We start from the raw sequence: 113,513 nt of genomic DNA on the forward strand, positions 1-113,513 counted from the left end.
ATTCATTACAAGCCGACGAAGGAGTATGAAGACCGCGTCATCGTCTATATGAACGATGGCTATGAGGTGAGCGCGACGATTCGGCGCTTTGCCGACAAGCTGGCGCATTATCCAGCGATTGTCGCCGCGCTGGACCGAAATGTCAAAGGAGTTATTCATTTGGAAGTCGGCAGCTACTTTGTTCCTTACGATCCGCCGAAAAAGGAGGATGACGATGAAGCGCCAAGCTCGTAGCCGCATCCTTCTGACGATCATTTGCTTTATTTTCGGTGCCATGCTCGGGTTTTCGTATCAGCACGCCAGCAAAGAAGCGTCCCGCCGCGGATGGAAGGACGGCGAGTGGAGCAAAGAGTATGAATATCGTTCGGCGCTTCTTTCTTTGCAAAAGGAAAACCGATCGCTCAAGCAACAGCTTGTTCAAAAACAAGAGGAGCTGGCCGCATGGGAGAAAAAGCTTTCCAAGAAGCAGGAAAGCGAAGCCGGGTTGGCAGAGGAAGCGAAACAGCTGCGCATGTATATCGGAAAAGCGAGGGTGAAAGGGAAAGGCGTTGCAGTCACGCTTTCCGATTCCTCTTATATCCCCTCTGAAGCGAGCGCTACCGATTACATCGTTCACGAACAGCACGTCTGGAGCGTCGTTCATGAGCTGCTCATCTCCGGTGCTGAAGCCGTTGCCATTAACGGGCAGCGCATTTCCCATCGTTCGTACATCGTTTGCAACGGTCCCGTCATTGAAGTGGATGGGACGCCGCATGCGGCCCCGTTTGTCATTTCGGCGATCGGCAATCCGGATGTGCTCGCCTCCGCGCTCGGACTCCCTGGCGGCGTTGTCGATCAGCTCGTTGAAGACCATGTCGATGTGAAAGTGGAAAAGCAAGAGGCGATCGTTCTTGATCCGATTTTTGCGCCCAAGCCATAAGGAAGGGTGGTGAAGCGCATTGCACCCAAAAAGACAGCTGTATTTTGCCGGAGTCGCCGCCGTGTTTGGCATGATGATCGCGGTGGGGCTGCGCACGACGCTGCCTGCAGAAGGACGCGACACGCGCGACATTTGGCAGCTGCGCGCCGATTTGACGAAAGAGCAGAAACTAGAACAGCAGCTGCTTGACGAGCTTGAAAAGTATGAGGAGCGGCTGCGCTACTATCGACAAAAAGAGGCGACAGGCGGGGCAGAGGCGCTCGAGACGACCGTCGCCGAACTTCGCGAAGAGGCCGGGCTGACGGAAGCAAAAGGCCCCGGTGTTGTGCTGACGATCGCGCCGCTTGCCGGCTATGTTGGGCCGGTCGCGGCAACCGTGTCGCCGGAGCTGCTGCAACGGCTGGTCAACGAGTTGAATAAGTACGGAGCGAAAGAAATCGCCATCGGTGGGGAGCGGCTGACGAATGGGACAGCGATTCGCGACGTCAATGGCATCACCAAAGTCGGGCTCCGCCCCGTGGGGCTGCCCACCACCGTCAAAGTGATGGCCGATGATGTCGATAAGCTGTACAGCGGATTGTCTGTTTCCCCGATTCGCGATGACTTTGCCGTTGAAAATCTGGACTTGGCGATCTCTCCCCCTCAACCAACCGTTGTCCTTCCGCCTGCTTCCGCGCGGCCAAATGTCAAGTATATGGAAACGGTCAACGCCGGCAAGGAGGGGAAATAGGATGTGGCTGCCGCTTCTTGGCTTGCTGCTTGGGTTTGCCATCGGCGTTCTTGCCGGCTGGGAAGTTCCCGATGCCTATTCCAGTTATTTATCGATTGCCATTTTGGCTGCCTTTGATACATTAATAGGAGGGTGGCGCGCCCATTTGCAGCAAACGTATGACGAAATGGTATTTATAACGGGATTTTTTTTCAACATTGTTCTTGCTGCAACTTTAACTTTTCTTGGGGTGCATCTTGGTGTAGACTTGTACTTAGCAGCCGTGTTTGCTTTCGGCGTTCGCCTTTTTCAGAACATGGCCATCATCCGCCGCCTTTGGCTTGCCGAGTGGGCGAAGCGGCGGCAAAATCGTGAAAAAAGTTAAGCGAACGACAGGGAAAGTCTTTTCGCGTGTTGAATTATTTATGAAAGAAAACGAGCAAACGAAACAACCGTTCATAGATGAAAAGAGTGGGGAAATTTCAGCCGAAAAAGGAGGTGTCGCTGCTTACTGAAACGCCGGCCGGCACCGGCGCGTTTTTAGTAGGCAGATGCCAAAAGATGAGCAGCAATGAGATCGTCGTGAGCTTAGATGTGGGAACATCGAGCGTCAAAGTCATCATCGGAGAAATGCTAGGAAGCTCCATCAATATTATGGGAATTGGCAATGTCAAGTCAGAAGGGCTGAAAAAAGGTGCGATTGTTGATATAGATAAAACGGTGCATTCCATCAAGCGCGCGGTCGAACAAGCGGAACGGATGGTCGGATTGTCGATTCGCCGCGTCATCGTCGGGGTGGCGGGAAGCCATATTCAGCTTCATGATTGCCATGGCATCGTGGCGGTGGCAAGCGAAAACCGTGAAATCAGCGATGAAGATGTCGCGCGCGTCATCGATGCGGCTCAAGTCGTCTCGATTCCCCCCGATCGGGAGATTATTGGCGTCGTTCCGCGCCAGTTTATCGTCGATGGACTGGACGGCATTCATGACCCGCGCGGCATGCTCGGCGTCCGTCTGGAAATGGAAGGGACTATGATCACTGGCGCGAAGACCGTGTTACATAATCTTCTTCGCTGCGTGGAGCGGGCCGGCTTGGAGATCAGCGACATTTGCCTTCAGCCGCTAGCCGCCGGCTCGCTTGCGCTGTCCGATGACGAGCGGCATTTGGGAGCGGCGTTGGTCGATCTTGGGGGCGGCTCGACAACGGTAGCCGTCTTTGAACAAGGGGCGCTTCAAGCTGTTTCCTCGCTGCCGGTCGGCGGCGAGCATATTACGAAAGATTTGGCGATCGGGTTGCGAACGACAACGGATGACGCGGAAAAAATCAAACTGAAGCACGGGCATGCGTGCTACGATTACGCTTCTGAAGAGGAAGTGTTCAGCGTCCCGATCATGGGCACGGATCAGCACCAGCAGTTCAGCCAGCTCGAGATTGCTGACATTATTGAGGCGCGAGCGGAAGAAATGCTGCAAATGGTCCAGCAGGAAGTGCGCCGGCTCGGGTTTCGCGATCTTCCCGGCGGCTATGTGCTGACCGGCGGCGTGGCCAATCTGCCGGGGCTGCTTGAATTGGCCCATATGGTGCTCGGGACAAGCGTTCGCGTTGCCATGCCGGACTATATCGGCGTGCGTGACCCGCAATATACGGTTGGCGTCGGGCTGCTCAAGTTCGCCTATCGGCAGGCGCAGCTGCAAGGGAAAGCGGTCCCGGCCGCCGCTGCCGCGGAGCCGGCGGACCGCCCCGCGCCGAAACAGCAGATGAAGCCCAAAAAGAAAGAGGACCATTTCGGAAGGAAAGTCAAACGATTTTTCGGTTCTTTCTTCGAATAGAGATTGAAATGTAGGAGGATTCGGCTATGTTGGAGTTTGAGACAACGGTTGATCAGTTGGCAACGATCAAGGTGATTGGGGTCGGGGGCGGCGGCAACAACGCCGTTAATCGAATGATTGAGCACGGGGTGCAAGGTGTCGAATTTATCGCAGTCAATACCGATGCGCAGGCGCTCAACTTGTCAAAAGCGCCGATCAAGCTGCAAATCGGGGCAAAGCTGACACGCGGCTTAGGTGCGGGGGCGAACCCGGAAGTGGGAAAAAAAGCGGCTGAGGAGAGCAAGGAGCAAATTGAAGAGGCGCTGCGCGGCGCCGACATGGTGTTTGTCACCGCCGGTATGGGCGGCGGAACGGGAACGGGAGCAGCGCCGGTCATCGCCCAAATCGCCCGTGAATTAGGGGCGCTGACGGTCGGTGTCGTGACCCGTCCGTTCACCTTTGAAGGGCGGAAACGCGCAACCCAAGCGGCCAGCGGCATCGCCGCCATGAAGGAAGCGGTCGACACGCTCATCGTCATTCCTAACGATCGGCTGCTCGAAATTGTAGACAAAAACACGCCGATGCTCGAGGCGTTCCGCGAAGCGGACAACGTATTGCGCCAAGGGGTGCAAGGCATTTCCGACTTGATCGCCGTGCCGGGGCTCATCAACCTTGACTTCGCCGATGTGAAAACGATCATGTCCAATAAAGGTTCGGCATTGATGGGGATTGGCATCGCCAGCGGGGAAAACCGGGCGGCGGAGGCGGCGAAAAAGGCCATCTCCAGCCCGTTGCTCGAAACGTCCATCGATGGCGCGCAAGGCGTGCTCATGAACATCACCGGCGGGATGAACTTGAGTTTGTATGAGGTGCAGGAAGCGGCCGACATCGTCGCCTCGGCGGCCGATCAGGAAGTGAACATGATCTTCGGTTCCGTGATTAACGAGAACTTAAAGGATGAAATCATCGTGACGGTCATCGCGACCGGATTCAACGAAAACGTCGCTTCGCAGTCGCGTCCGCCGCGCATCGGCACGGCAACGAAGGCTGCGCCAGCACCGAAACGGGAAAAGCGCGACGAACCGGCGCAAGATTACGCGGCGCTCCGTTCGGGGCAAGCGGAAGACCCGCTCGATATTCCCGCCTTCTTGCGCAACCGCAACCGTCGCCGCTAGCAGCGGCCGCAGATAGTAGCAGCTGCGGACGGCAACGGACGACAGCAACCGCCTATAGCGATGAAAGAGAGGCTGACCCAAAAAGTTATCTCTCTTCAAGATCGGCGCAACGTATCGTGCGGCAGAAGCAGTCCGCCCGTATATATAGCAACGAAAGAGGGTGTCTCGATCCTTTCGGGACACCCTCGTTTTTTGCTTAGGTGTTGACGTGCGCTTGCCGCCTCTTGGCACCGGGGGTGGGGAACGGGCCGCAAGGGGGCGTGCGGCGGGCGCTTCTTTTCATTTGGCTGCCGCGTTTCAGCAAACACGGTCAGGCGGCCGCGCCCTTGGGTTTTTCGGTTTCGCTTTTCGTTCCCCCTTGGCATGATGCGACACGAAACGAAACGGCTCCTTGGCGTTTGCCGTTGATCTGCCGCGATTCCCCTCGCTTTGACAAAACATTCTTTTTTTCACGGCCACCGATTGACAGACTTCCTGCTGGCACGTGCTATATACTTGTTTCAGACAAAGCCGCTGGGGGCGGGGGAGGGCTTTTTGTTTTGATCGTCTATCTCGATGTCATTTGGCTGCTAAACGTTTGCTTTGACGCGCTGCTTCTGTGGCTGACGGCGCTTATGCTCAAGCGGCCGATCGTCTGGTGGCGATTGTTGGCCGGAGCGCTCATCGGCTCCATGCTCGTGGTGCTGTTATTCACCCCTGCTGCCGCCATCGCCCAACATCCGCTGAGCAAAATCGGCGTGTCGGTGCTGATTGTGCTCGCCGCTTTCGGTTTTAAACGGCCGCGTTATTTGCTTGAAAACATGCTGGCGTTTTATTTTGCCACCTTCGCTGTCGGCGGCGGCATGCTGGCGGTCCATTACTTTTTCGCCCAGCATTGGTCGGTTCGGCAAGGGCTTCTTTTCATGCGCCAGCCCGGAGCGGGCGACCCGATCAGCTGGCTGTTTGTGATCGTCGGGTTTCCGGTTTTATGGCTGTTTTCGCGCCGCCGTGTGGAAGCGATTCGCGAAAAAAAACTTCGGTTTGAGCATATCATCGACGTCACCGTCATCTGGGACGGGCGAACGCTCGCGCTCCGCGGCTTGATCGACAGCGGAAATCAGCTCGTCGACCCCCTGACGAAAACGCCGGTGATGGTGGTGGAGCGGGAAAAAGCGAAAGGGGTGCTGCCGGAAGACTTGCTCGTTTGCCTCGGCAGCCATGCGTCCTTAGACGCTCTTCCAGAACGATGGATGGACCGTCTTCGCCTCATCCCGTATCGCTCCGTTGGCAGCGGCCCGCAATGGATGATGGCCATTAAACCGGATGGCGTAATGCTGCGGTATGAAAACGAGTGGCTGGAGGTGGCGCACGGGCTCGTCGCGCTCAGCACGGAACCGTTGTCAGCCGATGGGGAGTATGACTGCATCGTCCATCCGAAAATGGTACAGACGGGAAGGAACGTAACGGCTTCGTAGGCGCTTCTTGGCCTGCCGGAGCGGTAGGCCGTGCTTAATGGAAAAAAACAGTCGGTTTCGTAGCTCGTTACTATATCATACTCGCTTTTGATGCGTTTAGAAGGGGGATTTTCATGAAAAGATGGAAATTTCGTTTCATGTACTGGCTGTATAAGCTGCTGGCGAAAATCGGCCTGAAGGCGGATGAAATTTACTATATCGGCGGCAGTGAGGCGCTTCCCCCGCCGCTGACAAAAGAGGAGGAAGAGCAGCTGATCGCGCGGCTTGCCGCTGGCGATGAGACGGCCAGATCGCTGCTTATTGAGCGCAACTTGCGCCTCGTCGTTTACATCGCGCGCAAGTTTGAGAACACCGGCATTCATATTGAAGATTTGATCAGCATCGGAACGATCGGCCTCATCAAAGCGGTCAACACGTTCAACCCGGAGAAAAAGATCAAGCTGGCCACATACGCCTCCCGCTGCATTGAAAACGAAATTTTAATGTATTTGCGCCGCAACAATAAAGTGCGGGCCGAAGTATCGTTTGATGAGCCGTTGAATATCGATTGGGACGGCAACGAACTGCTGCTGTCCGATGTGCTTGGCACAGAAGACGACGTCATTACGAAAGACTTGGAAGCGGACGTCGACCGGCGCCTGCTGCTCAACGCCTTGCGTCAGCTGAGCGATCGTGAGAAGCAAATTATGGAGCTGCGTTTTGGCCTGTCAGGCGGTGAAGAAAAAACGCAAAAAGATGTCGCTGATTTGCTCGGCATCTCGCAATCGTACATATCGCGGTTGGAGAAGCGGATCATTAAGCGGTTGCGCAAAGAATTTAATAAAATGATGTAGACAGGCGGCGGGGCGAGGCTTCGCCGCTTTTTCCATGTTGGACAGGCTGTGCATATTTTTCCCTCCCGAGGAGATACTGAAAACTGACGACTTAGCATCTCCTGATGGGAGGGAACAACTTGACAAGGAACAAAGTCGAGATTTGCGGCGTAGATACTTCGAAGCTTCCCGTCCTCAAAAACGAGGAAATGCGTGAACTGTTTCGGCGGATGCACGAAGGGGATTTAGAAGCGAGGGAAAAACTAGTCAACGGCAATTTACGCCTCGTGTTGAGCGTCATTCAGCGCTTCAACAACCGCGGCGAGTTTGTAGATGATTTATTCCAAGTCGGCTGCATCGGACTTATGAAATCGATCGATAATTTTGACCTCAATCAAAACGTGAAATTTTCCACCTATGCGGTTCCCATGATTATTGGCGAGATTCGCCGCTATTTGCGCGACAACAACCCGATCCGCGTCTCCCGCTCGCTGCGCGACATCGCCTACAAAGCATTGCAAGTGCGGGAGCGGCTCATGAGCGAGACGGCGAAAGAGCCTTCGACAGAAGAGATCGCGAAAGAGCTCGGCGTTGCCCATGAAGAAGTCGTTTTCGCCCTTGATGCCATTCAAGATCCGGTTTCATTGTTTGAGCCGATTTACAATGATGGCGGCGACCCGATTTACGTGATGGATCAGCTGAGCGACGAGCGCCACCGTGACAGCCAATGGATTGAAGAGATCGCCCTGAAGGAAGGGTTGCGGCGGCTGAATGAGCGGGAAAAAATGATCATTCGGAAACGGTTTTTCCAAGGGAAAACGCAAATGGAAGTAGCCGAGGAAATCGGTATTTCCCAAGCGCAAGTGTCAAGGCTAGAAAAAGCGGCGATCCGGCAAATGAACAAAAACATTCAAGTGTAACGGCTGCCTGGGCAGCCTTTTTTCTTTGGTACATAACCGTTCCGCGCCCGTCATATAGATGAAAGAGAGGGAAGAGGAAAGGCGGGGAAGAATCGATGATGAGAATTTCCGAGTTTCAGACAAAAGATGTCGTCAATGTGGCCAACGGAAAAAAGCTTGGCAATATTGGCGATATTGACATCGATTTAGATACGGGCAAAATTCGTTCGCTCATCATTCTAGGCGCCGGAAAAATGCTTGGGCTGTTCGGGCGCGAGGAAGCGATTGTCATTCCGTGGCAAAACATTGTCAAAATTGGCGCTGATGTCATTTTAGTTCGCCTTCATGATGCCGATGGGGGATGAACAACACGCCCGCGCGCCGGCCCGTTGTCCCCGCTTCGCCCGGCGTTTTGGGGTGCAATGTCGATAGGGCGGAGGGATCGGCACTCGGCTGCCGCGGCGCTACGTTTCGCGACATCACCGGCAAGATTTCGACAAAATCACAAATAAAGGTTATCATCCATCAACAAACTATGATAAAATAGGAAAAAAGTGATGAAAAAACGACAAACAGGCGTGGAGTTGACGCGAATGCCGGATGTGTTTCAACACGACTCCCACGGCTGGCTCCGCTGTACGGCACCCCCGTTTGCTGGGGCGGTCGTTGGGATGACGACAAAACAAGGAGGAGAAAGCAAAGGGGCGTTTGCCTCGCTCAATATGGGGCTGCATGTCGGCGACGAGCGCGCGGCTGTCGTCAACAATCGCCGCCGCCTCGGAGAATGGCTCGCTTTTCCGCTTGAGCATTGGGTGTGTTGCGAGCAGGTGCACGGTGCCGAGATTCAGAAAGTGACCAAACACGACCGCGGAAAAGGGACCGATGATTGGGGCACCGCCATCCCGGGCGTTGACGGGCTGTACACAGCGGAGCCGGGGGTGTTGTTGGCTCTTTGTTTCGCTGATTGCGTGCCCGTTTACTTGGCGGCGCCGTCGGCGGGACTGTTCGGCCTTGTTCATGCCGGCTGGCGGGGAACGGCGCGCGGGATTGCCCCAAAGATGGTGCAGCATTGGCGGTACCAGGAACGGGTGGAGCCAGACGCCATCTATGTCGCCATTGGCCCCGCTATCGGTCCGTGTTGCTACACGGTCGATGATCGGGTGATCGCCGGTTTGCGCGCGACTCTTCCGAAGGATTGCCCGCTGCCATGGCGGGAAACAAGCCGTGGGCAATATGCCCTCGATCTTAAGGAAGCCAATCGGCTTCAGTTGCTCGCCGCCGGTGTTCCGAACAGCCAAATTTGGGTGTCCGAGCGCTGTACAAGCTGTGAGGAAACGCTGTTTTTTTCCCACCGCCGCGACCGCGGGACGACCGGAAGAATGGTGGCGTTCATCGGCCGAAGGGAGGAATGATCATGACGGTGCGCGACAACTTGGCTCTCATCCGCCGACAAGTGGAAGCGGCTTGCGCGCGCGTTGGCCGCAACCCGGCCGACGTACGCATCATCGCCGTCACGAAATATGTGGATGCGGCAAGGGCGCAAGAAGTGCTCCATGCTGGCATCGGCGACTTGGGTGAAAACCGTTCCGAGCAGCTGCTCGAGAAATACGAAGCGCTCGGCAATCGGGCGACGTGGCATTTTATCGGAACGCTTCAATCGCGCAAGGTGAAAGAGGTCATCGACAAAGTCGATTACATTCATTCGCTCGATCGCCTGTCGCTCGCCAAAGAGATCGAGAAGCGGGCGGCGCGGCCGGTGAAATGTTTTGTGCAGGTGAACGTATCCGGCGAGGCGACGAAACACGGACTCGCTCCCGAGGAGACGATCCCGTTTATCGAGCAGCTTCGCTCGTTTTCCCGCATCGAGGTAGTCGGATTGATGACGATGGCGCCGCACACGGATGACGAGGCGGTGCTGCGCTCCTGCTTCCGCCGTTTGCGGGCGCTGAAGGAGCGCGTTCAGGAGCTCGGCTGGGCTCATGCGCCATGCACCGAGCTGTCGATGGGCATGTCGAACGATTACGTGATCGCGGTTGAGGAAGGAGCGACATGGATCCGCATCGGCAGCGCACTAGTTGGATCACTGTAGGAGGTGGATTCGGTGGGATTGATGAAAAAATTTCGTGATTATTTTTTAGAAGAAGATTACGAAGACTATGAAGAAGAGTACGAAGCGTCGCAGCCGGAAGAGGAAGCGCCGGCGCCGAAAGCGGCGAGCAAATCGAACGTTGTCAGCTTGCAAAGCGTGCAAAAATCGGCGAAAGTCGTGCTTGTCGAGCCGCGCGTGTATGCCGAGGCGCAGGAGATTGCCGATCATTTGAAAAGCCGGCGCGCCGTCATCGTGAATTTGCAGCGCATTCAGCACGAACAGGCGAAGCGGATCGTCGACTTTTTAAGCGGCACCGTGTACGCCATTGGCGGCGACATTCAGCAAGTCGGCGCGAAAATTTTTTTATGCACGCCGGAAAATGTCGATGTCAGCGGTTCGATTTCGCTTGACAGCGAGGATGACAGACCGATGAAGAGGTGGTAGCGCTTGGATTATGTGCTTACATTTTTGACGACGTTGATTCAAGTGTATTCGTACGCCTTGATCATTTACATTTTGATGTCGTGGTTTCCGAATGCGCGCGACTCCCGGTTCGGTCAGCTGCTCGCTACTATTTGTGAGCCGTATTTAGAGCCGTTTCGACGCGTCATTCCGCCGCTTGGTATCATTGACATTTCACCGATCATCGCCTTTCTTGTCCTTGAGTTCGCCACGAGGGGGCTTTATGCCTTGTTTGACATTCTGCAAGCGCAAATTTAGGGGCGGCGTTGGCGGCTGAACCGATCGGGTTGGCGGGGAAGGGCATCGCCCGCTCGTTGCCCGGGCCGGTCTTGCGCCGGTGTTGGAAGCGGAACGGACAATATGTCTGTCTTTCGTTGAGGAAAGCAAGGTGAATTTTGATGGAATGGTATCAGCATTTTCGCCAAGAGGAGCGCCCGTTCATCGATCAAGTGCTCGAGTGGAAGGAGATGGTGAGCCGCCAATACGCTCCGAAGCTCACCGATTTTCTCGATCCGCGCGAGCAGCAGATCGTGCAAAGCCTCATCGGCAGCGGCGGGGACGTGCGCGTTTCCTTTTTTGGCGGGGCTTCGTTTGCCGAACGCAAGCGCGGGCTGCTTTATCCGCCCTATTTTGCCCCGGAGGAAAACGATTATGAGATCGCGCTTTTTGCCGTTCGTTATCCGGCGAAATTCGTCTCCCTCGGGCATCGCGATGTTCTCGGCGCGCTCATGTCGCTCGGATTGCGGCGGGGCAAATTTGGCGACGTCCTTGTTCAAGGTTCGGACATTCAATTTTTTGCCGCTGCCGAAGTCGCCGACTACGTCCGTCTGCACATCGAAGCGATCGGCAAAGCTCCGGTGGCGTTGGAGCCGCTGCCGCTTTCCGCTGTCTTGCCGGTTGAAGAACGATGGCAAGAAGGGACGGTGACCGTCTCTTCGCTTCGACTGGATGCGCTGCTTGCCCAGGCGTTCCGTCTCGCGCGCGAGAAAGCGCGGGCGCTGGTGGAAAACGGGCTTGTCAAAGTCAATTGGAAAGTGGTGGACAAGCCCGATTTTCTCTGCGGCCCAGGCGATGTATTGTCGGCGCGCGGGTTTGGCCGCTGCAAGCTAATGGCTGTGGAAGGGCCGACAAAGAAAGAGCGCTGGCTCGTGCGCATCGGTTGGCAAAAATAATCGAATGGCAGCAGGAAATCGGCAAACCTTGTCGAACAAAGAAGAAAAGGAACGATGAAGACGGAGGTGGCCGCTGTGCCGTTAACGCCATTGGATATTCACAACAAGGAATTCAGCCGTGGATTTCGCGGATATGATGAGGATGAAGTCAACGAGTTTTTGGATCAAATCATAAAAGATTACGAAATGCTCATTCGCGAGAAAAAGCAGCTCGAAGATAAAGTAGCGGAGCTGACAGAGAAGCTGAACTATTTTTCCAATATTGAGGAAACGCTAAACAAGTCGATTCTCGTCGCCCAAGAAGCGGCTGAGGAAGTCAAGCGAAACGCGCAAAAAGAGGCGAAGCTGATCATTAAAGAGGCGGAAAAAAACGCCGAGCGCATCATCAGCGATGCATTGGCGAAATCGCGGAAAATCGCCCTCGAGATCGAGGAGCTGAAGCGGCAGTCGAAAGTGTTCCGCGCCCGTTTCCGCATGTTGGTCGAGGCCCAGCTCGATATGATCAACAGCCGCGATTGGGACGAGTTGATGGAGTATGAGGCGCCGGATTTGGAAGAAGGGGCGAGAGAACCGCTGTCACAGCCTTGACGAACGGAAGACGTTTCCGCTATAATAATTGGCAAAAAATCTCGCGGCTCGTTTGATCGCCGTTGAGGCACAGCTCTTCACGTTTCTGTGAAAATGCCCGCCTGACGCGGGATTTTCATCCCCGGGTGGAGGGCAAAACGTTGCCCATGGAACTTTTCTGTGAAAATGCTGAACTGACGCGGATTTTCATCCCCGGGTGGAGGGCAGATCGCTGCCCATGGAACTTTTCCGTGAAAATGCCGAGCTGGCGCGGATTTTCATCCTCGGGTGGAGGGCAAACCATTGCCCATGGAACGGTTCCGTTCTAAGTGATTGGCAAAATCGCCGCCTCAGCCGCCGTGGGAGGCGGTCGGCTTTTTCCGTTATGAATTGCGAATAATCATCGACGATGAAAGGGACAGTAGCTCTTGCACGACCGGTGGCAGCGAGCCGGGGATGGTGGAAGCCCGGCACCGGCGCAAGAGTGAACATCACCCTGGAGTTCCATGCCGAAACAACGAGTAGGCCATGGCGCGTCATTCCCGTTACGAATGAAAAGTGGGCCTGTGCCTTTGCATGGCCAAAAAGGGTGGTACCGCGAGACCGTTCTCGTCCCTTGCCGGGAGAGAACGGTTTTTTATTTTATATTGTTCAAAGGAGGAGCAGCGATGGATTACAAAGACACATTGCTCATGCCGAAAACCGAGTTTCCGATGCGCGGCAATTTGCCGAAGCGGGAACCGGAAATGCAAAAAAAATGGGAGGACATGGACATTTACCGGAAAGTGCAGGAGCGGACGAAAGGCCGGCCGCTGTTTGTCCTGCACGACGGCCCGCCGTACGCCAACGGCGATATTCATATGGGGCATGCGCTAAACAAAATTTTAAAAGATATCATTGTCCGCTATAAATCGATGAACGGCTATTGCGCCCCGTACGTGCCGGGCTGGGATACGCACGGCTTGCCGATTGAAACGGCGCTTACGAAACAAGGCGTCGACCGCAAATCGATGAGCGTCGCCGAGTTTCGCAAGCGGTGTGAGCAGTACGCGTATGAACAAATCGACAACCAGCGCCGGCAGTTTAAACGGCTCGGGGTGCGCGGCGATTGGGACAACCCGTATATCACCCTCAAGCCGGAATACGAAGCCCAGCAAATTAAAGTGTTCGGTGAAATGGCGAAAAAAGGGCTCATCTACAAAGGACTGAAGCCGGTCTATTGGTCGCCGTCGAGCGAATCGGCGCTCGCCGAAGCGGAAATCGAATACAAAGACAAACGCTCACCGTCAATTTATGTCGCGTTTCCGGTCAAAGACGGCAAAGGCGTGCTGGACGGCGACGTGCGGATCGTCATTTGGACGACGACGCCGTGGACGATTCCGGCGAACTTGGCGATCGCCGTTCATCCGGAGTTGGATTACCACGTGGTTAACGCCAACGGGCAGAAATACGTTGTCGCCGCCGCCTTGGCCGAATCGGTGGCGAACGAAGTCGGCTGGGAGGCGTGGTCCGTCGTTAAAACGGTCAAAGGGAAAGAGCTTGAATACGTGGTCGCCCAACATCCGTTCTACGAGCGCGACTCGCTGGTCGTCTGCGGTGAGCACGTCACGACCGACGCCGGCACCGGCTGCGTCCATACGGCGCCAGGCCACGGGGAAGACGACTTTGTCGTCGGGCAAAAATACGGGCTTCCGGTTCTCTGCCCGGTCGATGAACGCGGCTACATGACCGAGGAAGCACCCGGGTTTGCAGGAATGTTTTACGATGAGGCGAACAAAGCGATTACGCAAAAGCTCGAAGAAGTTGGAGCGCTCCTGAAGCTCGGCTTTATCACCCACTCGTATCCGCACGACTGGCGGACGAAGCAGCCGACGATCTTCCGGGCGACGACGCAATGGTTTGCCTCGATTGATAAAATTCGCGGCCAGCTCCTTGACGCCATTAAGGAAACGAAATGGGTGCCGGAATGGGGCGAAATCCGCATCCATAACATGGTGCGCGACCGCGGCGACTGGTGCATTTCCCGCCAGCGCGCCTGGGGTGTGCCGATTCCGGTCTTTTACGGCGAAAACGGCGAGCCGATTATCACCGATGAGACGATCGAGCATGTGTCGAACTTGTTCCGCCAATACGGCTCGAACGTTTGGTTTGAGCGCGAGGCGAAAGACTTATTGCCGGAAGGATTCACCCATCCGTCAAGCCCGAACGGCATCTTTACAAAAGAAACGGACATTATGGACGTCTGGTTTGACTCCGGCTCGTCGCATCAAGCGGTGCTCGTCGAGCGCGATGATCTCGCGCGTCCGGCTGATTTGTACTTGGAAGGGTCTGACCAATATCGCGGCTGGTTTAACTCGTCGTTGTCGACGGCGGTCGCCGTCACCGGCAAAGCACCGTATAAAGAGGTGTTGAGCCACGGCTTCGTTTTAGACGGCGAGGGGCGGAAAATGAGCAAATCGCTCGGCAACGTCGTCGTGCCGGCGAAAGTGATGGAACAATTTGGCGCCGACATTTTGCGCCTTTGGGTTGCCTCCGTTGACTATCAGGCCGACGTGCGCATTTCTGATCATATTTTGAAACAAGTGTCGGAAGTGTACCGGAAAATCCGCAACACGTTCCGGTTTATGCTCGGCAATTTGTTCGACTTCGATCCGAACCAAAACGCCGTTCCGGTTGGGGAGCTTGGCGAAGTCGACCGCTATATGCTGGCAAAGCTGAACAAGCTGATCGCCAAAGTGAAAAAAGCGTATGACAGCTACGATTTCGCCGCCGTCTATCATGAGATGAACCATTTTTGCACCGTGGAATTGAGCGCGTTCTATTTGGATATGGCGAAAGACATTTTGTACATTGAAGCGGCTGATTCGCGCGCCCGCCGCGCCGTGCAGACGGTGCTGTACGAGACGGTTGTCGCGTTGGCGAAGCTCATCGCCCCGATTTTGCCGCACACGGCCGATGAAGTGTGGGAGCATATCCCGAACCGGAGAGAAAACGTCGAAAGCGTCCAGCTCACCGACATGCCGGAGCCGATCGCCATCGATGGCGAAGAAGCGCTGTTGGCGAAATGGGATGCGTTTATGGATGTGCGCGATGATATTTTCAAAGCGCTCGAGAACGCTCGCAATGAAAAAGTGATCGGCAAATCGCTGACCGCCAGCGTCACGATCTATCCGAAAGACGAGGCGCGCAAGCTGTTGGCGTCGCTCGACGCTGATTTGCGCCAGCTCCTCATCGTCTCGGCCTTTTCGATCGCCGATGAGCCGTACGACACCGCACCGGCCGAAGCCGAACGGCTTACCCATGTGGCGGTCCTCGTTCGCCCGGCCGAAGGCGAGACGTGCGAGCGGTGCTGGACGGTGACGAAAGAAGTCGGCGCCGATCCATCGCATCCAACGCTTTGCCCGCGTTGTGCACACATTGTGAACGAACATTATTCCGCGTAGCGAAAAGCGGCAGGCTGCCTTGGGGCGGCCTTGCCGCTTCATTTGTTTGCCATGGCGAATTATGCTACAATGCAAAAAGGATGAATGAGAAGGACAGGGGGACTTGGCACGGTGGCATACTATTGGCTTGCGGCGGCGGTCATCATCCTCGATCAATGGACGAAATGGCTTGTCGTCCGCTCTATGCGGCTTGGGGAGAGCATCCCGATCATCGACAACGTGCTCTACATTACGTCGCACCGCAATCGCGGGGCGGCATGGGGCATGCTGGAAGGGCAGTTTTGGCTCTTTTATTTGATTACGGTGATCGTCGTGGCGGCGATCGTGATTTACATCCGCCGCCTGAAGCCTTCCGAGCGCCTAGCCGGCGTGGGGCTTGGGCTGATGCTCGGCGGGGCGATCGGCAATTTTATCGACCGCGTATTCCGGAAAGAAGTGGTCGACTTTATTCATACGCACATCGGCACGTACAGCTTTCCGGTGTTCAATATCGCCGACTCGGCGCTGACGGTTGGCGTCATCTTGCTGTTTATTCATCTATTTTTTTTTCGCGACACCAGAGAAAGGGAATGAGTAGATGGACACGATCACGTTTCACATCGAAGACGAATATGACGGTGAGCGGATCGATAAAGTGATCGCGGCGCTAAATGACGAATGGTCGCGTTCGCAAGTGCAGCAATGGATCAAAAACGGGCTCGTGACGGTCAACGGCCGCACGGTGAAGGCGAATTACAAATGTGAAGCGGGCGACTCGGTCGCCATCTCGCCGCCCGAACCGGAGCCGCTTCATGTGGAACCGGAGCCGATTCCGCTCGACATTTATTACGAGGACGAGGATGTCCTTGTCGTCAACAAACCGCGCGGCATGGTCGTCCACCCGGCGCCCGGGCATATGCGCGGCACGCTCGTGAACGCTTTGCTCGCCCATTGCCGCGACCTATCCGGCATCAACGGCGTGCTGCGCCCCGGCATCGTCCACCGGATTGACAAAGATACATCAGGGCTGTTGATGGTGGCGAAAAATGATGCCGCCCATCGCTCGCTTGTTGAGCAGCTCGTCAACAAAACGGTGACGCGCCGCTACAAGGCGATCGTCCATGGCGTCATTCCGCACGATTACGGCACGATCGACGCTCCTATCGGCCGCGACAAACGCGACCGAAAAAAAATGGCGGTCACCGAAGAAAACGGCAAAGAAGCCGTCACTCATTTCCGCGTGCTCGAGCGGTTTCGCCAGTATACGTATGTCGAATGCCAGCTGGAAACGGGACGGACGCATCAAATTCGCGTCCATATGAAATATATCGGCTACCCGCTCGCCGGCGACCCGCAATACGGGCCGAAAAAGACGCTCCCGATCGACGGTCAGGCGCTTCATGCCGGGGTGCTTGGCTTCCATCACCCGCGCAGCGGCGACTACTTGGAATTTGAAGCGCCGTTGCCGCCGGAGTTTGCCGAGCTGCTCGAATGGCTGCGAAAAAACGATTGACAAACGAACACACTCCCTTTACAATGAGAACAGGTGAACAGGAACCTTTAAGTTCAGTCCTGTGAGGCTGAAAAGGGGTCGGATCAACAAGAGATAGGCAGCGTATGCCCGTTTTTTGAAACAGGATGGGCCGCACCCCCGCTTCACAGGCGGGGGATTTTTTGTGCAAACAGGCAAACGCAAGCAAAACGTCATCGACCATTGGACGAAGCCGAGGGCTGGCGCCGATGCATGAGAGCGGCAGGCCCGGTTGGAGGAGGTGGACGGAATGCAAAAGGCGGTTGTAATGGATGAACAGGCGATTCGCCGCGCGTTGACGCGCATCGCCCATGAAATCATCGAACGGAACAAAGGCATTGACGGCTGCGTGCTGGTCGGCATCAAAACGCGCGGCATTTACTTGGCGCGCCGCCTGGCTGAGCGGATCGAGCAAATTGAAGGGGCGCCCATTCCGGTCGGCGAACTCGATATTACGCTGTACCGCGACGATTTGACGGTGAAAACGGATGACCATGAGCCGCTTGTCAAAGGAACGAACGTCCCATTTCCGGTCAGCGAACAAAAAGTGATTTTGGTTGATGACGTGCTGTTTACCGGCCGGACGGTGCGGGCGGCAATGGATGCCATTATGGACTTGGGCCGCCCGGCGCGCATCCAGCTCGCCGTGCTCGTTGACCGCGGACATCGAGAACTTCCGATCCGCGCCGATTTCGTCGGCAAAAACATCCCGACCTCGAGCGTGGAAATGATTGTCGTCGAACTGTCCGAAGTCGATGGCGTTGATCAAGTATCGATTCATGAAAAATAGCGCAAGCTCCCTTTTAAGCGCAGTCCCGCGAGGCTGCCAAAGGGGCGAAATGGTTTCGGCTGTTTCTGCACCCTCTTTGTGCCTTCGCGGGCCAAAGAGGTTTTTTTGTGCACACGAGAAGATACATTCGCTGATTAGGCGAAAGGAGCGAAGAACATGAACAAACCGGTGTTGGATATTCAAGAGCGCCCGACGGTCGGGCAATGGGTGACATTAAGCTTGCAGCACTTGTTCGCGATGTTCGGGGCGACGATTTTGGTGCCGTATTTGGTCGGGTTGGATCCGTCGATCGCCTTGCTCACGAGCGGGCTTGGGACATTGGCGTTTTTGCTTATCACGAAATGGCAAGTGCCGGCGTATCTCGGTTCATCGTTCGCCTACATCGCGCCGATCATCGCCGCGAAAACGGCCGGCGGCCCGGGGGCGGCGATGATTGGCAGCTTCCTCGCCGGATTGGTGTACGGCATTGTCGCTCTCATCATTAAAAAAGCGGGCTACCGCTGGGTGATGAAACTGTTGCCGCCCGTTGTCGTCGGTCCGGTCATCATCGTCATCGGTCTCGGCTTAGCCGGCACAGCGGTCGGGATGGCGATGAACGGCCCGGACGGCAAATACAGTCTGCTCCACTTTTCCGTTGCATTGGTGACGCTTGCCGCCACGATCATTTGCTCGGTGCTGGCGCGCGGCATGTTGAGCCTGATTCCGGTGCTTGTCGGCATTGTCGTCGGCTATGTTTACGCCCTCGCCGTCGGACTGGTTGACTTGTCGAAGGTGGCGGCGGCGAAATGGTTTGAATGGCCGGATTTCCTCATCCCGTTTGTCGACTATCCGGTGCACGTCACGGCGCAGATCGTCATGCTCATGGTGCCGGTGGCGATCGTCACCTTGTCGGAGCACATCGGCCATCAGCTTGTGCTAAGCAAAGTCGTCGGCCGCGACCTCATCCAAAAGCCCGGGTTGCATCGCTCGATTTTAGGCGACGGCACGGCGACGATGATTTCCGCCTTGCTTGGCGGGCCGCCGAAAACGACGTACGGGGAAAACATCGGCGTGCTGGCCATCACAAGGGTGTACAGCGTCTATGTGCTGGCTGGCGCGGCGGTCATCGCGATCGCTTTCGGCTTCGTCGGCAAAATCACGGCGCTGATCAGCTCGATTCCGACGCCGGTCATGGGCGGCGTCTCGATCCTGCTGTTTGGCATCATCGCCTCGTCCGGCTTGCGCATGTTGGTCGACAGCCGCGTGGATTTCGGCGAAACGCGCAATTTAGTCATCGCCTCGGTCATCTTAGTGATCGGCATCGGCGGCGCGGTGCTCAAAATCAGCGAGAGCTTCCAAATCACAGGAATGGCGCTCTCAGCGATTGCCGGCGTCCTGCTCAACCTCGTGCTGCCGGGGCGGCCGTCAGCCGTGGAAAACATGTTTGAAGAAGAAAAAAACGACCATGTCGCTTAATCGAACAGCACCTTTTAATTAAGTCCCGTGAGGCTTAAAAAGGTGTGAAACGAAGCGCACCGGGTCGGAGTCTGCCCTCGGCTCCACCGGGTGCCCATCATCACACCTTGCCTCGCTGGCAAGGTGTTTTTTTATCAAAAACGAAAAGGGAGAGAAACCGATGACCCATCTGCTCACGTTAAGCGAACTGCCGCTTGCCGACATCAACCGCTTGCTCGATGAAGCGGAATCGTTCCGCCGCGGGCGCCGGTGGCGTCCGGCGGCGCCGATGTATGTCGCCAATTTGTTTTTCGAACCGAGCACGCGCACGAAATGCAGCTTCGAGATGGCGGAACGAAAGTTAGGGCTTCACGTCATTCCGTTTGACCCGGAACGCTCGAGCGTGCAAAAAGGGGAAACGCTGTACGACACGGTAAGAACGCTGGAAGCGATCGGTGTTGACGCCGTTGTCATCCGCCATCACGAAGATGCCTATTTCGAAGCGCTCCGTCATGCGGTTGGCATCCCGATCATCAACGCGGGCGACGGCTGCGGGCACCATCCGACCCAATCGCTCCTCGATCTGCTTACGATTCGCCAAGAGTTCGGGACGTTTGCCGGGCTGACGGTGGCGATCATCGGCGACATCCGCCATAGCCGCGTCGCCCGCTCCAATGCAGAAGCATTGACAAGACTTGGCGCCAACGTGTTGTTTTCCGGCCCGCCGGAATGGAAAGATGATGCGAATCCGTACGGGACATACGTGGAACTCGATGAGGCCATCGTCCGCGCTGATGTCGTGATGCTGCTGCGCATTCAGCACGAGCGCCACGCCGAAGCCATGGGGCTGACGAAGGAAGAGTACCACGTGCGGTACGGGCTGACACTCGAACGGGCGCGGCGGATGAAGCCGGACGCCATCATCTTGCATCCGGCGCCGGTCAACCGCGGGGTCGAAATCGCGAGCGAGCTGGTCGAAGCGAAACCGTCGCGCATTTTCAAACAAATGGAAAACGGCGTCTACGTGCGGATGGCGGTCTTAAAACGGGCGATGGAAGGGAGAATCGAACATGGCCGTATGGTTGAAACATGGCATGTCGTTCAATAAAGAAGGGAAGCTCGTGCCAACCGATGTGAAAATCGAGGGCGGACGCATCGCCGCCATCGGTCGGGAGCTGCCGGTCGACGGGGAAGGGAACGTGGTGGACGTTCAAGGAAAGCTGATCGCCCCCGGGTTGATTGACGTGCACGTCCATTTGCGCGAGCCGGGCGGCGAAGCGAAAGAAACGATTGAAACAGGCACGCTCGCCGCGGCCAAAGGCGGCTTTACGACGGTGGCGGCGATGCCGAACACGAACCCGGTGCCGGATCGGAAAGAACAGATGGAGTGGCTTTCGCGCCGCATCCGCGAGACGGCGCACGTCCATGTGCTGCCGTATGCGGCGATTACGATCGGGCAAAAAGGGGAAGAGCTGACCGATTTTGCGGCGTTAAAAGAAGCGGGGGCGTTCGCCTTTACCGATGACGGCGTCGGCGTCCAGTCGGCTGGGATGATGTTCGAAGCGATGAAACGGGCGGCCGCGCTCGATATGGCGATCGTCGCTCACTGCGAAGACGATACATTGAAAAACGGCGGCGCGGTGCATGAAGGCGATTTTGCCCGCCGATATGGGCTTGCTGGCATCCCGTCCGTCTGCGAGGCGGTGCACATCGCCCGCGATGTGCTGCTTGCTGAAGCAGCCGGATGCCATTATCACGTCTGCCACATCAGCACGAAAGAATCGGTGCGCGTCGTCCGCGATGCGAAGCGGGCCGGCATCCGCGTCACCGCCGAAGTGACGCCGCACCATCTCCTCTTGTGCGATGAGGACATTCCGGGGCTGGATGCGAATTACAAAATGAATCCGCCGCTGCGCAGCCGCGCGGACCGCGAGGCATTGATCGAGGGCCTGCTCGATGGGACGATCGATTTGATCGCCACCGACCACGCACCGCATACGGCGGCGGAAAAAGCAAAAGGGATCGAGGCGGCGCCGTTTGGCATCGTCGGATTGGAAACGGCGTTTCCGCTCTTATATACGCACTTGGTCAAAACGGGCCTCGTTACGTTGAAACAGCTCATCGATTGGCTGACGATCAAGCCGGCGCAATGCTTTGGCCTTGACGCCGGACGGCTTGAAGTCGGGGCGCCGGCCGATCTGACGATCATTGATTTGGAAACGGAAGAAACGATCAATCCAGAGACGTTCGCTTCAAAAGGAAACAATACGCCGTTTGCCGGTTGGGCATGCCAAGGCTGGCCGGTGATGACGTTGGTCGGCGGAACAATCGCATGGGAGAAAGGAAGGGCATGACATGAAGCGGCAGCTAATTTTAGAAGATGGTTCGTTTTTCGTTGGCGAAGCGTTTGGCAGCTTGAAAGACACGACCGGGGAAGTCGTGTTTAACACCGGCATGACCGGATACCAAGAAATTTTGACCGATCCGTCGTATTGCGGACAAATCGTGACGATGACGTATCCGTTGATCGGCAACTACGGCATCAACCGCGATGACTTTGAAGCGATTCGCCCGTACGTGCACGGATTCATCGTGAAAGAGGCGTGCGTGAAGCCATCCAACTGGCGCGGCGAAATGACGCTTGATGACTATTTAAAAGAAAAAGACATCCCGGGGCTGGCCGGCATCGATACGCGCAAACTGACGCGCCTCATTCGCCAGTACGGAACGCTAAAAGGGATGATTTGCGGCTTGGACGTCCATCCGGCGGAAGCGGCGGCCCACCTGCGGGCGATGGAGTGGCCGCGCGACCAAGTGCGGCGCGTCTCGACGAAAAGCGCCTATCCGAGCCCGGGGCGCGGCGAGCGCGTGGTCTTGATCGATTTTGGAATGAAGCACGGCATTTTGCGCGAGCTGAACAAGCGCCATTGCGATGTCATCGTCTTGCCGTACAACGCCACCGTCGAAGAAGTATTAAGCTGGCATCCGGATGGGGTGATGCTCTCGAACGGCCCGGGCGACCCGAAAGACGTGCCGGAAGCGATCGATATGATTCGCGGGATTTTGGGCAAAGTGCCGCTCTTTGGCATTTGCCTCGGCCATCAGCTGTTTGCCTTGGCGTGCGGGGCGAATACGGAAAAATTGAAATTCGGCCATCGCGGCTCGAACCATCCGGTGAAAGATTTGCGCACCGGCAAAGTCGCCATCACAGCGCAAAACCACGGCTACGCTGTGACGCATGAGTCGCTCGCCGGCACCCGCCTGGAAGTGACGCATGTCGCCTTGAACGACGGCACAGTCGAAGGGCTGCGCCATCTCGATTTCCCGGCGTTTACGGTGCAATACCACCCGGAAGCGTCGCCGGGGCCGGAAGATGCCAATCCGCTGTTTGACGAGTTTTTGGCGCTCATCCGCGAGTTCAACAAGAAAGGGGAAGTCATCCATGCCTAAACGCCGCGACATCGAAACGATTTTGGTCATCGGCTCCGGCCCGATCGTCATCGGTCAGGCAGCCGAGTTTGACTATGCCGGGACGCAAGCGTGCCTCGCTTTGAAAGAAGAAGGCTATAAAGTCATTCTCGTCAACTCGAACCCGGCGACGATCATGACCGATACGGAAATCGCCGATAAAGTGTATATGGAACCGCTGACGCTTGAGTTTGTCGCCCGCATCATCCGCAAAGAGCGGCCGGATGCGATTTTGCCGACGCTCGGCGGCCAAACGGGCCTCAACTTGGCGGTTGAGCTCGCCAAGGCCGGCGTGCTTGAAGAGTGCGGCGTCGAAATTCTTGGCACGAAACTCGAGGCGATCGAAAAGGCGGAAGACCGTGAACAGTTCCGCGCCCTCATGAACGAGCTTGGTGAACCGGTGCCGGAGAGCGCCATTATTCACAGTCTGGAAGAGGCGTATGCGTTTGTCGAACAGATCGGCTATCCGGTCATCGTCCGCCCAGCGTTTACGCTCGGCGGCACGGGCGGCGGCATTTGCACGAACGAACAAGAACTGATCGACATCGTTTCGACCGGTTTGAAAATGAGCCCGGTGCACCAATGCTTGCTTGAGCGGAGCATCGCCGGCTATAAGGAAATCGAGTATGAAGTGATGCGCGATGCCAACGACAACGCCATCGTCGTCTGCAACATGGAAAACATCGACCCGGTCGGCATCCATACCGGTGACTCGATCGTCGTCGCCCCGAGCCAGACGTTAAGCGACCGCGAATACCAACTGCTTCGCAACGCGTCCTTGAACATCATCCGCGCCCTTGGCATCGAAGGCGGCTGCAATGTCCAGCTGGCGCTCGACCCGGACAGCTTCCGCTATTACGTCATCGAAGTGAACCCGCGCGTCAGCCGCTCGTCGGCGCTCGCTTCCAAAGCGACCGGATACCCGATCGCGAAACTGGCGGCGAAAATTGCTATCGGGCTGACGCTCGATGAGATGATCAACCCGGTCACTGGGAAAACGTACGCCTGCTTTGAGCCGGCGCTTGATTATGTCGTGACGAAAATTCCGCGCTTCCCGTTTGACAAATTCGAATCGGCGAACCGCCGCCTTGGCACGCAAATGAAGGCGACCGGCGAAGTGATGGCGATCGGCCGGACGTTTGAAGAATCGCTGTTAAAAGCGGTCCGTTCGCTCGAGATCGGCGTCCACCATCTCGCATTAAAAGAGGCGGACACCGCCACCGACGACGTCATCGAGAAACGGATCCGCAAGGCGGGCGATGAACGGCTCTTTTACATCGCCGAAGCGCTCCGCCGCGGGGTGACGGTCGACACGTTGCATGAATGGAGCCAAATCGATCGCTTTTTCTTGCATAAAATCGAAACCATCATTGAGATGGAAACGGTCTTGAAAAACCGTCCGGGCGACCTTGACGCGCTGAGGAAGGCGAAAGCGCTCGGCTTCTCGGACGCCGCCGTGGCGGCATTATGGAACAAAACGGAGCGCGACATTTACGCGCTGCGCCGCCAAGAAGGCATCGTGCCGGTGTACAAAATGGTCGATACGTGCGCGGCCGAGTTCACATCAGAAACGCCGTATTACTACAGCACGTATGAGGAAGAAAACGAGTCGATCGTGACGGAAACACCGAGCGTCATCGTGCTCGGTTCGGGCCCGATCCGCATCGGCCAAGGGATCGAATTTGACTACGCCACCGTCCATTGCGTCTGGGCCATTAAGCAGGCCGGCTATGAGGCGATCATCATCAACAACAACCCGGAAACAGTCTCCACCGACTTCAGCACGTCGGACAAACTGTACTTCGAGCCGCTGACGGCCGAAGACGTGATGCATGTCATCGACCTTGAGAAGCCGGTCGGCGTCATCGTTCAGTTTGGCGGCCAGACGGCGATCAATTTGGCGGCCGAACTCGAGGCGCGCGGCGTCCGCTTGCTCGGGACGACGCTGGAGGATTTGGACCGCGCCGAAGACCGCGACAAATTTGAACAGGCGCTTTCCGAACTCGGCATTCCCAAACCGGCCGGCAAAACGGCCGTTTCGGTCGAAGAAGCGGTCGCCATCGCCGAAGAGATCGGCTATCCGGTGCTCGTCCGCCCGTCGTACGTGCTCGGCGGCCGGGCGATGGAGATTGTGTACAATCGTGAGGAGCTGCTCCATTACATGGAGCACGCCGTGCGCGTCAACCCGCAGCACCCGGTGCTCGTCGACCGCTACATCACCGGCAAGGAAGTCGAAGTCGACGCCATTTCCGACGGCGAGACGGTCGTCATCCCGGGCATTATGGAGCATATCGAACGGGCCGGCGTCCATTCCGGCGACTCGATCGCCGTCTACCCGCCGCAAACGTTAAGTGCCGAAGTGATCGATCAGATCGCGGATGACACGATCCGGCTGGCGCGCGGGCTGCGCATCGTCGGGCTCTTAAACATCCAGTTCGTCGTCTCGGGAAGCGATGTCTACGTGTTGGAAGTAAACCCGCGTTCAAGCCGCACCGTGCCGTTTTTAAGCAAAATCACCGGCGTGCCGATGGCCAACCTCGCCACCAAGGCCATTTTAGGGGCGAAGCTGGCCGAGATGGGCTATGAAACCGGCGTCCGCCCGGTCCGTCCAGGCGTGTACGTGAAAGTGCCGGTGTTCTCGTTTGCGAAATTGCGCAATGTCGACATTTCGCTCGGCCCGGAAATGAAATCGACCGGTGAAGTGATCGGCAAGGATGTGACGTTTGAAAAAGCGCTCTATAAAGGACTTGTCGCGTCTGGCATCCACATCCAGCCGCACGGGGCGGTGCTGTTGACGGTCGCGGACAAAGACAAAGAAGAAGCGGTCGAGCTGGCCCGCCGCTTTGCGGACATCGGCTATCAGCTGCTGGCGACGAACGGCACGGCGGAAACGCTGAAAGCGGCCGGCATCCCGGTGACGGTCGTCAATAAAATCCATTCGGCGTCGCCGAACATTTTGGATGTCATCCGCCAAGGGAAGGCGCAAGTCGTCATCAACACGTTGACGAAAGGGAAACAGCCGGAAAGCGACGGCTTCCGCATCCGCCGCGAAGCGGTCGAAAACGGCATTCCGTGCTTGACGTCGCTCGATACCGCACGGGCGATGTTGCAAGTGCTCGAATCGATGACGTTCTCGACAACGGCGATGACGGAAGGGTTGGTGCGGTCATGATCGGCCGCGAACAAATGACGGTCGCAAGCCAGCGGCTGATCGCCGAGCGCACGTATGAACTGACGCTGGCAGGCCGCCTCGTGCAAGAGATGAAGCAGCCCGGCCAGTTCGTTCATGTGAAAGTGGCCGCATCGGCCGATCCGCTCTTGCGCCGCCCGCTCAGCCTTTGCCAAATCGACCACGAGCAGGGGCAATGCACGATCATTTACCGCCAGGAAGGGAAGGGCACCGCGCTGTTGGCGCAAAAACAGCCGGGCGACACGGTCGATGTGCTCGGCCCGCTCGGCCACGGCTTTCCGCTCGAAGCCGCGCCGGCGGGCGGCCGGGCGCTGTTGGTCGGCGGCGGCATCGGCGTTCCGCCGCTCTATGAACTGGCGAAACAGCTGGCGAACCGGGGCGTGAACGTCGTGAGCGTGCTCGGGTTCCAAACGAAAGCGGCGGTCTTTTACGAAGAAAAATTTGCCGCGTTCGGCGAGACGTATATCGCCACCGATGACGGGTCGCACGGGGCGGCGGGCCGCGTCACCGATGTGATCGAAGCGCGTGCGCTCGAGTTTGACGTGTTGTACGCCTGCGGCCCGAAGCCGATGCTAAAGGCGCTCGATGAACGGTTCCGCGGCCGGCCGGTGTACTTGTCGTTGGAAGAGCGGATGGGCTGCGGCGTCGGGGCGTGTTTCGCCTGCGTCTGCCATGTGCCGGGAAGCGAAACGGCGTATAAAAAAGTATGCAGCGACGGTCCGGTGTTTCGGGCCGGGGAGGTGGTGTTATGAACCGGCTGGCGGTCGAACTGCCGGGGCTTTCGCTCAAAAACCCGATCATGCCGGCGTCCGGCTGTTTCGGGTTTGGCCGCGAGTACGCCCGGTTTTACGATTTAAGCGTGTTAGGCGCCATCATGATCAAAGCGACGACCAAAGAGCCGCGCTTTGGCAACCCGACGCCAAGGGTGGCGGAAACGCCGGGCGGGATGTTAAACGCCATCGGCCTGCAAAACCCCGGTCTTGACAAGGTGCTGACGGAGGAACTGCCATGGCTTGAACAGTTTGACGTGCCGATCATCGCCAACATCGCCGGTTCGACGATGGAAGAATACGTCGAGGTAGCCGCCGCGATTTCCAAAGCGCCGAACGTCCATGCCTTGGAGCTCAACATTTCTTGCCCGAACGTGAAAAAAGGCGGCATCACGTTCGGCACCGTGCCGGAGGTGGCCGCCGAGCTGACGCGGCTTGTCAAGGAAGTGTCGGCTGTCCCGGTGTATGTGAAGCTGTCGCCTAACGTGACGGACATCGTCGCGATGGCGAAAGCCATTGAACAAGCGGGCGCTGACGGCCTGACGATGATCAACACGCTCGTCGGCATGCGCATCGACGTGAAAACCGGCCGGCCGATTTTGGCCAACGGCACCGGCGGCTTATCCGGCCCGGCGGTCAAACCGATCGCCATCCGCATGATTTACGAAGTGAGCCAAGCGGTGTCGATTCCGATCATCGGCATGGGCGGCGTGCAAACGGCGGAAGATGTGCTCGAATTTTTCTACGCCGGCGCGAGCGCGGTCGCGGTCGGAACAGCCAACTTCGTCGATCCATTCGTCTGCCCGACGATCATCAACGAACTGCCGGCGCTGCTTGACGAGCTGGGGATAGATCAGATCTCCGAATGTACAGGAAGGAGCTGGAAAATCTGTGCACACGCCGTTCATTGTCGCCCTTGATTTTCCATCGAAACAAGACGTTGAATCGTTTTTACGGCCGTTTGCCGGCACGCCGCTGTTTGTGAAAGTCGGCATGGAGCTGTACTATCAGGAAGGGCCGTCCATCGTCGCGTTCCTCAAAGAACAAGGGCACGCCGTCTTTTTAGACTTAAAACTGCACGACATCCCGAATACAGTGAAACAGGCGATGAAAGGGCTCGCCCGTGTCGGCGCTGATTTGGTGAACGTCCACGCCGCCGGCGGCCGGCGCATGATGGAAGCGGCGCTCGAAGGGCTTGACGCCGGCACGCCAAGCGGCGCCGCCCGACCGCGCTGCATCGCCGTCACCCAGCTGACAAGCACGGACGAGCGCATGCTTCATGAAGAGCTTTGCATTTCCCGCCCGCTTGCCGACACGGTCAGCCATTACGCGGCGTTGGCGAAAGAAAGCGGCCTTGACGGCGTCGTCTGCTCGGCGAACGAAGCGCCGCTCATCAAGGAACGGTGCGGCGCCGCGTTTCTCGCCGTCACCCCGGGCATTCGCTTTGCCGATGATGCAGTGCACGACCAAGTGCGCGTCGTCACGCCAAGAGAAGCGCGTGCGCTTGGTTCTGACTACATCGTCATCGGCCGCAGCATCACCCGCGCCGCCGACCCGCTTGCCGCGTACGCCCGCCTGCAGCACGAATGGAACGGAGGAGAGAGAGGATGAAATACGACATTGCCGCCCAACTGCTTGAAATAGGAGCGGTCGCTTTGCGGCCGAACGACCCGTTCACCTGGTCATCGGGCTTAAAAGCGCCGATTTATTGCGACAACCGCCTGACGCTCGCTTATTCGGACGTGCGCCGCCTAGTCGCCGACGGTCTCGCTGACCTCATCCGCACCCATTTTCCTGAAGCGGACCTCATCGCCGGCACAGCGACCGCCGGCATCCCGCACGCCGCGTGGGTGAGCGAGCGGCTTAGTTTGCCGATGTGCTACGTCCGCAGCCAAGCGAAAGCGCACGGAAAAGGGAAGCAAATCGAAGGCAAAGCCGAACCGGGCCAACGCGTCGTCGTCATCGAAGACTTAATCTCAACCGGCGGCAGCTCGCTCACGGCCGTGCGCGCCTTGAAAGACGCAGGCTGCGAGGTGCTTGGCGTCGCCGCCATCTTCACGTACGGACTCGAAAAAGCGAAGCAGGCGTTTGCCGAAGCGAATGTGCCTGCCTACACCCTCACCGACTACGACACACTCATCGAAACGGCCGTCCGCCTTGGCACCGTCAGCGAACACGACCTAGCGACATTGCGGCAATGGCGGGAAAATCCGGAAAAGTGGGGGAAATAGACGAGAAGAAAGAAGCGCGGACCAAAGGATGGTTCGCGCTTTTGTCATGTGTTATTGGCGAACGGGACTTCCGTCGCCTCCGATGATGACGGAAATGGCGATCGAACGGCCAAAGTCATTCGAACTAGCGATGACTTGATGACTATGGGAAGTACCCTGTTTGTCTCTTAGAGCATGGAAATTATTGTAATGAAAAATGCTCATCTGCAGTTTCTTCAAAATACGGGGACCTTTATCAGCGGACAGAACCGACCTCTAAATAAGGGCAAACCTTTGCGACTCTAGGACTAGAGCCTCCCCCGAAGATCCTAGACATTCATCCTCGCTCCTAGATACACGCCACAAGTATACCTCATCGCCTCTCAGCCCTTCTGCATCAAGGACTGAGAGGCGATTTATTTGCCTAGTCACTGTCGAACTCGGGCAGGAGAAAGTAGCTGTATAAGCTCAGCTGTTCCTCGCTGATTAGTGAGCCCATTATTTAGGAAAAATAAAAGAGGTAATACCCTATGTTTGTTTTTTTATCTTCTCTTCGATGTGCTTGTAATCAATAATACGAATTTTGTCAAAATCGATTTCAAGTGTTATTATATCAATTCCGTAAGGAGGGTTGTGAGCCCCTTTAAATGTTTCTACATGAATTTTGAGTAAGAATTTATAACGACTCCCGGGTTCTAAATTTTTAATCTCTAATATTTTAGGCTTCCACCACTGAATTCCAGATGGTTTTCCATAATAATCCTGCACTGCTTTGGTTATATAAGGCGTTAAGAAGTAAATGGAAAGGTCCTCTAAATCATTTTTATTAACCACTAATGCCGTTGTTGACTCTGTTTCATCAATTTTTGATTTGGCGACAATTTTAGTCCCGACGCCATACATTCCGAATAATATGATTAAAAAGAGGGACATTACTCCTATAAATTTCCTGTTCATATTTGAATTCCTCCTTTTATTGTCGTGATCAAACTATATTTTGCAGATATTCAGTCAAAATAATCATGAAATTTCCGATTAAAATGGTTTATTTTATGGGTGGAGGGCTTGTTCAAATTATATATAATGGTAGTGATGAGTGGCTATTGCTAATGGCGACCATACATGGCATTTCTGGGGCTCGACTCTTGTCATTCAATTACAGGAGTTTGGTAAACCATGAAATCACATTGGTAGGGTCTGAAAAATACACTGAAGTATATTCAAGTCTTTACTATACTGTAGATGAGCAAATTCGCTAACATAAATTTACAACTATATAGATGCACCTTGAAAACTTAACTTCTCGATTACGCTGCACACCTCAGGCGTTGCAGCACTTCCTCGGGGCGTTCATGGATGTATTCCACCAACCGGGCAATGGCTTGAGTGATATCGTTTCGATCGTTGTGAAGCACATTGGCGATGACGGTGTCTTTCCGCCATTTCCACAAGCGTTCGATCGGGTTCCGTTGCGGAGAATACGGAGGAAGAGAAATGAAGTGAACACGGTCCTTCTTCCTGCAAACACGCTCTCACCATTTTGGCATGATGAATTCGGGCGTTATCCAGCACCAAGACGATGAGACGGTTCGGGGCTCCTTTCGCCAACGTGTCGGTCGGCCGGGTCCAAGAAAGCCCTTTTCAATGCAAGAGTTTTCGCAAGGCTTCGCGGGAAATGGAGATGCCATAACGGTGGTGCACATAGGATTGAAGGATCTTCGTATTCCACGCCGAAGCGATGTCCCAGTCCAGCTCCGCAGGGGTCGTGGTCAACACGAGTTGTTTGATCTCTTTCTGCTGTTTTTCAGTGAGAAACGGCTCCCGCAAAGGGGCAACATCCCGATGAAGCAGGAGTTCAAGCCCGCCTTCGTTAAACAGCGGCACATAATGGGAAACGGTTTGGCGGCACGCATGAACCATGGAAGCAACCTCTTTGCCCAACGATCCTTCCATGACTAGGCGGACGGCCATCACGCGTTGGCGGAGAGGAGCGTTTTTGATCTTCCGTTCCTGCTTGCGGAGTTTCCGGGGCGTCCATCCGTGATGGTCGGTGATTTTGAGACGTTTCATGCCGAATTCCGCTCCTTTCCCATGCTTTTCCTTAGGCGCAGTATCACCGGAGTGGGCACCAGTTATACGAAGGTTAATTTTTTAATGAGCATGTATATAGTCCCCTAATCCATTCCAAATCTATTTCAGAGATACCCTATCTTGCATTACACAAAATTCTTGACGGTATTACAAAATGAGAAAGGGTGATTTATGGTGGATAATTTTAAAAAGCCAGAAATGCTCAAATATTTCATGAGTGGGTATTTTAATCAAAGTGTTAGCTGGTCAGACCTTGAGGGATTGGCAACCGATTTCAAAGAGCGAGAACCTAAATCAATGGTAAAACAATTAATAAGCGAATTAAAAATGTTGCAGGATGTTTTACAAAAAGGTGATAAAGAGACGTGGAGAGAAATCGAAAAATATGTAAATGAATATAGTATGAGATATTTAGATTTTGAAGATGGTCCAGAATTTATTAATACTGTTTTAAAGGCAATTCAATAACTGTAGATGAGCAAATTCGCTAACATAAATTTACAACGAAATAAAAAAGGAGACATGAACCCGATTCCTTGGTTAGAATAGATGTACCACCAACTACCCACAAGGAGGTTCATGCCTCATGGTTACTACGCCCACCGCTGGACGATCGAATGCGTTTTCCGGCAGGCCAAAGACCAGCTGAAGTCAGGTGGTACCGTGTTCGCCACGTTCTGGTGGTGAAACGGTATGGGGCCGTGGTGCTGTTCGCCTGCGTATACAGCATCACGGAATCTCAACAAGACCTCTCTTCCGGCCTGGAGCTTCTTCGGTCTCGGAAAGGGCACAGCATCGTCGAGTTCATCTACGATGCCGCGAAGCAAGAGATTCCCATTGATGTGATCAAAAAACAGCTCCATGTCGCCTAAGGGGTACCCTGTTTGTCTCTTAGGGCATGGAAATTATTGTAATGAAAAATGCTCATCTACAGTATTTAAAATTATCATTTGTGATATCACCATAGATTGGAATGCTCTCTAAAATATTAATACCATACTCTTTCATCTTCTTAATTTTTAGTGGGTTGTTAGTTAATAAACTCACCGGCTTTTTCCTTAGATATTTTAATACAGTAGCGACTTCTTTATAATCTCCTGTAGATGAGCAAATTCGCTAACATAAATTTACAAACAAATAAAAAAGGAGACATGAACCCGATTCCTTGGTTAGAATCGATGTACCACCAACTACCCACAAGGAGGTTCATGCCTCATGGTTACTACGCCCACCGCTGGACGATCGAATGCGTTTTCCGACAGGCCAAAGACCAGCTGAAGCCAGGTGGTACCGTGTTCGCCACGTTCTGGTGGTGAAACGGTATGGGGCCGTGGTGCTGTTCGCCTGCGTATCCAGCATCGCGGAATCTCAACAAGACATCTCTTCCGGACTGGAGCTTCTTCGCTCTCGGAAAGGACACAGCGTCGTATTGCGCTTCAAAAAAAGCAATGGTACGGCGGATGGAAACTGCACCTTCAATTGACCGATCAAGGTTTGCCAATGGGATATGTGGTGACGGAAGCCTCCTGCCGCGATCGAATCGCAGCCGAAAGCGTGATAATCCAAATTCCTCATCCCTATCACCTCGGGGACAAGGGGTTCATTAGACGCGACTGGCAAAAAAGGCTATACGAAGCATACCCAATGGCGCTTTGGACTCCGTCTCGAAAAAACCAGAACCATCACCCGTCCGGGGCATGGGAGAAGTGGATCCAACCAAAACGTAAAAATGATCGGACGGTGTTCTTGGTTCTGGTTGACCAATACCGGATTACAGAGATTCGAGCGAATTCCATGATCGGATTTGACGTAGCGCTCGACGGCATATGGTTAGCCTATTCACTGGCCACACTCGGGCTAGTTGAGTTCTAATGCTCAACAGCACCACGGGTAAAGTGATAATTTACGATTATCCTTTAACAGAATAGAAAGCATATATACCTAAAGCCATCAATACTAAAAATAGTGATATTACTGAAAGGAGTATAACCATCCATTTTTTTTCAACATTACTCCCCCCAAAAATAGGTTCATCACCGCAACACGCACTTGATAAATGATACACTTGTCTGAACAAGTATATGCCAAAATATTAGTTTGTTAGTTTTTGGAAGCATAAGCTTTTGGTAAAGAAGCAAAAAATATTATTTAGTGTAAAAATATCCGCTCTCTACTCCGTTTTTATTCCCAACAACACCAATATATACATTCCCTAACTGCCCAAGACCTATTGAGCCCAAGCCAATTTTATAGTAAAACATAGCATCTCCATAATATTTTTTATTGCTAACATATCCACTTTCCCACACTTTATCAGTAACAACAGCAGGATTATAATTATGACTGACATAAGCCTTTGTATAAATCACTGAAGTTACTCCATCACTATTGTAATAGTATTTACCTTCAATAACATATTCCGTAACAGGAATCCCAAGAACCCACATTGTCCCTGTATTAGTAACAATCCTATATGCACTACTTGAAGACAGAGAAGAAGCGGTTACATTCATCGAATCAGATGATAATTCAATTTCACTAACCGCAGTTTTAGCCACTTTGGTCCACTTTACTATTTTCCCTACTTAACCTTATTATACCTAAAACTCCTTGTTTCTTGTAAACAAAAAATTCAGGTAATTGCAAAAAAATACATAGGCTTGCCTGCTCCATCAATTTATCTTTCAGTCGAGTGGGAAGGGGGCGGGGCGACTGAACGGCAGAAAGCGCGTACCGCAAGCGGGAGCTCTATCCCGTAAATGCGAGAATGTGGGCGTGATGGACCAAATATCCACCAGCGCTGCCGTCAAGCAGCGATTGTCCCCACCCCCCGATTCATACGCGCCGTAAACGGTTTTGTTCGTCGCATTGGCGTGGAAGACGCGAAGAGAAGGCCTTCTTTCTTGTCGATCTGCACGAGGCAAGACGAAAGGACTTGATGGATATTCGCCTCATACAGTCGATCCAAATGACGCGCGATGGCATCGTCGTTGAACCAAGACGGCACCAGCCCTAGCCGAATCCGCTTCGGCCAATCGATGTCATGCGCCCATTGTTCCAAATGAACGAGCGCTTGCCGGCCGCTCAAGATATCCAGAATGATTAGTTTGACGATATCGCTGGCTCGAGTTTGGCATTGTGGAGCCACGGGAACGAGATGATCCATCAACTGAGGAAGGTTAAGATCTTTGAACAGGATACTTATTCTAAATGACAACCACCATAAATGGCACGGATTTGAATGCTCATGGTGTAGAAACTCCTTTGCTTTCCTTGGGTGTGAAGGATCCATTCGACAATGGAAACAAAAAATCCTCCCAATTCTTGTCGCAAGGGTGCGAAATGTGAGGTTTGAGGTGCCAAAGAGCGCGGAGCAGCTGATCATGGTGATTCGGCATGACTGGCTGCCGGGTTCCATTATCGTACAGGTGAAATAACGCGCGGGAACGAATAGAGCCCGCCGCTCCCCATAGCGGCGGGATGGTTTATGCTACGGAATCGACGCCGGATCCCGAACATTGAAAAAAGTCCCAGTCCAGATGTGGCGGATTTCACTCGCGCAACCGCTTCTCGGAATCGTTTCTCAAGGAGAAACGTTACCATATCAAGACAACCATGGTTATAGGGACATTCTTTGTTTACGGCTGTTTCGCCGCGTGTTCTTTTTGCCGCTGTTTCATGGCGCGGACGAGCTCTTCGTCCGGTGTGACGTAGAGCGTTTGTTCGTTTTCGTAAATGACAAACCCTGGCTTGGCGCCGCTCGGTTTTTTTACGTAGCGGACGCGCGTGTAATCGACCGGCACGGAGCCGGAGTGGCGGGCTTTGCTGAAGTAGGCGGCCAAGTTCGCCGCTTCCAAGAGCGTCCCGTCAGACGGCTGCTTGCTCCGGATGACGACGTGCGAGCCGGGAATGTTTTTCACATGCAGCCAAACGTCGTCCTTATGGGCGAGTTTGGTCGTGAGATAGTCGTTTTGTTTATTGTTTTTGCCGACCACTATTTCCGTGCCGTCGCTGGCCGTGTAGCGGTCCAGCTCAGGCGCGGTTGGTTTTCGCTTTTTCGCTCCTTTCGCCGCGCGTGGGCGCAAGTAGCCTTGTTCAATGAGCTCGTCGCGGATTTCCTCGACATCTTTCGGCGCGGCGGTTTCGAGCTGGCTTAAAATCGTGTCGCAATAGGCGATGTCTTCTTTCGTCCGCTCGATTTGTTCTTGCACGACGGCGAGCGAGTTTTTCACTTTTTGGTATTTTTGGAAGTACTGTTGCGCGTTCTCCGACGGCGATTTTTGCGGGTCGAGCGGAATCGTGATCGTGCCGCCGTTTTCATCATAGTAGTTGGTGACTTCGATTTCCGTCATGCCGCGCTTGATGGCGTACAAATGGGCGGTGAGCAGCTCCCCGTACAGTCGGTAAACGTCGGCTTTTTTGGCTTCTTCGAGCGTCTGTTCAAGCTTGAGGAGCTTTTTCTCGTTTTTCGCTTTTTCGTTCGCCATGAGCCGCTCGATGTCATGCGCTTGCTGCTTGACGCGGTCGCGCTCGGCTTTGCCGAAGTAAAAGCGGTCGAGCAGCTCGCTTGCGCTCGCAAACGGTTGGCCTTCGATTTTTATGTGCGTAAGCGGCAACACGTAAAACCATTCTTTTTCCCCGTTCGTGTACATCATCGGGGCAAAGCGGCGGTGCCGGACGTCATCGATGAGCGCGAGGAAGCTTTTCGGCAGCGTCGCCCGATTGGCGAGCCCGGCGCGGAAGACAACCTCGTTGGCGAACAGCGGCGAAAGGCCGCTGAAGGCGGAAACGAGCTGATGGGCGAGCTTGCCGGCGTGAAAATCCAGTTTTTTCAGCACCGTTTCTTCCGTCGCCTCAAGCGGATTCAGCTTGCCGTGCGTCGGCGGGGCGACGTACGGGTGCCCCGGGAGCACCGTCCGGTAGCGGTTGACGGACGGCGGCAAATGTTTCAAGCTGTCGATGATCGTGTCGGTCGATGCCTCAACGAGGATGATGTTGCTATGGCGGCCCATCACTTCGATGATGAGCCGCTTTGTTTGCACGTCGCCGAGTTCGTCGCGTCCCTTTGTGTCGATCGTGATGATGCGGTCAAAATCGACTTGGCGAACCGCTTCGATGACGCTTCCTTCCAACTGTTTGCGCAGCCGCATGCAAAACATCGGCGGCTCGGGCGGGTTGTCGTACGTTTCGTTTGTCAAATGGACGCGCGCGTACGTCGGATGCGCCGACAGCATCACTTTATGGTTACGGCCGCGGGCGCGCACGAGCATGACGATCTCATGCGCCGACGGCTGGTGAATCTTCGTGATCCGCCCGCCCGCAAGCGCCTCTTCGAGTTCCCCGACAATAGCGTATGTAAACACTCCGTCAAACGACATGGAAAACACCTTTCTATTTGTTTCGTTACTACTTCGATCTTACCATAGATCCGCTCTGTTGAACATTTTTGCGAACATTTCGGGGGATGAAGGGCGATGTTCATCCAAACGGTTATATAAATGAGGAAATGCGCGGCAAAGCGATTTCGGTCGTTTGTTTATGCCGCCCAATCGATCATTTTTTTGGACAGGAGTGAATAAGCATAGAAAAGCGGAAACAGTGCGCTGAAAAGACGGAGAGGACGGAGGGGGAGACTAATGCAGTGGCATACGCTCGCGGCCAGCGATGTCGCGCACGAAACGAAGACGAACGTCAAGACCGGGCTTACCGCAGCGGAGGCGGAAAAGCGGCTGCGGCAGTTCGGGTACAATGAGCTGGCGGAAGGGAAGAAGGAGTCAGCCATCGTCGTCTTTTTTCGCCAGTTTCAAGATTTTATGGTGTTGGTGTTGCTGTTGGCAACGGTGATTTCCGCGTTTTTGGGCGAGTACGTCGATGCGGTGGCGATTGTCGTCATCGTGATCATGAACGCCATCCTCGGGTTTATCCAAGAGCGGCGGGCGGAAAAGTCGCTCGCTGCTTTAAAACGGTTGTCGGCGCCGCAAGCGGTGGTGCTGCGCGGCGGGGAGTGGGTGAAAGTCCCGGCGCGCGAGCTTGTTGTCGGCGATGTGGTGCGGCTGGCAAGCGGCGACCGGGTCGGGGCCGACGTCCGCTTGATTGAGGCAGCCGGCTTGGAAATCGAGGAGTCGGCGCTGACGGGCGAATCGGTGCCGGTGGCCAAATCGGCTGCCCCTCTGCGCACCGCCCAGGCGTCGTTGGGTGATTTGCACAATATGGCGTTTATGGGGACGCTCGTGACAAGAGGGAACGGGATCGGGATTGTCATCGCCACGGGGATGAAAACGGCGATGGGGCAAATCGCGACGATGCTTGAAGAGGCGGATGCGGGAGCAACCCCGCTTCAGCGCCGGCTCGAGCAGCTTGGGAAAATTTTGCTTGTCGTCGCCTTGGCGCTGACGGCCATGGTGGTGGCCGTCGGGGTCGTTCAAGGACACGACGTGTATGAAATGTTTTTGGCCGGCGTATCGCTCGCTGTTGCCGCTATTCCCGAAGGGTTGCCGGCCATTGTGACGGTCGTCTTGGCGCTTGGCGTGCAGCGGATGATCAAACGAAACGCCATCGTCCGCAAGCTTCCGGCGGTGGAAACGCTCGGCTGCGCTTCGGTCATTTGTTCCGACAAAACGGGGACGATGACGGAAAACATGATGACCGTCACGCAAGTATGGGCAGGCGGACGGACATTTGCGGTCAGCGGCGTTGGCTTTGACATGGCCGGCGAGTTTTCCGAACGGGGCCGGGCGGTGGATCCAACCCGCGTTCCCGAGATCGCCCGCCTATTGACGATGGCGGTGCTTTGCAATCGTTCGGAGTTGAAAGAGGAAAACGGGCGGCGCTATGTCGACGGCGATCCGACCGAAGGGGCGCTGCTCGTTGCGGCGGCGAAAGCGGGATTGGCGAAAGGAATGGTTTGGCGTGAGTATACGGTCGAGCAGGAGTTTCCGTTTGATTCGGAGCGAAAAATGATGACGGTGATCGTTCGCGACCGAAACGGCCGCCGGTTGGTCGTGACAAAAGGGGCGCCCGATGTGCTGCTTGAGCGGGCGGACCGCCTTGAATGGAACGGCCGCGAACAGGTGCTGACGCCGGCTTGGAAAGAGACGATTGAGAAGGCGATTCGCCAGATGGCGTCTTCCGCCTTGCGCACGATTGCCGTCGCGTACCGGCCGCTTGCGGAGACAGAACGGATCGTGTCGGAGAAGGAGGCGGAAACAAAGCTGCGGTTCCTCGGCGTCGCCGGCATGATCGATCCGCCGCGGCCTGAGGTGAAGCAAGCGGTGGCGCGCTGCAAAGAAGCAGGCATGAAAACGGTGATGATCACCGGTGACCACGTGTTGACCGCCACCGCCATCGCCAAACAGCTGGGCGTGCTCCCGCCCGGCGGCAAAGTGATGGACGGGACGACGCTTTCGAAGCTATCGGTCGATGAGTTGGAACGCGCTGTCGATGACATTTACGTGTTCGCCCGCGTTGCTCCGGAGCATAAGCTGAAAATCGTCAACGCTCTCAAACGGCGCGGCCATATCGTCGCGATGACCGGGGACGGGGTGAATGATGCGCCTGCGCTGAAAGCAGCCGATATTGGCGTCGCTATGGGCCGATCGGGGACAGAAGTGGCGAAAGAGGCGGCGTCGCTCGTTTTGTTGGATGACAACTTTGCGACGATTGAGGCTGCGATTGAAGAAGGCCGCAACATTTACGAAAACATTCGCAAGTTTATCCGCTACTTGCTCGCCTCGAACGTCGGGGAAATTCTTGTCATGTTGTTTGCGATGCTGCTGGCGTTGCCGCTGCCGCTCGTGCCGATTCAAATTTTGTGGGTCAATCTTGTCACCGACGGTTTACCAGCGATGGCGCTCGGGCTCGACCGGCCGGAAGAAAACGTGATGAAGCGGCCGCCGCGCCGCCCCGATGAAGGGGTGTTCGCGCGTGGGCTCGGCTGGAAAATCATAAGTCGCGGCGTTTTGATCGGCGCGGTGACGTTGGCCGCGTTTTTGACGGCCTATGAACGGAGCGGCGAGGATCTCGTTTACGCCCAGACGGCGGCGTTTGCGACGTTGGTGCTGGCGCAGCTCATCCATGTGTTTGACTGCCGCTGCGATCGTTCGATTTTTGACCGCAGTCCATTCGGGAACATGTATCTTGTCGCGGCGGTGGCCGTGTCGCTTGCCTTGCTATTGGTTGTCATCTACTATCCGCCGCTCGCTGCGGTGTTCCATACGAAGCCGCTCGCCGCGGTCGATTGGCTGCTCATCGTCGGTCTGTCCGCCTTGCCGACATTTTTGTTTGCTGGCTCGTTTCGGGCGAGAAAATAAAACGTGGTTATGGTATAATGAAAAAGGTGATAGAGGCAAGCTCTATGACCTTTTCTTTTTCATCATGACAGCAACGGATGTGATGGCATGGTTTACAGCATGACTGGCTTTGGCGCGAGCACGAAAAAAACAGACCGTTTGACGGTGGCGGTGGAAATGAAATCCGTCAACCATCGGTTTTGCGAAATTTCCATCCGCCTCCCTAGACAATGGCTCGTGTTTGAGGATAAAATAAAAAAAGCAATTTCATCGTACGTGCGGCGCGGAAAAGTGGAAGTGTTCGTCACGATCGCCGGCGACGGGCTGGTCAAGCGGCGCATACATATCGATTGGGAGCTGCTTTCGCAGTATCGCGCCGGCTGCGAAGAGGCAGCAAGGCGGTTCGCTCTAGACGGCGGCGTGACGGCAGCCGATCTGTTTCGGTTGGACGGAGTCGTGGAAGTGATTGAAGAGGAAAGCGGCAATGAAGAGGTTGAGCCGCTGCTGTTGGCAGCGGTCGATGAGGCGGCCAAGGCGCTTGCCGCTATGCGTCGGCGCGAAGGGGAGGCGCTCGCTGCCGATTTGCGGGAGCGTTTCCGAGAAATTGAAGCGAGCGTTGTCGCCATTGAACAGCGGGTGCCGCTTGTCATGGAACAATACCGTGAGCGGCTTGAGCGCCGCCTGCGCGAATGGGTGCCCGCTCCGATCGATGAAGCGCGCTTGCTCGCCGAAGTGGCGGTGTTTGCCGAAAAGGCGGACATTCATGAGGAGTTGAAACGCATTCGCAGCCATTTGGCGCAAATGGCGGACGCCTTAGAAATGGACGAACCGGTTGGGCGGAAGCTCGATTTTTTGGTGCAGGAGCTGAACCGGGAAGTGAACACGATCGGCGCCAAGGCGAACGACAGCTTCATTGCCGCGCAAGTCGTGGAGATGAAAAGCGCGATCGAGAAGATGAAAGAACAGGTGCAAAACGTCGAATAGTCGAATAACGGTTTAAAACAGCTTGCCGGCGGCAACAATATCGAATATGGCAGGTGGGCGTGTCATGGTGAAATTCATCAACATCGGGTACGGAAATATGGTGTCAGCCGCCCGCATCATTACGATTGTCAGCCCCGATTCGGCGCCGATTAAGCGGATCATTCAGGATGCGCGGGAAAACGGCAAGCTCGTTGACGCAACGCACGGGCGGAGGACGCGCGCCGTCATCATCATGGACAGCGATCACGTCATTTTGTCGTCCGTGCAGCCGGAAACGGTGGCGAATCGTTTATACGGAAGCGATGATTTTTCCGAGGAAGGGCAGGGTTTGGGACGTTGAAAAACGAACGGGGACTATTGATCGTCATGTCAGGGCCGTCCGGCGTCGGCAAAGGAACGGTGCGCAAAGCGCTGTTTTCGCGGCCGGACATCAATCTTCATTATTCGGTGTCGGTCACGACGCGTAAGCCGCGCGAAGGCGAAGTGGAAGGCGTCGATTACTTCTTCCGCACGCGCGAGCAGTTTGAACAAATGATCCGCGAAAACAAGCTGCTCGAGTGGGCGGAATACGTCGGCAACTACTATGGCACGCCGATCGACTACGTGGAGAAAACGCTCGCCGAAGGGAAAGACGTGTTTTTGGAGATCGAAGTGCAAGGGGCGATGAAAGTGCGGCGGGCGTTTCCGGAAGCGCTCTTCATTTTCCTCGCGCCGCCAAGCCTCAAGGAGCTTGAGAAGCGGATCGTCGGGCGCGGCACCGAATCGAAAGAGCTTATTGAAAACCGGCTGCGGGCGGCGAGGGAGGAGCTAGAAATGATGGACGAGTATGACTACGTCGTGGAGAACGATGAAGTGGAGCTCGCCTGCGACCGGATCAAGGCGATCGTCATCGCCGAGCATTGTCGGCGGGAGCGCGTCGCCAAACGCTATAAACGAATGTTGGAGGTGGAATGACGATGTTGTACCCTTCCATCGATTTGCTGATGCAAAAAGTCGATTCAAAGTATAAGCTCGTCACCGTGGTGGCCAAGCGGGCGCGCGAGCTTCAAGACGGCGCGGAGCTGACGGTGAAAAAGCCGGTGTCGAAAAAATTCGTCGGCCAAGCGCTTGAGGAGATCGCCAGCGACAAGGTCGAATTAGTGGAAGAAAAATAACAACCTAGCTGTTAGGTTGTTATTTTTTTAAGATGGAGAGGTGGCCGAGATGATTAGGGGAAAACATATTTTGTTATGCGTCACCGGAGGGGTCGCGGCCTATAAGGCGGCGGTGCTCACCAGCCAGCTCACCCAGCGCGGCGCCGAAGTGAAAGTGATCATGACCGAAGGGGCGTGCCAGTTCATTACGCCGCTGACGTTTCAAGCATTGTCGCGTCAAGAAGTGTATGTCGACACGTTCACGGAAAACAATCCGGCCGTTATCGCTCATATCGATTTGGCCGATTGGGCCGACCTCGTTCTCATCGCCCCGGCGACGGCCAATACGATCGCCAAGCTGGCTGCCGGCCTCGCTGACAATATGGTGACGACGACGATTTTGGCGACGAAAGCGCCCGTCTGGATCGCTCCGGCGATGAACGTCCATATGTACGAGCATCCGGCCGTCCAAGCCAACATCGAGCGGCTCTACCAATTCGGCTACCGGTTTATCGAGCCGTCGGAAGGCTATTTGGCGTGCGGCTATATCGGCAAAGGGCGGCTGGAGGAGCCGGAGAAAATCATCGCCCATATCGAGCGGTTTTTCGCTGATGATCCGCCGCTGTTTCGCGGTCGACGCATCCTTGTCACCGCTGGGCCGACAAGGGAGCGGCTTGATCCGGTCCGCTATTTTTCCAATTATTCGAGCGGCAAAATGGGCTATGCCATCGCTGAAGCGGCGGCTCGCTTTGGCGCCTCGGTGACGCTTGTTTCAGGTCCGACGGCGCTTTCTGCGCCGGATGGCGTCGAGACGGTGATGGTCGAATCGGCGGAAGAAATGTATGAAGCCGTGTCATCCCGCTTTGCCGATACGGACATTGTGATCAAAGCGGCGGCGGTCGCCGATTATCGGCCCAAATATGTGGCGGCCTCTAAAATCAAAAAGCAGCCAGGGGACTATGTGGTCGAGATGGAGCGGACCGTGGACATCTTGAAAGCGCTTGGTGAGCGAAAAACAAGCCAGATTTTAGTCGGTTTCGCCGCCGAGACGGACCATCTTGAACAGTACGCGCGAAAAAAGCTGGAAGAAAAGCGGCTTGACTTGGTCGTCGCCAACGATGTCACCGAAGAGGGAGCGGGGTTTGCCGGCGATACGAACATCGTCACCATTTTCCGCCGTGACGGCGCCGTCCGCCGATTGCCTCTACTGTCCAAGCGCGAGGCGGCGGTGGAAATTTTAAAAGAAATTCATGCCTATATCGAGGGGATTCAATGAAAGTGGCAGCGGTCATTGTCGACGTTCCGACACGGCAGACGGACCGTCCGTTTGACTACTTGATTCCTGAACGCTGGCGCGGCGTGATTCAGCCGGGCATGCGGGTGACGGTGCCGTTTGGGGCGCGGCGGTTGCAAGGATTTGTTGTGGACGTAAAAGATCATTCTGAGATCGAGTCATTGAAGGCGATTGAAGAGGTGCTTGATGTCGTGCCGGTGTTAAACGGCGAGCTGCTTGATCTTGGCCGCCATTTGACGGAAACGACGCTTTGTTTTGCCATCTCCGCCTATCAGGCGATGCTGCCGGCGGCGATGCGAGCGAAATATGAGAAGGTGCTCCGTTTGGCAGAAGAGGAAAGACGGGGCGAGCTTCCCGATGAGTTGAAGTCGCTGTTTGCCGGACGGACGGAAGTGGCGTGGAACGAGGTTGAGGCCGCCGGTTTATGGCGCGCGGCGCAAAAAGCGGTGCAGCAAGGCGTGCTCGAAGCCGTTTATAACGTGAAAGACAAAGCGGGGAAGAAAATGGTGAAGTCCGCCGCTCTTGCCGTTTCGGCCGAACAGGCGGAACAGGCGCTTCATTCGCTGCCGGCGCGGCAAAAGGAAGCGGTGTCGTTTTTGCTCAAGCGGGGGGAAGCGGTCCCCATTGCCAAACTGCAAGCAACACTCGGCATTTCCTCTGCCCCGCTGAAGGCGCTTGTGGAGAAAGGATTGGTTGTTGTTCGCGATGTCGAAGTGTATCGCGATCCCTATGCGCATCGCACGTTTCAGCCGAGCGAGCCGCTGGCGCTCACCCCGGCGCAGGCGCAAGCGTTGGCGAAGATCACCGCTTCAGTGCGCGCCGGGGAACATCGCACGTTTTTGCTTTACGGCGTCACCGGCAGCGGAAAGACGGAAGTGTATATGCAGGCGATCGAAGAAGTGTTGCGCCAAGGAAAAGAGGCGATCGTGCTCGTGCCGGAAATTTCGCTGACGCCGCAAATGGTTGAGCGCTTCAAAAGCCGGTTTGGCCCGAAAGTAGCGGTGCTTCACAGCGGGCTGTCGGTCGGCGAAAAATATGACGAATGGCGGAAAATTCATCGCAAAGAGGTGCAGCTTGTCGTCGGCGCGCGCTCGGCGGTGTTCGCCCCGTTTGAAAACTTAGGGATGATCATTATCGATGAGGAGCATGAGACGAGCTATAAGCAAGAGGAGATGCCGCGCTACCATGCCCGCGATGTCGCCATTTACCGCGCTCGTCGCCACGGCTGTCCGGTCGTGCTCGGCAGCGCCACCCCGTCGCTCGAGACGTTCGCTCGCGCCGCCAAAGGGGTGTATGAGCTGCTCGAACTGCCGGAGCGGGTGGCCGACCGCGCCTTGCCGGACGTTCATGTGGTCGATATGCGCGAGGAGCTGCGCAGCGGCAATCGCTCGATGTTTTCGCGGCGATTGCTTGATGAGTTGCGCCTTCGGCTGGATCGTGGGGAGCAGGCGGTACTGTTTTTAAACCGGCGCGGCTATTCGACGTTTGTCATGTGCCGCAGCTGCGGCTATGTCGTCCGTTGTCCGCATTGCGACATTTCGCTGACGTATCATCGCGCCGGAGAGCGGATGAAATGCCATTATTGCGGCCATGAAGAGCCGCTTGTCCCTCGCTGTCCGTCGTGCGGAGGGGAGCATCTCCGCTTTTTCGGCACCGGCACGCAAAAGGTGGAAGAAGAGTTGGCAAAGTTGCTGCCAAAGGCGCGCGTCATCCGGATGGACGTCGATACGACCGGGCGGAAAGGGGCGCATGAGGAGCTGTTGTCCCGCTTTGCCGCGAAAGAAGCCGATATTTTGCTCGGCACGCAAATGATCGCCAAAGGGCTTGATTTTCCTGACGTGACGCTCGTTGGCGTGCTCGCCGCCGATACGATGCTTCATCTGCCCGATTTCCGGGCTGCTGAGAAAACGTTCCAGCTGCTGACGCAAGTGAGCGGGCGCGCCGGACGGCACGAGCTGCCCGGCCAAGTCGTGATTCAAACGTACACGCCGGATCACTACAGCATTCAATTGGCCGCCCGCCATGACTACCGTTCGTTTTATCGGCGCGAGATGGCGCTGCGCAAAGCCCACGGCTATCCGCCTTATTACTATTTGACGCTCATCACGGCCGCTCATCAAGAAGCGCCGGCCGCGGCCAAAGCGGCGGAGAAAATCGCCGGCTATTTGCGCAAGCAGCTGTCGAACGAAGCGATCATTCTCGGACCGGTCGCTTCGCCGCTCGCCCGCCTTCACGATCGATATCGCTACCAATGCATGATAAAATACAAGCGGGAACCGAATTTGTCAGCTGCGCTCAAAGCGGTGATCGACCGTTATCAGACGGATGCCGCCCATGGCGGCGTCACCATCACCGTCGATATGAACCCTTACATGATGATGTGAACAATGGAGGAATGGCGTTGTCGATTTTGCCGATTGTGACGTATCCGAATCCGATTTTAGAACAGCCGTGCGCGCCGGTGACCGCCTTTGATCGCCAGCTCGGCCGGCTGCTTGACGATATGTATGAAACGATGCTGGCTGCTGATGGAGTCGGGCTCGCCGCTCCGCAAGTCGGCATCGCCAAACGGGTGGCTGTCGTCGATGTCGGCGATGAGCACGGCCGGATTGAGCTCATCAATCCGGTCATTGTCGAGGCGCGCGGCGAACAAGTGGATGTTGAAGGCTGCTTGAGCTTTCCAGGGCTGTTTGGCGAAGTGCCGCGCGCCGAGTACGTGAACGTGCGGGCGCAAAACCGGCGCGGTCGCCTGTTTACTATCTCTGCGACCGGCTTTTTGGCCCGCGCGCTTCAGCATGAAATCGACCATTTGCACGGCGTGCTGTTTACCTCAAAAGTGATCCGTTACTGCGATCTTGAAGAATTGGAAGGATAGATGCCAATGACGAACATTGTCTTTATGGGAACGCCTGACTTTGCCGTGCCGATTTTGCGGCAGCTGCTTGATGACGGGTATCGGGTGGCAGCCGTTGTCACCCAGCCGGACAAGCCGAAAGGGCGAAAGCGCGAGCTCGTTCCGCCGCCGGTCAAGGTGGAAGCAGAGAAGCACGGTATTCCGGTGTTGCAGCCGACGAAAGTTCGCGACCCGGAACAATACGAACAAGTGCTGGCGTTCGCGCCTGACTTGATCGTGACAGCGGCGTTTGGGCAAATTTTGCCGAAAGCGCTGCTCGATGCGCCCAAATACGGCTGCATCAACGTTCACGCCTCGCTTCTTCCTGAGCTGCGCGGGGGAGCGCCGATCCATTACGCCATTTGGCAAGGAAAAACGAAAACGGGCGTTACGATCATGTACATGGTCGAGCGGCTCGATGCCGGCGACATGCTGGCGCAAGTCGAGGTGCCGATTGCAGAAACCGATACTGTCGGCACGCTTCATGATAAATTGAGCGCCGCCGGGGCGAAACTATTATCAGAAACGCTCCCGCTTTTGCTCGAAGGTGCCGTCACGCCCGTTCCGCAAGACGAAGAGAAGGCGACCTATGCCCCGAATATCCGGCGCGAACAAGAGCGGATTGACTGGACGCAGCCGGGCGAGGCCATTTACAACCATATCCGCGCCTTCTGCCCGTGGCCGGTCACGTATACGACCTACGGCGGGAACGTCTGGAAAATTTGGTGGGGGGAAAAAGTGCCGGCGCCAAGCCTAGCGCCGCCGGGGACGATGGTGGCGCTGGAGGACGATGGCATCGTCGTTGCGACCGGCAATGAGACGGCCATTAAAATTACTGAATTGCAGCCGGCCGGCAAAAAGCGGATGGCCGCCGGCGAGTTTTTGCGCGGCGCCGGCAGCCGGCTGGCGGTCGGCATGAAGCTAGGAGAGGACAATGAACGTACGTGAACTCGCTTTAACGACGCTGTTAGCTATCGAACAAAACGGAGCCTACAGCCATTTGCAGCTGAATGACGCCATCCGGAAAGGGCGTCTTGACGGGCGCGATGCGGCGCTGCTGACGGAAATCGTGTACGGCACGGTGCAGCGGCGCGATACGCTCGACTATTATTTGACGCCGTTTTTGCGCAAGGCGCGCCGTCTTGAGCCATGGGTGCGGGTGCTTCTTCGCCTGACCTTGTACCAAATGGTCTATTTGGACCGCGTTCCGGATCGCGCCGCCATTTTTGAAGCGGTGGAAATCGCCAAGCGGCGCGGCCATCGCGGCATCGCTTCGCTCGTGAACGGCGTTTTGCGCGCCATCGGCCGCGAGGGGCTGCCGTCGCTTGATGCGATTCACGATCCCGGAAAGCGGCTCGCCGTCGCGACGAGCCATCCGGAGTGGCTCGTCCGGCGCTGGATCGAACAATACGGCTTTGATGAGGCGGCGCGCATGTGCGAGACGAATTTGCGCCCGCCGCAATCGACCGCCCGCGTCAACCGGTTGAAGGCAACGGTAGAGGAGGCGCTTGAGCGGCTTGACAGCGAAGGAGTGAAGGCCGTTCAAGGTCAACTCGCCCCGGAAGCCATTCGCGCGGAAAAAGGGAATTTAGCCCATACGGAGGCGTTTCGCGCCGGCTGGCTGACGATTCAAGATGAAAGCTCGATGCTTGTCGCCCGAGCGCTCGATCCGGCCCCCGGCGAGCGAGTGCTCGACTGCTGCGCGGCGCCGGGCGGGAAAACGACCCATATCGCCGAACGGATGGACGGCCGCGGCGAAGTGGTCGCCGTCGACATTCACGAGCATAAAGTGAAGCTCATTGAGCAGCAGGCGCAACGGCTCGGCCTTGACAATATCACGGCGCTCGCTCTTGACAGCCGTCGGCTCGGCGAGCGGTTCGCTCCCGAGTCGTTTGACCGCATTTTAGTCGATGCGCCGTGCACCGGATTCGGCGTCATCCGCCGCAAGCCGGAAATCAAGTATACGAAAGGGAAAGACGATGTCGCGGCGCTTGTCGACATTCAGCAAGCCATTTTGCGGGCCGCCGCTCCGCTGTTGAAAAAAGGGGGCGCGCTTGTCTACAGCACATGCACGGTCGAGCGCGAGGAAAACGAAGACGCGATCACCCGTTTTTTGGCCGACCATCCGGACTTTTTCCTTGATGCTGGCCTCCTCGAACGGCTGCCCGAACCGGTGCGGCCGCATGGGAAAGGCGGCATGCTTCAGTTGCTGCCGCATCATTTTGATTCTGACGGGTTTTTTATCGCCCGGTTACGAAAGAAGGTGTAAAAAATGGAAATTGTTCATCCAGCTGCCCGCCGGCCCACCGGCGAAGAGCAGTTGCCGCAGCTGCCGTCGATTTATTCACTGACGCTTGACGAACTGAAAGAATGGCTTGTCTCTCACGGCGAAAAGCCGTTTCGTGCCACACAAATTTACGAATGGCTGTACGAAAAGCGCGTCACCGACTTTGCGGAGATGACGAACTTGCCCAAACGGCTGCGCGAACAGCTCGCCGCGTCGTTTTCCATCACCACATTGAAAACGATTGTGAAGCAGACATCAAAAGATGGGACGATCAAATTTTTGTTTGAACTGCATGACGGCTATTCGATCGAGACGGTGCTCATGCGCCATAACTACGGGAATTCCGTGTGCGTGACGACGCAAGTCGGGTGCCGCATCGGCTGTACGTTTTGCGCCTCGACGCTTGGCGGACTGAAACGCCATTTAGAGGCGGGCGAAATCGTCGCCCAAGTCGTGCAAGTGCAAAAGGCGCTCGATGAAACAGGCGAGCGCGTCAGCAGCATCGTCGTGATGGGCATCGGCGAGCCGTTTGACAACTATGACGCGCTGATGACGTTTTTGCGCATTGTCAATCATCCGAAAGGGCTGAACATCGGCGCTCGTCATATTACTGTCTCCACGAGCGGCATCATCCCGAAAATTTACCAATTTGCCGATGAAGGGATGCAAGTGAATTTCGCCGTCTCGCTGCACGCGCCGACGACTGAGCTGCGGACGAAGCTTATGCCGATCAATAAGGCGTATCCGTTGCCGAAGCTGATGGAGGCCATTCGGTATTACATTGAAAAAACCGGCCGGCGCGTGACGTTTGAGTACGGATTGTTCGGTGGGGTGAACGACCAGCTTGAGCATGCGGAGCAGCTGGCCGAGCTGATCAAAGGGCTGAAATGCCATGTGAACTTAATTCCGGTCAACTACGTGCCGGAGCGCAACTATGTGCGCACGCCGCGCAGTCAAATTTTCGCCTTTGAACGGGCGTTGAAAAAACATGGAATTAACGTGACCATTCGTCGCGAACACGGACATGACATCGATGCCGCCTGCGGACAGCTTCGCGCGAAGGAGCGAAAAGAAGAGACGAGGTGAATCGGATGCGAGCCGTTTTCCGAACCGATATCGGGCAAATTCGCGAACATAACGAAGACAGCGGCGGTGTGTTTGTCAATCAAAGCGGCCAATATTTAGCGGTCGTTGCCGACGGGATGGGCGGCCACCGAGCCGGCGATGTGGCCAGCTCGATGGCGGTGGCGTATTTGCAGGCGCAGTGGGAGGAAGCGCCCGGCCTTTCGTCACCGACCGAGGCCGAGCAATGGCTCAAGACGCAGATTGAGGCGGCCAACGCCCAGCTGTTTCGGCATGCGCTTTCGCATCCGGAATGTCAAGGCATGGGGACGACGATCGTCGGCGCGATTTGCGCCGACGCGTTTGTCACGATCGCCCATATCGGCGACAGCCGTTGCTATTTGTTGAATCAAAGCGGAATTCAGCAGCTGACGGATGACCATTCCCTTGTCAACGAGCTTGTCAAAAGCGGGCAAATTTCCAAGGAAGACGCCGAGCATCATCCGCGCAAAAACGTGCTCTTGCGGGCGCTTGGCACTGAGCCGATGGTGAAGCTGGACGTCAAAACGATTTCCATCGATGAGGGGGATTTGCTCCTTTTGTGCTCGGACGGTTTGTCCAACAAAGTGACCGAAGCCGACCTACTCCATACGTTGACAAGCGGCCGCACGCTCGAGGAAAAAGCGGAGGCGCTCATCCACCTAGCCAATGAGCGGGGCGGGGAAGACAACATTTCGCTGGCGGTCATCGATTTTTCAGCGGAACGTGAAGGCGGGTGATCATGGTGCTCATTGGAAAACGACTGAATGACCGCTATAAAATTATCAGCCTCATCGGCGGCGGCGGAATGGCTAACGTGTATTTAGCGCGCGACATCATTTTGGAGCGCGATGTCGCCGTCAAAGTGCTCCGGCTTGATTTTGCCAACGATGACCGGTTTATCAAGTGGTTTCGCTGCGAAGCGCAGGCGGCGACGAGCTTGAACCATGAGCATATCGTCTCCATTTATGACGTCGGCGAAGAAGAAGGCGTCTATTATATCGTCATGGAATATGTGCAGGGCTCGACGCTCAAGCAATACATTCAGCAGCACGCTCCGCTTCCGGTCGAACAGGCGCTTAGCATCATGGATCAGCTGACCTCGGCGATCGCCCACGCGCATGAGAACGGCATCATTCACCGCGATATTAAGCCGCAAAACATTTTGCTTGACGAGCACGGCCGTGTGAAAGTGACGGACTTTGGCATCGCTGTGGCCATGAGCGGAACAACGATTACACAGACGAACTCCGTGCTCGGTTCGGTCCATTATTTGTCGCCGGAGCAGGCGCGCGGCGGCATCGCCACGGAAAAGTCGGACATTTATTCGCTCGGGGTCGTCATGTTTGAGCTTCTCACCGGACGGCTCCCGTTTTCCGGCGAATCGGCCGTGTCCATCGTGCTGAAGCACTTGCAGGCAGAAACGCCGTCGCCGCGGGCGTGGAATCCGGAGATTCCCCAAAGCGTCGAGAATATCGTTTTAAAAGCGATGGCCAAAGATCCGTTTTATCGCTATCCATCGGCGCGGGAAATGAATGAAGATATCCGAACGGCGCTCGACCCAAGCCGGCGCAATGAGGCGAAATTTACGATTCCCGACGACGGCGAGGAAGCGACCAAAGCCGTTCCGATTATTAAGGATAAAGAGAGCGCCGCGTCCGCGCAGGAGACGTTTGCTGCTGAGAAAACCGCGCCGGAATCGGCCCAACAAGACGAGCAGCCAAAGCCGAACAGAAAACGGAAGTGGAAGTGGGCCGCTTGGCTGGCGGCGATTCTTTTGTTGCTTGGCGCCGCTGCTGTGAGCGCGCTCACGTGGATTCCAGACCTCGTTTTTCCAAAAGAAGTGACGATGCCGAACGTCGTCAACAAAGATTATGATGAAGCGGTTGAGCGGCTGTCGGCGCTCGGCCTCGAGATCAAAGATACGATTGATGTCGAAAGCGACACGATCGAAGAAGGGAAAGTGGTGCGCACGAGCCCGGAGGCCGGTATGACCGTCAAACAAGGGGCGGGTGTCACCATTTATAAAAGCTCCGGAAAAAAGAAAATCGAATTTCCGAGTTTTATTGGGGATGACATCGCTGCGGCCGAGGCCGAGCTGCGCGCCGAAGGGTTCTCTCGCATCACGCGCAACGGCCGCTACAGCGACAAGCCGGAAGGAACGATTTTGGATCAATACCCGTACGCCGGGGACAAAGTCGTACCGGATGAAACCGAAGTGATGTTTACCGTCAGCCTCGGACCGGAAAAAGTGGCGCTCAAAGATTTGACCGGCTATACGGAAAAGAGTGTGCGCGATTACGGCGAAGACCAAGGGCTGCGCATCGAAATCAAGTATGAGCATTCCGATGAGGTGCCCGAGGGGCTCGTTATATCGCAAACCCCAGCGGCGGGAGAGCGGTTGGAAAAAGGCGACACCGTCACGGTCGTCATTTCCCGCGGCCCGGAACCAAAACCGACGAAAACGGTGATCAAAGAGCTTACCATCCCGTACGAACCGACAGCAGAAGGGCAAACGGTGGAAGCGCAACTCTACATTCAAGATGCCAACCATAATATGACAACGCCATACAAAACGTACCGATTGACCAAACCGGTGACGGAGACGGTGGAGTTTCACATTCCTTATGGCGAGGCGGCTTACTATCGCGTGATTGTCAATCAGGTGGTGAAGGAGGAAGGATCGATTCCTTATCCAGAAGGCGATGAGAAAAAGAGGTGAGGCTATGGCGGAAGGACAAATCATGAAAGCATTAAGCGGATTTTACTACGTTTTGTCTGAAGGCCGCGTCTTTCAATGTCGGGGGCGCGGCGTGTTTCGCAAACAAAAGGTGACGCCGCTTGTCGGCGACCGCGTCATCTTTCAGGCAACGAGTGAAACGGAAGGCTATATTTTGGAGATTGCCGAGCGGCAAAATGAGCTTGTGCGGCCGCCGATCGCCAACGTCGAGCAAGCGATTTTGGTCTTTTCTGCTGTTCAACCGGATTTCAGCGCGAAGCTGCTCGACCGCTTTCTCGTCCTCGTTGAATCAAAGAACATTACGCCGATCATTGTCATTAGCAAAACGGACTTGCTCGATGGCGAGACGAAAGAGACGATCGCCCGTTACGTGCGCGACTATCGCTGCATTGGCTATGAGGTGATCGAAACGTCGGCGGTGACCAAGGGCGGTCTCGATGAACTGGCGGCGCGCCTTCGCGGCCGCGTCTCGGTCGTCGCCGGGCAGTCTGGCGTCGGCAAGTCATCGCTGCTGAACGCGCTTCGTCCGGATTTGCGTTTAAAAACCGGCGATATCTCGTCCCATTTGGGGCGCGGACGGCATACGACCCGCCATGTCGAGCTGCTTGAGGTGGCCGGCGGGCTTGTCGCTGACACGCCAGGGTTTAGCGCCTTGGAATTTGATCATCTGACGCTCGATGAGTTGCCGCACTATTTTCCGGAATTTCGGGTGTACGGTGCGGACTGCAAGTTCCGCGGCTGCCTCCATGTCGCCGAGCCGAAGTGCGCGGTGCGCGAGGCGGCGGCAGCCGGCGACATCGCCCCGTACCGCTATGACCATTATTTAAGTTTTATTTCAGAAATGAAAGAACGAAAGCCGAGGTATTGAACGATGATCCGAATTGCCCCATCGATTTTGTCGGCCGATTTTGCCCGCTTGGCGGAAGAAATCCGCTCCGTGGAGGAAGGCGGGGCCGACTGGATTCATGTTGACGTGATGGACGGACACTTTGTGCCGAACTTGACGATCGGTCCGCCGGTTGTGGCCGCCATTCGCCCCGTGACGAAGCTTCCGCTCGATGTCCATTTGATGATTGCCGAACCGGATCGCTATATTCCGGCGTTCGCCGACGCCGGCGCCGATCTCATTTCCGTCCATGTGGAGGCATGCCCGCATTTGCATCGGACGATTCAATTGATCAAAGAGCAAGGGGTCAAAGCCGGAGTGGTGATCAATCCGCATACGCCGGTCGAAATGATCCGCCATGTGATCGCTGAGGTCGACCTCGTCTTGTTGATGACCGTCAATCCGGGCTTTGGCGGACAGGCGTTTCTTCCAACGGTCGTGTCGAAAATTCGCGATGTTGCGCGCATGGCTCGGGAACAAAACAAGGCAGTGGATATCGAAGTGGACGGCGGCATTCGCGCGGAAACAGCGCCGCTTTGCGTTGAGGCGGGAGCCAATGTGCTCGTCGCCGGGTCGGCCATCTTCAACGCTTCCGATCGGGCGGCCGCCATTGGCGCGATTCGCGCCGCCTGTGCAAAATGAAACATGGCGCCGTGAAGCGACGTGTTCTTTTCCATCACCGTTGGTCCGATCGTTTTGATTTGGCGACCATCACCGTTTTTCCCGGCCCTCTTGGCGATGGCTGGCCAAGGGGCTAGGGATTGACTCGCGCAGCCGCTTCTCGGAATCGTTTCGCAAATAGAAAATTTGTTGCATCAGTCTCTATGCTCGCGCCTTCAATCGGTGATCAAGGCCAACAGCCGCTTTTCACCAGCCTTCAACAATTCGTTTTCCATGACGGTCGATCCGATTTTGTTCGCCATTAGCGTTTTTCACCAACCTTCAAGAATTCGTTTGGCTCAGGGAGGGGAGAATGATGCCGATTCATATTGTCGGCGGCGGCCCGCGCGAACTTCTTCCCGATTTGCGCGCTTATGATGGCAAGGAGGTGCAATGGGTCAGCGTCGACCGTGGCGCAGAAACGCTGCTCGAGCACGGATTGCGAATGGTGCGCGCGTTTGGCGATTTTGATTCGCTGTCGTCCGAAGCGCTCGTGCGGTTGCGCGAGATGCTGCCGGAACTGGACATTTGGCCGGCGGAGAAAGACAAAACCGATATGGAGATCGCCCTCGATTGGGCGGTCGAGCAAACCGCCGGGCCCATTCGGCTGTTCGGGGCGACCGGCGGGCGGCTTGATCATTTGTTCGGCAATGTCGAGCTGCTCGTCAAATACGCTGGCCGGCCGATTGAGCTAATCGACCGGCAAAACGTCATCACCGTTCACCGTCCCGGTGCGCATACCGTGCTGAAGGACGAGCGGCATCGTTACGTCTCGTACATCCCGGTTTCCGAGACGGTGGCCGGCCTTACGCTCGCCGGATTTAAATATCCGTTAACCAACAGTCATATTTCCCGCGGTTCGACATTATGCATTAGTAATGAACTTATCCAATCTTCCGGTACTTTTTCATTTTCTGAAGGCATATTAATGATGATAAGGAGCAGCGATTTTTCCGGCTGCCTGTAGTTGCGATTGGGTGGGCAGAGAATATACTGGATAAGGGAATGGCGGGAAGTTCGTGATGATTTGTGAGGAGGGAATCGGGATGAAGTTTTATACGATCAAGCTGCCAAAGTTTTTGGGCGGAATTGTGCGGGCGGTGTTGAACGCGTTTAAAAAAGGATAAGAAAAAAGCACCATTTTTTGGTGCTTTTTTTGTTGGAGTTAAACGCGTTTCACTTTTCCGGATTTCAAGGCGCGCGCCGAAACCCAAACGCGTTTCGGTTTGCCGTCAACGAGAATGCGCACTTTTTGCAGGTTGGCTTTCCACGTGCGGCGGCTGGCGTTCATGGCGTGCGAACGCGTGTTGCCGAACGACTTTTTCTTGCCGGTGACAAAGCATTTCGCCATTGGTTGTTCCCTCCTTGCTTTTGCATCGCTCTAAAGACACTTTTATAATGTACCACACAATGGCTGACATTGCAATAGACGAGGCCGTACTCTTTCAAGAAAATGTCCTTGACATGACATTTCGTTTTCGGCTAAATAATACTAGTGGGCGGCCGGGAAGCGCTTTGAAAACAGAGGGCGTTATAGTACAATAAAGGTAGCTGTGCGAGATACGCAAAGGGGGAACGAGCATGTCGATCGAATGGCAAACGAAATACGGGCGCATCGAAGTCGCCAATGAAGTGGTGGCGATGATCGCGGGGGGGGCAGCCGTCGATTGCTATGGCATTGTAGGAATGGCGTCGAAACATCAAATCCGCGATGGGCTTTCGGACATATTGCGCCGCGAAAACTTCGCCAAAGGCGTCATCGTTCGCGAAGAAAACGGCGAAGTGCATATCGATATGCACATCATCGTCAGCTACGGAACGAAAATTTCTGAAGTCGCCCACAACGTGCAATCGAAAGTCAAGTACACGCTTGATCAAACGCTTGGCTTGGCCGTTCAGTCGATCAATATTTATGTTCAAGGGGTTCGAGTGGCGAATCCATAGTTATCAGTAATAAGGAGGAATTAGCCGGTGACATTGAAGACGCTTGACGGAAGACGGTTTGCCGATATGGTAGAGCAAGGAGCCGCCCATTTGGCGAACAACGCCAAAGCGGTCGATGCGCTGAACGTCTTTCCGGTTCCAGATGGCGATACAGGAACAAACATGAACTTGTCGATGACGTCCGGAGCGAAGGAAGTAAAGGCGAACGTCTCCAACCATATCGGCAACGTCGCCGCAGCGCTGGCAAAAGGGCTATTGATGGGGGCGCGCGGCAATTCCGGCGTCATTTTGTCGCAGCTGTTCCGCGGGTTTGCCAAGGCGGTTGAAGGCAAGCAGCAAGTGAACAGCTTCGAATTTGCCGCCGCTTTGCAAGCCGGAGTGGACACGGCCTACAAGGCGGTGATGAAGCCGGTTGAGGGGACGATCCTCACCGTTGCCAAAGAAGCCGCCCGCAAAGCGGTCGATGTGGCGAAAAAAGAGCGCGACGTCGCCGCGGTGATGGAAGCGGCGCTCGCCGAGGCGAAAGCGGCGTTGAAACGCACGCCGGAGCTGCTGCCGATTTTGAAGGAAGTCGGCGTCGTCGACAGCGGCGGCCAAGGGCTGGTGTACATTTATGAAGGGTTTCTCGCCGCCTTGAAGGGGGAAACCATCCGGGCGGCGCGCGCCGAAGCGTCGATGGACGATTTGGTGAAAATCGCGCATCATCAAAGCGCACAAAGCCATATTCACACTGATGAGATCGAGTTCGGCTATTGCACGGAATTCATGATTCGGCTAGAACAGGACAAGCTGGCGCGGCAGCCGTTCTCGGAAGAAACGTTTCGCCGCGAGCTGAGCCGGTTTGGCGACTCGCTGCTCGTTGTCGCTGACGATGAGCTTGTCAAAGTGCACATCCATTCGGAGACGCCAGGCGAGGTGTTAACGTACGGTCAGCGCTACGGGAGCTTGATTCGCATTAAGATTGAAAACATGCGCGAGCAGCACGCCGACATCGTCGGCCGGGAGGCGAAAGCGCTCTCCGGCCCAGCAAAGGAGGCGAAGCCGTATGGCATCGTGGCCGTGGCGATGGGAGAAGGAGTGGCCGAGCTGTTTCAGAGCATCGGCGCACATGAAGTGATTGAAGGCGGCCAGACGATGAATCCGAGCACGGAAGAAATCGCCGAAGCCATCCGGCGCGCGAACGCCGAAACGGTGTTTGTGCTGCCGAACAACAAAAACATCGTGATGGCGGCAAGACAGGCCGCTGAGCTGTCTGAGCACCGGGTGATCGTCATCCCGGCGAAAACCGTTCCCCAAGGAATAGCGGCGCTGCTCGCGTTTCATCCCGAACAATCAGCCGAGCAAAACGAGCGGGCGATGACCGCTGCGCTCGCGAAGGTGAAAACCGGGCAAGTCACGTTTTCCGTCCGCGATACGACGATAGACGGCATACAGATTAAAAAAGGCGACTACATGGGGCTGTGGGATGACCGCATCATCGCCGCCGACAAAGACAAATTGGCCGTGACCGAGCGCCTCTTAGACGCGCTCATCGATGAGGAAAGCGAAATCGTCACGATTTTGTACGGCGAAGATGCGACCGAAGTGGAAGTGGAGACCGTCATCGCTTATTTGGAAAACGAACACGATGGGGTTGAGGTGGAAGTGCATAACGGAAAGCAGCCGCTGTATCCGTTTATCATTTCCGTTGAATAATATGTTAGAATGATAGAAGGGAGCTTTTTTCCCTTCTATTTTTTCGGTTTCATGGGGGAATGGCAGAGATGAAATATAAAAGCGTCTTTGACATCATTGGCCCGGTGATGGTCGGGCCGTCGAGTTCACATACGGCCGGCGCGGTGCGCATCGGCTTGGTCGCTTATAAGCTATTCGGCCGCAAACCGTCTTGGGCGCGCGTTTCGTTTTACGGATCGTTTGCCGAAACGTACCGCGGGCATGGCACTGATGTTGCCATTGTCGCCGGCTTGCTCGGGTTTGACACGTTCGATGAACGGCTGCCGGCGGCGCTGGACATCGCGCGCGCCGAGGGCTTGGACGTCTCGTTTTCGGCCGAAGAGGCGATTCCGCACCATCCGAATACGGCGCGCCTCTGTATCGGCGATGACCGCGGAGAGCTTGAATTGGTCGGCATTTCGATTGGCGGCGGAAAAATCGAGATCGTCGAGCTGAACGGGTTTGCCTTGAAACTATCCGGCCATCATCCGGCGCTTTTGATTATGCACAATGACCGGTATGGGACGATCGGCGCAGTCGCTTCCGTGCTCGCGAAGCATGCCATTAACATCGGGCATATGGAAGTGTCGCGCAAAGAAAAAGGAAAGGAAGCGCTCATGGCCATCGAAGTCGATCAGCCGCTGACCGATGATCTCATTCAAGAGCTGGAGCAGCTGCCGAACATTTTGCAGGTGGCAAAGCTGGCCGATTGAAGCGCACTCCATTTCACGCTGATGCTTGAAGCTCGCTTGGGGCGAACATCGGCAACGAATGAAAACGAAACCGATTTCATATCGACAGGGAAGCCAAACGGCAACAGAGATTAGCTGCGAAAGGGCAGGTGGGAATCCATGTTTCGCAATGTCGCTGAATTGGTGGCGCTGGCGGAAAATGAGCAGACGAAAATCGCTGAGGTAATGATCCGCCACGAAATCGAGGTGAGCGGGCGGAGCCGGGAAGACGTGATCGCGCAAATGGACCATCATTTGTCCGTTATGGAGCGCGCCGTGGAAAGAGGTTTGCAGGGGGTGTCGTCCCGCTCCGGATTGACTGGTTTTGATGCGGTGCGAATGCAACGCTATATTGAAGCCGGGCGGTTTTTGTCTGGAGAAACGATTTTGGACGCCGTCAGCAAAGCCATGGCAACGAACGAAGTGAACGCGGCGATGGGCGTCATTTGCGCCACGCCGACGGCGGGAGCGGCCGGCGTCGTCCCGGGAACGCTGTTTGCTGTGAAAGAAAAACTGCGGCCGACGCGCAAAGAAATGATCGAGTTTCTGTTTACGGCCGGAGCGTTCGGCTATGTTGTCGCCAATAACGCTTCGATTTCCGGCGCGGCGGGCGGCTGTCAGGCGGAGGTGGGCTCAGCGGCGGGCATGGCCGCTGCAGCGCTCGTTGAGCTGGCTGGTGGAACGCCGAGCCAAGCGGCGGAAGCGATGGCGATCGCGCTGAAAAACATGCTCGGCTTGGTTTGCGATCCGGTCGCCGGCCTTGTCGAGGTGCCGTGTGTAAAGCGGAACGCGATGGGGGCGGCGAATGCCATGATCGCCGCCGATATGGCGCTAGCCGGCATCAAAAGCCGCATTCCGTGCGATGAAGTGATCGAAGCGATGTATCGGATTGGCGCGGCCATGCCGGTGGCGCTCAAAGAGACAGCGCAAGGGGGGTTGGCCGCCACGCCGACCGGCCGTGCGATCGCGGCCCGTATTTTCGGCGCTTCCGCGGCGACAAAGTGAGCGAAGCAATGCAACAGCCGGTGACGGCGGTCAAAGGCATTGGCGAGGAAACGGCAGCGGCGCTCGCCGACATCGGCATTCGCACCGTCGGCGAGCTGCTCGCTTATGCCCCGTATCGATATGACGATTACGAGCAAAAAGATTTGGCCGCCGTCCGGCACGAGGAAAAGGTGACGGTAGAAGGAAAAGTGCATAGCGCGCCTGTGTTGACGTATTACGGGAAGAAGAAATCGCGCCTTTCCTTTCGGCTGCTGGCCGACCGCTATTTGATCACCGTCGTTTGCTTCAACCGCCCGTATTTGAAGGAAAAAATCACCCTCAACGAAACGGTGACCGTGATCGGAAAATGGGATCGGCACCGGCAGACGATCAATGCGTACGAACTCCGGTTCGGACCGGCGCCCGAGACGACGGGCATCGAGCCGGTTTATTCCGTGCGCAGTCCGCTGACGGTTAAAATGATGCGCCGGCTGATGAAAGCGGCGTTTGACCAATTCGGTTCGCACATTCCTGAACTGCTGCCGCCCGCGCTGCGCCGCGCCTACCGTCTCGTTGACAAGCAGGAAGCTCTTCGCGCCCTTCATTTTCCCCGTTCGCGCGAAGAGCTGCACCAGGCGCGGCGGCGGCTTGCCTACGAGGAGTTTTTGCTGTACCAGTTGAAAATGCAGGCGCTAAGGAAAATCATGCGCGACGAACGGCGCGGCGTCGCCCATTCGTATTCGGAAGAACAGCTCGCCTCGTTTCTTGCCGGATTGCCGTTTTCCCTTACGAACGCCCAGCGGCGGGTCATCGATGAAATTTTGGTCGATATGCGGGCGCCGCGGCAAATGAATCGGCTTTTGCAGGGCGATGTCGGGTCAGGCAAGACGGTCGTCGCCGCCGTTGCCTTGTATGCGGCTGCCTTATCGCGGTTTCAAGGAGCGCTGATGGTGCCGACGGAAATTTTGGCCGAACAGCATGCCCGTTCGCTCGCGGAGCTGTTTGCCGGCACCGATGTCACCTTGGCGCTGTTGACCAGCTCTGTGAAAGGAAAACGGCGCAAGGAAGTGCTAGCTGAACTCGAGGAAGGGACGATTGACATTGTCGTGGGCACGCACGCCTTAATCCAAGAAGGGGTGCAGTTTCACCGCCTCGGCCTTGTCATTACCGATGAGCAGCACCGTTTTGGTGTCGAACAGCGCCGCATTTTGCGCGAAAAAGGACATGCGCCGGACGTATTGATGATGACGGCAACGCCGATCCCGCGCACGCTCGCGATGACAGTATTTGGCGATATGGACGTATCGGTGCTGGACGAAATGCCGGCCGGGCGCAAAAAAGTCGAGACGTATTGGGTGAAGCATCATCAGTTCGCGCGCGTGCTCGATTTTATCGAAAAAGAATTGCGCCGCGGCCATCAGGCGTATGTCATTTGCCCGCTCATCGAAGAATCAGAAAAACTCGATGTGCAAAACGCCATCGACGTTCACAGCCAGCTCGTCCATTACTATCGCGGAAAATACGAAGTCGGGCTCATGCACGGCCGGCTGTCTCCGGAAGAAAAAGAGGCGGTCATGCGCGCGTTCAGCGAAAACCGCATTCATGTGCTCGTTTCCACGACGGTGGTGGAAGTCGGAGTCAATGTGCCAAACGCGACGGTGATGGTCATTTATGACGCCGAACGGTTCGGATTGGCCCAGCTTCACCAGCTGCGCGGCCGGGTCGGCCGCGGCGACGCGCAGTCGTACTGCATTTTAATCGCCGATCCGAAGTCCGAAATCGGCAAAGAACGGATGCGGATCATGACGGAAACGACGGACGGGTTTGTGCTCGCGGAAAAAGATTTGGAGCTGCGCGGGCCGGGCGATGTGTTCGGCACGAAGCAAAGCGGTCTGCCGGAATTCCGCTATGGCGACCCGGTGCACGATTATCGCATTTTCGAAGTCGCTCACCGCGATGCCGCCAAACTGATCGCCTCGCCGGCGTTTTGGCGCGGCGAGGCGTATGCGGGGTTGCGAGCGGAATTGGAGGCGTCCGGCGCGCTCGGCGGGGAAAAATGGGACTGAGGCGACGGAGCGGGAGCTGCCGGTGTCGTCGCGGTCCACTTTTTTTGCTTGCATTCCGGTTGTTGATATTATATATTACTTTTAGTACCTAGTCATAAATCCGGGCGGTGTAACGAGCGATGAGAAAAAGCAAACGCGAACGGCAACGGCTGCTGCAGGAGACGATCCGCGAAAATCCGTTTGTGACCGATGAGGAGCTGGCGGAGAAGTTTTCTGTCAGCGTGCAGACGATCCGCCTTGACCGGCTTGAGCTCTCGATTCCCGAGCTGCGCGAGCGGATTAAACACGTCGCCCGCCAGTCGTTCGCTGATAAAGTGCGGGCGCTGCCGCTTGAGGAAGTGATCGGCGACATCATTGACATCGAACCGGATGCGAGCGCGATTTCCATTTTTGATGTCAAAGAGGAGCACGTGTTTCGGCGCACCCGCATCGCCCGCGGCCACCATTTGTTCGCTCAAGCGAATTCGCTCGCGGTTGCCGTCATCCACGATGAATTGGCGCTGACGGCAAAAGCGACGATCCGCTTTGTGCGGCAAGTGAAAGAAGGCGAGCGGGTCGTAGCGAAGGCGAAAGTGACCGGAAAAACGGAAAGCGGGCGCACGGTCGTTGACGTAAACAGCTATGTCGGCCAAGAGCTCGTGTTTTCCGGAACGTTCGAAATGTATCGTTCAAACATGGAAAAAAAGGATGGCGACAGCAATGAACATCGCGATTGATGCTATGGGGGGAGATCACGCCCCGCATGAAATCGTGCTTGGCGCGGCAAGGGCCGCCGCGCACTTTCCCGACATTCGCATCACGTTGATCGGCGATGAAGCGAAAATTCGCCCGCATTTGCCGAGCGAGGAGCGCATCGCGGTCATTCACACCGATGAAGTGATCGAGGCGGCCGATGAGCCGGTGCGGGCGGTGCGGCGCAAAAAACGTTCGTCGCTTGTGCGCATGGCCGAGGAAGTGAAAGAAGGGCGCGCGGACGCCGGCATTTCCGCCGGCAACACCGGGGCGCTCATGGCCGCCGGGTTGTTTGTCGTTGGGCGAGCGGCCGGCATCGACCGACCGGCGCTCGCGCCGACGCTGCCGACGGTGGACGGAAAAGGGTTTGTCTTTTTAGATGTCGGCGCCAACGTGGACGCCCGCCCGGAACATTTGCAGCAATATGCGCTGATGGGGCATGTGTACGCCAAGCAAGTGCGCGGGATCGCGAACCCGCGCATCGGTTTGCTCAATGTCGGCACCGAAGACCAAAAAGGGAATGAAACGATGAAGCGGGCGTTTGCTTTGCTGAAAGAAACCGATCTTCATTTTATCGGCAACGTCGAAGCGCGCGATTTGCTGCAAGGGGCGGCTGATGTCGTCGTCGCTGACGGTTTTTCCGGCAATGTCGCTTTAAAAACGATCGAAGGAACGGCGATGGCGCTGTTTTCCTTGCTCAAGCAGGCGCTGACAAGCAGCGTGGCGGCCAAGCTCGCCGCTGCCGCCCTCAAACCGAAGCTTGCTGGGCTGAAAAAGATGATGGACTACTCCGAATACGGCGGGGCAGCGCTGTTTGGCCTGAACGCCCCTCTCATTAAAGCGCACGGTTCGTCCGATGCGAACGCTATTTTCCACGCGGTCCGCCAAGCGCGTGACATGGTGGCCCATGATGTGATCGGCACCATCAAAGCGGAGCTGGAGCGGGCTGCATTGATCAAGGAGGGATAACGATGGGGAAGATCGCCTTTTTGTTTCCTGGACAAGGGTCACAGGTCGTCGGCATGGCAAAAGATGCCGCCGACCATGACGCCCGCGCCCGCGCGGTCATTGAAGCGGCCGACGAGCGGCTCGGATTTCCGCTTTCCGCGCTCATGTTCAACGGGCCGCAAGAGGAGTTGACGCTCACGTACAACGCCCAGCCGGCGCTTTTGACCGCGAGCATCGCCTTGCTCGAACTCGTCAAAGCGGCCGGGCTGAGCGCCGATTATGTCGCCGGACATAGCTTGGGCGAATATACGGCGCTCGTTGCCGCCGAGGCGATGTCATTCGCCGATGCGGTCTATGCCGTTCGCCGCCGCGGCGAATTGATGAATGAGGCGGTGCCGGCCGGCGAAGGGACGATGGCGGCCGTTTTGGGAATGGATGCCGCGGCGCTCGAGGCGGTGACGAGCGAAATCACCGCCCAAGGCGATCCGGTCGCGCCGGCGAACTTCAATTGCCCGGGGCAAATCGTCATCTCCGGTTCGAAAGCCGGGGTGGAAAAAGCGGGGCAGCTGGCAAAAGAGCGCGGCGCCAAGCGCGTCATTCCGCTTGAGGTGAGCGGGCCGTTCCATTCTGTGCTCATGAAGCCGGCGGCCGAACAGCTGAACGCCGTCTTGGCGGGCTTAACCATTCGCGACGCTGCCATTCCGGTCATTGCCAACGTGACGGCCGAGCCGGTGACGAAGAAAGAAGACATCGCCGATCTGCTCGTGCGCCAACTCTATTCACCGGTGCGCTGGGAGCAGTCGGTGCGCACGCTGTTGGCGCTTGGGGTCGACACGTTTGTGGAAATCGGCCCAGGGAACGTGTTGTCCGGCCTCGTGAAAAAAATCGACCGCAACGTCCGCGTTTATGCGGTGAACGATCTCGCTTCCCTAGAAGCGGCTGTTGCGGCGCTGAAAGGAGAATAACGATGCTCGAAGGAAAAATCGCCCTCGTCACCGGAGCGTCGCGCGGCATCGGTCGAGCTGTCGCGCTGGAGCTCGCCCGCCAAGGGGCGAACGTCATCGTCAACTATGCCGGCAGTGAAGCAAAGGCGAACGAAGTGGTCGAAACGATTCGCTCACTTGGCCGCGAGGCGTTCGCCGTGCAGGCGGACGTCGCTTCGGCCGCCGATGTGGAACGCATGGTCAAAGCGGCGCTCGACTCATTCGGCCGCCTCGACATTTTGGTGAACAACGCCGGCATTACGCGCGACAACTTATTGATGCGGATGAAGGAAGAAGAATGGGATGCCGTGATTAACACGAACTTAAAAGGGGTATTTCTTTGTACGAAGGCGGTCGCGCGGCCGATGATGAAGCAGCGCTACGGACGGATCGTCAACATCGCGTCGGTCGTCGGCGTGATCGGCAACCCGGGGCAGGCGAATTACGTTGCCGCCAAAGCCGGCGTCATCGGGCTGACGAAGACGGCGGCGCGCGAACTCGCCAGCCGCCACATTACGGTCAACGCCGTTGCGCCGGGGTTCATCACGACCGATATGACGGAAGCGCTCAGCGCGGAGCAAAAAGAAACCATGCGAAACCAAATTCCGCTCGCCCGCTTTGGCGAGCCGGATGACGTCGCCCGCGTTGTCGCGTTTCTCGCCTCGGATGCGGCCGGCTATATGACCGGCCAGACGCTTCACGTCGATGGCGGCATGGTCATGCCGTAATCGGCACGGACCGGAAAACGCCGGTGGAAAACGCGGGCCGTCCGCTCGGGAACGAACGGCCGCAGCGGGCCCGCGTTCGGGCATGGATGGGGGAAGGTGCGCTTGGCTGCCGCATTCCGCCATCAGCCCTCTAGTATTTTTACGGCCAATCGACTATAATCATGAAGGGAGGTGAAGGCGAATGGCAGACGTACTCGAACGGGTAACGAAAATTATTGTCGACCGCTTGGGCGTGGACGAATCGCAAGTGACGCTTGAGGCATCGTTCAAAGATGACTTGGGCGCCGACTCGCTGGATATCGTCGAATTGGTCATGGAGCTAGAAGACGAGTTCAACATGGAAATTTCCGATGAGGAAGCGGAAAAAATCGTCACAGTCGGAGATGCTGTGAACTACATAAAAAGCCGTTTGTAATGCTGCTTTTTGCAAAGTCCCGTTGCTCCGAACGGGGCTTTCTCTGCTTTTTCGGGAACATCGGGCGGGCGGCCCGCTCGCGTAGCAGGCCGGTGAACGGATATAATAAAAGGGAGATACGGCCAGTTTTGGTTGGAACGAAGTCGGAGGGCAGTTGTATGTCAAAACAAAAAGAGCGCATCCATGAAAAAAGGCGGGCGAAGTTTCAAGAGCTGCAACAAAAAATCGGCATCACGTTTCAAAACGAAAAACTGCTGATTCAAGCGTTCACCCATTCATCGTATGTGAATGAGCATCGGCGGCGGTTCCATGAGGATAACGAACGGCTCGAGTTTTTGGGCGATGCGGTGCTCGAATTGACCGTTTCGCAATATTTGTTTCAAAAGTTTCCCCATATGAGTGAAGGACAGCTAACGAAACTGAGGGCCGCCGTTGTGTGCGAGCCGTCGTTAGTCAAATTCGCCAATGCTTTGTCGTTCGGCGAGCTCGTTTTGCTTGGCAAAGGTGAAGAGCTGACCGGCGGGCGGACGCGTCCGGCGCTGCTCGCTGACGTGTTTGAGGCGTTTATCGGCGCTCTGTATTTGGACCAAGGAATGGACGCCGTCATTCGCTTTTTGGAACAAACGATGTTCCCGAAAATCGATGAAGGTGCTTTTTCTCATGTGATGGATTTTAAAAGCCAGCTGCAAGAACTCGTGCAGCGCGATGGCAGCGGAACGCTTGAATACGCCATTTTGGAAGAAAAGGGGCCGGCTCACAATCGAGAGTTTGTCGCTAGGGTCGCGTTAAACGGCCAAGAGCTCGGGGTTGGCGTCGGCCGCTCGAAAAAAGAAGCCGAGCAGCATGCGGCGCAAATGGCGCTTGAGGCGCTGCGGGCCGCCGACAGGCAGTGAAAGGCTGGCGATGTTCCGTCAGTCTTTTTTTCAGCCGGCGTTTTTTCTTTTGCGATATGGTATATTGATAACGAGGATGAAAGAATCGAACATCCCGGTTCGCCACTGTGAACGTGGCGGACGATATGATAAGCGGAAAGATGGTGAGGCATCAGACCATGTTCCTCAAACGATTGGATGTAATCGGCTTTAAATCGTTCGCCGACCGCGTATCGATCGAATTCGTCCCCGGCGTGACGGCGGTCGTCGGTCCGAACGGGAGCGGCAAAAGCAACATTACCGATGCCATTCGTTGGGTGCTCGGCGAACAGTCGGCGAAATCGCTGCGCGGCGCCAAGATGGAGGACGTCATTTTTGCCGGCAGCGAATCGCGCAAGCCGCTGAACGTCGCTGAAGTCACGATCACCCTTGACAATGAAGACGGCTTTTTGCCGCTCGAGTATCAGGAAGTGAGTGTGACCCGGCGCGTCTATCGCTCCGGGGAAAGCGAGTTTTTCATCAATCGCCAACCGTGCCGGTTGAAGGATATCGTCGATTTGTTTCTCGATTCGGGGCTCGGCAAGGAGGCGTTTTCGATCATCGGCCAAGGCCGGGTCGAAGAAATTTTAAGCAGCAAGCCGGAGGAACGGCGCACGATTTTTGAAGAAGCAGCCGGGGTGTTGAAATATAAATGGCGTAAAAAAAAGGCCGAAACGAAGCTGGCGGAAACGCAAGACAATTTGCATCGCGTCAACGACATTTTGCATGAGCTGACGCAACAGCTTGAACCGCTTCGCATGCAAGCTTCGGTCGCCAAAGAATATTTGGAAAAACGGGATGAGCTTGAACGCTTTGAAGTGGCGCTCATGGTGCATGACATCGAGCAGCTGCATCGGCAATGGAGCGAGTGGAACGAGGCGCTCAGCGAGCATCAACAGGAAGAGGGGAGAGTGGCGGCAGAACTACAAAAAATGGAGGCTCACATGGAGCAGCTGCGCGATCAAATAGCCGCCATTGACGAGTCGGTTGACGGTCTTCAACAAGTCTTGCTGTTGGCGAGCGAAGAGCTCGAAAAGCTCGAGGGGCGGAAGGAAGTGTTGAAAGAGCGGAAAAAACATGCGGCTCAGCGCATCGGCCAGCTCGAGGAAACGTCGGCCGCTTTGACGGCCAAGCGGCGCCGTTTGACGGAGCAACTCCGGGAGGAAAAAGCCGCCCTTGCCCAGCTCGAATCGTCCGCTGCCGCGCTCGAGAAGGAGTTGGGCGAACAGCAGGCGGCTCTAGCTGCCCAAGACATGGACATCGAAGAAGAGATGGAGCGGCGCAAGAGCGATTACATCGATCTCGTCCATGAACAGGCGGCATTGAAAAACGAACGTCTGCATGTCGAGCAAGCTCTCGAGAAGCTCCGCGCGAAACGATCGGCAGCAGAGGAAGGGAACCGCCACTACGTCAAGGAGCGCGATGAGCTCGAGCGGCAGCGAGCGGCGGTAATGGCGGAGCAATCCCGCCTCCAGCATGCGATGGCCGCGGCAAGCAGCAGACTTCTTGCCCTTGAGGCGGCTCTCAAGGAACGGCGGGCGGAGATCGAACAGAAAAACGCCTCGCTTCAACAGGCGCGCCAATACCGGCAGCAGACGAAAGCGCGCCGGCAGTGGCTTGAGGAAATGCAGCAAGAGTACGCCGGCTTTCTTCAAGGAGTGAAAGAAGTGCTCAAGGCGCGCGGGCGGCTTTCGGGCATCCGCGGGGCGGTCGTGGAACTCATCCGCGTTCCCGACCGTTATGAAACGGCGATCGAAACGGCGCTCGGCGGCGCGATGCAGCACATCGTTGTCGAGAATGAACAAGCGGCGCGGCAAGCCATTCAATTTTTGAAAACAAACGGTTATGGACGGGCGACGTTTTTGCCGCTCGATGTCATCCAACCGCGCTCCCTTTCTGAACGGGAGCGGGCAGCGATCAGCGGCCATCCGGCGTTTGTCGGCATCGCCAGCGAGCTCATTTCGTACGATCGCGCCTTTGAGGCGGCGATCGCCCATTTGCTCGGTCATGTGATCGTGACGGCCGATTTAAAAGGGGCGAACGAATTGGCGCGACTGCTTCACTACCGGTACCGGCTCGTGACGCTCGACGGTGATGTCGTCAGCCCGGGCGGGGCGATGACCGGCGGCGGGACGGGAAAAAAAGCCGCCTCGTTGCTCGGACGAAATCGCGAGCTGGAGGCGCTTGCCGCCAAGCTGCGGGAAATGGACGATGTCATCGCCCGCTTGGAGCGCGACGTGACCGCAAAGCAGCGCGAATGCGAACAATGGGAAGGCGAAGCGGCGGCGCTCAAAGCGGAGCTCGCTGCGCTCGAACAGGCGCTGCAACAAGAAAAAGAGAAGCAGCGCGAGCTCGAATGGCAGAAAAAGCGAATCGATGAGCAGCTCGCTTTTTATGATCAAGAAAAGGCCGGCGATGAACAAGAAATGGCGGCGCTCACCGACCGTTTGGCCGGCTTAGACCGCGAGCTTGAGCAGCTGAACGGGAAGTTGCGGGCGATTGAGGAAGAAATTGAGCGGTTGCAGGCGCAGAAACAGACCGAGCAAACGACGAAAGAAGCGCTTCAGGCGGCGATCACCGAGAAAAAAATCGCGCTGGCGGAAACGAAAGAGCGCGTCAAGCACGCGCGCCGGAAAGCGGAAGAGATCGAGGCGGAGCTTGTGGAAACCGAGCGCGGACTGCAACAGGCGGAGCGCGAACGCGCTTCTTTGCGCGCCGACATGGAAGCGCCGGAATGGAACGAGGAAGAACTGGAGCAGCTGCGGCGGCAAAAGCTCGAGGACAAGCAAAAAACGGTCGAGCTGATCGCCAGCCGCCGTGAACAGCGGCTTGACTGCCAACGCCGGCTTGAGCATTTGGAACGAGAATGGAAAGAAGCGAAGCGGCGTCATAAGCAGCTCATCGAAGTCGTCAAAGATGAGGAAGTGAAGCTGAATCGGCTTGACGTGGAGCTGGCCAATTTGCTCGCCCGCCTCGGCGAAGAGTACGGGCTGTCGCTGGAAGCCGCTCGCTCTCGGCATACGCTTGAGATCAGCGCCGATGAAGCGCGCAAGCGGGTGAAGCTCATCAAACGCGCCATCGAAGAGCTCGGTACCGTCAACTTGGGAGCGATCGACGAGTATGAGCGCGTTTCCGAGCGCCATCGCTTTTTGAGCGAGCAAAAAGCGGATCTCGAGGAAGCGAAGGCGACGCTTCACCAAGTCATCGAAGAAATGGACGAGGAAATGAAAAAACGGTTTTTCTCAACGTTTGAACAAATCCGCGCCCATTTTGGCGAGGTGTTTCGCGAACTGTTCGGCGGCGGGCGCGCTGATTTGCGTCTGACCGATCCGAGCGATCTGCTCGAGACGGGAGTCGACATCGTCGCCCAGCCGCCCGGGAAAAAGCTCCAGCATTTGAGCTTGCTTTCGGGCGGGGAGCGGGCACTGACGGCGATCGCGCTTTTGTTTTCGATTTTAAAGGTGCGGCCGGTGCCGTTTTGCGTCCTTGATGAAGTGGAGGCGGCGCTCGATGAGGCGAACGTGCAGCGCTATGCCCAGTATTTGAAGCGATTCAGCCGCGATACGCAATTTATTGTCATCACCCACCGGAAAGGAACGATGGAAGAGGCTGACGTATTGTATGGGGTCACCATGCAGGAATCGGGCGTCTCGAAGCTCGTTTCCGTCCGCCTTGAAGATTCGAAGCAGCTCGTGCAGTCATAACGGAAGGGAGGAGTCTCCATGGGCTTTTTTCAAAAGTTGAAGGAAAAATGGACGAAACAAGCGGATACGGTCACCGAAAAATTCAAAGAAGGGCTGTCGAAAACGAGAACGTCGTTTGCCGGGAAGGTGAACGATCTCATCGCCCGCTACCGGAAAGTGGATGAAGAATTTTTTGAGGAACTCGAGGAAATTTTGATCGCTGCCGATGTCGGCGTGGCGACCGTCATGGAACTGGTCGACGAATTGAAAATGGAAGTGAAGCGTCGCAACATTCAAGATCCAGCGCAAATGCGCGACGTCATCGCCGAAAAGCTCGTTGACATTTACCGCGCCGGCGCCGATGACAAAGAACTTTCCGCTTTGAATATACAAGAAGGCGGGCTGACGGTCATTTTGTTCGTCGGTGTCAACGGCGTCGGCAAAACGACAACGATCGGCAAGCTCGCCCATAAGCTGAAATCGGAAGGGAAATCCGTCTTGTTGGCAGCTGGCGACACGTTCCGCGCCGGGGCGATCGAGCAGCTCGAAGCGTGGGGCGAGCGCGTTGGGGTCGACGTCATTAAGCAGGCGGCCGGCTCCGATCCAGCGGCGGTCATGTATGATGCGATTCAAGCGGCGAAAGCGCGCGGCGTTGACGTATTGTTATGCGACACGGCCGGGCGGCTGCAAAACAAAGTGAATTTAATGAAAGAGCTCGAAAAAGTGAAACGCGTCATCAGCCGCGAAATTCCGGGCGCTCCGCATGAAGTATTGCTTGTGTTGGATGCGACGACCGGGCAAAACGCGATGAGCCAAGCCAAGCTGTTTAAAGAAGCGACCGATGTGACCGGCATCGTGTTGACGAAGCTTGACGGCACGGCGAAAGGCGGCATCGTGCTTGCCATTCGCAACGAGATGGCCATCCCGGTGAAACTCGTCGGCCTCGGCGAGAAGATGGACGATTTGCAAGTGTTCGATCCCGAACAATACGTGTATGGACTGTTTGCCGATTGGCTCGACTCGTAAACGGACGCAACGACGTTCACGGACACGGCCCCGCTCTGAAAACTAGATAACCGGAAAAGCGAAGGCGGGCGCTTTCCTGCGCTTGACACGCGGAGAAAAAAACAGTACACTACATGGTTGTAAAGGTATTTTACTTAACAATGAGGGAGGGAGAGTCCGGTGCTGGAAAAAACGATGCGCATGAACTATTTATACGATTTTTACCAAGCGCTGCTGACGCCGAAACAGCGCAATTATATGGCGCTGTACTACTTGGACGACTACTCCCTCGGAGAAATTGCTGAGCAGTATCAAGTGAGCCGCCAGGCGGTGTACGACAACATCCGGCGCACGGAAGCGATGCTGGAACAGTATGAAGAAAAGCTCGGGTTGCTGCGCAAGTACGAACGGCGGCAGCAAGCGATCGAGCGGCTGAGAGACTACATCGACCGGCATTACGGCGCTGACGCCCAATTGGCGGCGCTCGTCGATGAGCTTGACGAACTCGACTAGGGAGGGAGACCGCCATGGCGTTTGAAGGGTTGTCTGAACGTTTGCAGCAGGTGATGAGCCGCATCCGCGGCAAAGGAAAAGTCACCGAAGCCGATGTGAAAGAAATGATGCGCGAAGTGCGCCTCGCGCTTTTGGAAGCCGATGTCAACTTTAAAGTGGTGAAAGATTTCATCAAACAAGTGAGCGAGCGGGCGGTCGGGCAGGAAGTAATGAAAAGTTTGACGCCGGGCCAGCAAGTCATCAAAATTGTCAAGGAAGAATTGACGGCGGTAATGGGCGGCGAACAAAGCCAAATCGCTGTCGCCAAAAAGCCGCCGACGGTTGTCATGATGGTCGGATTGCAAGGGGCGGGGAAGACGACGACGACCGGGAAGCTCGCCAACTGGCTGCGCAAGCGACATAACCGCAAGCCGCTTTTGGTAGCTGCCGACGTCTACCGGCCGGCGGCGATCAAGCAGCTCGAGACGCTTGGCAAACAGCTCAGTGTGCCTGTCTTTTCGTTAGGCGAGCACGAAAACCCGGTTGAGATCGCCAAGCGGGCGCTTGAGCAGGCGAAGGCGGAGCATTGCGATTATGTGCTCATTGACACCGCCGGACGCCTTCACATTGATGAAGGGCTGATGGATGAGCTCAGACAAATGAAAGAGGCCGTCAAGCCGGATGAAATTTTCCTCGTCGTCGACGCTATGACCGGGCAAGACGCCGTCAACGTCGCGCAAAGCTTTCACGAACAGCTCGGCATCACCGGCGTGATTTTGACGAAGCTCGATGGCGATACGCGCGGAGGAGCCGCGCTGTCGATCCGCGCCGTCACCGGGGCGCCGATCAAGTTTGCCGGGATGGGCGAAAAGCTGGACGCGTTCGAGCCGTTCCATCCGGAGCGAATGGCGTCGCGCATTTTAGGCATGGGCGATGTGTTGACGCTGATTGAAAAGGCGCAGGCCGCCGTCGATGAGGAGAAGGCGAAAGAGCTCGAGCAAAAAATGCGCACCGCCACGTTCACCCTCGACGACTTTTTGGACCAGCTTGGCCAAGTGCGCAAACTCGGACCGCTTGACGAGCTGATTAAAATGTTGCCGGGTGCCAATAAAATCAAAGGGCTCGCCAACATTCAAGTCGATGAAAAGCAAATTGCCCGCGTTGAGGCGATCATTCGTTCGATGACCAAGGAAGAGAAAATGCATCCGGAAATCATCAACGGCAGCCGGAAAAAGCGGATCGCCAAAGGGAGCGGCACGACGGTGCAAGAAGTGAATCGGCTGCTCAAGCAGTTTGACGAGATGAAAAAAATGATGAAAATGATGACAAACGTCCCGAAAGGAAAAAAGAAAGGTTTCCGTTTTCCCTTTATGTAAATCCAGATCTGTTAAGCGAAAAACCTTTACAAACGGAAGAAGAATTGTTAATATACTATCTTGTGTGAACACTATACGGAGGTGCGTACAAACTATGGCAGTAAAAATTCGTTTAAAACGCATGGGTGCAAAGAAAAAACCGTTTTACCGCATCGTGGTAGCGGACTCGCGTTCACCGCGCGACGGCCGTTTCATTGAAACGATCGGCACGTACGACCCGGTCGCTGAGCCGGCGCAAATCAACATCGACGAAGAACTGGCGCTCAAATGGCTGCAAAACGGCGCCAAACCGTCGGACACGGTGCGCAGCTTGCTGTCGAAGCAAGGCATTTTGGAGAAGTTCCATCACTTAAAATACGGAAAATAAGCGGGATGGATATGAAACCGCTCATTGAAACGATCGTCAAGGCGCTTGTCGATCATCCGGAAGCCGTGGCGGTTGAGTGCCGCGAAGGCGAGGCGGCGTTGCTTTGTGAACTGTCGGTGCATGACGATGACATCGGCAAAGTGATCGGCAAACACGGGCGGACGATCCAAGCGATCCGTACCGTGGTCGCCGCCGCTGCCGCCGGGGCGTCCAAGCGGGTGATCGTGCAGGTGAAGGACAAAGGGTGAGGAAGTTCCTCTCCCTTTTTTGATATCGTCAGGCCAAAGCTGGATGCGGTCGGCGAAGGCATGGTTTGATGCCGAAAAGGAGGGGGACGATGAAGCTCATTCAAACGGTCGAAGTGCGACAAGTGGTCACCGAGCGCAGCAAACAGACGCTTGCCGCCTCGTTTCTTCAGCGCAAGCAACAGCTTGAACGCGAATGCGACCAGCTTCGCTTTGAACAAAAACGGGTGGAAAAAAGCGGGAAGCACCCGCCCGCTTTAGTCAAGCACTATTTCGCCAAGGAAATCGATGAGCGCATCGAGAAAATCAAGCTGCTTGAGTTCCAATTGGAGCAATTGAGCATCCTACCGTTAGGGAGCGAGTTAAAAGAGCGGGACGTCGAGGCGCTCATCGAGGTGAACGTCGGCGACCGATGGGAAGAGGTGACGAAGGCGCGCGCCATCATCATTGAAGACGGCGTCGTCAAAGAGATTCGCTAGGAAAGGATGAAGGGGATGGAACGGTGGTTTAACGTCGGCAAAATCGTCAACACGCACGGCATCCGCGGCGAAGTGCGCGTCATTTCGCGCACCGATTTTCCGGAGAAGCGATACAAGAAAGGAAACAAGCTGTATATTTTCCGCGAACGAGACGACGAGCCGATAGAAGTGACGGTGAAAAGCCATCGCGTCCACAAATCGTTTGACCTCTTGTCGTTTGAAGGCTATGACAGCATTAACGAGGTCGAACCGTTCAAAGGCGCGATGCTGAAAGTGCCAGAAAGCCAGCTGGGCGAGCTCGATGAGGGCGAGTATTATTTTCATGAGATCATCGGATGCACCGTCGTGACAGAAGGCGGAGAGACGATCGGTGCCGTCACGGAAATTTTGACGCCGGGGGCGAACGACGTGTGGGTCGTCCGCCGTGAGGACGGTTCAGACGTGCTCATTCCGTATATTGAAGAGGTGGTCATCCATGTCGATCCGGAGCAAAAAACGATCGTCATTCGGCCGATGGAAGGGCTGCTTGCGTGATGCGGATCGACATTTTGACGCTGTTTCCTGGCATGTTTTCCGGCGTGCTGAATGAATCCATTCTCAAGAAAGCGCAAGAAAAAGGAGCCGTCGCCATTCACCTCGTTGATTTCCGCGAATTTGCCGACAACAAGCACAAAACGGTCGATGATTATCCATATGGCGGCGGCGCCGGCATGGTGCTCAAGCCGCAGCCGATTTTTGATGCCGTCGAGCACGTCACCGCCGGATCGCCCGGCGCCCGCATCATTTTGCTTTGTCCGCAAGGAGAGCGCTACACGCAAAAAAAAGCCGAGGAGTTGGCGAAAGCAGAGCATTTGGTGCTTATTTGCGGCCATTACGAAGGGTATGATGAACGCATCCGTCAATATTTGGCCACCGATGAAATTTCGATCGGCGACTACATTTTGACCGGCGGGGAGCTTGGCGCGATGGTGATTGTCGACAGCGTGGTCCGCCTCCTTCCAGGCGTGCTTGGCAACGAGGCATCGCCCGTCGATGACTCGTTCAGCTCCGGGCTGCTCGAGTACCCGCAATACACGAGGCCAGCCGATTTTCGCGGCCTGAAAGTCCCGGATGTGCTGCTGTCCGGAAACCATCAGCGGATCGCCGAATGGCGCGAGAAGGAATCGCTGCGCCGGACATTTTTGCGCCGCCCGGACTTGCTTGCCGATTACCCGCTTACTGACAAGCAAAAACAATGGCTGAAAGAGTGGGAAGAGGAACGTCAATAGCTATTGCCTGCGTTCGCGATTTGTGCTATTATGTTCCTTGTGTGGCCTTAGGCGGTTGGCTTGAGGACGGAAAACGATGTTCCGCTGCAATGACGATTTTTCATTGGCATGAACATCTGTGGAAGGAGTGGAACGAGATGCATCATTTGATCCAAGAAATTACGAAAGAGCAGTTGCGGACCGATTTGCCGGATTTCCGCCCGGGCGACACGGTGCGCGTCCATGTAAAAGTCGTGGAAGGCAACCGTGAGCGCATCCAAGTGTTCGAAGGCGTCGTCATTAAACGGCGCGGGGCGGGCATCAGCGAAACGTTCACCGTCCGCAAAGTGTCCTACGGCGTCGGCGTTGAGCGCACGTTCCCGGTGCATACGCCGAAAATCGCCAAGCTGGAAGTCGTCCGCCGCGGGAAAGTCCGCCGCGCGAAACTGTACTACTTGCGTGAGCTTCGCGGCAAAGCGGCGCGCATTAAGGAAAAAACGGCTCAATAACGGACATCGTTGGGACGTAGCGGAAAAGGAGCTTGCTTTCAAGCTCCTTTTTTCGCTATCGCAAATTTGAACGTAGGTGGGATGATGATGGAACAGAAAAAAAGCGAATGGCGCGAATGGATGAAAGCCATTGTTGTCGCTGTCCTGCTCGCTGGGGGCATTCGCTATTTCATTTTCGCCCCGATCATTGTCGACGGCTATTCGATGATGCCGACGTTACATAATCATGAACGGATGATCGTCAATAAGCTCGCCTATAAAATAGGCGCCCCACATCGTTTCGACATCATCGTGTTTCACGCCGAAGCGGGGAGAGACTATATTAAGCGGATCATCGGCTTGCCGGGCGACCGAATCGAATATCGAAACGACACGCTTTATGTCAACGGCAAGCCGTATGAAGAACCATATTTGGCTGAAGTCAAAAAGCAAGTGGCTTATGGGCCGTTGACGGAGCCGTTCACGCTCAAAGAGTTGACCGGACGGAGCACCGTGCCGAAAGGGTATTTGTTCGTGATGGGCGACAACCGCCGCTTCAGTAAAGATAGCCGCCATATCGGCTTCATTCCGATGTCGAAAGTCGTCGGTAAGGCGAGCATCGTCTATTGGCCGCTCCAAGACGCCCGCATCGTGAAATGATCCGATCGCAACCCGTTCAAAGCGCCAGCGGTGTGGTCGGGAGAAAGCTCGCTGCCCGTCGTTTCGTTTTTCATCCATATGGGCCGTCTCTTTCAGGTGGAATCCACGATCGTGACGCATCGGCAGGCAACAAACAAAGCGTCATCACGAATCAACGAAAGGCAGGTGAAGGCTATGGCGACGATTCAATGGTTTCCCGGTCATATGGCGAAAGCGAAGCGGGAAGTGCAAGAAAAACTAAAATGGATTGATGTGGCTTTTGAACTGCTTGACGCCCGTGTGCCGATGTCTTCGCGCAATCCTATGATCGACGAGATTCTGGGACAAAAGCCGCGCCTCGTTTTGCTTAACAAGGCCGATATGGCCGATGAGGCGGTGACGGAACAATGGATTCGCTATTTTCGCGAGCAAGGGAAAACCGCGATCGCCATCGATGCGCAAAGCGGGACGGGAGTGAAGCAACTGGCCGCAGCGGCGAAAGAGATGGTGAAAGACAAATTCGCCAAGATGCGGGCGAAAGGGATTAAAAACCCGCGTCCGGTTCGGGCGCTCATCGTCGGCATTCCGAATGTCGGCAAATCGACGCTCATCAACCGGCTGGCGGGCCGCCATATCGCGAAAACCGGCGACAAGCCGGGAGTGACGAAGGCGCAGCAATGGATCAAGGTCGGCAAAGAAATGGAGCTGCTCGATACACCCGGCATTCTATGGCCGAAGTTTGAAGATGAGGATGTCGGTTACAAGCTGGCGGTAACAGGCGCCATCAAAGATGAAATTTTGAATGGGCAAGATGTCGCCGTTTACGCGCTCCGTTTTTTGTCCGCTCATTATCCGGAGCGGCTCCTTTCGCGTTATGATCTCGATGACATTCCCGCCGACATCGTCGCGTTGTTCGAGGCCATCGGGCGGCGGCGCGGCTGTTTGACAGCGGGCGGCGGCGTGGATTACGACAAAGTTGCGGAGATTGTGCTGTCTGATATTCGGACCGAAAAATTAGGCCGCTTAAGTTTTGAAGCGCCCGCTTTACGGACGTGAACTGTCCGGCGGGCGTTTTTTTGCGGGCCGTGCTTGACGTCCGGCCCGATCGAACCGATAGTATAAGTAGAAGAGGGAGAGACGAATGAAACGGTATACGGTCAAGGAGATTGAGGCGCTTCTTCCGCAGCTTGGCGCCGACGATCCGCATTGGGAATGGCTGCGGCGGGATGAGCGCAAGAGCGTGCAGGCGCTTCTCGCTCGTTTGGACAGGGAGCAGGCGCGCCGCCGGGCGGAGAAGCAGCGATGGGAAGCGTTGCTGCGCTGGGAGCGGGAGCTGTACGCGGCCGGCGCCGCTCGCATCGCTGGTATCGATGAGGCGGGCCGCGGTCCGCTCGCTGGTCCGGTTGTGGCCGCCGCCGTCATTTTGCCGGCAGGCGCTTACTTGCCGGGGCTTGACGATTCCAAACGGCTCACACCGGCTAAGCGTGAAGCGTTGTTTGCACAAATTGAAGCGTGCGCTGTCGCTATTGGCATCGGGATCGTCAGCGCGGCGGAAATCGATGAGTGGAATATTTACGAGGCGACGAGGCGGGCGATGGCGAAAGCGGTGGAGAACCTCTCCCCGCCGCCTGACTATTTGCTTGTCGATGCCATGACGGTTCCGTGCTCTTTGCCGCAACGATCGCTGATCAAAGGCGATGCCAGCAGCGCTTCCATCGCTGCGGCATCGGTCATCGCCAAAGTCACGCGCGACCGCTGGATGACCGAATTGGACCGCCGCTATCCGCAATATGGATTCGCTCGCCATATGGGCTACGGGACGCCGGAACATTTACAAGCTATTCGCTGTTACGGAGTGACGCCTGAGCATCGCCGTTCCTTTGCGCCGGTGCGCGAAGCGCTCAATGAACATCGTTAACGGCTCGGATGATGGAAAAGCGAGGTGTAGCGCTCGCCCATCGCGCTTAATGGCGATCGATTTTCTTTCATTCGTTGTTTTGCATGCGAACGGCTTTCGCCAAAGCGCCAAGCGATCCTCATTAATGGCCGCCGCTCGTTTTCAGCGGGAGACGGCCAACGGGAACATCGTCGTGGAAAGCAAAAGGGCGCCGGTGTCGACCCGCTTTGCTTCACACCGTCCGAGCATGTCAACCTCATCGTATGGAAACGGGTTGCATCGACACGGACGATCAAAGGGAAACGACGAGCTATAGTTGAAAGTTTGTTTTACATCCCGCTGATTACTCGACTCGTTTATCATCATCAACTTGTACTTAGATGAAACACGCAACGAAAAATCGGAAATGGTTTATGGTAACTTATATAGAAAGGGGGAGGGGAATGGTCGAGCGGATGGAACGAACGTTGCCGGTAGCTGCTGTGCGCGATCCGGTGTCTAGACGACCGTTGGCGCCAGGAGAGGCCATTATCGGCCGGGTGGAACAAGTGGAAGAGACGGAAACGGGAGAGCGGTCGGCGCTCGTTCGGGCCGGCGGCCAACTCATTCGCGCCCGGCTCGAAGCGCCGCTCGCTGAGGGACGGCTCTATTTGTTTGAAATTCACGAACAAGGCCGGTGGAAAGCGGTGCCGCTGTCGAGGGCGGGCGCCCATTCGCTTGAAGAGGCCGCGCGCCAATGGCAGCGCGCTTGGAAGCTGTCGGATGTCGCCTTGCCGGTGCTTCGCCAGGCGCTGAAAGCGGGAGCGGTTGTGACCAAAACGGAGGTGGTGAAGCTGGCCGAGGCGGCGCAGCAAACCGGGCAACCGGACAGCGCGGAAGAAGTGCTCGCCCATTTGTTTCGCCGCGGTTTGCCGCCGTCTCCGGCCGTGTTTCGCGCCCTGTGGGCAGCGAGAGCGGGAGCGCCGCTCGCTTCATTGTTGACGGAACTAAAGGCGGCGCTCGCCGCCCTTCCCGCCCAGCCGGGGACGGTGGCGCTCAGGCAGGACTTCGAACGTCTTCTTTCGCCCTCGCTGTTTGCCTACGAGACGGCAGCCCATGTAGCGTTAGCGGCTCGGCAGGAAGGAGCGGAGCCAGCGCTGGCGCTCTGGGCTCGCCTCGGGCTCGCCCCGTTGACCAAGGACGGCCGTATGGCGCTTCGCGAGGCGTTGCGGCAGCGGCGTTTTTCTGAAGTGGGGCGGCTGCTCGGTGTGACGGATGAGGAAAGATTTTTCGCCCGAGTTGCCGCGGTGGACGCCGCTTTTCGCCGCGGGGAGCTCCCTAGGGCGGAAGCAGAGCTGTGGGCGGCCGCCCGAACGGCCCGCGATCCGGCGCTGTCCGTGTTTCATTGGCTGCGCCGGATGGCGGCTCGCCTTGGGGTTGGCGACGAGGCGGAACTCGCCCGCGCGCTGAAAACGGGTTCGGCGCCTGTCGCCCCCTCATCGTTAAAAGGGCTGCTCCTTCGCCTTCTTCACGATCCGGAAACGAGCGGGGCGAAACGGACGGCGGAAGCGTTGCTTGACCGGCTGGACGGCATGGCCATCGCTTCGGGCCGCGACGGCGCGATGGAGCACGCGTGGCTCGCCTTTCCGCTTCCGCTTGGCCGCCATGACAGCGATTTGGTCGTCTATTGGCAAGGAAGGCGAAGCCATGAGCGGACGCTTGACACCGATTACAGCCGCATCGTCTGTTCGCTGACGCTTGAAGAGTTGGGCGAGGTGGTCGTCGATATGCGCGTGCAGCGTCGGATCGTTCACATTTCCATTTTTCACGATGATCCGCGGCTGTCGGCGCTGATCGCCCGGTTGTCCCCGCTCGCGAAAGAGCGGTTTCAAGCGCACGGTTATCGATTGTCAGGGGTGGATGTCAAGGCGGCGTCTGCCGCTTGCCCGCCTTCTCTCTTTCCGTTTCAAAGCGGCGGCAGCGGGGTGGACTGGCGGGCATGAGCGAGGGGAGAAAAAAGGCGGTTGCGTTGTCGTATGATGCCCATGTGGACGAAGCGCCTGTGGTAAAGGCGAAAGGGAGCGGGGCGGTCGCTGAGGCGATCATCGAGATGGCCGAACAACACGGCGTTCCGATCCGAAAAGACCCCGTGCTCGTTGAATTGCTCAGCGAAGTGGAGCTGAATGAGACGATTCCCGAAGAGCTGTATGCGCTCGTGGCGGAGCTGTTTGCGTTTTTATACGATCTAGACCGCGCCGCCAAAGAACAAAAAGCGGGGAAAGGATGAGGTTTCCTCTTCCCCGCTTTTTTTCATTATTGTGACGAAACGGTGGACAACCGGGAAACGTTAGGTATAAAATGAAAGCGCTAAGACTTTTTGATCTTATACATAGGAGGTTGGCGCATGAACATTCATGAATACCAAGCAAAAGAAATTTTGCGAAGCTATGGCGTATCCGTTCCGAACGGCCGCGTCGCGTTTACGGTCGATGAAGCGGTCGAAGCGGCGAAAGCGCTCGGCACACCGGTATGCGTCGTCAAGGCGCAAATTCATGCCGGCGGGCGCGGCAAAGCGGGCGGGGTGAAAGTGGCAAAAAGCCTCGAGGAAGTCCGTACATACGCCAGCGAATTGCTCGGCAAAGTGCTCGTCACCCACCAAACCGGCCCGGAAGGAAAAGAAGTGAAGCGGCTTCTCATTGAAGAAGGATGCGACATTCAAAAAGAATATTACATCGGCCTTGTCGTCGACCGCGCCACCTCGCGCGTCGTCTTGATGGGCTCGGAAGAAGGCGGCACGGAAATCGAAGAAGTGGCGGCGAAAACGCCGGAGAAAATTTTTAAAGAATACATCGATCCGGCGGTTGGGCTGCAGGCGTTCCAAGCGCGCCGATTGGCGTTCAACATCAACATCCCGAAACAGCTCGTCAATCAAGCGGTCAAATTTATGATGGGCTTGTACCAAGTGTTTGTCGATAAAGACTGCTCGATCGCCGAAATCAACCCGCTTGTCGTCACCGGCGACGGCAAAGTGATGGCGCTTGATGCGAAATTGAACTTTGACTCCAACGCCCTTTATCGTCATCCGGACATTTTGGAGTACCGTGATTTGGACGAGGAAGACCCGAAAGAAATCGAAGCGTCGAAATATGACTTGAACTACATCGCCCTTGACGGCAACATCGGCTGCATGGTCAACGGCGCCGGCTTGGCGATGGCGACGATGGACATCATCAAATATTACGGCGGCGAGCCGGCCAACTTCCTCGATGTCGGCGGCGGCGCCAGCGAGGAAAAAGTGACGGAAGCGTTCAAAATCATTTTGTCCGATCCGAACGTGAAAGGCATTTTCGTCAACATTTTCGGCGGCATTATGAAATGTGACGTCATCGCGAGCGGCATCGTTGCGGCGACGAAGCAAGTCGGCTTGACACTTCCGCTCGTCGTTCGCCTCGAAGGAACGAACGTCGAGCTCGGGAAAAAGATTTTAGAAGAGTCGGGCTTGAACATTACGGCGGCGGAATCGATGGCGGACGGCGCGCAAAAAATCGTCGAGCTAGTACGTTAAGAAAGCGAGGGAGACACGTGAGCGTTTTTGTCAATAAAGACACGAAAGTGATCGTGCAAGGGATTACCGGTTCGCAAGGGCTGTTTCATACAAAACAGATGATTGAATACGGAACGAACATTGTCGGCGGGGTCACGCCGGGCAAAGGCGGCACGGAAGTCGAAGGCGTGCCGGTGTTTGACACCGTTTCGGAAGCGGTCGAAAAAACGGGCGCGAACGCTTCGGTCATTTACGTTCCGCCGGCGTTTGCCGCCGATGCGATCATGGAGGCGGTCGACGCCGGGCTCGATCTCGTCGTCTGCATCACCGAAGGCATTCCGGTGCTTGATATGGTGAAAGTGAAACGGTACATGGAAGGGAAAAAGACGCGCCTCATCGGCCCGAACTGCCCGGGCGTCATTACGCCGGAAGAGTGCAAAATCGGCATTATGCCGGGCTACATCCATAAAAAAGGGCATGTCGGCATCGTCTCGCGCTCCGGCACGCTGACGTACGAGGCGGTTCACCAACTGACGCAAGCCGGCATCGGCCAATCAACGGCAGTCGGTATCGGCGGTGACCCGGTCAACGGCACGAACTTCATCGATGTGCTGAAGGCGTTTAACGAGGACGAAGAGACATACGCGGTCATTATGATCGGCGAAATCGGCGGCACGGCCGAAGAAGAAGCGGCCGAATGGGTAAAAGCGAATATGACGAAACCGGTCGTCGGCTTCATCGGCGGGCAGACGGCGCCTCCGGGCAAACGGATGGGCCATGCCGGCGCGATCATTTCCGGCGGCAAAGGCACGGCTGCGGAAAAAATCAAAAAAATGACCGAATGCGGCATCAAAGTGGCGGAAACGCCGGCCGTCATCGGCGAAACGCTCATTTCCGTCTTAAAAGAGCGCGGCTTGTACGAAAAATGCAAAACGCATTAATGTTCCTGCCCCGCACGATCGTGTGCGGGGTGCTGTTTATCCTGTTGCGAGAAAGGGGAATACGATGTACGATACGGTTCGCGACCGGCTCATCCATCTCCACCATTGCCGCGGGGCGGGATGGAAGACGATTCAGGCGCTGTTGGCCGCTGATGCTACGCTTTCTGCTCCATTTTCGCTCTCTCCCTCTGCCCTCCGCTCCCTTGTCCCGCTCTCCGATGCGCAATGGAACGCCTTTTTCCACGACTTGCATGCCATCGATATGCAGCGGCTGCTGCAAGCATACCGCAGCCGGGGCATTCGCCTCATCACGTTATGGGACGCCGACTATCCGCCGCTGCTAAAGCATATCCACGCGCCGCCATGGGTGCTGTACGCGAAAGGGAACCTCGCTTTGCTTCAACAAGTGAAGCTGATCAGCATCGTCGGAACGCGACATCCGACGAAAGAAGGAATCGCCGCGTTGGAAAAACTGGTGCCGCCGCTCGTTTCCGCCGGTTTTACGATCGTGAGCGGACTGGCCTTTGGCATTGATGTTTGCGCCCATCAACTGGCCGTCCGGCACGGCGGCACGACGATCGCGGTCATCGCTGGCGGGCTTGACCACGTTTATCCAAAGGCCCACCGTTCCTTTGCTCGGCAACTCATGGAAGAACATCTCGTGATCGCTGAACATCCGCCGGCAACAAGACCGCAGCCGTGGCAGTTTCCGGCTCGCAACCGCATCATCAGCGGATTGTCGCTCGGCACGATCGTCGTACAAGCCCGGGTGAAAAGCGGCTCGCTCATCACCGCCGCGTATGCGCTCGAGCAAGGGCGTGAAGTGTTCGCCGTCCCCGGTCCGATCGGTTTGGCCGAATCCGCTGGCCCGAATACGCTCATTCAACACGGGGCCAAACTAGTGCAACAAGCGGACGATGTGATCGCTGAATTCCCGTACTTGTAGCGATCATGTTTGACAAATGTGGCCATAATCATTAATAATAATGAAGATTTCAATTTACCTCCTAGGGGTGGAAGATCGATGTCAGACTACTTAGTTATCGTCGAGTCGCCAACGAAAGCGAAGACGATCGAACGATACTTAGGAAAAAAATATACGGTCAAAGCTTCGATGGGCCACGTCCGAGACTTGCCAAAAAGCCAAATGGGCGTTGATATAAACCGCGGCTATGAGCCGAAGTACATTACGATCCGCGGCAAAGGCCAAGTGATTAAAGAGCTGAAAACAGCGGCGAAAAAAGCGAAAAAGGTGTTTCTTGCCGCCGACCCGGACCGTGAAGGAGAGGCGATTGCTTGGCATTTGGCCAACATGCTCGATCTCGACATCCATTCGGATTGCCGCGTCGTGTTCCACGAAATTACAAAAGACGCCATTCAACAATCGTTTCAACAGCCGCGCGCCATCAATATGAACCTAGTGGACGCCCAGCAGGCGCGGCGCGTGCTCGACCGACTCGTCGGTTACAATATCAGCCCGCTCCTATGGAAGAAGGTGAAAAAAGGGTTGAGCGCCGGCCGCGTACAGTCGGTCGCCCTGCGCCTCATCATCGAGAGGGAAAAAGAAATTCGCGAATTCCGTCCGGAAGAATATTGGACGATTCAAGCGGTGCTGCAAAAAGGCAAGGAAACGTTCACCGCCTCCTTTTACGGCATCGATGGGCAAAAGCGCGACATAAAGACGGAAGAAGACGTGAAAGCCGTGCTTTCCCGCTTGCAAGGGAATTCGTTCACCGTCAAAACGGTCGCCAAGCGCGAGCGCAAGCGCAGTCCAGTGCCGCCATTTACCACGTCGTCACTGCAGCAAGAAGCGGCGCGCAAGCTCAATTTCCGCACGAAAAAAACGATGATGGTCGCCCAGCAGCTGTATGAAGGAATCGACCTCGGCGGCGAGGGGACCGTCGGTTTGATTACATACATGCGCACCGATTCGACGCGCATCGCCGAAACGGCGCAGCGGGAAGCGGCGGCATACATCGAGGCGGCGTTTGGCGCTTCGTACGTCAACCAAGAAAAACGGAAGGAAAAGAAAAGCACCAATGCCCAAGATGCCCATGAAGCGATTCGTCCGACATCAGCCTTTCGCGATCCGGAAAAAGTAAAGCCGTATTTGACGCGCGATCAATTCCGGCTCTATAAATTGATTTGGGAGCGATTCATCGCCAGCCAAATGGCAGCGGCCGTCCTTGACACGATGAGCGTGGAGCTGGAAAACAACGGCGTCCTGTTCCGCGCCAACGGGTCAAAGGTCAAGTTTCCGGGCTTTATGAAAGTATACATCGAAGGATCGGACGATCAGACGGAGGAACAAGACCGGCTGCTGCCGAACTTGGAAGAGGGAGAAACCGTCCAGAGCGAAGCGATTGAACCGAAGCAGCATTTCACCCAACCGCCGCCGCGCTACACAGAGGCGCGCCTTGTGAAAACGCTGGAAGAGCTCGGCATCGGCCGTCCGTCGACGTATGCGCCGACGCTTGATACGATTCAAAAGCGCAACTACGTCGTCTTGGAAAACAAGCGGTTCATTCCAACGGAGCTTGGCGAAATCGTTGTTGAGCTGATGCTCGAGTTTTTTCCGGAAATTATCGATGTCGAGTTTACGGCGAAAATGGAAAAAGAATTGGATGAAATCGAAGAAGGAAAAGTGGGCTGGATCGAAGTCGTCGACGAGTTTTACCGCGAATTTGAGAAGCGGTTGAAAGTAGCGGAAAAAGAGATGCGCGAAGTGGATTTGAAAGACGAGCCGGCCGGCATCGATTGCGACGTGTGCGGCAGTCCGATGGTGTACAAAATGGGCCGCTTCGGCAAGTTTATCGCCTGTTCAAATTTTCCAGAATGCCGCCATACGAAGCCGATTGTGAAGTCCATCGGCGTCAAGTGCCCGAAATGCCGTGAAGGCGAAATCGTGGAGCGCAGCAGCAAGCGGAAGCGAGTGTTTTATGGCTGCGATCGCTTTCCGGACTGTGACTTTGTTTCCTGGGACCAGCCGCTCGCTCGTCCTTGCCCGAAATGCGGCGGGCTGCTCATTGAGAAAAAATTGAAAAAGGGCGCGCAAGTGCAATGCACAGCGTGCGACTACGAAGAACGGCCGGACGTCTAAACAGGCGCCGGCCACAATTCAGAATTTTATAAAAAATAGTTGCGTTTGTATGCCATCGTATGGTACGATGGAGGAGCCGCTGCGAGGTGAGGCAATGGAAAATTCGAAACTTGTATTACAATTGTTCCTGGAATATTTACAAATCGAGAAAAATTATTCACAATATACTATTGTGTGCTACCGGCGCGACATTGAGCAGTTTTTGCAGTTTATGAGCGCCGAGGGGATCGGTCGGCTTGAGGACGTGGCCTATAGCGATGTCCGCTTGTATTTGACGAAGCTGTACGGGCAAAAGCTATCGAGCCGTTCGATCGCCCGCAAAATTTCGAGTTTGCGCAGCTTTTACAAGTTTTTGCTGCGCGAGGGGCGGGCGGCTGAAAATCCGTTTGCGTTTGCGGCGCTGCCGAAAAAAGAGCAAACCATTCCGAATTTTTTATATCCGCAGGAATTAGAAGCGCTCTTTCTTGTCAATGATGAGAATACCGCTCTTGGCCAGCGCAACGCGGCGCTGCTTGAGCTGTTGTACGCGACAGGTGCCAGGATTAGTGAATGTTGTCACATTCAACTGTCCGACATCGATTTCCAAGCGCAGACCGTATTCATTCACGGCAAAGGAAACAAGCAGCGCTATGTCCCATTCGGGCGCGCGGCTTGTGAGGCGCTCAAACGGTATATCCACGGCGGGCGGCGCGAGCTCACGAAAACGTTGGCGGCAGACCACCGCTATTTGTTTGTTAACGCCCGCGGCAACCCGCTCACGCCTCGAGGGGCGCGGTACGTTTTCGAGCGGATCGTGGAAGCGGCGGCGCTGACGCAACAGATCAGCCCCCACGTGCTGAGGCACACGTTTGCGACCCATTTGCTCAACAACGGAGCCGACCTTCGCTCCGTGCAGGAGCTGCTCGGCCACACGCATTTGTCATCGACCCAAGTGTATACGCATGTGACGAAAGACCGGCTTCGGCACATTTATTTGCAGGCGCATCCGCGGGCGTAGGCCCGCCGGCAGGGAGGGGACAATGATGGGAACTTTTCATGCGACGACGATTTTTGCCATCCGCCATAACGGGGCAGCGGCGATGGCGGGCGACGGCCAAGTGACGTTCGGCAATGCGGTCGTCATGAAACAGACGGCCAAAAAAGTGCGGCGGCTGTTTCAAGGAAACGTGCTTGCCGGGTTTGCTGGCTCGGTCGCTGATGCGTTTACGCTGTTTGAGATGTTCGAAGGCAAGCTCGAGCAGTTCAATGGCAACTTGCCGCGCGCGGCGGTGGAATTGGCGAAAGAATGGCGGAGCGACAAAGTGCTGCGCCGCCTTGAGGCGATGTTGATCGTGATGGACAAAGACCATCTGTTGCTTGTCTCCGGCACCGGCGAAGTGATCGAGCCGGACGATGGCATGCTGGCGATCGGTTCGGGCGGCCACTATGCGCTCGCTGCTGGACGCGCGTTAAAGAAGTATGCCGGCGGCTCGCTGACCGCCAAAGACATCGCCAAGGCAGCGCTCGAGATTGCCGCTGACATTTGCGTCTATACGAACGGCCATATCATAGTGGAAGAGCTGTAAAAAGGAGGAGGCCGATGATGGCGGAAACATTGACCCCAAGGCAAATTGTCGAGAAGCTCGATCAGTTTATCGTTGGGCAAAAAGAGGCGAAAAAAGCGGTGGCGATCGCCCTCCGCAACCGGTACCGCCGCAGCTTGCTCGATGAAAAATTGCGCGATGAAGTGATGCCGAAAAACATTTTAATGATCGGGCCGACCGGGGTCGGAAAGACCGAGATCGCCCGCCGGCTCGCGAAACTCGTCGGCGCCCCGTTTATCAAAGTCGAGGCGACGAAATTTACCGAAGTCGGCTATGTCGGACGCGATGTCGAATCGATGGTGCGCGATTTGGTGGAAACATCGGTCCGACTCGTCAAAGAGCGGAAAATGAACGAGGTGAAAGACCGGGCCGAGCAGCAGGCGAACAAACGGCTCGTTGAATTGCTTGTCCCCGGCAAACCGAAACAGACGATCAAAAACCCGCTTGAGCTGCTGTTCGGGGGACAGACGACCCAACAAGACAGCAGCTACAGCCATGAGGACGAGCAAGTCGAGCGAAAACGGCGCCAAGTCGCCTGGCAACTCGAAAACGGCCAGCTCGAAAACGAAATGGTGACGATTGAAATCGAGGAGCAGCCGCCGATGTTGTTTGACTTTTTGCAAGGGGCGGGCATCGAGCAGATGGGCGTCAATATGCAAGATGCGTTAAGCAGCCTCATGCCGAAGCGGCGCAAAAAACGGCGCCTCAAAGTGAGCGAAGCGCGAAAAGTGCTCATCAACGAAGAGGCGCAAAAGCTGATCGACATGGATGAAGTGACGCAAGAAGCGATTCGCCTTGCCGAGCAGTCCGGCATCATTTTTATCGATGAAATCGACAAAATCGCCCGCAGCGGGGCGGTGTCCGGTTCGGCCGATGTCTCGCGCGAAGGGGTGCAGCGCGACATTTTGCCGATTGTCGAAGGTTCGACCGTTATGACGAAATACGGGCCGGTCAAAACGGACCACATCTTATTCATCGCCGCCGGGGCGTTCCATATGGCGAAGCCGTCCGATTTGATCCCTGAGCTGCAAGGCCGTTTCCCGATTCGCGTCGAACTGGCGAAACTTTCCGTCGATGATTTCGTAAGAATATTAGTCGAGCCGGACAACGCCCTCATCAAACAGTATCAAGCTCTTTTGGCCACGGAAGGTATAAATCTTGAATTTTCTGACGATGCTATTCGTAAGATTGCCGAAGTGGCGTTTGAAGTGAATCAGACGACCGATAACATCGGCGCGCGCCGGCTGCATACCATCTTGGAAAAACTGCTTGAAGAATTGCTGTTTGAAGCGCCGGACATCGGCATCGACAAAGTCGTCATCACGCCGCAGTATGTCGAGCAAAAGCTCGGCGACATCGTCAAAAACAAAGATTTACGCGAATTTATTTTGTGAGGAGGAGATGAAAACGATGAATTTATTAGAAAAAACGCGAAAAATTAACGCGATGCTGCAAAAAGCAGCCGGGCGGCCGGTCAATTTCAAAGAAATGGCCGAAACGCTTTGCGAAGTGATTGAAGCCAATGTGTTTGTCGTTAGCCGCCGCGGCAAGCTGCTCGGCTTCGCCATTAAGCAATCGATTGAAAACGAGCGGATGAAACGGATGCTCGAGGAGCGGCAGTTTCCGGAAGAATATACGAAAAACTTGTTCAACATTACGGAAACGTCTCCTAACATTGATATTAACAGCGAATATACAGCGTTTCCAGTGGAAAATCGTGACTTGTTCAAAACCGGCTTGACGACGATCGTCCCGATCAACGGCGGCGGGGAACGGCTCGGCACCCTCATTTTGTCGCGTCTTGACCGCGAGTTTGATAACGACGATCTCATTTTGGCCGAATACGGAGCGACGGTCGTCGGCATGGAAATTTTGCGGGAAAAGGCGGAAGAAATCGAGGAAGAAGCGCGCAGCAAAGCGGTTGTGCAAATGGCGATCAGCTCGCTGTCTTACAGCGAACTTGAAGCGATTGAGCATATTTTTGAAGAGCTTGACGGAACGGAAGGGCTGCTTGTCGCGAGCAAAATCGCCGACCGCGTCGGCATCACCCGTTCGGTTATCGTCAACGCCTTGCGCAAGCTTGAGAGCGCCGGGATCATTGAATCGCGTTCGCTCGGCATGAAAGGAACGTACATTAAAGTATTGAACGATAAATTTTTAAGCGAACTGGAAAAATTGAAATCAAGCTAAACGGCGTGGCCGTCTCAACCCGCTAGGGATTTTTGCCTAGCGGGTTTTTATTTCCTAAGAGACCGTGATTCAATCGTGCATACCGCTTCCTGCCATCGTTTCTCAAATCGAAAAACCTTGCAGTACTGCACACTTTTCCTCATCGATCAGGAAACCAATCGTTTTCACCAGCCTTCGAACAACGACGAGGGGAGAAAAATAGTACCAAGTTCCGGCTATACATTGGGTTTTCTTTCCCGTAAAATGAAATCTAGCAGAAATTGTCGAAAAATAGGATAAAAGAGGGGATTCCATTGTCGTTGTTCTCACCGACGATCCACTGGCTCGAGCAAGGACTCCGTTACGCTTCGCTCCGCCAGCAGGCGATTGCTGACAACATCGCCAACGCCGATACGCCGGGCTATAAGGCGAAAGATGTGCGATTTCAGGCGGAACTTGAGCGGGCGCTTCAGTTTGAGGCAAAACGGACGAACCCGAGGCATTTTTCGTTTTCGAGTGAACAAAGCGGAAAAATCATCGTGACGACCAACGCCAACATGAGTTACAATCATAATGGAAATAGTGTCGACATTGATCAAGAAATGTCAAAATTAGCAGAAAACCAAATTTATTACAACGCGTTGGTCGACCAGATTAATGGGAAGTTCGCAACGCTAAAAACGGTGATCAAAGGAGGGAAATAGACGGTGTCGATGTTTCAAAGCCTGAACATCTCCGCTTCGGCGCTCACGGCCCAGCGGTTGCGCATGGATGTCATTTCGTCCAACATCGCCAACGTCGATACCACGCGGGCGCGCTTGGTCAACGGCGAGTGGGAGCCGTACCGCCGCAAAGTGGTCATATTTGAGCCGCGCGGCGCTCAATTTTCCAGCTATCTGCAGGCCGCCATCGGACGGGCGGAGCCGGCAGGAGGTGGAGTGGAGGTGCGAGAAATTGCCGAGGATCCCGCGCCGTTTAAGCTCGTGTACGATCCGGATCACCCGGACGCCAACGCTGATGGCTACGTTCGCCTGCCGAACGTGGATCCGCTCAAGGAAATGGTCGACTTGATCGGGGCGACTCGCTCCTATGAAGCGAACGTCACGGCGTTGAACGCCTCCAAAGGCATGCTGATGAAGGCGTTGGAAATTGGGAAATAGTTCGTAAGGAGGATGGGCGATGATCGATGGAGTCAACCGCGTCGGGTTGGGAATGACCGCGGCCGTTTCCTCTCCGGTGAAACCGGCTGCGGCGCAAAAGCAGTTTGCCGCTTTTTTCAAAGAAGCGCTCAACCGAGTCAACGAGGCGCAACTTCAAGCGGATGAGCTGACGGAAAAGCTCGTTCGCGGGGAAAATGTTCAACTGCACGATGTGATGATCGCAGGGCAAAAGGCGAGCATCGCCCTGCAGCTGACGCTCGAAGTTCGCAATAAGGCGATTGAGGCCTACCAAGAAATGATGCGCATGCCATTGTAACGACCATGAACAGCATTACATATGGAAGCGGCCGTCATCACGGTGCGATGGCGGTGGGCAGCTCGATTATCGGGGGAATCGTATGAGAGACAAATGGAAAGAGTGGTGGGGCCGCGCTCGCGTGTTTTGGCAAGAACGGACGAAAAGACAAAAACGGCTCACGCTCGCCATAGCGGCTGCTGTGCTCGCGGCTGCCGGCATCGCGATCTTTTGGGCGACGAGAACGGAAATGGTGCCGCTTTACAGCAACTTGACGCCGCAGGAAGCTGGGCAAATCAAGGCGACGCTCGATGAGCGTGGCGTGCCGGCTGAAGTGGTGGACGGCGGCACGACGATTCAAGTGCCAAAAGAGCAAGTCGACGCCTTGAAAGTGGAGCTGGCCGCCGAAGGCATTCCGAACAGTGGAACGATCGACTATTCCTTTTTTGGCCAAAACGCGAGCTTCGGCATGACCGACAACGAGTTTAATATGGTGAAGTTAAAAGCGATGCAGACAGAGCTCGCCAACTTGATCAAAACGATCGACGGCGTGCAAGATGCAAAAGTGATGATTACGCTTCCGCAGCCGAGCGTATTCGTTTCCGATGAAAAAGAGGAAGCCTCGGCTTCGATCGTGCTGAAGACGAAGCCGGGCTACCGGTTTAGCGACGAGCAAATTCGCGCGCTCTATCACCTCGTCGCGAAAAGTGTTCCTAATCTCTCTACAGATAATATCGTCATCATGAATCAGTTTTTTGAGTATTTTGATTTGAAAAATGACGACGAAAATTCGACAGGAACGACATTCGCTTCGCAGCAGCAAATCAAAAAACAAATCGAACGCGACATCCAGCGCCAAGTGCAGCAGCTGCTTGGCACGATGATGGGGCAGGATAAAGTCGTCGTTTCCGTGACCGCCGATGTCGATTTCACGCAAGAAAAGCGGGAAGAAAACTTAGTCGCCCCGGTCGATGAGAAAAACAATGAAGGCATTGCGGTCAGCGTCCAGCGCATCAAAGAAGCGTATTCGGGAAGCGGGGCGCGCCCGGGCGGCGCGGCCGGAACGGGCACGAACGAAGTGCCGGGCTATCAGTCCACCAACGGCGATACAAATGGCGATTACGAGCGGACTGAGGAGACGGTCAACAACGAGGTCAACAGAATTAAAAAACAAATCGTGGAAAGTCCGTACAAAATCCGCGACTTAGGCATCCAAGTGATGGTGGAGCCGCCGAAGCCGAATGATCCGAATTCGCTGCCGCCGGAAACGGTCAACGACATTCAAAAGCTGCTAGGGACGATCGTGCGGACGTCGATCGACAAAGGCGAGGGGCAAACGCTCACCGATCAGGACATCAACAACCGCATCGTTGTGTCCGTACAAAAATTCAACGGCAAACCGACGTTTACAGAAACAGCGCCAGCAAGGCCGGCATGGTGGTGGTACGCCGCCGGCGGCGGAGCGCTCTTGCTGATCGCTTTGCTGTTGTTCTTCTGGCTGCGCCGCCGCCGCGAGGACGAAGAGGAAGAGGAAGAGTTTCCGCTCGCTCCGTCGATGGCGGAACCGGAGTTGCCGGAGCCGCCGGAGACGGAGTCGGTGATGCGTCGCCGGCAGCTTGAGCGCCTAGCGAAAGAAAAGCCGGACGAGTTTGCCAAACTATTAAAAACGTGGCTATCGGAAGAGTAGGAGGAACGGCGTATGGCAAAGCGTGAACGGAAAGGCGGGCTGACGGGCAGACAGAAGGCGGCCATCCTCCTCATTTCCCTTGGCCCGGACGTATCGGCCTCTGTCTATAAGCACTTATCCGAAGACGACATTGAAAAATTGACATTGGAAATTTCCAACGTCCGCCAAGTGACGGCCGACCAAAAAGAAGAAGTGCTCGAAGAGTTCCGTCAGCTCGCGGTAGCGCAAGATTACATCGCCCAAGGCGGCATCGCCTACGCGAAAGAAGTGCTGGAACGAGCGCTCGGCCCAGACAAAGCGATGAACATCATCCATCGGCTGACATCGGCGCTGATGGTGCGTCCGTTTGACTTCGCCCGCAAAGCCGACCCGATGCAGCTGTTAAACTTCATCCAAAACGAGCATCCGCAAACGATCGCTCTCATTCTCTCCTATTTGGAGCCGGCGCAGGCTGGGCAAATTTTGTCCGCGCTTCCGCAGGAAATGCAGGCCGATGTCGCCCGGCGCATCGCGCTGATGGACAGCACATCGCCTGAAATTATCAGCGAAGTCGAACAAATTTTGGAGCGGCGGCTGTCGGCAACGTTCGTCCAAGACTACACGCAAGCTGGCGGAATCGAAGCGGTCGTCGAGGTGTTGAACCAAGTCGATCGAAGCACGGAGCGAACGATTTTGGATGCGTTGGAAATACAAGATCCGGAGCTGGCTGAGGAAATCAAAAAACGAATGTTTGTATTTGAAGATATCGTCACGCTTGACAACCGCGCCATCCAGCGCGTCATCCGCGAAGTCGACAACAACGACCTCATGCTGGCCCTGAAGGTGGCAAGCGAGGAAGTGAAAGACGTTGTCTTCCGCAACATGTCGTCGCGAATGGCAGAGACGTTCAAAGAAGAGATGGAATATATGGGACCGGTTCGGCTCCGGGATGTCGAGGAGGCCCAGTCGCGCATTGTTGGCATCATTCGCCGCCTTGAAGAGGCCGGTGAAATCGTCATCGCCCGCGGGGGAGGAGATGATATCATTGTCTAATGTGATTAAAGCGCCAACGGTGGCGGCGCGCGCAGGCAAAAAAATCATCGCCGTGCATCATCCGCTCGCCGCCGGTCTTTCGGAAATGGACGGCAGGCACGAGGAAATGGAAGCGGTCGTTGCCGCTAGGGAAGAAGCGGCCGAGCTTCGCCGGCAAGCCGAGCAATATTGCCAGGCGATGCGCGAACAGCTCGCGCGCGAACAAGAGCAATGGCAGGCCGAAAAAGAGCGGCTTATGCAAGAAGCGCGCGCCCAAGGGTATGAAGATGGCTACGCAGCCGGGCACGCGGCGGCGCTCAGCGAGCATCGCGAATGGGTGGAACAGGCGCGGCGCGCGGCGGAGCGGGCAAACAGCGAGTTTTACGCCCGCATCGAAGCGGCGGCGGAGACGATGCTCGAAGTGGCGCTAAAAGCGGCAGAACGCATTCTTGGCGCCGCGCTTGAGAACGATCGGAACGCGTTTTTACCGCTTGTTCTGCAAGCGTTGCAAGAAGTGCGGCGGCAGACGGAAGTGGCCGTTTACGTTCACCCGCATTGCTACGAAATGGTGACGGAACAGCAAGAGCGGCTGAAATCCGTTTTTCCGCAGCGCGTCGATTTGTTCATTTATCCCGATGATACGCTGCCGGAATACGGCTGCCTCGTTGAAACGCCGTTCGGGCGCATTGATGCAAGCGTCGATACCCAGCTGGAACGGCTGCGCGAGGCGCTTTTCCGGCGGTTGAAGGAGGAAACGTCCCCTGAACTGGCAGGCGCTTCTTGATGAAATGGCTGTGGCTGACTTGTATCGACGATTTGGTAAAGTATCACGCGTCATCGGATTAATGACGGAATCGAAAGGGCCGGAAAGTTCGATCGGCGACCTTTGCTACATTCATGAAGCGAGCGGCCGCCGCAAAATCCCCGCTGAAGTCGTCGGCTTTCATGAGCAGCACGTGTTGCTCATGCCGTTTTCCGCCATGACGCACATCGCCCCAGGCTGTCTCGTCGAGGCGGCTGGCAAACCGCTCGAAGTGCATGTCGGTGAGGCGCTGATCGGCACGGTTTTGGATCCGCTCGGCTACCCGCTTGACGGAAGCGCGCTGCCTTTAGGCGTAAAGCCCGTGTCGGTCGAGCGCGATCCGCCCAATCCGCTCACCCGGCCGCCGATCGCCGAGCCGCTTGAAGTCGGAGTTCGCGTGATCGATAGCTTGCTTTCCGTCGGCAAAGGGCAACGGGTTGGAATTTTTGCCGGCTCCGGCGTCGGCAAAAGCACCTTGATGGGGATGATCGCCCGCCATACATCGGCTGATGTCAACGTCATTGCCCTGATCGGCGAGCGCGGCCGCGAAGTGCGTGAATTTTTGGAGCGCGATCTCGGTCCGGACGGCCTCGCTCGCTCGATTGTCGTCGTCGCTACGTCCGATCAGCCGGCGTTGATGCGCGTGAAGGGGGCCTATACGGCGACAGCGATCGCCGAATATTTCCGCGACCAAGGGGCCGATGTCATGCTCATGATGGACTCGGTCACTCGCGTCGCCATGGCGCAGCGGGAGATCGGGCTGGCCGTCGGCGAGCCTCCGACGACAAAAGGCTACACGCCATCCGTGTTCGCCCTGTTGCCCAAGCTGCTGGAACGGGCCGGAACAAACGCGTCCGGGACGATCACGGCCTTTTATACGGTGCTTGTCGACGGCGATGACATGAATGAACCGATCGCTGATGCGGTGCGCGGCATTTTGGACGGCCATCTTGTGCTCGAGCGCCAGCTGGCCAACAAAGGGCACTATCCGGCGATTAACGTGCTGAAAAGCGTCAGCCGCGTCATGCCCCACATCATCAGCGCCGAGCATCGCGAAGCAGCGAATCGGCTTCGTCGCCTTCTGTCCACTTATATGGATTCGGAAGACTTGATTCAAATTGGGGCGTACAAGCACGGATCATCCCGTGAAATTGATGAAGCGATTCAGTTTTACCCGCGCATTATGGCGTTTTGCCGCCAGGAGATCGACGAAAAAACGACTCGCGAGGAAAGCATTGAGGCGCTGTTCCGCCTGTTGTCGGCCGGGTGATGGAGACGTGCGCCATCTTCACGGGGGAAAGGGTGAACAAACGTGATGACGACGTTTCGGTTGCAAAAAATATGGGCGATGAAGGAAAAAGAAAAGCAAGCGGCGCTTGGGGAATACGAAGCGGCGGTGCGCAAGTTTGAACAGGCGGCCGAAACACTGTACCGGCTGCTGAAGGAAAAAGAACGAGGCGAAGCGGCCCGGGACGAACAGCTGCGAGCCGGCCTGCCCATCGGGGCCATCCGCCATATGCTGCACTATCTCGCCAACATGGAACGGACGATCGATCATTATCAGCTCGTCGTCATGCAGGCGCGCGAGCAGATGCAACGCCGGCAGCGGCGCTTGGTCGAGCTGAACATCGAGGCGAAAAAATATGAAAAAATGCATGAGCGCGCGCAACAATGGGCCAAGCAGCTCGAAAAAGAGGCGGAGCGCCGCTTCTTTGATGAAATGGCCATCCAGCGGTTTGCGCGCCAAGGAGAGTTGTAGATGGCGGGAAGCAACATCGAACAGGAACAACAGACGAGCCGCTGGCAATGGCTCTTGTTCGTCGTGATCATCCCAAGCGTGTTTGCTGCTTTCTTCCTTTTGTTGATTTTGAACGCCGCCGGTGTTAACGCAGCGAAAACGGCAAAGCAATGGGTCACGAACGTTCCGTTTGTTTCGGAGTGGGTCGATTGGAAGAAAAAGGAGAAAACGATCCGCGAGGCGATGGCCAAGCAACAAGAAACGATCGCACGGCAAAAACGAACGATCGACGAGCAGCAAAACCAAATTCGCCAGCTCAAAAATGAACTGGCGGCCAAAGAAAAAGAGCTGGCGCGGTTGACGGCCCCCGCCGCCGAACCCGACAAGCCAACGGCTTCCGCTGCGGAGGCTGCGTCTCCTTCCGTCGATGTCGCGAGCCTGTATGGCGCGATGTCAGACAAGCAGGCAGCGGCCGTTTTAGCCGAGCTTTCCGAGAACGAGGCGCTCGATGTGTTAAGCAAGATGGACCGCGATAAAGCGGCGGCGATTTTGGACAAAATGCCGGCGAAACAAGCAGCGAAGCTGTTGTCCTCGCTGAGCAAATCGACGATGGGAGAGGAGGCGGCCCAATGAATGTAACGTTGACAGCCCGTTCGCCGCAGGCCGTGGGCGATCAGTCCGCCCCGGCGCCGTCCAAAAAGGAAACCGGGCCCAGCGGGGCATTCGCACAATTGCTCGCACACAAACAGACCGAACCCCTCCCGGTGGAAACCGCGATGGCGGAGCGGCCCGCTTTGCCGGAAAACAAGGCGGAACAACTCGAAAACAAAGCGGAACAAACCGATGGACAGGGCGGTTTCGAGTGGCTTTCCCTTTTTACTGGCCCGACGATCGGAATTTTCCCGGCGTTCCGTTGTTTACAAACCGGAGATGACCAAATGGTTGTCGCAAAAGAGGGTCAACTCATTTCTCCTCAGCCTGATCGCAAAGGCCAACGTTCATCCATTGACATCGGGGCGCTTGACCTTGGGAGAGAGGGGAGAATGGCCGCGTATGAAGGGGGGCGCTTGACCGCGATCGTCGAACAGGCATCGAACCGCGATAGTAACCGTTTGCCGACAGAGGGAGCGTCCTATGCTTGGTCATATAAGGCGCAAGGGGTTGCTCAGCAGCACGCTGAAACGGCATCCATCCCTCTATCTTCTTTGCCGCTGGCGGGAGAACATGAACAACAAGCGCTCGGCTCGGTTCTCCCCGTTGATGTCAGCACTACCGTCTCTGCTCACGAGCGGCTTTCGCTTCGCAGAGAGGACGGAGTGCGAACGGATGGACAGGCAGGATTTTCTGCCCATCCGACTTCTTGGTTCTCTCTGCCGCTCGATTCAGACAGCCAGACGAGCCAAGTGGAAAATGGGCATTCGGATTTTGTGGTTGACCAAGTCGCCCGCGCTTTGCGGCTGGGACGTTGGATGCGGCTCCCGGGCGGGGCGGCGCAGCTCGTCATCCGTCTTCATCCCGAGCATCTTGGCACAGTGACGGTGAAAATGACGCACGAGGACGGGAAGCTGACCGCTAAGTTGCTCGTCGCTAACGATGCGGTGAAAGAGTTGCTTCACGCTCATTTGCCGCAGCTCACCCAGCTGCTTGATGCGAGCCAGATCACGGTTGAAAAGTGGACGGTTTGGACCGATTGGGAGGGCTCTTCGTTGCCGCCGCAGTCCGAGGGGCGTCAAGGCGGCCGCCAACATGATGAATCGCGGCGGGAACAAAAGCGGGAATCATCACCTTCTTCCTCGTTTGCATTAGACGGGGTGGAGGCGGATGAATAGGAGGATGGAAAATGACAACAAATGCCATTGATTCAAATTTGTGGCTAGCTAATGCCGCTCAGCCGGAGTCGAAAACGGGAAATCGAATTTTAGGGAAAGACGATTTTTTAAAAATTTTGCTCGCTCAGTTGCAAAACCAAGATCCTCTTAATCCGATGGAAGATAAAGATTTTATTTCGCAAATGGCGAGTTTTTCTTCGCTTGAGCAAATGATGAATATTGCCGATTTGATGCAACAATGGATGCAAACGAGCCACCGCGATATGCTTTTGCGCTATAGTGAATGGATCGGCAAAACGGTTTCTTGGCTGGATGGTAGCGACGTCAAACAAGCGGTTGTTCAATCTGTCCAACAAAAGGACGGACAGGTGGTTTTAGGGCTTGAAAATGGTGCGATGATCGCGGCCGATCAGGTTATCAAAGTCGAACAAACATCGTAAAGGGGAGAGAAATCGATGCTTCGTTCCATGTATTCGGGCATTGGTGCCATGCGCAATTTCCAGACGAAACTGGATGTGATCGGAAACAATATTGCCAATGTCAACACGTACGGCTTTAAAAAAGGAAGAACGATTTTTAAAGATTTAATGAGTCAAACGATCTCCGGGGCGAGCGCTCCAGGCGCTGGCCGCGGCGGAACGAATCCAAAACAGGTGGGGCTTGGCGCCCAGCTGGCCGCCATTGACACCGTTCACACTCAAGGAAGCTTGCAAACAACGGGTCGGGTGCTTGATTTGGCCATTTCCGGCGACGGATTTTTCGTCATCGGCGATTCGTCCGGAAACAATCGTCTGTATACGAGAGCCGGAAATTTCTATCTTGATTCACAAGGCTATATTGTGAATGCGGATGGCCAGTACCTGCTCGGTCAGACGGGAGCGGCAGCGGGATTGAGCCCGATCCGAATTCCTGCCGATGCCAAAAGTTTAAGCATCGGGGCGGATGGAGCCGTTAACTATGTCGATGCCTCTGGTGCACTGCAACAAGCGGGACGGATTCAATTGGCGAAATTCGTTAATAACGATGCGTTAGAAAAAGTAGGGAACAACTTGTTCCGTGACACAGCCAACTCCGGCCAGCCGACAACAGGGACGCCCGGTACGGGGGGAACCGGAACGATTGTCTCCGGAGCGCTGGAAATGTCCAATGTGGATTTAGCGGAAGAATTTACGGAGATGATTGTTGCCCAGCGCGGTTTCCAAGCGAACACGCGCATCATTACCACCTCGGATGAAATTTTGCAAGAGCTCGTGAACTTGAAAAAATAGAATAGGAGGTAGGGCGTGAGCGGCTTTCTCTCGCCCGCTTTTGCCGATGATTTCATTGACGAAGCTCAACGGCAAACGGTTTACGCTCAATGCGCTGTACATTGAACAAGTCGAAGCGTTTCCCGACACGACCGTAACGTTGACAAACGGTAAAAAATTCGTCGTCCGCGAAACGGTTGAGCAAGTGGCGGCGCTCGCAAGCGAATTTTATCGGCAAATCGGCATGTTTCGCTTATCGGGAGCAGGAGGATTGGACAGTGAAAGGGAATAAGGCAATAAAACTGATGATTGTTTTGTTGGCGGTCATCGCTTTGGCCGGCACAGCGGTGCTGGTGGCGGTGACGAAGATGGGGAATGCCAAAGAGCAGGAGGCGCCGAGCGCTGACGAACTGGCGGAAAGCTCGATCGACATTCCGGAGATGACAACGAATTTAGCCGATGGCCGCTATATTAAAATCGCATTTAAAATCCAAACGGATAGTGACAAAGCGCGGGCAGAGGCGGAGAAGCGCGATTTTCAAATTAAGGATGTGATCATTGAACAACTGGCGGAAATGAAAGCGGCCGACTTTAAAGGAAAAGAAGGAATGGCGGCATTAAAAGAACGGCTGAAGCGCGACATCAATGGGTTGATGCAGGAAGGGAAAGTAGAGAATGTCTACATCACTTCCTTTATCCTCCAATAGCCTGCCGACTAAAGGGGGGAAGGTGAGATGACAGCCGGGGAAGTATTGTCACAAAGTGAAATTGACGCGCTGTTGGCCGCGCTTTCCACCGGGGAAATGAGCGCGGAAGAGTTGAAAAAAGAAGAAGAAGGACGGCGCGTCAAAGCGTACGACTTCCGGCGGGCGCTTCGGTTTTCGAAAGACCAGATTCGCAGTTTGACGCGCATTCACGAAAACTTCGCCCGCCTGTTGACGACGTTTTTTTCCGCCCAGCTGCGCACGTATGTGCAAATTTCGGTCGCTTCGGCCGATCAGATCCCATACGAAGAGTTCGTCCGCTCCATTCCGAAGATGACGGTGATTAACGTCTTCGAGGTGCCGCCGCTGAATGGGCACGTGCTTTTGGAAGTCAACCCGAATATCGCCTATGCCATGTTGGATCGGGTGATGGGCGGACGCGGCGTTGGCATGGACAAAGTGGATCAGCTGACGGAGATCGAAACGCGCATCATGTCCAATTTGTTTGACAAAGCATTCGTCCATTGGCGTGATGCGTGGGAGTCGGTGGCTGAGGTCGATCCGCTGTTTGTCGATTTTGAAGTCAATCCGCAGTTTTTGCGCATGATTGCGCCGAATGACACCGTTGTCGTCATTTCGCTCAACACGCAAGTTGGTGAAGCGCGCGGCATGATGAACGTTTGCATTCCGCACGTCGTGCTCGAGCCGATCATGCCGCGGCTGTCGGTGCATTATTGGATGCAGGCGCAAAAAAGGGATCGTTCCCCCGAGGAAGCGAAACAGTTGGAACAGCGCGTCCGTGCGGCCAAGCTGCCGATCATTGCCGAGCTCGGCACCGCGTCCATTACGATCAATGAATTTCTTCAGCTCGAGGTCGGCGATGTGATCCAACTTGAGCAGTCCATCCATGAACCGCTGGTCGTCAAAATCGGCCATATCCCGAAATTTATCGGCCAGCCCGGCAAGCGGAACAAAAAGCTGGCGGTGCAAATTTTAGCGATGAGCGAGGGGGACGGAGACAGCCATGATGAATGATGGAATGCTTTCACAAGATGAAATCGATGCGTTGTTGCGCGGAATGGGCAACAGTGAAGGGATCCCGGCGCTTCATGACATCTTTTCTCCACTGGAACAGGACGCTATTGGGGAAATTGGCAATATTTCCTTCGGCAGTTCGGCCACGGCGCTGTCAATGCTCTTGAATCAAAAGGTGGAAATCACGACGCCGAACGTGTCCGTGATTGAACGCTCGAAAATCGCCGATGAATTCCCCCATCCGTATGTCGCCATTCAAGTCAACTACACGGACGGGTTTCTCGGAACGAATTTGCTCGTCATCAAGCAGCATGATGCGGCGGTGATCGCCGATTTAATGCTGGGCGGCGACGGAACGGCGGTGAATGATGAGCTTGGCGAGATTCAATTGAGCGCGGTTCAAGAAGCGATGAACCAAATGATGGGGTCGGCAGCAACATCGATGTCGACGGTTTTTGGCAAGCGAGTGGACATTTCTCCGCCGACGCTTCATCTTCTTGATTTGTCCGAAGGAAAAGGGCTGGAGTATTTGCCGGATGAGGAGTTTTTCATTAAAGTGTCCTTCCGGTTGAAGGTCGGTGAGTTGATCGACTCCAACATTATGCAGCTGTTGCCGGTGGATTTCGCCAAGGAATTGGTTGGCTTGCTGCTTGGGTCTCCTTCCGAGCCGAAAGATGTGGAAGAACGGACGGAGCCGGCGCACGCGCGCGCCATGCCCGCTGATGGGCCCGATCCTGCTCCGACGCTGGCGAATGTGGGAGGAGCGATCGTTTCCCAGCCCGCCGGTCGGCCGGGACAAGCTTCGGCCGAGCGCGTGAAGGAAGCGGACGTTCGGCCTGTCCAAACCGCTGATTTTGCTGAATTTGACGCTCCGTCGTTAGCGGCTGCTGAGACGCGCAATTTGGAACTGCTGTTTGATGTTCCGCTGCAAGTGACGGTGGAGCTCGGGCGGACGAAACGTTCCGTGCAAGAGATTTTGCAGCTGTCAACGGGGTCCATTATTGAATTGGACAAACTGGCTGGGGAGCCGGTTGATATTTTTGTCAACAATAAGCTGATTGCCAAAGGCGAAGTCGTCGTCATCGACGAAAACTTTGGGGTGCGCATCACCGATATTATGAGCCAAAGCGATCGGTTAAAACGGCTAAAATAACAGGCATGCAGGAGGTAGGGATCATGGCAAGAGTGCTTGTCGTTGATGATGCGGCGTTTATGCGCATGATGATCAAAGACATTTTGACGAAAAACGGCCACGAGGTGGTCGCGGAAGCAGCTGACGGGCGGCAGGCGGTTGAAAAGTATAAAGAGACGCGCCCCGACATCGTGACGATGGACATTATGATGCCGGAGATGGACGGGATCGCCGCGCTCAAAGAGATCAAAAAAATCGACAGCAACGCCAAAGTCATTATGTGCTCCGCAATGGGGCAGCAAGCGATGGTCATTGACGCCATTCAAGCCGGAGCGAAAGATTTCGTCGTCAAGCCGTTCCAAGCTGACCGCGTCATTGAAGCGATCAACAAAACGATCGGGTAGGCGGCCAACGGTGAATATCGTGCCCATGAAGTGGTGGACGGCTGTCGTGATGGCGGCGGCGATCGTGCTTGGCGGAATGCCGGCAGCGGCCGCGCAAAATCCGACGGTCGCCGATTGTCTCAAGCATCCGGACGCGTGCGGACCGGACGTTCCGGCTCGCGGATCGGAAACAGCGCCCGCTCCCGCAGCGGATGCCGTTTCCGCCTCCGATGTGCTCCGTTTGATCGGAGCGACCGCTTTTGTTCTCCTGCTTCTTTATGCGCTCTTGAAATGGCTTGGCCGCCGCCAGCAGTTGTTGTCGAGCTCCAAAGGTGTCATCGAGCATCTGGGCGGAACGAGCGTCGGGGCGAATCGCTCCGTTCAGTTGGTGAAAGTTGGGCGCCGGCTGCTTGTCATCGGCGTTGCCGACTCCATTCAACTGCTTCGGGAGATCGAGGATGAGGAGGAAATCAACGAGCTGTTGGCTCAACACCGCAACCGGGTGGAACGAATGACGGAATTTGGCCGGTTTGGCGTCCGCCTTCGCGAACAGTGGATGGCCAAAATGAAGGGGGAAACCGACTCCTCCCGGCCGTTTTCGGCGCTGTTGACCGAGGAGATGAAGCGAATGGCTGAAAAGCGGAACGAATGGCTCAAGCGCGTGAAAGAGAAAGGGACGGGCGGCGATGAATGAATTCGTCCATATGTTTCAGTCGATGGCTCCCGAACACGTCTCGACATCGGTGAAGCTGCTGCTGTTGCTAACGGTTTTGTCGATTGCTCCCGGCATTTTAATCATGATGACTTGTTTTACGCGCATCGTCATTGTGCTGTCGTTCGTGCGCACGGCGCTCGGGACGCAACAAATGCCGCCGAACCAAGTGCTCGTCGGGCTCGCCTTGTTTTTAACCTTTTTCATTATGGCGCCGACATGGAAAGAAATCAACGACCAGGCGCTACAGCCGCTGTTCAATGACCAAATCAACTTGGATGAGGCGTACGAGCGGGCCGCCGTTCCGCTGAAGCAATTTATGAGCGAGCATACAAGGCAGAAAGATTTGGCGCTGTTTTTGTCTTATAGCGGCGCCAAGCAGCCGAAAACGGTCCGCGACATTCCTTTGTCTGCGCTTGTGCCGGCGTTTGCGATCAGCGAATTGAAGACGGCGTTTCAAATGGGATTTATGCTTTTCATTCCGTTTCTCGTCATCGATATGATTGTCGCGAGCGTCCTCATGTCGATGGGGATGATGATGCTACCGCCGGTGATGATTTCGCTGCCGTTTAAAATTTTATTGTTTGTTCTCGTCGATGGATGGCATTTAGTCATCAAATCATTGCTGCAAAGTTTTCAATAAAAGAATTGGGTGGCGTGGATGAGTGCGGATTTGATCATTCGCCTTGCTGAACAAGGGATTTATATGACGTTGATCGTCTGCGGGCCGCTGTTGCTGTTGTCGCTTGTCATCGGGCTTGTCGTCAGCGTGTTTCAGGCCGCGACGCAAATCCAGGAGCAGACGCTCGCCTTTGTGCCGAAAATTGTCGCCGTTTTGCTTGGGTTTGTGTTTTTTGGCCCGTGGATGCTCTCGAAAATGGTGTCGTATGCGCACGATATTTTGAACAATCTTGCTTCATTTATAGGCTGATCGGCGATGGAACAACTATGGACTTATTTTCCGGCGTTTTTGCTCGTCTTTGTGCGCACCGCTTCGTTCTTTGCGGCGCTGCCGCTCTTTTCGTACCGGGCGGTGCCGACTGCTTACAAAATCGGCTTGGCGTTTTTTTTCAGCTGGCTCGTTTTTTGGGCGCTGCCCAAATCACCGGTGGCGCTTGACGGCGTTTACGTGTTGCTCGTCTTGAAAGAGGCGCTCATCGGCTTAGGGCTCGGGCTGCTGGCGGCGATCCTCATGGCCGCGGTGCAAATCGCCGGCGGGCTGATCGATTTTCAAATCGGGTTTGCCATCGCCAATGTGATCGATCCGCAAACGGGGGCGCAAAGCCCGCTGCTCGGGCAATACCTTCATTCGTTGGCGTTGCTCTTGTTGCTTTCGCTCGACGGCCACCATTTGTTGCTCGACGGCCTCTTTTCCAGCTACCACTGGCTGCCGCTTGATCAGTGGCCGCACGTGGCCGATGGACGGGCAGCGGACTATATGGTGCGCTTGTTCGCGGCGATGTTCGCCGCCGCGCTGCAAATGGCCGCCCCGCTCGTCGGTTCGCTCTTTTTGGTCGATGTGGCGCTTGGCCTAGTCGCCCGCGCGGTGCCGCAAATGAACATTTTTGCTGTCGGTTTTTCTGTCAAGACAGCGGCGGCGTTTTTGCTGTTGACGGCGGCGATTGGCACGATGCTGCTTTCTGCGCGCGGACTGTTCCAGCTCATGTTTTCTTCGCTGCGCGGCTTCATGCAGCTGTTGGGGGGCTCGTAAGATGGGCGAATGGCGGCTTGATTTGCAGTTTTTTGCTGGTGAAAAAACGGAAAAAGCGACGCCGCGCAAACGGCAGGAAGTGCGCGACAAAGGTCAGGTGGCTAAAAGCGCCGATTTAGTTGCGGCCGCTGTGCTGCTCGGCGCGCTTCTCGCCCTGTTCCTAGCCGGAGGATACGAGCGCGACGGGTTGCTTCGCCTGTTTGCCCGCGCGTTGACCGATTACGCCACGACACCGCTGACGATCGATTCGCTTCACCTTCTGTTTCTTGACTGGCTTCGCCACGGGGCTTTGCTGTTGGCGCCCATCTTTGCCGCGGCGGTGTTTGCCGCTTGGTTGGCCAACTTTTTGCAAGTCGGCGCCCTTTTTACCGTCGAACCGCTGAAAATGGACTGGAATCGGCTCAACCCGGTGCAAGGGGTGAAGCGGCTCGTTTCGTTGCGCGCGGTCGTGGAGATGGTAAAGTCGGTATTAAAGGCGGGCGTGATCGGCGCCGTCGTGTTCGCCGTGCTGTTGGCGGAAAAAAGCAAGCTGTTGGCGCTTGTGGCGCAGCCGGTCGCCGGCGCGCTTGCCGAAATCGGCAGCTTGACCGTGAAAATGGGATTGTATGCCGCTGTGGCGCTCTTGTTTTTGTCATTGTTTGATTACTTGTACCAACGATTTGAATTTGAAAAAAACATTCGCATGTCCAAGCAAGACATCAAGGACGAGTATAAAAAGACGGAAGGCGACCCGCTCATCAAATCGCGCATCAAGCAAAAACAGCGCGAAATGGCGATGCGGCGGATGATGCAGGAAGTGCCCAAAGCGGATGTCGTCATCACCAACCCGACGCATTACGCCGTTGCCCTCCAGTATGAAGATGGCAAGATGGAAGCGCCGGTCGTCGTGGCGAAAGGAGCGGACTATATGGCGCTGAAAATCAAGGAAGTGGCGAAAGCCCACGGCGTGGTGACCGTGGAGAATCGTCCGCTGGCGCAGGCGCTCTACCGCCAGACGGAAGTCGGCGACATGATTCCGGAGGCGTTTTTTCAGGCAGTGGCGGAAATTTTGGCATACGTCTATCGGCTGAAGCGAATGTAGCATCAGGGAGAGAAGGGAATGCAAGCGCAAATCAAAGACTTGTCGGTGTTATTTCTTGTCGTGCTCATCGTCGCCATGCTCGTCATCCCGCTGCCGACGTGGCTGTTGAGCGTATTGATCATCATCAATATTTCTCTTGCTTTGCTTGTGCTGCTCACGGCGATGAACACGAAAGAGCCGTTGGAGTTTTCCGTCTTCCCGTCTTTGCTGCTCGTGTTAACGTTGTTTCGGTTAGGGCTGAACGTGTCGACGACGCGTTCGATTTTAAGCACAGGGAAGGCGGGCGGCGTCGTCGAGACGTTCGGGACGTTTGTCGTCGGCGGCGATGTCGTCGTTGGATTTGTCGTGTTTTTGATTTTGGTCATTATTCAGTTTATCGTCATCACGAAAGGGGCGGAGCGCGTCTCTGAAGTGGCGGCCCGCTTCACGCTCGACGCCTTGCCGGGCAAGCAGATGAGCATTGACGCTGATTTAAACGCCGGCATGATCTCGGAGCAAGAGGCGCGCAGGCGGCGGGAAAAAGTCGCGCGCGAGGCCGATTTTTACGGGGCGATGGACGGAGCAAGCAAATTTGTCAAAGGGGATGCCATCGCCGGCATCATTATCGTCGTCATTAACATGCTGTTTGGCATGGTGATTGGCGTTGTCGAGCAAGGGATGGAGATGGCCGAGGCGGCGAAGCGTTATACGCTTTTGACGGTCGGCGACGGCATTGTGAGCCAAATTCCGGCGCTGCTCATTTCGACCGCCACCGGCATCATCGTCACCCGGGCGGCGTCAGACAGCAATTTAAGCGGCGATATTATGCGCCAGCTGTTCGCTTTTCCGAAAATGCTGTATGTGACGGCGGGAACGATTTTTCTGCTCGGTTTGTTTACGCCCATCAACGACGTCTTGACGATGTCGGTGGCCGGTCTGTTGGCGTTGGGCGGCTATCGGTTTATGGAGCAGCAAAAGCAGAGTGAGGCGCTGGCTGTTCCGCCTGAAGAGGAGGCGGCCGCTGCCGACGAATTGAAAAGCCCGGAAAGCGTCGTTCAGCTGCTGCACGTTGACCCGATCGAATTTGAGTTCGGCTATGCGCTTATTCCGCTTGCCGATGCCAATCAAGGCGGCGATCTGCTTGACCGGATCGTCATGATCCGCCGCCAGCTCGCGCTTGAGCTCGGCATCGTCATTCCGGTTGTGCGCATTCGCGACAACATTCAGCTTCAGCCGAATGAGTATCGAATCAAAGTAAAAGGAGAGGAAGTGGCGCGCGGCGAGCTGCTGCTGGATCATTATTTGGCGATGAGTCCCGGTGTTGATGACGATTCCGTCGATGGCATTGAAACGGTCGAGCCGGCGTTCGGTCTCCCTGCCAAATGGATTTCCGAGGCGGTCAAAGACCAAGCGGAGATGCTCGGCTACACGGTCGTCGATCCGCCGTCGGTCGTCTCCACGCATTTGACGGAAGTGCTGAAAGCTCATGCCCATGAACTGCTTGGGCGCCAGGAGACAAAACAGCTGATCGATCATTTGAAAGAGTCGCATCCGGTGCTTGTCGATGAGGTGACGCCGAATCCGCTGTCGGTGAGCGATATTCAAAAAGTGCTGGCCAAGCTGGTAAAAGAGAAGGTATCGATTCGCAATTTGCCGCTCATTTTTGAGGCGCTCGCCGATTTTGCCCGCCTGACGACCGATGCCGATTTGTTGGCGGAATATGCCCGCCAAGCGCTCGCGCGGCAAATTACGAAACAGTATGCCGTGCCGGGTGAACCGCTGCGCGTCATCACGCTGTCCGGAAAAGTGGAAAAGATGATTGCCGACGCCGTGCAGCAAACGGAGCATGGCCGCTATTTGGCGCTCGATCCAGCCCGGATGCAGGCGGTGGTGGACGCGGTCGCCCGCGCGCTCGACCGCTATCCGTTTTCCGGACAAACGCCGATATTGCTTTGCTCCCCCGCGGTGCGCATGTACGTCCGCCAGCTGACCGAACGCACTTTTCCGGCTGTTCCGGTGCTGTCATACAACGAACTGGAAGCGGACGTTGAAGTCCAAAGCGTAGGGATGGTGGAAGTGGAATGAAAGTGAAAAAGTTTATCGCCCCGTCCATGAACGAAGCGATGAAACAAGTGCGCGCTGAGCTGGGACGCGACGCGGTCATTTTGCGGTCAAAAGAGATCCAAACGGGCGGTTTGTTCGGGCTGTTCGCCAAAAAAAAGGTGGAAGTGCTGGCCGGCGTTGATCCGGATCCGCTGCCGCGGCGCCAGCCGGAGACGGCCTTGTTCGAGCGGCCGCCGGCGACCGCGCCGGAAAAAGAGGACCGATCGTTTGCCGATGAGCTGGAGGAACTGAGACGGTTCATCGGTCAGCTGAGTGAACGGCGGCTTGCGCCGGCTTACCCGCCGCCGCTTGCGGCCATTGAACAGCGCCTGATCGACCAAGGGCTGGCCGATGGCTACATTCGCGAAGTGATGGAGCGCTTGCTGGAACGGTGGTATGCCAATCCAAGCGGGCGTTCGTCCGCGGCGGCCGCCGGGTGGGCGAAAGAGGCGGTGCGCAGCTTATTGTCTTCGCTTCCGTTTGCCGGGGCGGCGCAAGCGAAAAAGTATTGGATTTTGCTCGGTCCGACCGGGGTGGGAAAAACGACAACGCTCGCCAAAATCGCGGGGCGCGCTGTGCTGGAACAAGGAAAGACGGTTGGGTTTATCACGACCGATACGTATCGCATCGCCGCCATTGACCAGCTGAAAACGTATGCGCATATTTTGGACGCCCCGTTGGCGGTATGTTATAACGGCGAAGAGTTTCGGGAGGCGAAACGAAAACTGGCCCATTGCGATCTTGTGTTTGTCGATACGGCTGGCCGCAACTTCCGCGATCCGCAATATATCGATGAGCTGCAGCAAACGCTGGAATTCGACAGCGAAACGGAAACGCTTCTCGTGTTCGCCGCCACCGGCAAGTATGAAGACATGAAGGCGATTTACAGCCGCTTTTCCCGCCTTCCGATTGACCGGTTGATTGTGACGAAGCTCGATGAAACCGATTCGTTTGGCGCGATCGTCAACGTGCTGCTCGACAGCCGCCTTGGCGCCGTCTATTTTACGAATGGGCAAAACGTCCCGGACGACATGGTGGACGCGTCCGCCGAGCGGCTTGTTCATTTGTTGTTGGGAGCGGAGGGCGCATGAGCGATCAAGCGGAGCCGCTTCGCCGCGGGCTGCGCCGCCGACAATGGGCGCCAGAGCCGCGGACGATCGCTGTCACGAGCGGAAAAGGCGGGGTTGGCAAATCGAACGTGTCTCTCAATTTTTCGCTGTCGCTTTCTCAGCTAGGCGCGCGCGTGCTGCTATTCGACATGGACATCGGGATGGGCAATATTGATATTTTGCTTGGCCAATCGCCTTCGCTGACGCTCGCCAATTGGGTTTCCGAGCGGATGCCGCTCGCCGATCTGGTGAAAAGCGGCCCGGAGCAGCTTTCGTATATCGCCGGGGGGACGGGGGCGATGCAGTGGCTTTCCATTGACGCTGCCGGCATCGATGAGTTTTTGGCCGAACTGCAAACCGTCGCCTCCTCGTACGATTATCTTCTGTTTGATATGGGAGCGGGCGCTTCCAAAGAACAGCTGTATTTTTTGCGCTCGGTCGATGAGGTGTTCGTTGTCACCACGCCGGAGCCGACAGCCATGACGGATGCGTACGCCATGATGAAATATATGCACGGATCCGGCTGCCAAGCGCCCTTTTCCGTCATCGTCAACCGCGCCGCCAAGGAGTGGGAAGGGCACGAGGTGTTCGGACGGCTGAAGCACGCTGCCGACCGCTTTTTCAATAAAGACATTTCCTTGCTCGGCATCGTTCCCGAAGACCGGGCGGTTGCCCGCGCCGTCGCCAGCCAGACGCCGTTTTTGCTGCTCGAACCGGAAGCGAAGGCCAGCCGGGCCGTGCGTCAGATGGCGCGCCGCTATGCGCCGGGCGGAAAAAGGGAGGAGGAACCGGCCGGGCGGGCTTCCCGCTTTTTTGCGAAGCTGCGCCAACTTTTGCTAGAAAGGTAGAGAAACGATGAAATCAATCAAGGTGCTTGTCGTCGACGACTCCGCGTTTATGCGCAAATGCATCAGCGATTTTTTGTCCGAACATCCGCGGCTTGAAGTTGTTGGAACGGCTCGCAACGGCCAAGAGGCGCTCGCCAAAATCGCTTCCCTTTCTCCCGATGTCGTGACGTTAGATGTTGAAATGCCGGTCATGAACGGGCTCGACACGTTACAGCAGATCATGCGCGACCGTCCGTTGCCGGTTGTGATGGTGTCGAGCATGACGACCGAAGGCGCGGCGGCGGCCATTGCCGCTATGCAGCATGGGGCGGTTGATGTGATCGCCAAGCCTTCTGGGCCGATTTCCCTTGATTTGCACAAGATCAAAGAAGAGCTGATACGAAAAGTGCTCTATGCAAGCGAAGTGAATATCCGCGCCCTTGTCGCCCAACGCCGCGTCCCGGTGCGGCACCGTTTCTCCGCTCAAGCGGCGGGGGCGCAGAAGGCGGTTGTGGCCATCGGCACCTCGACAGGCGGACCGCGCGCCCTTGAGGTGGTGCTGACGCAGCTGCCGCCGGATTTAGCGGCTCCGGTTCTCGTCGTCCAACATATGCCAAAAGGATTTACAAAATCGTTGGCGGACCGGCTCAACGCGCTTGCAACCATGACGGTGAAAGAAGCGGAGGAGGGGGAACGGCTGCAAAACGGCACTGCTTATATCGCTCCGGCCGGTGTCCATCTCGTTGTTTGTAAGGAAAACGGCGCGCTCCAAGCTCGCTTGGACGAGTCGCCGCCGCGCGCCGGCCATCGTCCGGCCGTTGACGTATTGTTTGAATCGCTTGCCGCCATTGACGACGTCCGCAAAGTGGCGGTGGTCATGACGGGAATGGGGACGGATGGGACGGCAGGGCTGAAAAAGCTGAAAGAAAGCGGCAATGTCAAGGCGATTGCCGAAGCGCGCGAGACGGCGGTCGTGTACGGGATGCCGCGAGCGGCGATCGAAGCTGGCGTCATCGATGTCATCGCCCCGCTTGCCGATATCGCCGCCGCCATCGTTCAATCGATCGGGGAATGAGGGGGAACACGGCATGGATATGAGTCAATATTTAGATCTTTTCATTGACGAAAGCAAGGAACATTTGCAAACGATCAACGAACGGCTGCTCGAACTGGAAAAGAGTCCGGATGATGCCGCCATTGTGAATGAAATTTTCCGCGCTGCCCATACGCTAAAAGGCATGTCCGCGACGATGGGGTTTGAAGATTTGGCCAATTTGACGCACCAAATGGAGAACGTGTTGGACGGCCTCCGCAATCGCCGGTTTTCGGTGACGCCGGAGCTGCTCGATGTGATTTTTGAGGCGGTCGACCATTTAGAAGCGATGATCGTTTCCATTGCGACGGGGGGCGACGGGAAGCGTGATGTGAGCGAGACGGTCAGCCGGTTGCGCCAAATCGAGCAAGGGGAGACGCCGGAGAGCCCGGCCGGCGGCGGGGCCCCGTCTTCGGAGCATGCCTACGGGGAGTTTGAGTATCACGTTCTCCAGCAGGCGCAGGAACAAGGATTTTCTGTCTATGAAATTCGCGTTCGGCTTCGCCAAGACTGCTTGCTGAAAGCAGCGCGCGTCTATATGGTGTTTGAGCGCCTGAATGAAGCCGGAGAAATTGTCAAATCGACGCCTTCCGTCGACTTGCTTGAAGAAGAGCAATTTGATCAAGAGTTTCTTGTCACGGTTGTGTCGAAAGTGCCGGCTGATGAGCTGCAAAAGCAGTTGATGAGCATTTCCGAAGTTGAGCAAGTGGAGATTGCGGCGGCGGCGGTCGGAGAGCGGACGGAAGCGGCGGGAGAGAAAGCGGCGCCGGAGCCGCTTGGCGTAGCCGCGGCGGAACAGGCGGCCGCGCAAGCCGAAGCGGAAGCGCCGGAAAAAACGCCGGCGAAGCAGGCGGCGAAAACGATTCGCGTCAACATTGAACGGCTTGACCGGCTGATGAATTTGTTCGAAGAATTGGTAGTGGACCGCGGTCGGCTTGAGCAAATTTCCCGCGATTTGAATCACGCCGAATTGACGGAGACGGTGGAACGCATGTCCCGCATTTCGAGCGATTTGCAAACGATCATTTTAAACATGCGCATGGTGCGCCAACTCGCCCGCGACCTTGGCAAAAAGGTGCGGCTTGAGGTCATTGGCGCAGAGACCGAGCTCGATCGGACTGTCATTGATGAAATCGGTGATCCGCTTGTTCATTTGATTCGCAATGCGCTCGATCACGGCATTGAAGCGCCCGATGTTCGGATGGCGCACGGGAAGCCGGAGGAAGGGCTCGTTCAATTGCGCGCCTACCATAGCGGCAACCACGTTTTCATTGAAATCGAGGATGATGGCGCCGGTATTTCCCGGGAGAAAGTGCTGCAAAAAGCGATCAAACGCGGCATCGTTTCGCCGGAAGCGGCGGCCCAGCTCACCGACCAGCAAATTTACGGGTTGATTTTCGCCCCGGGCTTCTCCACGGCGGAGCAAGTTTCCGATATTTCGGGGCGCGGCGTCGGGCTCGATGTCGTCAAAAGCACGATCGAATCGCTCGGAGGCGCCGTCACTGTCGATTCAGAGCCGGGAAAAGGGTCGCTGTTTTCGATTCAGCTGCCGCTGACGCTGTCGATTATTTCGGTGTTGCTCGTCCAAATCGCCAAGGAAACGTATGCCATTCCGCTGTCTTCGATCATCGAAACGGCACTCGTGAAAAAAGAAGAGATTTTCTCCGCCCATAATCAACCGGTCATTGATTTTCGCGGCAAAATCGTCCCGCTTGTCCGGCTGAAAGAGGTGTTTGATGTCCCGCACGCTTCCGATGACGGTGAGGCGATGGCGGCTGTCATTGTCCGCAAAGGAGAAAAACTGGCGGCCCTAGCCGTGGATTCGTTTATCGGGCAGCAGGAAGTCGTGTTGAAATCGCTCGGAAACTATTTATCGTCGGTGTTCGCCATCTCGGGGGCGACGATTTTGGGCGACGGCCGAGTGGCGCTCATCATCGATTGCAACGCGCTTGTGAAATAAAGCGGCGTAAAGAGCAAACGCCAGGCGCTTGGACGCCGTTTGTTTGAGCAGCCTGTGGAATAAAGGGGGAAGATGGGATGACGGCCAGCGTACAGACAGACTGGAAAGTGATTGCTTTTCGCTTAAAGGATGAGGAGTATGCCCTTCCGGTGCAATACGTGCGCTCGATCGAGAAAATGCAGCCGATCACGCGCGTGCCGGGCACGCCCCAGTATGTCAAAGGGGTCATTAACTTGCGCGGCGTCGTGACGCCGATCATTGATTTGCGCGAACGGTTCGGCTTCGCCCCTGAACCGTACAACGAACAGACGCGAATCATGATCGCCGCCCTTGACGATGTGGAAGTCGGGTTCATCGTCGATGCGGCGAACGACGTTCTCGATGTGCCGGCCTCGAGCATCGAGCCGCCGCCCGAAGCGGTCGGCGCTGTGGAGGCGAGCTACGTTTCTGGAGTGGCAAAAATCGGAAATCGGCTTCTCATCTTGCTTGACTTGGCGAAGGTGCTTGAGCGATAAACTCGGGAGAGGGGCGTTGACGGTTGGATGATGTCCGCAGCTTGACAGGAACACATATCGATATTTTGCGCGAAATCGGCAATATTGGCGCTGGCAACGCCGCCACAGCCTTGTCGCTTCTATTAAACAAAAAAATCGAGATGTCGGTGCCGCGCGTCCAAATCGCGACGTTCGCTGAAATGATGGAGCTGATCGGCGGGCCGGAGCAAGTGGTGGCGTGCGTCTATTTGCGGATCGAAGGGGAAGCGCCGGGGAATATGTTCTTCGTGCTGCCGCCGGAGCAGGCGGAGCGGTTTGTGCGGCGCATGATCGGCGACGATTCGTTTTCGTTTCAGGACGGGGCCGATGAGCTTGGATGTTCGGCGCTCCAAGAGCTCGGAAACATTTTAGCCGGCTCGTATTTGTCGGCGCTTGCTGATTTTACACAGCTCGCGCTCCATCCTTCGGTGCCGGCGCTGGCGATCGATATGCTCGGAGCGGTGTTGTCGTTCGGTCTGCTGGAGCTGTCGCGCGCCGGTGATTACGCCATTTTGATCGATACGGCCATTTACGATGAACGGCGGCCCAATGAAAGCATTGACGGCCATTTCTTTCTCCTTCCCGATCCGGAATCGTTTTCCACCATCTTTCGTGCGTTAGGTGTGAGCGGCGGATGAGCATTGTGCAGGCTGTGAAAATCGGCATCGCTGAAATGGAGGTCGTCAAAGCGCCGAACGTCATTCGTACATGCGGCCTTGGATCGTGCGTCGGCGTGGTCATTTATGACATCGGC

118 protein-coding genes, 5 pseudogenes and 1 other annotated feature (2 of these 124 cut by a window edge) are annotated in these 113,513 nt (G+C 56.0%); of the genes and pseudogenes, 115 read left to right on the forward strand and 8 right to left on the reverse strand.

Annotation, left to right across the window (positions count from 1 at the left end; all coding sequences use genetic code 11):
* The 30 genes and pseudogenes from divIB to pyrE form a co-directional block, all read left to right on the forward strand.
* Positions 1–234: the 3' portion of a cell division protein DivIB gene (gene divIB / locus ACTVIM_RS05460; protein WP_033022211.1), read on the forward strand. Its footprint begins 552 nt before the window's first position; only the last 234 of its 786 coding nucleotides appear in the window; its start codon lies off the left edge, out of view; its stop codon occupies positions 232–234.
* Positions 215–919: a DUF881 domain-containing protein gene (locus tag ACTVIM_RS05465; protein ID WP_445613919.1), complete on the forward strand. Its 705-nt coding sequence runs from the start codon at positions 215–217 to the stop codon at positions 917–919. Before divIB ends, ACTVIM_RS05465 begins: the two co-directional genes overlap by 20 nt.
* Positions 920–989: 70 nt before the next feature.
* Positions 990–1,649, forward strand: a complete 660-nt coding sequence (locus ACTVIM_RS05470) for a DUF881 domain-containing protein (protein ID WP_051985111.1) — start codon at positions 990–992, stop codon at positions 1,647–1,649.
* 1 nt (position 1,650) lies between these two features.
* The gene (locus tag ACTVIM_RS05475) at positions 1,651–2,013 is read left to right on the forward strand and encodes a small basic family protein (RefSeq protein ID WP_033022217.1); all 363 of its coding nucleotides are present in this window, start codon (positions 1,651–1,653) and stop codon (positions 2,011–2,013) included.
* On the forward strand, positions 2,000–2,143 hold the full coding sequence (locus ACTVIM_RS05480; RefSeq protein ID WP_156102707.1) for a hypothetical protein: 144 nt from the start codon (positions 2,000–2,002) through the stop codon (positions 2,141–2,143). Before ACTVIM_RS05475 ends, ACTVIM_RS05480 begins: the two co-directional genes overlap by 14 nt.
* A 46-nt stretch (positions 2,144–2,189) precedes the next feature.
* Positions 2,190–3,458: a cell division protein FtsA gene (gene ftsA, locus ACTVIM_RS05485; RefSeq protein ID WP_033022325.1), complete on the forward strand. Its 1,269-nt coding sequence runs from the start codon at positions 2,190–2,192 to the stop codon at positions 3,456–3,458.
* Between the two features lie 26 nt (positions 3,459–3,484).
* A complete protein-coding gene (gene ftsZ, locus ACTVIM_RS05490; protein ID WP_033022220.1) occupies positions 3,485–4,612 on the forward strand; it encodes a cell division protein FtsZ in 1,128 nt (375 codons plus the stop codon).
* A gap of 539 nt (positions 4,613–5,151) precedes the next feature.
* On the forward strand, positions 5,152–6,066 hold the full coding sequence (gene spoIIGA, locus ACTVIM_RS05495; RefSeq protein WP_445613921.1) for a sigma-E processing peptidase SpoIIGA: 915 nt from the start codon (positions 5,152–5,154) through the stop codon (positions 6,064–6,066).
* 113 nt (positions 6,067–6,179) lie between these two features.
* On the forward strand, positions 6,180–6,899 hold the full coding sequence (gene sigE, locus ACTVIM_RS05500) for an RNA polymerase sporulation sigma factor SigE (RefSeq protein WP_033022225.1): 720 nt from the start codon (positions 6,180–6,182) through the stop codon (positions 6,897–6,899).
* Between the two features lie 119 nt (positions 6,900–7,018).
* Positions 7,019–7,798, forward strand: coding sequence for an RNA polymerase sporulation sigma factor SigG (gene sigG / locus ACTVIM_RS05505; protein ID WP_033022326.1), 780 nt, complete (start codon positions 7,019–7,021; stop codon positions 7,796–7,798).
* A gap of 95 nt (positions 7,799–7,893) precedes the next feature.
* Positions 7,894–8,142, forward strand: a complete 249-nt coding sequence (locus tag ACTVIM_RS05510) for a YlmC/YmxH family sporulation protein (protein ID WP_033022226.1) — start codon at positions 7,894–7,896, stop codon at positions 8,140–8,142.
* A gap of 228 nt (positions 8,143–8,370) precedes the next feature.
* On the forward strand, positions 8,371–9,189 hold the full coding sequence (pgeF, locus tag ACTVIM_RS05515; protein WP_445614313.1) for a peptidoglycan editing factor PgeF: 819 nt from the start codon (positions 8,371–8,373) through the stop codon (positions 9,187–9,189).
* A 2-nt stretch (positions 9,190–9,191) separates the two neighbouring features.
* Positions 9,192–9,866 carry a YggS family pyridoxal phosphate-dependent enzyme gene (locus ACTVIM_RS05520; protein ID WP_445613922.1) on the forward strand — a complete coding sequence of 225 codons (675 nt, stop codon included), beginning with the start codon at positions 9,192–9,194 and terminating at the stop codon, positions 9,864–9,866.
* A 12-nt stretch (positions 9,867–9,878) separates the two neighbouring features.
* The gene (locus tag ACTVIM_RS05525) at positions 9,879–10,310 is read left to right on the forward strand and encodes a cell division protein SepF (RefSeq protein WP_033022235.1); all 432 of its coding nucleotides are present in this window, start codon (positions 9,879–9,881) and stop codon (positions 10,308–10,310) included.
* 3 nt (positions 10,311–10,313) lie between these two features.
* Positions 10,314–10,586: a YggT family protein gene (locus tag ACTVIM_RS05530; protein ID WP_033022236.1), complete on the forward strand. Its 273-nt coding sequence runs from the start codon at positions 10,314–10,316 to the stop codon at positions 10,584–10,586.
* 140 nt (positions 10,587–10,726) lie between these two features.
* Positions 10,727–11,500, forward strand: a complete 774-nt coding sequence (locus ACTVIM_RS05535) for a YlmH family RNA-binding protein (protein WP_033022239.1) — start codon at positions 10,727–10,729, stop codon at positions 11,498–11,500.
* 75 nt (positions 11,501–11,575) lie between these two features.
* A complete protein-coding gene (locus tag ACTVIM_RS05540) occupies positions 11,576–12,088 on the forward strand; it encodes a DivIVA domain-containing protein (protein ID WP_144977074.1) in 513 nt (170 codons plus the stop codon).
* 379 nt (positions 12,089–12,467) lie between these two features.
* Positions 12,468–12,687, forward strand: a binding site (T-box leader).
* Positions 12,688–12,735: 48 nt separating this feature from the next.
* The gene (ileS, locus tag ACTVIM_RS05545) at positions 12,736–15,510 is read left to right on the forward strand and encodes an isoleucine--tRNA ligase (RefSeq protein ID WP_445613923.1); all 2,775 of its coding nucleotides are present in this window, start codon (positions 12,736–12,738) and stop codon (positions 15,508–15,510) included.
* An 84-nt stretch (positions 15,511–15,594) separates the two neighbouring features.
* Positions 15,595–16,087 (forward strand): annotated as a pseudogene (gene lspA / locus ACTVIM_RS05550) (signal peptidase II).
* Positions 16,088–17,002, forward strand: coding sequence for an RluA family pseudouridine synthase (locus ACTVIM_RS05555; RefSeq protein WP_144973623.1), 915 nt, complete (start codon positions 16,088–16,090; stop codon positions 17,000–17,002).
* A 268-nt stretch (positions 17,003–17,270) separates the two neighbouring features.
* The gene (gene pyrR, locus ACTVIM_RS05560; protein ID WP_445613924.1) at positions 17,271–17,810 is read left to right on the forward strand and encodes a bifunctional pyr operon transcriptional regulator/uracil phosphoribosyltransferase PyrR; all 540 of its coding nucleotides are present in this window, start codon (positions 17,271–17,273) and stop codon (positions 17,808–17,810) included.
* 156 nt (positions 17,811–17,966) lie between these two features.
* Complete coding sequence (locus ACTVIM_RS05565) at positions 17,967–19,265, forward strand: solute carrier family 23 protein (RefSeq protein ID WP_031410514.1); 1,299 nt, start codon at positions 17,967–17,969, stop codon at positions 19,263–19,265.
* Positions 19,266–19,425: 160 nt separating this feature from the next.
* Positions 19,426–20,352, forward strand: a complete 927-nt coding sequence (locus ACTVIM_RS05570; RefSeq protein ID WP_445613925.1) for an aspartate carbamoyltransferase catalytic subunit — start codon at positions 19,426–19,428, stop codon at positions 20,350–20,352.
* A complete protein-coding gene (locus ACTVIM_RS05575; RefSeq protein WP_033022273.1) occupies positions 20,315–21,598 on the forward strand; it encodes a dihydroorotase in 1,284 nt (427 codons plus the stop codon). The genes ACTVIM_RS05570 and ACTVIM_RS05575 overlap by 38 nt, the downstream gene beginning before the upstream one ends.
* 1 nt (position 21,599) lies before the next feature.
* On the forward strand, positions 21,600–22,694 hold the full coding sequence (locus ACTVIM_RS05580) for a carbamoyl phosphate synthase small subunit (RefSeq protein WP_033022276.1): 1,095 nt from the start codon (positions 21,600–21,602) through the stop codon (positions 22,692–22,694).
* On the forward strand, positions 22,687–25,884 hold the full coding sequence (gene carB / locus ACTVIM_RS05585) for a carbamoyl-phosphate synthase large subunit (protein ID WP_033022279.1): 3,198 nt from the start codon (positions 22,687–22,689) through the stop codon (positions 25,882–25,884). The genes ACTVIM_RS05580 and carB overlap by 8 nt, the downstream gene beginning before the upstream one ends.
* A complete protein-coding gene (locus tag ACTVIM_RS05590) occupies positions 25,881–26,654 on the forward strand; it encodes a dihydroorotate dehydrogenase electron transfer subunit (RefSeq protein WP_033022282.1) in 774 nt (257 codons plus the stop codon). The genes carB and ACTVIM_RS05590 overlap by 4 nt, the downstream gene beginning before the upstream one ends.
* Positions 26,651–27,592, forward strand: coding sequence for a dihydroorotate dehydrogenase (locus ACTVIM_RS05595; protein WP_033022284.1), 942 nt, complete (start codon positions 26,651–26,653; stop codon positions 27,590–27,592). Before ACTVIM_RS05590 ends, ACTVIM_RS05595 begins: the two co-directional genes overlap by 4 nt.
* Positions 27,564–28,283 (forward strand): orotidine-5'-phosphate decarboxylase, encoded by a 720-nt coding sequence (gene pyrF / locus ACTVIM_RS05600; RefSeq protein ID WP_033022286.1) that lies wholly within the window; start codon positions 27,564–27,566, stop codon positions 28,281–28,283. Before ACTVIM_RS05595 ends, pyrF begins: the two co-directional genes overlap by 29 nt.
* Complete coding sequence (pyrE, locus tag ACTVIM_RS05605) at positions 28,280–28,903, forward strand: orotate phosphoribosyltransferase (RefSeq protein WP_033022290.1); 624 nt, start codon at positions 28,280–28,282, stop codon at positions 28,901–28,903. The genes pyrF and pyrE overlap by 4 nt, the downstream gene beginning before the upstream one ends.
* Positions 28,904–29,410: 507 nt before the next feature.
* Here the strand turns inward: pyrE and ACTVIM_RS05610 are convergent.
* The 3 genes from ACTVIM_RS05610 to ACTVIM_RS05620 all read right to left on the reverse strand — a co-directional run bounded on the left by ACTVIM_RS05610 (position 29,411) and on the right by ACTVIM_RS05620 (position 30,952).
* Positions 29,411–29,839, reverse strand: a complete 429-nt coding sequence (locus ACTVIM_RS05610) for a DUF3888 domain-containing protein (protein WP_033022292.1) — start codon at positions 29,837–29,839, stop codon at positions 29,411–29,413.
* 350 nt (positions 29,840–30,189) lie between these two features.
* The gene (locus ACTVIM_RS05615) at positions 30,190–30,378 is read right to left on the reverse strand and encodes an integrase (RefSeq protein WP_231559889.1); all 189 of its coding nucleotides are present in this window, start codon (positions 30,376–30,378) and stop codon (positions 30,190–30,192) included.
* 145 nt (positions 30,379–30,523) lie between these two features.
* Positions 30,524–30,952, reverse strand: a complete 429-nt coding sequence (locus ACTVIM_RS05620) for a helix-turn-helix domain-containing protein (RefSeq protein WP_051962665.1) — start codon at positions 30,950–30,952, stop codon at positions 30,524–30,526.
* A 195-nt stretch (positions 30,953–31,147) separates the two neighbouring features.
* Here ACTVIM_RS05620 and ACTVIM_RS05625 point away from each other — a divergent pair, with 195 nt between their 5' ends.
* Complete coding sequence (locus ACTVIM_RS05625) at positions 31,148–31,441, forward strand: contact-dependent growth inhibition system immunity protein (protein WP_153017177.1); 294 nt, start codon at positions 31,148–31,150, stop codon at positions 31,439–31,441.
* A 123-nt stretch (positions 31,442–31,564) separates the two neighbouring features.
* A pseudogene (locus ACTVIM_RS05630) lies at positions 31,565–31,845 on the forward strand (IS701 family transposase); the annotation flags it as partial.
* A gap of 52 nt (positions 31,846–31,897) precedes the next feature.
* Here ACTVIM_RS05630 and ACTVIM_RS05635 read toward each other — a convergent pair.
* On the reverse strand, positions 31,898–32,020 hold the full coding sequence (locus ACTVIM_RS05635; protein ID WP_432419256.1) for a hypothetical protein: 123 nt from the start codon (positions 32,018–32,020) through the stop codon (positions 31,898–31,900).
* Positions 32,021–32,193: 173 nt separating this feature from the next.
* Between ACTVIM_RS05635 and ACTVIM_RS05640 the strand changes: the two are divergent.
* Positions 32,194–32,402 (forward strand): annotated as a pseudogene (locus tag ACTVIM_RS05640) (IS701 family transposase); the annotation flags it as partial.
* Positions 32,401–32,845, forward strand: a pseudogene (locus ACTVIM_RS05645) (transposase); the annotation flags it as partial. The pseudogenes ACTVIM_RS05640 and ACTVIM_RS05645, both read left to right, overlap by 2 nt.
* Before the next feature lie 272 nt (positions 32,846–33,117).
* Here the strand turns inward: ACTVIM_RS05645 and ACTVIM_RS05650 are convergent.
* The 3 genes and pseudogenes from ACTVIM_RS05650 to ACTVIM_RS05660 all read right to left on the reverse strand — a co-directional run bounded on the left by ACTVIM_RS05650 (position 33,118) and on the right by ACTVIM_RS05660 (position 36,351).
* Complete coding sequence (locus tag ACTVIM_RS05650; RefSeq protein ID WP_153017178.1) at positions 33,118–33,531, reverse strand: hypothetical protein; 414 nt, start codon at positions 33,529–33,531, stop codon at positions 33,118–33,120.
* Between the two features lie 273 nt (positions 33,532–33,804).
* A pseudogene (locus tag ACTVIM_RS05655) lies at positions 33,805–34,222 on the reverse strand (DUF4277 domain-containing protein); the annotation flags it as partial.
* A 389-nt stretch (positions 34,223–34,611) separates the two neighbouring features.
* Positions 34,612–36,351 carry an Rqc2 family fibronectin-binding protein gene (locus ACTVIM_RS05660; protein ID WP_033017952.1) on the reverse strand — a complete coding sequence of 580 codons (1,740 nt, stop codon included), beginning with the start codon at positions 36,349–36,351 and terminating at the stop codon, positions 34,612–34,614.
* 258 nt (positions 36,352–36,609) lie between these two features.
* Between ACTVIM_RS05660 and ACTVIM_RS05665 the strand changes: the two genes are divergently transcribed.
* From ACTVIM_RS05665 to spoVM, 17 genes are all read left to right on the forward strand, one after another.
* Complete coding sequence (locus ACTVIM_RS05665; RefSeq protein ID WP_033017957.1) at positions 36,610–39,282, forward strand: calcium-translocating P-type ATPase, SERCA-type; 2,673 nt, start codon at positions 36,610–36,612, stop codon at positions 39,280–39,282.
* Positions 39,283–39,369: 87 nt separating this feature from the next.
* Entirely contained in the window at positions 39,370–40,245 is an 876-nt protein-coding gene (locus tag ACTVIM_RS05670; protein ID WP_033017958.1) for a YicC/YloC family endoribonuclease, read from the forward strand.
* Positions 40,246–40,291: 46 nt separating this feature from the next.
* Entirely contained in the window at positions 40,292–40,585 is a 294-nt protein-coding gene (gene remA, locus ACTVIM_RS05675) for an extracellular matrix/biofilm regulator RemA (protein WP_033017959.1), read from the forward strand.
* The gene (gmk, locus tag ACTVIM_RS05680) at positions 40,582–41,199 is read left to right on the forward strand and encodes a guanylate kinase (RefSeq protein WP_033017960.1); all 618 of its coding nucleotides are present in this window, start codon (positions 40,582–40,584) and stop codon (positions 41,197–41,199) included. Before remA ends, gmk begins: the two co-directional genes overlap by 4 nt.
* A gap of 2 nt (positions 41,200–41,201) precedes the next feature.
* Positions 41,202–41,399: a DNA-directed RNA polymerase subunit omega gene (gene rpoZ, locus ACTVIM_RS05685; RefSeq protein ID WP_033017962.1), complete on the forward strand. Its 198-nt coding sequence runs from the start codon at positions 41,202–41,204 to the stop codon at positions 41,397–41,399.
* A 49-nt stretch (positions 41,400–41,448) separates the two neighbouring features.
* Positions 41,449–42,654 carry a bifunctional phosphopantothenoylcysteine decarboxylase/phosphopantothenate--cysteine ligase CoaBC gene (gene coaBC / locus ACTVIM_RS05690; RefSeq protein WP_033017963.1) on the forward strand — a complete coding sequence of 402 codons (1,206 nt, stop codon included), beginning with the start codon at positions 41,449–41,451 and terminating at the stop codon, positions 42,652–42,654.
* Positions 42,651–45,056, forward strand: coding sequence for a primosomal protein N' (priA, locus tag ACTVIM_RS05695; RefSeq protein ID WP_033017965.1), 2,406 nt, complete (start codon positions 42,651–42,653; stop codon positions 45,054–45,056). The genes coaBC and priA overlap by 4 nt, the downstream gene beginning before the upstream one ends.
* Before the next feature lie 17 nt (positions 45,057–45,073).
* A complete protein-coding gene (gene def, locus ACTVIM_RS05700) occupies positions 45,074–45,547 on the forward strand; it encodes a peptide deformylase (protein ID WP_033017971.1) in 474 nt (157 codons plus the stop codon).
* A 6-nt stretch (positions 45,548–45,553) separates the two neighbouring features.
* The gene (gene fmt / locus ACTVIM_RS05705; RefSeq protein ID WP_033017967.1) at positions 45,554–46,513 is read left to right on the forward strand and encodes a methionyl-tRNA formyltransferase; all 960 of its coding nucleotides are present in this window, start codon (positions 45,554–45,556) and stop codon (positions 46,511–46,513) included.
* Positions 46,500–47,834: a 16S rRNA (cytosine(967)-C(5))-methyltransferase RsmB gene (gene rsmB, locus ACTVIM_RS05710; protein WP_033843494.1), complete on the forward strand. Its 1,335-nt coding sequence runs from the start codon at positions 46,500–46,502 to the stop codon at positions 47,832–47,834. The genes fmt and rsmB overlap by 14 nt, the downstream gene beginning before the upstream one ends.
* A gap of 3 nt (positions 47,835–47,837) precedes the next feature.
* Entirely contained in the window at positions 47,838–48,938 is a 1,101-nt protein-coding gene (gene rlmN, locus ACTVIM_RS05715) for a 23S rRNA (adenine(2503)-C(2))-methyltransferase RlmN (RefSeq protein ID WP_033022904.1), read from the forward strand.
* Between the two features lie 5 nt (positions 48,939–48,943).
* Positions 48,944–49,693 (forward strand): Stp1/IreP family PP2C-type Ser/Thr phosphatase, encoded by a 750-nt coding sequence (locus tag ACTVIM_RS05720; RefSeq protein WP_033022905.1) that lies wholly within the window; start codon positions 48,944–48,946, stop codon positions 49,691–49,693.
* 5 nt (positions 49,694–49,698) lie between these two features.
* Complete coding sequence (gene pknB / locus ACTVIM_RS05725) at positions 49,699–51,675, forward strand: Stk1 family PASTA domain-containing Ser/Thr kinase (protein ID WP_445614314.1); 1,977 nt, start codon at positions 49,699–49,701, stop codon at positions 51,673–51,675.
* Between the two features lie 4 nt (positions 51,676–51,679).
* Positions 51,680–52,561, forward strand: a complete 882-nt coding sequence (gene rsgA, locus ACTVIM_RS05730) for a ribosome small subunit-dependent GTPase A (protein WP_033022911.1) — start codon at positions 51,680–51,682, stop codon at positions 52,559–52,561.
* Between the two features lie 3 nt (positions 52,562–52,564).
* Entirely contained in the window at positions 52,565–53,221 is a 657-nt protein-coding gene (rpe, locus tag ACTVIM_RS05735) for a ribulose-phosphate 3-epimerase (RefSeq protein ID WP_033022912.1), read from the forward strand.
* A 334-nt stretch (positions 53,222–53,555) separates the two neighbouring features.
* The gene (locus ACTVIM_RS05740; RefSeq protein ID WP_033022913.1) at positions 53,556–54,206 is read left to right on the forward strand and encodes a thiamine diphosphokinase; all 651 of its coding nucleotides are present in this window, start codon (positions 53,556–53,558) and stop codon (positions 54,204–54,206) included.
* Positions 54,207–54,285: 79 nt separating this feature from the next.
* Positions 54,286–54,366, forward strand: a complete 81-nt coding sequence (spoVM, locus tag ACTVIM_RS05745) for a stage V sporulation protein SpoVM (protein WP_033011182.1) — start codon at positions 54,286–54,288, stop codon at positions 54,364–54,366.
* A gap of 38 nt (positions 54,367–54,404) precedes the next feature.
* Here the strand turns inward: spoVM and rpmB are convergent, their stop codons facing one another.
* Positions 54,405–54,590: a 50S ribosomal protein L28 gene (gene rpmB / locus ACTVIM_RS05750; protein ID WP_033022914.1), complete on the reverse strand. Its 186-nt coding sequence runs from the start codon at positions 54,588–54,590 to the stop codon at positions 54,405–54,407.
* A 230-nt stretch (positions 54,591–54,820) separates the two neighbouring features.
* Here rpmB and ACTVIM_RS05755 point away from each other — a divergent pair, with 230 nt between their 5' ends.
* The 64 genes from ACTVIM_RS05755 to ACTVIM_RS06070 all read left to right on the forward strand — a co-directional run.
* Entirely contained in the window at positions 54,821–55,183 is a 363-nt protein-coding gene (locus ACTVIM_RS05755; protein WP_033022916.1) for an Asp23/Gls24 family envelope stress response protein, read from the forward strand.
* A 27-nt stretch (positions 55,184–55,210) separates the two neighbouring features.
* Positions 55,211–56,878: a DAK2 domain-containing protein gene (locus tag ACTVIM_RS05760; RefSeq protein WP_033022923.1), complete on the forward strand. Its 1,668-nt coding sequence runs from the start codon at positions 55,211–55,213 to the stop codon at positions 56,876–56,878.
* Positions 56,879–56,946: 68 nt separating this feature from the next.
* On the forward strand, positions 56,947–57,609 hold the full coding sequence (sdaAB, locus tag ACTVIM_RS05765) for an L-serine ammonia-lyase, iron-sulfur-dependent subunit beta (RefSeq protein ID WP_033022925.1): 663 nt from the start codon (positions 56,947–56,949) through the stop codon (positions 57,607–57,609).
* 138 nt (positions 57,610–57,747) lie between these two features.
* Positions 57,748–58,632, forward strand: a complete 885-nt coding sequence (sdaAA, locus tag ACTVIM_RS05770; RefSeq protein WP_033022926.1) for an L-serine ammonia-lyase, iron-sulfur-dependent, subunit alpha — start codon at positions 57,748–57,750, stop codon at positions 58,630–58,632.
* The gene (gene recG / locus ACTVIM_RS05775; RefSeq protein ID WP_033022929.1) at positions 58,629–60,677 is read left to right on the forward strand and encodes an ATP-dependent DNA helicase RecG; all 2,049 of its coding nucleotides are present in this window, start codon (positions 58,629–58,631) and stop codon (positions 60,675–60,677) included. Before sdaAA ends, recG begins: the two co-directional genes overlap by 4 nt.
* A gap of 119 nt (positions 60,678–60,796) precedes the next feature.
* Positions 60,797–61,393, forward strand: coding sequence for a transcription factor FapR (gene fapR / locus ACTVIM_RS05780; protein WP_033022932.1), 597 nt, complete (start codon positions 60,797–60,799; stop codon positions 61,391–61,393).
* Positions 61,377–62,378, forward strand: a complete 1,002-nt coding sequence (gene plsX / locus ACTVIM_RS05785; RefSeq protein WP_033022933.1) for a phosphate acyltransferase PlsX — start codon at positions 61,377–61,379, stop codon at positions 62,376–62,378. Before fapR ends, plsX begins: the two co-directional genes overlap by 17 nt.
* 2 nt (positions 62,379–62,380) lie before the next feature.
* The gene (gene fabD / locus ACTVIM_RS05790) at positions 62,381–63,322 is read left to right on the forward strand and encodes an ACP S-malonyltransferase (RefSeq protein ID WP_339232185.1); all 942 of its coding nucleotides are present in this window, start codon (positions 62,381–62,383) and stop codon (positions 63,320–63,322) included.
* A gap of 2 nt (positions 63,323–63,324) precedes the next feature.
* Positions 63,325–64,068, forward strand: a complete 744-nt coding sequence (gene fabG / locus ACTVIM_RS05795) for a 3-oxoacyl-[acyl-carrier-protein] reductase (RefSeq protein WP_033022939.1) — start codon at positions 63,325–63,327, stop codon at positions 64,066–64,068.
* A gap of 181 nt (positions 64,069–64,249) precedes the next feature.
* Positions 64,250–64,483, forward strand: coding sequence for an acyl carrier protein (locus ACTVIM_RS05800; protein WP_011230691.1), 234 nt, complete (start codon positions 64,250–64,252; stop codon positions 64,481–64,483).
* A gap of 158 nt (positions 64,484–64,641) precedes the next feature.
* A complete protein-coding gene (rnc, locus tag ACTVIM_RS05805) occupies positions 64,642–65,376 on the forward strand; it encodes a ribonuclease III (protein WP_033022942.1) in 735 nt (244 codons plus the stop codon).
* A 158-nt stretch (positions 65,377–65,534) separates the two neighbouring features.
* Positions 65,535–69,098 (forward strand): chromosome segregation protein SMC, encoded by a 3,564-nt coding sequence (smc, locus tag ACTVIM_RS05810; RefSeq protein ID WP_033022946.1) that lies wholly within the window; start codon positions 65,535–65,537, stop codon positions 69,096–69,098.
* An 18-nt stretch (positions 69,099–69,116) separates the two neighbouring features.
* Positions 69,117–70,103: a signal recognition particle-docking protein FtsY gene (ftsY, locus tag ACTVIM_RS05815; protein WP_445613927.1), complete on the forward strand. Its 987-nt coding sequence runs from the start codon at positions 69,117–69,119 to the stop codon at positions 70,101–70,103.
* Between the two features lie 159 nt (positions 70,104–70,262).
* Positions 70,263–70,595 (forward strand): putative DNA-binding protein, encoded by a 333-nt coding sequence (locus tag ACTVIM_RS05820; RefSeq protein WP_033022951.1) that lies wholly within the window; start codon positions 70,263–70,265, stop codon positions 70,593–70,595.
* Between the two features lie 14 nt (positions 70,596–70,609).
* Positions 70,610–71,950, forward strand: coding sequence for a signal recognition particle protein (gene ffh, locus ACTVIM_RS05825; RefSeq protein ID WP_445613928.1), 1,341 nt, complete (start codon positions 70,610–70,612; stop codon positions 71,948–71,950).
* A 94-nt stretch (positions 71,951–72,044) separates the two neighbouring features.
* Positions 72,045–72,317: a 30S ribosomal protein S16 gene (gene rpsP, locus ACTVIM_RS05830; RefSeq protein WP_033022953.1), complete on the forward strand. Its 273-nt coding sequence runs from the start codon at positions 72,045–72,047 to the stop codon at positions 72,315–72,317.
* A gap of 11 nt (positions 72,318–72,328) precedes the next feature.
* Positions 72,329–72,565 (forward strand): KH domain-containing protein, encoded by a 237-nt coding sequence (locus ACTVIM_RS05835; RefSeq protein ID WP_033023251.1) that lies wholly within the window; start codon positions 72,329–72,331, stop codon positions 72,563–72,565.
* Positions 72,566–72,654: 89 nt separating this feature from the next.
* On the forward strand, positions 72,655–73,041 hold the full coding sequence (locus ACTVIM_RS05840; protein WP_445613929.1) for a YlqD family protein: 387 nt from the start codon (positions 72,655–72,657) through the stop codon (positions 73,039–73,041).
* A gap of 15 nt (positions 73,042–73,056) precedes the next feature.
* Complete coding sequence (gene rimM / locus ACTVIM_RS05845) at positions 73,057–73,575, forward strand: ribosome maturation factor RimM (RefSeq protein WP_445613930.1); 519 nt, start codon at positions 73,057–73,059, stop codon at positions 73,573–73,575.
* The gene (trmD, locus tag ACTVIM_RS05850) at positions 73,575–74,309 is read left to right on the forward strand and encodes a tRNA (guanosine(37)-N1)-methyltransferase TrmD (RefSeq protein WP_033022956.1); all 735 of its coding nucleotides are present in this window, start codon (positions 73,575–73,577) and stop codon (positions 74,307–74,309) included. The genes rimM and trmD overlap by 1 nt, the downstream gene beginning before the upstream one ends.
* Before the next feature lie 137 nt (positions 74,310–74,446).
* Positions 74,447–74,797 (forward strand): 50S ribosomal protein L19, encoded by a 351-nt coding sequence (rplS, locus tag ACTVIM_RS05855; protein ID WP_033022957.1) that lies wholly within the window; start codon positions 74,447–74,449, stop codon positions 74,795–74,797.
* A gap of 87 nt (positions 74,798–74,884) precedes the next feature.
* Complete coding sequence (lepB, locus tag ACTVIM_RS05860) at positions 74,885–75,436, forward strand: signal peptidase I (RefSeq protein WP_445613931.1); 552 nt, start codon at positions 74,885–74,887, stop codon at positions 75,434–75,436.
* Between the two features lie 174 nt (positions 75,437–75,610).
* The gene (ylqF, locus tag ACTVIM_RS05865) at positions 75,611–76,471 is read left to right on the forward strand and encodes a ribosome biogenesis GTPase YlqF (protein ID WP_445613932.1); all 861 of its coding nucleotides are present in this window, start codon (positions 75,611–75,613) and stop codon (positions 76,469–76,471) included.
* Positions 76,472–76,556: 85 nt separating this feature from the next.
* Positions 76,557–77,333: a ribonuclease HII gene (locus tag ACTVIM_RS05870; protein ID WP_445613933.1), complete on the forward strand. Its 777-nt coding sequence runs from the start codon at positions 76,557–76,559 to the stop codon at positions 77,331–77,333.
* A gap of 422 nt (positions 77,334–77,755) precedes the next feature.
* Entirely contained in the window at positions 77,756–79,294 is a 1,539-nt protein-coding gene (locus ACTVIM_RS05875; protein ID WP_445613934.1) for a flagellar hook-length control protein FliK, read from the forward strand.
* Positions 79,291–79,578 carry an EscU/YscU/HrcU family type III secretion system export apparatus switch protein gene (locus ACTVIM_RS05880; protein ID WP_033022976.1) on the forward strand — a complete coding sequence of 96 codons (288 nt, stop codon included), beginning with the start codon at positions 79,291–79,293 and terminating at the stop codon, positions 79,576–79,578. Before ACTVIM_RS05875 ends, ACTVIM_RS05880 begins: the two co-directional genes overlap by 4 nt.
* 117 nt (positions 79,579–79,695) lie before the next feature.
* Positions 79,696–80,856, forward strand: coding sequence for an ADP-forming succinate--CoA ligase subunit beta (gene sucC / locus ACTVIM_RS05885; RefSeq protein ID WP_445613935.1), 1,161 nt, complete (start codon positions 79,696–79,698; stop codon positions 80,854–80,856).
* Positions 80,857–80,873: 17 nt separating this feature from the next.
* On the forward strand, positions 80,874–81,776 hold the full coding sequence (gene sucD, locus ACTVIM_RS05890; protein WP_015374401.1) for a succinate--CoA ligase subunit alpha: 903 nt from the start codon (positions 80,874–80,876) through the stop codon (positions 81,774–81,776).
* A gap of 64 nt (positions 81,777–81,840) precedes the next feature.
* On the forward strand, positions 81,841–82,722 hold the full coding sequence (dprA, locus tag ACTVIM_RS05895) for a DNA-processing protein DprA (RefSeq protein WP_033843508.1): 882 nt from the start codon (positions 81,841–81,843) through the stop codon (positions 82,720–82,722).
* 78 nt (positions 82,723–82,800) lie between these two features.
* Positions 82,801–84,876 (forward strand): type I DNA topoisomerase, encoded by a 2,076-nt coding sequence (gene topA / locus ACTVIM_RS05900; RefSeq protein ID WP_445613937.1) that lies wholly within the window; start codon positions 82,801–82,803, stop codon positions 84,874–84,876.
* Between the two features lie 94 nt (positions 84,877–84,970).
* Complete coding sequence (xerC, locus tag ACTVIM_RS05905; protein ID WP_033022993.1) at positions 84,971–85,873, forward strand: tyrosine recombinase XerC; 903 nt, start codon at positions 84,971–84,973, stop codon at positions 85,871–85,873.
* Positions 85,874–85,898: 25 nt separating this feature from the next.
* Positions 85,899–86,441 carry an ATP-dependent protease subunit HslV gene (gene hslV, locus ACTVIM_RS05910; protein WP_033022994.1) on the forward strand — a complete coding sequence of 181 codons (543 nt, stop codon included), beginning with the start codon at positions 85,899–85,901 and terminating at the stop codon, positions 86,439–86,441.
* A 17-nt stretch (positions 86,442–86,458) separates the two neighbouring features.
* Entirely contained in the window at positions 86,459–87,853 is a 1,395-nt protein-coding gene (gene hslU, locus ACTVIM_RS05915; protein ID WP_033023255.1) for an HslU--HslV peptidase ATPase subunit, read from the forward strand.
* Between the two features lie 16 nt (positions 87,854–87,869).
* Positions 87,870–88,649, forward strand: a complete 780-nt coding sequence (codY, locus tag ACTVIM_RS05920) for a GTP-sensing pleiotropic transcriptional regulator CodY (RefSeq protein ID WP_445613938.1) — start codon at positions 87,870–87,872, stop codon at positions 88,647–88,649.
* A 293-nt stretch (positions 88,650–88,942) separates the two neighbouring features.
* Positions 88,943–89,332, forward strand: a complete 390-nt coding sequence (flgB, locus tag ACTVIM_RS05925; protein WP_445613939.1) for a flagellar basal body rod protein FlgB — start codon at positions 88,943–88,945, stop codon at positions 89,330–89,332.
* 3 nt (positions 89,333–89,335) lie between these two features.
* Positions 89,336–89,788 carry a flagellar basal body rod protein FlgC gene (gene flgC, locus ACTVIM_RS05930; protein WP_033022999.1) on the forward strand — a complete coding sequence of 151 codons (453 nt, stop codon included), beginning with the start codon at positions 89,336–89,338 and terminating at the stop codon, positions 89,786–89,788.
* Between the two features lie 19 nt (positions 89,789–89,807).
* On the forward strand, positions 89,808–90,104 hold the full coding sequence (gene fliE / locus ACTVIM_RS05935) for a flagellar hook-basal body complex protein FliE (protein WP_445613940.1): 297 nt from the start codon (positions 89,808–89,810) through the stop codon (positions 90,102–90,104).
* 82 nt (positions 90,105–90,186) lie between these two features.
* Positions 90,187–91,770, forward strand: a complete 1,584-nt coding sequence (gene fliF, locus ACTVIM_RS05940; protein ID WP_445613941.1) for a flagellar basal-body MS-ring/collar protein FliF — start codon at positions 90,187–90,189, stop codon at positions 91,768–91,770.
* Positions 91,771–91,782: 12 nt separating this feature from the next.
* Positions 91,783–92,802: a flagellar motor switch protein FliG gene (fliG, locus tag ACTVIM_RS05945; protein WP_445613942.1), complete on the forward strand. Its 1,020-nt coding sequence runs from the start codon at positions 91,783–91,785 to the stop codon at positions 92,800–92,802.
* The gene (gene fliH / locus ACTVIM_RS05950) at positions 92,786–93,565 is read left to right on the forward strand and encodes a flagellar assembly protein FliH (RefSeq protein ID WP_144973730.1); all 780 of its coding nucleotides are present in this window, start codon (positions 92,786–92,788) and stop codon (positions 93,563–93,565) included. The genes fliG and fliH overlap by 17 nt, the downstream gene beginning before the upstream one ends.
* 19 nt (positions 93,566–93,584) lie before the next feature.
* Positions 93,585–94,853, forward strand: coding sequence for a flagellar protein export ATPase FliI (gene fliI, locus ACTVIM_RS05955; protein ID WP_445613943.1), 1,269 nt, complete (start codon positions 93,585–93,587; stop codon positions 94,851–94,853).
* Positions 94,854–94,895: 42 nt separating this feature from the next.
* Positions 94,896–95,342: a flagellar export protein FliJ gene (gene fliJ / locus ACTVIM_RS05960; protein ID WP_445613944.1), complete on the forward strand. Its 447-nt coding sequence runs from the start codon at positions 94,896–94,898 to the stop codon at positions 95,340–95,342.
* Positions 95,343–95,954, forward strand: a complete 612-nt coding sequence (locus ACTVIM_RS05965; RefSeq protein WP_445613945.1) for a MotE family protein — start codon at positions 95,343–95,345, stop codon at positions 95,952–95,954.
* Complete coding sequence (locus ACTVIM_RS05970) at positions 95,951–97,150, forward strand: flagellar hook-length control protein FliK (RefSeq protein ID WP_445613946.1); 1,200 nt, start codon at positions 95,951–95,953, stop codon at positions 97,148–97,150. Before ACTVIM_RS05965 ends, ACTVIM_RS05970 begins: the two co-directional genes overlap by 4 nt.
* Positions 97,151–97,161: 11 nt before the next feature.
* A complete protein-coding gene (gene flgD, locus ACTVIM_RS05975; protein ID WP_445613948.1) occupies positions 97,162–97,590 on the forward strand; it encodes a flagellar hook assembly protein FlgD in 429 nt (142 codons plus the stop codon).
* Between the two features lie 15 nt (positions 97,591–97,605).
* Positions 97,606–98,418, forward strand: coding sequence for a flagellar basal body rod protein FlgG (gene flgG, locus ACTVIM_RS05980; RefSeq protein WP_445613949.1), 813 nt, complete (start codon positions 97,606–97,608; stop codon positions 98,416–98,418).
* Between the two features lie 46 nt (positions 98,419–98,464).
* A complete protein-coding gene (locus ACTVIM_RS05985) occupies positions 98,465–98,689 on the forward strand; it encodes a flagellar FlbD family protein (protein WP_445613950.1) in 225 nt (74 codons plus the stop codon).
* A complete protein-coding gene (gene fliL / locus ACTVIM_RS05990; protein ID WP_144973743.1) occupies positions 98,676–99,104 on the forward strand; it encodes a flagellar basal body-associated protein FliL in 429 nt (142 codons plus the stop codon). Before ACTVIM_RS05985 ends, fliL begins: the two co-directional genes overlap by 14 nt.
* A gap of 27 nt (positions 99,105–99,131) precedes the next feature.
* Positions 99,132–100,136 carry a flagellar motor switch protein FliM gene (gene fliM, locus ACTVIM_RS05995; RefSeq protein ID WP_144973745.1) on the forward strand — a complete coding sequence of 335 codons (1,005 nt, stop codon included), beginning with the start codon at positions 99,132–99,134 and terminating at the stop codon, positions 100,134–100,136.
* Positions 100,126–101,289 (forward strand): flagellar motor switch phosphatase FliY, encoded by a 1,164-nt coding sequence (gene fliY, locus ACTVIM_RS06000; RefSeq protein ID WP_445613951.1) that lies wholly within the window; start codon positions 100,126–100,128, stop codon positions 101,287–101,289. The genes fliM and fliY overlap by 11 nt, the downstream gene beginning before the upstream one ends.
* Before the next feature lie 23 nt (positions 101,290–101,312).
* Positions 101,313–101,672: a response regulator gene (locus ACTVIM_RS06005; RefSeq protein WP_445613952.1), complete on the forward strand. Its 360-nt coding sequence runs from the start codon at positions 101,313–101,315 to the stop codon at positions 101,670–101,672.
* A gap of 25 nt (positions 101,673–101,697) precedes the next feature.
* Positions 101,698–102,345 (forward strand): flagella biosynthesis regulatory protein FliZ, encoded by a 648-nt coding sequence (gene fliZ / locus ACTVIM_RS06010; RefSeq protein WP_445614315.1) that lies wholly within the window; start codon positions 101,698–101,700, stop codon positions 102,343–102,345.
* Positions 102,338–103,006: a flagellar type III secretion system pore protein FliP gene (gene fliP / locus ACTVIM_RS06015; RefSeq protein ID WP_033023027.1), complete on the forward strand. Its 669-nt coding sequence runs from the start codon at positions 102,338–102,340 to the stop codon at positions 103,004–103,006. Before fliZ ends, fliP begins: the two co-directional genes overlap by 8 nt.
* Positions 103,007–103,024: 18 nt before the next feature.
* Positions 103,025–103,294: a flagellar biosynthesis protein FliQ gene (gene fliQ, locus ACTVIM_RS06020; RefSeq protein WP_445613953.1), complete on the forward strand. Its 270-nt coding sequence runs from the start codon at positions 103,025–103,027 to the stop codon at positions 103,292–103,294.
* Positions 103,295–103,300: 6 nt separating this feature from the next.
* On the forward strand, positions 103,301–104,074 hold the full coding sequence (fliR, locus tag ACTVIM_RS06025) for a flagellar biosynthetic protein FliR (protein WP_445613954.1): 774 nt from the start codon (positions 103,301–103,303) through the stop codon (positions 104,072–104,074).
* A gap of 1 nt (position 104,075) precedes the next feature.
* On the forward strand, positions 104,076–105,155 hold the full coding sequence (flhB, locus tag ACTVIM_RS06030) for a flagellar biosynthesis protein FlhB (protein WP_445613955.1): 1,080 nt from the start codon (positions 104,076–104,078) through the stop codon (positions 105,153–105,155).
* An 18-nt stretch (positions 105,156–105,173) separates the two neighbouring features.
* The gene (gene flhA, locus ACTVIM_RS06035) at positions 105,174–107,219 is read left to right on the forward strand and encodes a flagellar biosynthesis protein FlhA (protein WP_445613956.1); all 2,046 of its coding nucleotides are present in this window, start codon (positions 105,174–105,176) and stop codon (positions 107,217–107,219) included.
* Complete coding sequence (gene flhF / locus ACTVIM_RS06040) at positions 107,216–108,328, forward strand: flagellar biosynthesis protein FlhF (RefSeq protein WP_445613957.1); 1,113 nt, start codon at positions 107,216–107,218, stop codon at positions 108,326–108,328. The genes flhA and flhF overlap by 4 nt, the downstream gene beginning before the upstream one ends.
* On the forward strand, positions 108,325–109,194 hold the full coding sequence (locus tag ACTVIM_RS06045; protein WP_445613958.1) for a MinD/ParA family protein: 870 nt from the start codon (positions 108,325–108,327) through the stop codon (positions 109,192–109,194). Before flhF ends, ACTVIM_RS06045 begins: the two co-directional genes overlap by 4 nt.
* Before the next feature lie 7 nt (positions 109,195–109,201).
* Positions 109,202–110,248, forward strand: coding sequence for a protein-glutamate methylesterase/protein-glutamine glutaminase (locus ACTVIM_RS06050; RefSeq protein WP_445613960.1), 1,047 nt, complete (start codon positions 109,202–109,204; stop codon positions 110,246–110,248).
* Positions 110,249–110,261: 13 nt separating this feature from the next.
* Positions 110,262–112,226 (forward strand): chemotaxis protein CheW, encoded by a 1,965-nt coding sequence (locus tag ACTVIM_RS06055; protein WP_445613961.1) that lies wholly within the window; start codon positions 110,262–110,264, stop codon positions 112,224–112,226.
* Between the two features lie 77 nt (positions 112,227–112,303).
* On the forward strand, positions 112,304–112,741 hold the full coding sequence (locus ACTVIM_RS06060; RefSeq protein WP_445613962.1) for a chemotaxis protein CheW: 438 nt from the start codon (positions 112,304–112,306) through the stop codon (positions 112,739–112,741).
* 23 nt (positions 112,742–112,764) lie between these two features.
* A complete protein-coding gene (locus ACTVIM_RS06065; protein ID WP_445613963.1) occupies positions 112,765–113,397 on the forward strand; it encodes a chemotaxis protein CheC in 633 nt (210 codons plus the stop codon).
* A protein-coding gene (locus ACTVIM_RS06070; RefSeq protein ID WP_033023057.1) for a chemotaxis protein CheD crosses the window boundary here: on the forward strand, positions 113,394–113,513 show its 5' portion. The gene runs 378 nt beyond the window's last position; the window shows 120 of its 498 coding nt (coding positions 1–120); the start codon lies at positions 113,394–113,396; its stop codon lies beyond the right edge, outside the window. Before ACTVIM_RS06065 ends, ACTVIM_RS06070 begins: the two co-directional genes overlap by 4 nt.

It is taken from the genome of Geobacillus sp. YF-1, from assembly GCF_052692335.1.

What these genes read in the sequence shown, in the direction of transcription:
- ACTVIM_RS05465 (WP_445613919.1), top strand. Translation starts at nt 215, where the DNA reads ATGAAGCGCCAAGCTCGTAGCCGCATCCTTCTGACGATCATTTGCTTT.
- ACTVIM_RS05470 (WP_051985111.1), top strand. Translation starts at nt 990, where the DNA reads ATGATGATCGCGGTGGGGCTGCGCACGACGCTGCCTGCAGAAGGACGC.
- ACTVIM_RS05475 (WP_033022217.1), top strand. Translation starts at nt 1,651, where the DNA reads ATGTGGCTGCCGCTTCTTGGCTTGCTGCTTGGGTTTGCCATCGGCGTT.
- ftsA (WP_033022325.1), top strand. Translation starts at nt 2,190, where the DNA reads ATGAGCAGCAATGAGATCGTCGTGAGCTTAGATGTGGGAACATCGAGC.
- ftsZ (WP_033022220.1), top strand. Translation starts at nt 3,485, where the DNA reads ATGTTGGAGTTTGAGACAACGGTTGATCAGTTGGCAACGATCAAGGTG.
- sigE (WP_033022225.1), top strand. Translation starts at nt 6,180, where the DNA reads ATGAAAAGATGGAAATTTCGTTTCATGTACTGGCTGTATAAGCTGCTG.
- ACTVIM_RS05510 (WP_033022226.1), top strand. Translation starts at nt 7,894, where the DNA reads ATGATGAGAATTTCCGAGTTTCAGACAAAAGATGTCGTCAATGTGGCC.
- pgeF (WP_445614313.1), top strand. Translation starts at nt 8,371, where the DNA reads ATGCCGGATGTGTTTCAACACGACTCCCACGGCTGGCTCCGCTGTACG.
- ACTVIM_RS05520 (WP_445613922.1), top strand. Translation starts at nt 9,192, where the DNA reads ATGACGGTGCGCGACAACTTGGCTCTCATCCGCCGACAAGTGGAAGCG.
- ACTVIM_RS05535 (WP_033022239.1), top strand. Translation starts at nt 10,727, where the DNA reads ATGGAATGGTATCAGCATTTTCGCCAAGAGGAGCGCCCGTTCATCGAT.
- ileS (WP_445613923.1), top strand. Translation starts at nt 12,736, where the DNA reads ATGGATTACAAAGACACATTGCTCATGCCGAAAACCGAGTTTCCGATG.
- ACTVIM_RS05555 (WP_144973623.1), top strand. Translation starts at nt 16,088, where the DNA reads ATGGACACGATCACGTTTCACATCGAAGACGAATATGACGGTGAGCGG.
- pyrR (WP_445613924.1), top strand. Translation starts at nt 17,271, where the DNA reads ATGCAAAAGGCGGTTGTAATGGATGAACAGGCGATTCGCCGCGCGTTG.
- ACTVIM_RS05565 (WP_031410514.1), top strand. Translation starts at nt 17,967, where the DNA reads ATGAACAAACCGGTGTTGGATATTCAAGAGCGCCCGACGGTCGGGCAA.
- ACTVIM_RS05570 (WP_445613925.1), top strand. Translation starts at nt 19,426, where the DNA reads ATGACCCATCTGCTCACGTTAAGCGAACTGCCGCTTGCCGACATCAAC.
- ACTVIM_RS05575 (WP_033022273.1), top strand. Translation starts at nt 20,315, where the DNA reads ATGGCCGTATGGTTGAAACATGGCATGTCGTTCAATAAAGAAGGGAAG.
- ACTVIM_RS05580 (WP_033022276.1), top strand. Translation starts at nt 21,600, where the DNA reads ATGAAGCGGCAGCTAATTTTAGAAGATGGTTCGTTTTTCGTTGGCGAA.
- carB (WP_033022279.1), top strand. Translation starts at nt 22,687, where the DNA reads ATGCCTAAACGCCGCGACATCGAAACGATTTTGGTCATCGGCTCCGGC.
- ACTVIM_RS05590 (WP_033022282.1), top strand. Translation starts at nt 25,881, where the DNA reads ATGATCGGCCGCGAACAAATGACGGTCGCAAGCCAGCGGCTGATCGCC.
- ACTVIM_RS05595 (WP_033022284.1), top strand. Translation starts at nt 26,651, where the DNA reads ATGAACCGGCTGGCGGTCGAACTGCCGGGGCTTTCGCTCAAAAACCCG.
- pyrE (WP_033022290.1), top strand. Translation starts at nt 28,280, where the DNA reads ATGAAATACGACATTGCCGCCCAACTGCTTGAAATAGGAGCGGTCGCT.
- ACTVIM_RS05610 (WP_033022292.1), bottom strand. Translation starts at nt 29,839, where the DNA reads ATGAACAGGAAATTTATAGGAGTAATGTCCCTCTTTTTAATCATATTA.
- ACTVIM_RS05620 (WP_051962665.1), bottom strand. Translation starts at nt 30,952, where the DNA reads ATGAAACGTCTCAAAATCACCGACCATCACGGATGGACGCCCCGGAAA.
- ACTVIM_RS05660 (WP_033017952.1), bottom strand. Translation starts at nt 36,351, where the DNA reads ATGTCGTTTGACGGAGTGTTTACATACGCTATTGTCGGGGAACTCGAA.
- ACTVIM_RS05665 (WP_033017957.1), top strand. Translation starts at nt 36,610, where the DNA reads ATGCAGTGGCATACGCTCGCGGCCAGCGATGTCGCGCACGAAACGAAG.
- ACTVIM_RS05670 (WP_033017958.1), top strand. Translation starts at nt 39,370, where the DNA reads ATGGTTTACAGCATGACTGGCTTTGGCGCGAGCACGAAAAAAACAGAC.
- remA (WP_033017959.1), top strand. Translation starts at nt 40,292, where the DNA reads ATGGCAGGTGGGCGTGTCATGGTGAAATTCATCAACATCGGGTACGGA.
- rpoZ (WP_033017962.1), top strand. Translation starts at nt 41,202, where the DNA reads ATGTTGTACCCTTCCATCGATTTGCTGATGCAAAAAGTCGATTCAAAG.
- coaBC (WP_033017963.1), top strand. Translation starts at nt 41,449, where the DNA reads ATGATTAGGGGAAAACATATTTTGTTATGCGTCACCGGAGGGGTCGCG.
- priA (WP_033017965.1), top strand. Translation starts at nt 42,651, where the DNA reads ATGAAAGTGGCAGCGGTCATTGTCGACGTTCCGACACGGCAGACGGAC.
- fmt (WP_033017967.1), top strand. Translation starts at nt 45,554, where the DNA reads ATGACGAACATTGTCTTTATGGGAACGCCTGACTTTGCCGTGCCGATT.
- rsmB (WP_033843494.1), top strand. Translation starts at nt 46,500, where the DNA reads ATGAACGTACGTGAACTCGCTTTAACGACGCTGTTAGCTATCGAACAA.
- rlmN (WP_033022904.1), top strand. Translation starts at nt 47,838, where the DNA reads ATGGAAATTGTTCATCCAGCTGCCCGCCGGCCCACCGGCGAAGAGCAG.
- ACTVIM_RS05720 (WP_033022905.1), top strand. Translation starts at nt 48,944, where the DNA reads ATGCGAGCCGTTTTCCGAACCGATATCGGGCAAATTCGCGAACATAAC.
- rsgA (WP_033022911.1), top strand. Translation starts at nt 51,680, where the DNA reads ATGGCGGAAGGACAAATCATGAAAGCATTAAGCGGATTTTACTACGTT.
- rpe (WP_033022912.1), top strand. Translation starts at nt 52,565, where the DNA reads ATGATCCGAATTGCCCCATCGATTTTGTCGGCCGATTTTGCCCGCTTG.
- ACTVIM_RS05740 (WP_033022913.1), top strand. Translation starts at nt 53,556, where the DNA reads ATGCCGATTCATATTGTCGGCGGCGGCCCGCGCGAACTTCTTCCCGAT.
- spoVM (WP_033011182.1), top strand. Translation starts at nt 54,286, where the DNA reads ATGAAGTTTTATACGATCAAGCTGCCAAAGTTTTTGGGCGGAATTGTG.
- rpmB (WP_033022914.1), bottom strand. Translation starts at nt 54,590, where the DNA reads ATGGCGAAATGCTTTGTCACCGGCAAGAAAAAGTCGTTCGGCAACACG.
- ACTVIM_RS05755 (WP_033022916.1), top strand. Translation starts at nt 54,821, where the DNA reads ATGTCGATCGAATGGCAAACGAAATACGGGCGCATCGAAGTCGCCAAT.
- sdaAB (WP_033022925.1), top strand. Translation starts at nt 56,947, where the DNA reads ATGAAATATAAAAGCGTCTTTGACATCATTGGCCCGGTGATGGTCGGG.
- sdaAA (WP_033022926.1), top strand. Translation starts at nt 57,748, where the DNA reads ATGTTTCGCAATGTCGCTGAATTGGTGGCGCTGGCGGAAAATGAGCAG.
- fapR (WP_033022932.1), top strand. Translation starts at nt 60,797, where the DNA reads ATGAGAAAAAGCAAACGCGAACGGCAACGGCTGCTGCAGGAGACGATC.
- plsX (WP_033022933.1), top strand. Translation starts at nt 61,377, where the DNA reads ATGAACATCGCGATTGATGCTATGGGGGGAGATCACGCCCCGCATGAA.
- fabD (WP_339232185.1), top strand. Translation starts at nt 62,381, where the DNA reads ATGGGGAAGATCGCCTTTTTGTTTCCTGGACAAGGGTCACAGGTCGTC.
- fabG (WP_033022939.1), top strand. Translation starts at nt 63,325, where the DNA reads ATGCTCGAAGGAAAAATCGCCCTCGTCACCGGAGCGTCGCGCGGCATC.
- ACTVIM_RS05800 (WP_011230691.1), top strand. Translation starts at nt 64,250, where the DNA reads ATGGCAGACGTACTCGAACGGGTAACGAAAATTATTGTCGACCGCTTG.
- rnc (WP_033022942.1), top strand. Translation starts at nt 64,642, where the DNA reads ATGTCAAAACAAAAAGAGCGCATCCATGAAAAAAGGCGGGCGAAGTTT.
- smc (WP_033022946.1), top strand. Translation starts at nt 65,535, where the DNA reads ATGTTCCTCAAACGATTGGATGTAATCGGCTTTAAATCGTTCGCCGAC.
- ftsY (WP_445613927.1), top strand. Translation starts at nt 69,117, where the DNA reads ATGGGCTTTTTTCAAAAGTTGAAGGAAAAATGGACGAAACAAGCGGAT.
- ffh (WP_445613928.1), top strand. Translation starts at nt 70,610, where the DNA reads ATGGCGTTTGAAGGGTTGTCTGAACGTTTGCAGCAGGTGATGAGCCGC.
- rpsP (WP_033022953.1), top strand. Translation starts at nt 72,045, where the DNA reads ATGGCAGTAAAAATTCGTTTAAAACGCATGGGTGCAAAGAAAAAACCG.
- ACTVIM_RS05835 (WP_033023251.1), top strand. Translation starts at nt 72,329, where the DNA reads ATGAAACCGCTCATTGAAACGATCGTCAAGGCGCTTGTCGATCATCCG.
- ACTVIM_RS05840 (WP_445613929.1), top strand. Translation starts at nt 72,655, where the DNA reads ATGAAGCTCATTCAAACGGTCGAAGTGCGACAAGTGGTCACCGAGCGC.
- rimM (WP_445613930.1), top strand. Translation starts at nt 73,057, where the DNA reads ATGGAACGGTGGTTTAACGTCGGCAAAATCGTCAACACGCACGGCATC.
- trmD (WP_033022956.1), top strand. Translation starts at nt 73,575, where the DNA reads ATGCGGATCGACATTTTGACGCTGTTTCCTGGCATGTTTTCCGGCGTG.
- rplS (WP_033022957.1), top strand. Translation starts at nt 74,447, where the DNA reads ATGCATCATTTGATCCAAGAAATTACGAAAGAGCAGTTGCGGACCGAT.
- lepB (WP_445613931.1), top strand. Translation starts at nt 74,885, where the DNA reads ATGGAACAGAAAAAAAGCGAATGGCGCGAATGGATGAAAGCCATTGTT.
- ylqF (WP_445613932.1), top strand. Translation starts at nt 75,611, where the DNA reads ATGGCGACGATTCAATGGTTTCCCGGTCATATGGCGAAAGCGAAGCGG.
- ACTVIM_RS05870 (WP_445613933.1), top strand. Translation starts at nt 76,557, where the DNA reads ATGAAACGGTATACGGTCAAGGAGATTGAGGCGCTTCTTCCGCAGCTT.
- ACTVIM_RS05875 (WP_445613934.1), top strand. Translation starts at nt 77,756, where the DNA reads ATGGTCGAGCGGATGGAACGAACGTTGCCGGTAGCTGCTGTGCGCGAT.
- ACTVIM_RS05880 (WP_033022976.1), top strand. Translation starts at nt 79,291, where the DNA reads ATGAGCGAGGGGAGAAAAAAGGCGGTTGCGTTGTCGTATGATGCCCAT.
- sucC (WP_445613935.1), top strand. Translation starts at nt 79,696, where the DNA reads ATGAACATTCATGAATACCAAGCAAAAGAAATTTTGCGAAGCTATGGC.
- dprA (WP_033843508.1), top strand. Translation starts at nt 81,841, where the DNA reads ATGTACGATACGGTTCGCGACCGGCTCATCCATCTCCACCATTGCCGC.
- topA (WP_445613937.1), top strand. Translation starts at nt 82,801, where the DNA reads ATGTCAGACTACTTAGTTATCGTCGAGTCGCCAACGAAAGCGAAGACG.
- xerC (WP_033022993.1), top strand. Translation starts at nt 84,971, where the DNA reads ATGGAAAATTCGAAACTTGTATTACAATTGTTCCTGGAATATTTACAA.
- hslV (WP_033022994.1), top strand. Translation starts at nt 85,899, where the DNA reads ATGGGAACTTTTCATGCGACGACGATTTTTGCCATCCGCCATAACGGG.
- hslU (WP_033023255.1), top strand. Translation starts at nt 86,459, where the DNA reads ATGGCGGAAACATTGACCCCAAGGCAAATTGTCGAGAAGCTCGATCAG.
- codY (WP_445613938.1), top strand. Translation starts at nt 87,870, where the DNA reads ATGAATTTATTAGAAAAAACGCGAAAAATTAACGCGATGCTGCAAAAA.
- fliE (WP_445613940.1), top strand. Translation starts at nt 89,808, where the DNA reads ATGATCGATGGAGTCAACCGCGTCGGGTTGGGAATGACCGCGGCCGTT.
- fliF (WP_445613941.1), top strand. Translation starts at nt 90,187, where the DNA reads ATGAGAGACAAATGGAAAGAGTGGTGGGGCCGCGCTCGCGTGTTTTGG.
- fliG (WP_445613942.1), top strand. Translation starts at nt 91,783, where the DNA reads ATGGCAAAGCGTGAACGGAAAGGCGGGCTGACGGGCAGACAGAAGGCG.
- fliH (WP_144973730.1), top strand. Translation starts at nt 92,786, where the DNA reads ATGATATCATTGTCTAATGTGATTAAAGCGCCAACGGTGGCGGCGCGC.
- ACTVIM_RS05965 (WP_445613945.1), top strand. Translation starts at nt 95,343, where the DNA reads ATGGCGGGAAGCAACATCGAACAGGAACAACAGACGAGCCGCTGGCAA.
- ACTVIM_RS05970 (WP_445613946.1), top strand. Translation starts at nt 95,951, where the DNA reads ATGAATGTAACGTTGACAGCCCGTTCGCCGCAGGCCGTGGGCGATCAG.
- flgD (WP_445613948.1), top strand. Translation starts at nt 97,162, where the DNA reads ATGACAACAAATGCCATTGATTCAAATTTGTGGCTAGCTAATGCCGCT.
- flgG (WP_445613949.1), top strand. Translation starts at nt 97,606, where the DNA reads ATGCTTCGTTCCATGTATTCGGGCATTGGTGCCATGCGCAATTTCCAG.
- ACTVIM_RS05985 (WP_445613950.1), top strand. Translation starts at nt 98,465, where the DNA reads ATGATTTCATTGACGAAGCTCAACGGCAAACGGTTTACGCTCAATGCG.
- fliM (WP_144973745.1), top strand. Translation starts at nt 99,132, where the DNA reads ATGACAGCCGGGGAAGTATTGTCACAAAGTGAAATTGACGCGCTGTTG.
- fliY (WP_445613951.1), top strand. Translation starts at nt 100,126, where the DNA reads ATGATGAATGATGGAATGCTTTCACAAGATGAAATCGATGCGTTGTTG.
- ACTVIM_RS06005 (WP_445613952.1), top strand. Translation starts at nt 101,313, where the DNA reads ATGGCAAGAGTGCTTGTCGTTGATGATGCGGCGTTTATGCGCATGATG.
- fliZ (WP_445614315.1), top strand. Translation starts at nt 101,698, where the DNA reads ATGAAGTGGTGGACGGCTGTCGTGATGGCGGCGGCGATCGTGCTTGGC.
- fliP (WP_033023027.1), top strand. Translation starts at nt 102,338, where the DNA reads ATGAATGAATTCGTCCATATGTTTCAGTCGATGGCTCCCGAACACGTC.
- fliQ (WP_445613953.1), top strand. Translation starts at nt 103,025, where the DNA reads ATGAGTGCGGATTTGATCATTCGCCTTGCTGAACAAGGGATTTATATG.
- fliR (WP_445613954.1), top strand. Translation starts at nt 103,301, where the DNA reads ATGGAACAACTATGGACTTATTTTCCGGCGTTTTTGCTCGTCTTTGTG.
- flhB (WP_445613955.1), top strand. Translation starts at nt 104,076, where the DNA reads ATGGGCGAATGGCGGCTTGATTTGCAGTTTTTTGCTGGTGAAAAAACG.
- flhA (WP_445613956.1), top strand. Translation starts at nt 105,174, where the DNA reads ATGCAAGCGCAAATCAAAGACTTGTCGGTGTTATTTCTTGTCGTGCTC.
- flhF (WP_445613957.1), top strand. Translation starts at nt 107,216, where the DNA reads ATGAAAGTGAAAAAGTTTATCGCCCCGTCCATGAACGAAGCGATGAAA.
- ACTVIM_RS06045 (WP_445613958.1), top strand. Translation starts at nt 108,325, where the DNA reads ATGAGCGATCAAGCGGAGCCGCTTCGCCGCGGGCTGCGCCGCCGACAA.
- ACTVIM_RS06050 (WP_445613960.1), top strand. Translation starts at nt 109,202, where the DNA reads ATGAAATCAATCAAGGTGCTTGTCGTCGACGACTCCGCGTTTATGCGC.
- ACTVIM_RS06055 (WP_445613961.1), top strand. Translation starts at nt 110,262, where the DNA reads ATGGATATGAGTCAATATTTAGATCTTTTCATTGACGAAAGCAAGGAA.
- ACTVIM_RS06060 (WP_445613962.1), top strand. Translation starts at nt 112,304, where the DNA reads ATGACGGCCAGCGTACAGACAGACTGGAAAGTGATTGCTTTTCGCTTA.